General features: G+C 61.4%; 103 protein-coding genes, 1 tRNA gene and 1 other annotated feature (1 of these 105 only partly in view). Of the genes, 45 read left to right on the top strand and 59 right to left on the bottom strand.

The annotated features are described in order from the left end of the window. Positions 1–27: 27 nt before the first annotated feature. The 9 genes from C1725_RS01635 to C1725_RS01595 form a co-directional block, all read right to left on the bottom strand. Positions 28–273 carry an NAD(P)H-dependent oxidoreductase subunit E gene (locus C1725_RS01635; RefSeq protein WP_102409951.1) on the bottom strand — a complete coding sequence of 82 codons (246 nt, stop codon included), beginning with the start codon at positions 271–273 and terminating at the stop codon, positions 28–30. 13 nt (positions 274–286) lie between these two features. Beyond that, complete coding sequence (locus C1725_RS01630; RefSeq protein ID WP_102409950.1) at positions 287–1,039, bottom strand: phosphotransferase; 753 nt, start codon at positions 1,037–1,039, stop codon at positions 287–289. A gap of 15 nt (positions 1,040–1,054) precedes the next feature. After that, a complete protein-coding gene (gene adhE / locus C1725_RS01625) occupies positions 1,055–3,655 on the bottom strand; it encodes a bifunctional acetaldehyde-CoA/alcohol dehydrogenase (protein WP_102409949.1) in 2,601 nt (866 codons plus the stop codon). 313 nt (positions 3,656–3,968) lie between these two features. Beyond that, entirely contained in the window at positions 3,969–4,952 is a 984-nt protein-coding gene (locus tag C1725_RS01620; RefSeq protein WP_102409948.1) for an NYN domain-containing protein, read from the bottom strand. A 1-nt stretch (position 4,953) separates the two neighbouring features. Then, positions 4,954–6,057, bottom strand: a complete 1,104-nt coding sequence (locus C1725_RS01615) for a CapA family protein (protein ID WP_146009099.1) — start codon at positions 6,055–6,057, stop codon at positions 4,954–4,956. 197 nt (positions 6,058–6,254) lie between these two features. Further along, on the bottom strand, positions 6,255–7,433 hold the full coding sequence (locus tag C1725_RS01610) for an aminotransferase class I/II-fold pyridoxal phosphate-dependent enzyme (protein ID WP_102409946.1): 1,179 nt from the start codon (positions 7,431–7,433) through the stop codon (positions 6,255–6,257). After that, the gene (locus tag C1725_RS01605) at positions 7,433–7,927 is read right to left on the bottom strand and encodes an Lrp/AsnC family transcriptional regulator (RefSeq protein ID WP_428829568.1); all 495 of its coding nucleotides are present in this window, start codon (positions 7,925–7,927) and stop codon (positions 7,433–7,435) included. Before C1725_RS01605 ends, C1725_RS01610 begins: the two co-directional genes overlap by 1 nt. 37 nt (positions 7,928–7,964) lie before the next feature. Beyond that, positions 7,965–9,635: a formate--tetrahydrofolate ligase gene (locus C1725_RS01600; protein ID WP_102409945.1), complete on the bottom strand. Its 1,671-nt coding sequence runs from the start codon at positions 9,633–9,635 to the stop codon at positions 7,965–7,967. A gap of 92 nt (positions 9,636–9,727) precedes the next feature. Then, positions 9,728–10,642 carry an isoaspartyl peptidase/L-asparaginase gene (locus C1725_RS01595; RefSeq protein ID WP_102409944.1) on the bottom strand — a complete coding sequence of 305 codons (915 nt, stop codon included), beginning with the start codon at positions 10,640–10,642 and terminating at the stop codon, positions 9,728–9,730. A gap of 207 nt (positions 10,643–10,849) precedes the next feature. Here C1725_RS01595 and C1725_RS01590 point away from each other — a divergent pair, with 207 nt between their 5' ends. The 3 genes from C1725_RS01590 to C1725_RS01580 all read left to right on the top strand — a co-directional run bounded on the left by C1725_RS01590 (position 10,850) and on the right by C1725_RS01580 (position 14,035). Then, positions 10,850–11,371, top strand: coding sequence for a 3H domain-containing protein (locus C1725_RS01590; protein WP_102409943.1), 522 nt, complete (start codon positions 10,850–10,852; stop codon positions 11,369–11,371). A 155-nt stretch (positions 11,372–11,526) separates the two neighbouring features. Next, complete coding sequence (locus tag C1725_RS01585; protein ID WP_102409942.1) at positions 11,527–12,918, top strand: glutamate synthase-related protein; 1,392 nt, start codon at positions 11,527–11,529, stop codon at positions 12,916–12,918. A gap of 142 nt (positions 12,919–13,060) precedes the next feature. Beyond that, positions 13,061–14,035, top strand: a complete 975-nt coding sequence (locus C1725_RS01580; RefSeq protein WP_346026233.1) for a YARHG domain-containing protein — start codon at positions 13,061–13,063, stop codon at positions 14,033–14,035. Positions 14,036–14,112: 77 nt separating this feature from the next. Here C1725_RS01580 and C1725_RS01575 read toward each other — a convergent pair whose 3' ends face one another. Both C1725_RS01575 and C1725_RS01570 read right to left on the bottom strand, forming a co-directional pair. Beyond that, a complete protein-coding gene (locus C1725_RS01575) occupies positions 14,113–15,387 on the bottom strand; it encodes an L-serine ammonia-lyase, iron-sulfur-dependent, subunit alpha (protein WP_102409940.1) in 1,275 nt (424 codons plus the stop codon). An 80-nt stretch (positions 15,388–15,467) separates the two neighbouring features. Beyond that, positions 15,468–15,692: a sporulation initiation factor Spo0A C-terminal domain-containing protein gene (locus C1725_RS01570; RefSeq protein ID WP_487042801.1), complete on the bottom strand. Its 225-nt coding sequence runs from the start codon at positions 15,690–15,692 to the stop codon at positions 15,468–15,470. A gap of 130 nt (positions 15,693–15,822) precedes the next feature. On the opposite strand from C1725_RS01570, the gene C1725_RS01565 reads away from it, so the two are divergent. Continuing rightward, the gene (locus C1725_RS01565) at positions 15,823–16,131 is read left to right on the top strand and encodes a helix-turn-helix domain-containing protein (protein WP_346026232.1); all 309 of its coding nucleotides are present in this window, start codon (positions 15,823–15,825) and stop codon (positions 16,129–16,131) included. Positions 16,132–16,212: 81 nt separating this feature from the next. Here C1725_RS01565 and C1725_RS01560 read toward each other — a convergent pair whose 3' ends face one another. The 4 genes from C1725_RS01560 to C1725_RS01545 all read right to left on the bottom strand — a co-directional run bounded on the left by C1725_RS01560 (position 16,213) and on the right by C1725_RS01545 (position 21,026). After that, positions 16,213–17,325, bottom strand: coding sequence for a hypothetical protein (locus C1725_RS01560; protein WP_102409938.1), 1,113 nt, complete (start codon positions 17,323–17,325; stop codon positions 16,213–16,215). Next, entirely contained in the window at positions 17,322–18,425 is a 1,104-nt protein-coding gene (locus C1725_RS01555) for a hypothetical protein (protein WP_102409937.1), read from the bottom strand. Before C1725_RS01555 ends, C1725_RS01560 begins: the two co-directional genes overlap by 4 nt. Further along, positions 18,422–18,913 carry an RNA polymerase sigma factor gene (locus tag C1725_RS01550; RefSeq protein WP_346026231.1) on the bottom strand — a complete coding sequence of 164 codons (492 nt, stop codon included), beginning with the start codon at positions 18,911–18,913 and terminating at the stop codon, positions 18,422–18,424. The genes C1725_RS01555 and C1725_RS01550 overlap by 4 nt, the downstream gene beginning before the upstream one ends. Positions 18,914–19,112: 199 nt before the next feature. After that, positions 19,113–21,026, bottom strand: a complete 1,914-nt coding sequence (locus C1725_RS01545; RefSeq protein ID WP_102409935.1) for an FAD-dependent oxidoreductase — start codon at positions 21,024–21,026, stop codon at positions 19,113–19,115. Between the two features lie 239 nt (positions 21,027–21,265). On the opposite strand from C1725_RS01545, the gene C1725_RS01540 reads away from it, so the two are divergent. Continuing rightward, positions 21,266–22,075 carry a MerR family transcriptional regulator gene (locus C1725_RS01540; protein WP_102409934.1) on the top strand — a complete coding sequence of 270 codons (810 nt, stop codon included), beginning with the start codon at positions 21,266–21,268 and terminating at the stop codon, positions 22,073–22,075. 39 nt (positions 22,076–22,114) lie between these two features. On the opposite strand, the gene C1725_RS01535 is transcribed toward C1725_RS01540, so the two are convergent. The 5 genes from C1725_RS01535 to C1725_RS01515 all read right to left on the bottom strand — a co-directional run bounded on the left by C1725_RS01535 (position 22,115) and on the right by C1725_RS01515 (position 27,957). Then, positions 22,115–23,878, bottom strand: a complete 1,764-nt coding sequence (locus tag C1725_RS01535) for a peptide ABC transporter substrate-binding protein (protein WP_346026230.1) — start codon at positions 23,876–23,878, stop codon at positions 22,115–22,117. A 65-nt stretch (positions 23,879–23,943) separates the two neighbouring features. Beyond that, entirely contained in the window at positions 23,944–24,912 is a 969-nt protein-coding gene (locus C1725_RS01530; RefSeq protein WP_102409932.1) for an oligopeptide/dipeptide ABC transporter ATP-binding protein, read from the bottom strand. Then, on the bottom strand, positions 24,909–25,955 hold the full coding sequence (locus C1725_RS01525; protein ID WP_102409931.1) for an oligopeptide/dipeptide ABC transporter ATP-binding protein: 1,047 nt from the start codon (positions 25,953–25,955) through the stop codon (positions 24,909–24,911). Before C1725_RS01525 ends, C1725_RS01530 begins: the two co-directional genes overlap by 4 nt. Positions 25,956–25,970: 15 nt before the next feature. Continuing rightward, entirely contained in the window at positions 25,971–27,017 is a 1,047-nt protein-coding gene (locus C1725_RS01520) for an ABC transporter permease subunit (protein ID WP_102409930.1), read from the bottom strand. A 13-nt stretch (positions 27,018–27,030) separates the two neighbouring features. Then, entirely contained in the window at positions 27,031–27,957 is a 927-nt protein-coding gene (locus C1725_RS01515) for an ABC transporter permease subunit (RefSeq protein WP_102409929.1), read from the bottom strand. A 628-nt stretch (positions 27,958–28,585) separates the two neighbouring features. Between C1725_RS01515 and C1725_RS01510 the strand changes: the two genes are divergently transcribed. The 5 genes from C1725_RS01510 to C1725_RS01490 all read left to right on the top strand — a co-directional run bounded on the left by C1725_RS01510 (position 28,586) and on the right by C1725_RS01490 (position 34,306). Then, the gene (locus tag C1725_RS01510; protein ID WP_102409928.1) at positions 28,586–29,497 is read left to right on the top strand and encodes an ABC transporter permease subunit; all 912 of its coding nucleotides are present in this window, start codon (positions 28,586–28,588) and stop codon (positions 29,495–29,497) included. Between the two features lie 14 nt (positions 29,498–29,511). Further along, entirely contained in the window at positions 29,512–30,591 is a 1,080-nt protein-coding gene (locus C1725_RS01505) for an ABC transporter permease subunit (protein ID WP_102409927.1), read from the top strand. A gap of 6 nt (positions 30,592–30,597) precedes the next feature. After that, entirely contained in the window at positions 30,598–31,599 is a 1,002-nt protein-coding gene (locus C1725_RS01500; protein WP_102409926.1) for an oligopeptide/dipeptide ABC transporter ATP-binding protein, read from the top strand. Continuing rightward, complete coding sequence (locus C1725_RS01495; RefSeq protein ID WP_102409925.1) at positions 31,596–32,561, top strand: oligopeptide/dipeptide ABC transporter ATP-binding protein; 966 nt, start codon at positions 31,596–31,598, stop codon at positions 32,559–32,561. Before C1725_RS01500 ends, C1725_RS01495 begins: the two co-directional genes overlap by 4 nt. Positions 32,562–32,626: 65 nt before the next feature. Continuing rightward, positions 32,627–34,306, top strand: a complete 1,680-nt coding sequence (locus C1725_RS01490; protein WP_102409924.1) for an ABC transporter substrate-binding protein — start codon at positions 32,627–32,629, stop codon at positions 34,304–34,306. A gap of 142 nt (positions 34,307–34,448) precedes the next feature. Here C1725_RS01490 and C1725_RS01485 read toward each other — a convergent pair whose 3' ends face one another. Further along, positions 34,449–35,147, bottom strand: a complete 699-nt coding sequence (locus tag C1725_RS01485; RefSeq protein WP_102409923.1) for a DUF2461 family protein — start codon at positions 35,145–35,147, stop codon at positions 34,449–34,451. Positions 35,148–35,258: 111 nt separating this feature from the next. On the opposite strand from C1725_RS01485, the gene C1725_RS19110 reads away from it, so the two are divergent. Continuing rightward, positions 35,259–35,420, top strand: a complete 162-nt coding sequence (locus C1725_RS19110) for a hypothetical protein (protein WP_346026229.1) — start codon at positions 35,259–35,261, stop codon at positions 35,418–35,420. Positions 35,421–35,488: 68 nt separating this feature from the next. Here the strand turns inward: C1725_RS19110 and C1725_RS01480 are convergent, their stop codons facing one another. Next, positions 35,489–36,118 carry an HAD family hydrolase gene (locus tag C1725_RS01480; RefSeq protein WP_346026228.1) on the bottom strand — a complete coding sequence of 210 codons (630 nt, stop codon included), beginning with the start codon at positions 36,116–36,118 and terminating at the stop codon, positions 35,489–35,491. A 94-nt stretch (positions 36,119–36,212) separates the two neighbouring features. Between C1725_RS01480 and C1725_RS01475 the strand changes: the two genes are divergently transcribed. Next, on the top strand, positions 36,213–36,701 hold the full coding sequence (locus C1725_RS01475; RefSeq protein WP_102409921.1) for a phosphatase PAP2 family protein: 489 nt from the start codon (positions 36,213–36,215) through the stop codon (positions 36,699–36,701). A gap of 92 nt (positions 36,702–36,793) precedes the next feature. On the opposite strand, the gene C1725_RS01470 is transcribed toward C1725_RS01475, so the two are convergent. The 8 genes from C1725_RS01470 to C1725_RS01435 form a co-directional block, all read right to left on the bottom strand. Next, the gene (locus C1725_RS01470; protein ID WP_102409920.1) at positions 36,794–37,954 is read right to left on the bottom strand and encodes an extracellular solute-binding protein; all 1,161 of its coding nucleotides are present in this window, start codon (positions 37,952–37,954) and stop codon (positions 36,794–36,796) included. A 48-nt stretch (positions 37,955–38,002) separates the two neighbouring features. Continuing rightward, the gene (locus C1725_RS01465; RefSeq protein WP_102409919.1) at positions 38,003–39,412 is read right to left on the bottom strand and encodes a penicillin-binding transpeptidase domain-containing protein; all 1,410 of its coding nucleotides are present in this window, start codon (positions 39,410–39,412) and stop codon (positions 38,003–38,005) included. After that, positions 39,409–40,686: an FtsW/RodA/SpoVE family cell cycle protein gene (locus tag C1725_RS01460; protein ID WP_346026227.1), complete on the bottom strand. Its 1,278-nt coding sequence runs from the start codon at positions 40,684–40,686 to the stop codon at positions 39,409–39,411. Before C1725_RS01460 ends, C1725_RS01465 begins: the two co-directional genes overlap by 4 nt. Before the next feature lie 18 nt (positions 40,687–40,704). Continuing rightward, positions 40,705–41,436, bottom strand: coding sequence for a hypothetical protein (locus tag C1725_RS01455; protein WP_346026226.1), 732 nt, complete (start codon positions 41,434–41,436; stop codon positions 40,705–40,707). A 320-nt stretch (positions 41,437–41,756) separates the two neighbouring features. Continuing rightward, positions 41,757–43,049 carry an MATE family efflux transporter gene (locus tag C1725_RS01450; RefSeq protein ID WP_102409916.1) on the bottom strand — a complete coding sequence of 431 codons (1,293 nt, stop codon included), beginning with the start codon at positions 43,047–43,049 and terminating at the stop codon, positions 41,757–41,759. Between the two features lie 176 nt (positions 43,050–43,225). Further along, a complete protein-coding gene (locus C1725_RS01445; protein ID WP_346026225.1) occupies positions 43,226–43,783 on the bottom strand; it encodes a manganese efflux pump MntP in 558 nt (185 codons plus the stop codon). A gap of 112 nt (positions 43,784–43,895) precedes the next feature. Beyond that, the gene (rbr, locus tag C1725_RS01440) at positions 43,896–44,432 is read right to left on the bottom strand and encodes a rubrerythrin (RefSeq protein ID WP_102409914.1); all 537 of its coding nucleotides are present in this window, start codon (positions 44,430–44,432) and stop codon (positions 43,896–43,898) included. Between the two features lie 296 nt (positions 44,433–44,728). Beyond that, the gene (locus tag C1725_RS01435) at positions 44,729–44,920 is read right to left on the bottom strand and encodes a TraY domain-containing protein (RefSeq protein WP_102409913.1); all 192 of its coding nucleotides are present in this window, start codon (positions 44,918–44,920) and stop codon (positions 44,729–44,731) included. A 116-nt stretch (positions 44,921–45,036) separates the two neighbouring features. Between C1725_RS01435 and C1725_RS01430 the strand changes: the two genes are divergently transcribed. Continuing rightward, positions 45,037–45,324 carry a hypothetical protein gene (locus C1725_RS01430; protein WP_102409912.1) on the top strand — a complete coding sequence of 96 codons (288 nt, stop codon included), beginning with the start codon at positions 45,037–45,039 and terminating at the stop codon, positions 45,322–45,324. A 41-nt stretch (positions 45,325–45,365) separates the two neighbouring features. On the opposite strand, the gene C1725_RS01425 is transcribed toward C1725_RS01430, so the two are convergent. From C1725_RS01425 to C1725_RS01385, 9 genes are all read right to left on the bottom strand, one after another. After that, on the bottom strand, positions 45,366–47,042 hold the full coding sequence (locus tag C1725_RS01425; protein ID WP_102409911.1) for an ATP-binding protein: 1,677 nt from the start codon (positions 47,040–47,042) through the stop codon (positions 45,366–45,368). Continuing rightward, positions 47,039–47,719: a winged helix-turn-helix domain-containing protein gene (locus C1725_RS01420; protein WP_102409910.1), complete on the bottom strand. Its 681-nt coding sequence runs from the start codon at positions 47,717–47,719 to the stop codon at positions 47,039–47,041. Before C1725_RS01420 ends, C1725_RS01425 begins: the two co-directional genes overlap by 4 nt. Before the next feature lie 198 nt (positions 47,720–47,917). After that, entirely contained in the window at positions 47,918–48,568 is a 651-nt protein-coding gene (gene phoU / locus C1725_RS01415) for a phosphate signaling complex protein PhoU (RefSeq protein WP_102409909.1), read from the bottom strand. 1 nt (position 48,569) lies between these two features. Continuing rightward, positions 48,570–49,319: a phosphate ABC transporter ATP-binding protein PstB gene (gene pstB, locus C1725_RS01410; RefSeq protein WP_102409908.1), complete on the bottom strand. Its 750-nt coding sequence runs from the start codon at positions 49,317–49,319 to the stop codon at positions 48,570–48,572. Positions 49,320–49,323: 4 nt separating this feature from the next. Next, positions 49,324–50,199 carry a phosphate ABC transporter permease PstA gene (gene pstA, locus C1725_RS01405; RefSeq protein WP_102409907.1) on the bottom strand — a complete coding sequence of 292 codons (876 nt, stop codon included), beginning with the start codon at positions 50,197–50,199 and terminating at the stop codon, positions 49,324–49,326. Further along, positions 50,196–51,053 carry a phosphate ABC transporter permease subunit PstC gene (pstC, locus tag C1725_RS01400; RefSeq protein WP_102409906.1) on the bottom strand — a complete coding sequence of 286 codons (858 nt, stop codon included), beginning with the start codon at positions 51,051–51,053 and terminating at the stop codon, positions 50,196–50,198. Before pstC ends, pstA begins: the two co-directional genes overlap by 4 nt. A gap of 68 nt (positions 51,054–51,121) precedes the next feature. Next, the gene (locus C1725_RS01395) at positions 51,122–51,964 is read right to left on the bottom strand and encodes a substrate-binding domain-containing protein (RefSeq protein ID WP_102409905.1); all 843 of its coding nucleotides are present in this window, start codon (positions 51,962–51,964) and stop codon (positions 51,122–51,124) included. A 513-nt stretch (positions 51,965–52,477) separates the two neighbouring features. Beyond that, complete coding sequence (locus C1725_RS01390; RefSeq protein WP_102409904.1) at positions 52,478–53,104, bottom strand: glycerol-3-phosphate acyltransferase; 627 nt, start codon at positions 53,102–53,104, stop codon at positions 52,478–52,480. 15 nt (positions 53,105–53,119) lie between these two features. Next, positions 53,120–54,232, bottom strand: a complete 1,113-nt coding sequence (locus C1725_RS01385) for an MGDG synthase family glycosyltransferase (RefSeq protein WP_102409903.1) — start codon at positions 54,230–54,232, stop codon at positions 53,120–53,122. A 168-nt stretch (positions 54,233–54,400) separates the two neighbouring features. Here C1725_RS01385 and C1725_RS01380 point away from each other — a divergent pair, with 168 nt between their 5' ends. The 8 genes from C1725_RS01380 to C1725_RS01345 all read left to right on the top strand — a co-directional run bounded on the left by C1725_RS01380 (position 54,401) and on the right by C1725_RS01345 (position 62,902). Then, the gene (locus tag C1725_RS01380; protein ID WP_102409902.1) at positions 54,401–56,167 is read left to right on the top strand and encodes a DUF255 domain-containing protein; all 1,767 of its coding nucleotides are present in this window, start codon (positions 54,401–54,403) and stop codon (positions 56,165–56,167) included. Positions 56,168–56,382: 215 nt separating this feature from the next. After that, positions 56,383–57,270 (top strand): LCP family glycopolymer transferase, encoded by an 888-nt coding sequence (locus tag C1725_RS01375; RefSeq protein ID WP_102409901.1) that lies wholly within the window; start codon positions 56,383–56,385, stop codon positions 57,268–57,270. A 3-nt stretch (positions 57,271–57,273) separates the two neighbouring features. Further along, positions 57,274–58,236: a CPBP family glutamic-type intramembrane protease gene (locus C1725_RS01370; protein ID WP_102409900.1), complete on the top strand. Its 963-nt coding sequence runs from the start codon at positions 57,274–57,276 to the stop codon at positions 58,234–58,236. Continuing rightward, positions 58,233–58,712, top strand: coding sequence for a 23S rRNA (pseudouridine(1915)-N(3))-methyltransferase RlmH (rlmH, locus tag C1725_RS01365; protein WP_102409899.1), 480 nt, complete (start codon positions 58,233–58,235; stop codon positions 58,710–58,712). The genes C1725_RS01370 and rlmH overlap by 4 nt, the downstream gene beginning before the upstream one ends. A 32-nt stretch (positions 58,713–58,744) precedes the next feature. Then, complete coding sequence (gene pepT / locus C1725_RS01360; RefSeq protein WP_102409898.1) at positions 58,745–59,965, top strand: peptidase T; 1,221 nt, start codon at positions 58,745–58,747, stop codon at positions 59,963–59,965. 182 nt (positions 59,966–60,147) lie between these two features. Next, the gene (locus C1725_RS01355) at positions 60,148–60,651 is read left to right on the top strand and encodes a hypothetical protein (RefSeq protein ID WP_102409897.1); all 504 of its coding nucleotides are present in this window, start codon (positions 60,148–60,150) and stop codon (positions 60,649–60,651) included. Between the two features lie 7 nt (positions 60,652–60,658). Then, positions 60,659–61,198 (top strand): hypothetical protein, encoded by a 540-nt coding sequence (locus C1725_RS01350; protein ID WP_146009096.1) that lies wholly within the window; start codon positions 60,659–60,661, stop codon positions 61,196–61,198. Positions 61,199–61,219: 21 nt separating this feature from the next. Further along, positions 61,220–62,902, top strand: coding sequence for a M3 family metallopeptidase (locus C1725_RS01345; RefSeq protein ID WP_102409895.1), 1,683 nt, complete (start codon positions 61,220–61,222; stop codon positions 62,900–62,902). 44 nt (positions 62,903–62,946) lie between these two features. Here C1725_RS01345 and C1725_RS01340 read toward each other — a convergent pair whose 3' ends face one another. The 7 genes from C1725_RS01340 to C1725_RS01310 form a co-directional block, all read right to left on the bottom strand. Then, positions 62,947–64,023 (bottom strand): DUF2961 domain-containing protein, encoded by a 1,077-nt coding sequence (locus C1725_RS01340; RefSeq protein WP_102409894.1) that lies wholly within the window; start codon positions 64,021–64,023, stop codon positions 62,947–62,949. Between the two features lie 20 nt (positions 64,024–64,043). Then, entirely contained in the window at positions 64,044–65,117 is a 1,074-nt protein-coding gene (locus C1725_RS01335; RefSeq protein ID WP_346026224.1) for a glycoside hydrolase family 183 protein, read from the bottom strand. 5 nt (positions 65,118–65,122) lie between these two features. Further along, positions 65,123–65,956 carry an ABC transporter permease subunit gene (locus C1725_RS01330; RefSeq protein WP_102409892.1) on the bottom strand — a complete coding sequence of 278 codons (834 nt, stop codon included), beginning with the start codon at positions 65,954–65,956 and terminating at the stop codon, positions 65,123–65,125. Between the two features lie 28 nt (positions 65,957–65,984). Next, entirely contained in the window at positions 65,985–66,896 is a 912-nt protein-coding gene (locus C1725_RS01325) for an ABC transporter permease subunit (protein ID WP_102409891.1), read from the bottom strand. A 78-nt stretch (positions 66,897–66,974) separates the two neighbouring features. Then, positions 66,975–68,267 carry an extracellular solute-binding protein gene (locus tag C1725_RS01320; RefSeq protein WP_346026223.1) on the bottom strand — a complete coding sequence of 431 codons (1,293 nt, stop codon included), beginning with the start codon at positions 68,265–68,267 and terminating at the stop codon, positions 66,975–66,977. Between the two features lie 162 nt (positions 68,268–68,429). Beyond that, a complete protein-coding gene (locus C1725_RS01315) occupies positions 68,430–69,998 on the bottom strand; it encodes a hypothetical protein (RefSeq protein ID WP_102409889.1) in 1,569 nt (522 codons plus the stop codon). Continuing rightward, a complete protein-coding gene (locus tag C1725_RS01310) occupies positions 69,988–70,947 on the bottom strand; it encodes a helix-turn-helix domain-containing protein (protein ID WP_102409888.1) in 960 nt (319 codons plus the stop codon). Before C1725_RS01310 ends, C1725_RS01315 begins: the two co-directional genes overlap by 11 nt. Positions 70,948–71,216: 269 nt before the next feature. On the opposite strand from C1725_RS01310, the gene C1725_RS01305 reads away from it, so the two are divergent. The 5 genes from C1725_RS01305 to C1725_RS01285 all read left to right on the top strand — a co-directional run bounded on the left by C1725_RS01305 (position 71,217) and on the right by C1725_RS01285 (position 77,730). After that, positions 71,217–72,755, top strand: a complete 1,539-nt coding sequence (locus C1725_RS01305; RefSeq protein WP_102409887.1) for a hypothetical protein — start codon at positions 71,217–71,219, stop codon at positions 72,753–72,755. Between the two features lie 30 nt (positions 72,756–72,785). Continuing rightward, entirely contained in the window at positions 72,786–74,306 is a 1,521-nt protein-coding gene (locus tag C1725_RS01300) for a collagen binding domain-containing protein (RefSeq protein ID WP_102409886.1), read from the top strand. Between the two features lie 104 nt (positions 74,307–74,410). Continuing rightward, a complete protein-coding gene (locus C1725_RS01295) occupies positions 74,411–75,496 on the top strand; it encodes a glycosyltransferase (protein WP_102409885.1) in 1,086 nt (361 codons plus the stop codon). Positions 75,497–75,556: 60 nt separating this feature from the next. Next, positions 75,557–76,681, top strand: coding sequence for a CapA family protein (locus tag C1725_RS01290; RefSeq protein ID WP_102409884.1), 1,125 nt, complete (start codon positions 75,557–75,559; stop codon positions 76,679–76,681). Positions 76,682–76,899: 218 nt separating this feature from the next. Then, a complete protein-coding gene (locus C1725_RS01285) occupies positions 76,900–77,730 on the top strand; it encodes a helix-turn-helix domain-containing protein (RefSeq protein WP_346026222.1) in 831 nt (276 codons plus the stop codon). Between the two features lie 336 nt (positions 77,731–78,066). Here the strand turns inward: C1725_RS01285 and C1725_RS01280 are convergent, their stop codons facing one another. The 5 genes from C1725_RS01280 to C1725_RS01260 all read right to left on the bottom strand — a co-directional run bounded on the left by C1725_RS01280 (position 78,067) and on the right by C1725_RS01260 (position 85,338). Beyond that, positions 78,067–79,461: a family 4 glycosyl hydrolase gene (locus C1725_RS01280; RefSeq protein WP_102409882.1), complete on the bottom strand. Its 1,395-nt coding sequence runs from the start codon at positions 79,459–79,461 to the stop codon at positions 78,067–78,069. Between the two features lie 128 nt (positions 79,462–79,589). Beyond that, complete coding sequence (locus tag C1725_RS01275) at positions 79,590–80,363, bottom strand: ATP-binding cassette domain-containing protein (RefSeq protein WP_102409881.1); 774 nt, start codon at positions 80,361–80,363, stop codon at positions 79,590–79,592. Beyond that, positions 80,356–81,240 carry an ABC transporter permease subunit gene (locus tag C1725_RS01270; RefSeq protein ID WP_102409880.1) on the bottom strand — a complete coding sequence of 295 codons (885 nt, stop codon included), beginning with the start codon at positions 81,238–81,240 and terminating at the stop codon, positions 80,356–80,358. The genes C1725_RS01275 and C1725_RS01270 overlap by 8 nt, the downstream gene beginning before the upstream one ends. Positions 81,241–81,417: 177 nt before the next feature. Beyond that, positions 81,418–82,392 (bottom strand): ABC transporter substrate binding protein, encoded by a 975-nt coding sequence (locus C1725_RS01265; RefSeq protein WP_102409879.1) that lies wholly within the window; start codon positions 82,390–82,392, stop codon positions 81,418–81,420. An 80-nt stretch (positions 82,393–82,472) separates the two neighbouring features. Next, positions 82,473–82,710: a binding site (T-box leader), on the bottom strand. Positions 82,711–82,878: 168 nt separating this feature from the next. Further along, positions 82,879–85,338, bottom strand: a complete 2,460-nt coding sequence (locus C1725_RS01260; RefSeq protein WP_346026221.1) for a glycogen/starch/alpha-glucan phosphorylase — start codon at positions 85,336–85,338, stop codon at positions 82,879–82,881. A gap of 459 nt (positions 85,339–85,797) precedes the next feature. On the opposite strand from C1725_RS01260, the gene addA reads away from it, so the two are divergent. The 8 genes from addA to C1725_RS01220 all read left to right on the top strand — a co-directional run bounded on the left by addA (position 85,798) and on the right by C1725_RS01220 (position 97,358). Further along, on the top strand, positions 85,798–89,274 hold the full coding sequence (gene addA, locus C1725_RS01255; protein WP_102409878.1) for a helicase-exonuclease AddAB subunit AddA: 3,477 nt from the start codon (positions 85,798–85,800) through the stop codon (positions 89,272–89,274). A gap of 89 nt (positions 89,275–89,363) precedes the next feature. Beyond that, a complete protein-coding gene (locus C1725_RS01250) occupies positions 89,364–90,167 on the top strand; it encodes a histidinol-phosphatase HisJ family protein (protein WP_102409877.1) in 804 nt (267 codons plus the stop codon). Positions 90,168–90,170: 3 nt separating this feature from the next. Further along, positions 90,171–90,470: a hypothetical protein gene (locus tag C1725_RS01245; RefSeq protein WP_102409876.1), complete on the top strand. Its 300-nt coding sequence runs from the start codon at positions 90,171–90,173 to the stop codon at positions 90,468–90,470. Positions 90,471–90,690: 220 nt separating this feature from the next. Then, the gene (locus C1725_RS01240; protein ID WP_346026220.1) at positions 90,691–92,874 is read left to right on the top strand and encodes a helix-turn-helix domain-containing protein; all 2,184 of its coding nucleotides are present in this window, start codon (positions 90,691–90,693) and stop codon (positions 92,872–92,874) included. Between the two features lie 190 nt (positions 92,875–93,064). Beyond that, positions 93,065–94,645 (top strand): extracellular solute-binding protein, encoded by a 1,581-nt coding sequence (locus C1725_RS01235; protein WP_346026219.1) that lies wholly within the window; start codon positions 93,065–93,067, stop codon positions 94,643–94,645. A gap of 63 nt (positions 94,646–94,708) precedes the next feature. Continuing rightward, entirely contained in the window at positions 94,709–95,638 is a 930-nt protein-coding gene (locus tag C1725_RS01230; RefSeq protein ID WP_102409873.1) for an ABC transporter permease subunit, read from the top strand. Between the two features lie 13 nt (positions 95,639–95,651). Beyond that, positions 95,652–96,539 carry a carbohydrate ABC transporter permease gene (locus C1725_RS01225; RefSeq protein ID WP_346026218.1) on the top strand — a complete coding sequence of 296 codons (888 nt, stop codon included), beginning with the start codon at positions 95,652–95,654 and terminating at the stop codon, positions 96,537–96,539. Between the two features lie 30 nt (positions 96,540–96,569). Beyond that, positions 96,570–97,358 carry an MBL fold metallo-hydrolase gene (locus tag C1725_RS01220; protein WP_346026217.1) on the top strand — a complete coding sequence of 263 codons (789 nt, stop codon included), beginning with the start codon at positions 96,570–96,572 and terminating at the stop codon, positions 97,356–97,358. Between the two features lie 253 nt (positions 97,359–97,611). On the opposite strand, the gene C1725_RS01215 is transcribed toward C1725_RS01220, so the two are convergent. From C1725_RS01215 to C1725_RS01195, 5 genes are all read right to left on the bottom strand, one after another. Beyond that, positions 97,612–98,757 (bottom strand): alpha/beta fold hydrolase, encoded by a 1,146-nt coding sequence (locus tag C1725_RS01215; RefSeq protein ID WP_102409870.1) that lies wholly within the window; start codon positions 98,755–98,757, stop codon positions 97,612–97,614. 12 nt (positions 98,758–98,769) lie between these two features. Next, on the bottom strand, positions 98,770–99,186 hold the full coding sequence (locus C1725_RS01210; RefSeq protein ID WP_102409869.1) for a hypothetical protein: 417 nt from the start codon (positions 99,184–99,186) through the stop codon (positions 98,770–98,772). Next, entirely contained in the window at positions 99,180–99,386 is a 207-nt protein-coding gene (locus tag C1725_RS01205) for a helix-turn-helix domain-containing protein (RefSeq protein WP_102409868.1), read from the bottom strand. Before C1725_RS01205 ends, C1725_RS01210 begins: the two co-directional genes overlap by 7 nt. A 141-nt stretch (positions 99,387–99,527) precedes the next feature. Further along, complete coding sequence (gdhA, locus tag C1725_RS01200) at positions 99,528–100,865, bottom strand: NADP-specific glutamate dehydrogenase (protein WP_102409867.1); 1,338 nt, start codon at positions 100,863–100,865, stop codon at positions 99,528–99,530. Between the two features lie 237 nt (positions 100,866–101,102). Beyond that, the gene (locus C1725_RS01195) at positions 101,103–102,074 is read right to left on the bottom strand and encodes a type I phosphomannose isomerase catalytic subunit (protein ID WP_346026216.1); all 972 of its coding nucleotides are present in this window, start codon (positions 102,072–102,074) and stop codon (positions 101,103–101,105) included. 237 nt (positions 102,075–102,311) lie between these two features. Between C1725_RS01195 and mtrB the strand changes: the two genes are divergently transcribed. The 5 genes from mtrB (at position 102,312) to rlmD (ending at position 105,811) form a co-directional block, all read left to right on the top strand. After that, a complete protein-coding gene (gene mtrB, locus C1725_RS01190) occupies positions 102,312–102,554 on the top strand; it encodes a trp RNA-binding attenuation protein MtrB (protein WP_102409865.1) in 243 nt (80 codons plus the stop codon). Between the two features lie 14 nt (positions 102,555–102,568). After that, a complete protein-coding gene (locus C1725_RS01185; protein WP_102409864.1) occupies positions 102,569–102,766 on the top strand; it encodes a hypothetical protein in 198 nt (65 codons plus the stop codon). 36 nt (positions 102,767–102,802) lie between these two features. After that, positions 102,803–103,852: an ATP-dependent 6-phosphofructokinase gene (locus tag C1725_RS01180; RefSeq protein WP_102409863.1), complete on the top strand. Its 1,050-nt coding sequence runs from the start codon at positions 102,803–102,805 to the stop codon at positions 103,850–103,852. A 114-nt stretch (positions 103,853–103,966) separates the two neighbouring features. Then, positions 103,967–104,431 carry an NUDIX domain-containing protein gene (locus C1725_RS01175; RefSeq protein ID WP_102409862.1) on the top strand — a complete coding sequence of 155 codons (465 nt, stop codon included), beginning with the start codon at positions 103,967–103,969 and terminating at the stop codon, positions 104,429–104,431. 12 nt (positions 104,432–104,443) lie between these two features. Next, positions 104,444–105,811, top strand: coding sequence for a 23S rRNA (uracil(1939)-C(5))-methyltransferase RlmD (gene rlmD / locus C1725_RS01170; protein ID WP_102409861.1), 1,368 nt, complete (start codon positions 104,444–104,446; stop codon positions 105,809–105,811). Between the two features lie 417 nt (positions 105,812–106,228). Here rlmD and C1725_RS01165 read toward each other — a convergent pair whose 3' ends face one another. Further along, positions 106,229–107,695, bottom strand: coding sequence for a purple acid phosphatase family protein (locus C1725_RS01165; RefSeq protein ID WP_346026215.1), 1,467 nt, complete (start codon positions 107,693–107,695; stop codon positions 106,229–106,231). 190 nt (positions 107,696–107,885) lie between these two features. Continuing rightward, positions 107,886–107,974 (bottom strand) — tRNA-Ser (locus C1725_RS01160). A gap of 352 nt (positions 107,975–108,326) precedes the next feature. On the opposite strand from C1725_RS01160, the gene dnaN reads away from it, so the two are divergent. Further along, positions 108,327–109,436 (top strand): DNA polymerase III subunit beta, encoded by a 1,110-nt coding sequence (gene dnaN, locus C1725_RS01155; protein ID WP_102409859.1) that lies wholly within the window; start codon positions 108,327–108,329, stop codon positions 109,434–109,436. Positions 109,437–109,440: 4 nt separating this feature from the next. Next, on the top strand, positions 109,441–110,541 hold the full coding sequence (gene recF, locus C1725_RS01150; protein ID WP_102409858.1) for a DNA replication/repair protein RecF: 1,101 nt from the start codon (positions 109,441–109,443) through the stop codon (positions 110,539–110,541). Between the two features lie 28 nt (positions 110,542–110,569). Here recF and C1725_RS01145 read toward each other — a convergent pair whose 3' ends face one another. Next, positions 110,570–111,907 (bottom strand): CCA tRNA nucleotidyltransferase, encoded by a 1,338-nt coding sequence (locus C1725_RS01145; RefSeq protein ID WP_346026214.1) that lies wholly within the window; start codon positions 111,905–111,907, stop codon positions 110,570–110,572. Between the two features lie 181 nt (positions 111,908–112,088). On the opposite strand from C1725_RS01145, the gene C1725_RS01140 reads away from it, so the two are divergent. The 4 genes from C1725_RS01140 to C1725_RS01125 all read left to right on the top strand — a co-directional run. Then, entirely contained in the window at positions 112,089–112,328 is a 240-nt protein-coding gene (locus C1725_RS01140) for a YkuS family protein (protein ID WP_102409856.1), read from the top strand. 113 nt (positions 112,329–112,441) lie between these two features. After that, entirely contained in the window at positions 112,442–113,542 is a 1,101-nt protein-coding gene (locus tag C1725_RS01135) for a DUF5711 family protein (RefSeq protein WP_102409855.1), read from the top strand. A gap of 51 nt (positions 113,543–113,593) precedes the next feature. Further along, positions 113,594–114,301, top strand: a complete 708-nt coding sequence (locus tag C1725_RS01130; protein ID WP_102409854.1) for a CvpA family protein — start codon at positions 113,594–113,596, stop codon at positions 114,299–114,301. 132 nt (positions 114,302–114,433) lie between these two features. Next, on the top strand, positions 114,434–115,343 hold the 5' portion of the coding sequence (locus tag C1725_RS01125) for a hypothetical protein (RefSeq protein WP_102409853.1). It continues 128 nt past the right edge of the window; 910 of the gene's 1,038 nt are visible here — the first part of the coding sequence; its start codon is at positions 114,434–114,436; the stop codon falls past the right edge of the window.

Genomic DNA, 115,343 nt, shown 5'->3' with positions numbered 1-115,343 from the left:
GCTTCCCGTTGCTTTTATCCGCTTTCTCTACGCCGCCTTGGGCCTGACTTCCCGCTCGAAGAAATCGCGCACCGTCTCCGGCGTCACGGAGAATGCCTCCCCGTCCACCGTGACGCATACGCCCTTTTCGCAGGTGCCCATGCAGAACTTGCCCGCGAGGTCCACCTTCTCCTTGAGGTTCGCCTCCGCGATCAGGTGCTGCAGCCGCTCCACCACGCGCCCAGCGCCCTTCGTGTGGCAGCAGCTGCCGATGCAGACCGTCACCTTTACCATGGACCCGTCCTCCTTACTCGTAATCGACCACGTTTACCCAGTGCGCGAGGAACTCCCGCTCCTCCGGCTTGCCCTTGACCGTCTGCGAGGCCGCGACGATCGGAATCCACTTCTGCACGTACTGCTTGGCCGTGTCGCTCTTCCTGCAAAAGAGGTTCAGGTACTTTTCCGCGCCCTGAATGTCCCCGGCAAGCCAGAACAGCAGGTAGGTGCGCGCCGCGTCCGCGCTGGCGTTTCCCTGGGTCGCGTGCGACCAGTCGATGATGCAGGGCGTGCCGTCGGGCTGAAGGATGACGTTGCTGGGGTCGAAGTCGCCGTGGCAGAGCTTGTTGTGATCCGGCATGCCCGCCAGGCGCGTGTGCAGCTCATAGCGCGTCGTCGCGTCGAACGTCGTCGCGGAGATTTTGCGGTGCATCTTCTCCTTCAGCTTGTTGAGCAGCGCCGGGGCCTTCTGCGCGTGCATGGAAAGCTGAATGTCCACCAACTGCTCCAGGTATTCGTCCTTCTTCTCCGGGTTCTCTTCCATCAACTGCGAGAGCGTCTTGCCCTCGATGTATTCGGACACGATGGCCCACTTGCCGTCCACCTTCGTGACCTCCAGCACCCTGGGGATGCGAAGGCCCGTCTCCTCCACGCGCGCCTGATTGAGCGCCTCATTCAGCACGTCGGTCTTCCTGTAGTCCTCGTCGAACACCTTGACGACGGTGTCCCCGTCGCGATAGACGGTCTTGGAGGTGCGCACCGCGATGATCTTGTCCAGATTCATATTCCTGCCCCCTTCTCAGCGGCCATAATAGGCGTTCAGATACATCTGCCTGATCTCGCTCATCAGCGGATAGCGCGGGTTCGCGCCCGTGCACTGGTCGTCGAACGCCTGCTCGACCATCTCGTCCAGACGGCTCAGGAAGTCCTGTTCGTCCACGCCGTAATCGCGGATCGTCTTCCTGATGCCGATGCGCTCCTTGAGGCCTTCGATCATGGCGATCAGGTTTTCCAGCTTTTCCTCGTCGGTGCCGCCGCCGGCCTTGAGCGCGTCCGCCACCTCGGCGTAGCGGGCCAGCGTGTGCGGATGGTCGTACTGCGGGAAGGTGCCCATCTTCGCGGGAACCTCCGCAGCGTTGAAGCGCATCACCTCGCAGATCAGCAGCGCGTTGGCGATGCCGTGCGGCAGGTGGTGGAACGCGCCCAGCTTGTGCGCCATGGAGTGGCAGAGCCCCAGGAAGGCGTTGGCGAAGGCCATGCCCGCCATGGTGGCGGCGTTGGCCATCTTTTCGCGCGCCACGGGGTCGTTCGGGCCGTCGTCGTAGGCGCGGGGCAGGTAGTCGAAGACCATCTGCATGGAGCGCAGGGCCAAACCGTCGGTGTAGTCCGTCGCAAGCATGGCCGCGTACGCCTCCAGCGAATGCACCAGCGCGTCGATGCCGCTGGCGCTGGTGAGCCCCTTGGGCGCGTTCATCATCATGTCCGCGTCCACGATCGCCATGTTCGGCATGAGCTCGTAATCGGCCAGCGGGTACTTGACGCCCGTGTTCTCGTCGGTGATGACCGCGAACGGCGTCACCTCGCTGCCCGTGCCCGCGGAGGTCGGCACGGCGATAAAGTACGCCTTTTCGCCCATCTTGGGGAAGGTATACACGCGCTTGCGGATGTCCACAAAGCGCATCGCCATGTCCATGAAGTCCGCCTCGGGGTGTTCGTAGAGCACCCACATGATCTTGGCCGCGTCCATCGCGCTGCCGCCACCGACGGCGATGATGACGTCCGGCTTGAAGGCGGCCATCTGCCTTGCGCCCTCCATCGCACAGCCCAGCGAAGGGTCGGGCGCGACGTCGTAGAACGTGGTGTGCACGACGCCCATCTCGTCCAGCTTATCGGTGACCGGCTTGGTATAGCCGTTGTTGAAGAGGAAGGAGTCGGTGACCACGAAGGCGCGGCGCTTGCCCAGGACGTCCCGAAGCTCCGAAAGCGCCACCGGCAGGCAGCCCTTCTTGATGTACACCTTCTGCGGCGCGCGGAACCAAAGCATGTTCTCTCTCCTCTCCGCGACGGTCTTGATGTTGAGCAGGTGCTTCACCCCGACGTTTTCCGACACGGAGTTGCCGCCCCAGGAGCCGCAGCCCAGCGTCAGCGAGGGCGCGAGCTTGAAGTTGTACAGGTCGCCGATGCCGCCCTGCGAGGCGGGGGTGTTGATGAGGATGCGGCAGGTCTTCATGCGCGCGGCGTGCCGGTCGATCTTTTCCCGCTCGGTGACGGCGTTCACGTACAGCGAGGAGGTATGGCCGTAGCCGCCATCCGCGATGAGGTGCTCCGCCTTTTCCAGCGCGTCCTCGAAGTCCTCCGCACGGTACATCGCCAGCACGGGCGACAGCTTCTCGTGCGCGAACTCCTCGGAAAGGTCTACGCTCTGCACCTCGCCGATGAGGATCTTGGTGTTTTCCGGCACGGCGACGCCCGCGAGCTCCGCGATCCTGCGCGCGCCCTGGCCGACGATGCGCGCGTTGAGCGAACCGTTGATGAGGAGGGTGCGGCGCACGCAGTCCGTCTCGTCCGCATTCAGGAAATAGCAGCCGCGGCGGCTGAATTCGGCCTTCACCGCGTCGTACACGGGGCTTAGCACGATGACGCTCTGCTCGCTGGCGCAGATCATGCCGTTGTCGAACGTCTTGGAATGGATGATGGAGTTCACCGCGAGCAGGATGTCCGCGCTCTCGTCGATGATGGCGGGGGTGTTGCCCGCGCCGACGCCCAGCGCCGGCTTGCCGGAGGAATAGGCCGCGCGCACCATGCCCGGGCCGCCGGTGGCGAGGATGATGTCCGCTTCCTTCATCGCCATATTCGTCAGCTCCAGCGAGGGCACGTCGATCCAGCTGATGATGTCCTCGGGCGCGCCCGCCGCCACCGCGGCCTCCAGCACGGTCTTCGCCGCCGCGATGGTGCAGCCCTTGGCGCGGGGGTGCGGGCTGATGACGATGCCGTTGCGCGTCTTGAGCGCGAGCAGCGTCTTGAAGATCGCGGTCGAGGTCGGGTTCGTCGTGGGGATGACCGCCGCGATGACGCCGATGGGCTCCGCGATCTTCTTCACGCCGTAGGCCGCATCCTCCTCGACGACGCCGCAGGTTCTGGTGTCCTTATATGCGTTGTAAATGTATTCGGCGGCGAAGTGGTTCTTGATGACCTTGTCCTCCACCACGCCCATGCCGGTCTCCGCAACCGCCATCTTGGCCAGGGGGATGCGCGCCTTGTTCGCGGCTACGGCCGCCGCCTTGAAGATGCGGTCCACCTGCTCCTGCGTGTAGGCCGCGTAGCGCCGCTGCGCCTCGCGCACGCGGGCAAGCGCCGCCTCAAACGTCTCTACGCTGTCGACGATCTGCGTTTCGTTCATACCGTACGCTCCTTTTCTCCCCCGGCATGCGCCGGGGCGGTTCGGTGTGCGTCCCGGGTTTCTTTCCGGGATTGATAATATTTTAACATTATCGTTTGCCTCCGTCAATGAATGAAGTGTACAGAGTTCCTTCTGCTGTTTTCGGGCAGTATTGTCAAAGTTTTAACGATCTTCGGCATAAACGATAGCTTTTCCGGCATTTGATTAACATTATGGCGCCCTGCGGGCCCGCCCATTCCCCGGCGGCCGCCGCGGCGCGCGGGGCGCCCAAAGAAAAAAAGCGGGGCGGCGCTCTGCGCGCCTCCCCAATGCTTCATAAAATTTTCACAAGCATGGTCTTCTGCTCGTCCAGCTCCACCTTGAGCACGCCGCTCTTATCCAGCGCGCGCAGCAGGTCGGAAAAGCGCTTGAACCCGACGGAGCGCTCGGTGAAGTCGGGGTAGTCGTTTTGCACCGCCGCCTTGAGGATCGAGGGGTTGATGCGCTCGAACCCGTTGTCCTTGAACGTCTTCAGGTGCCTCCTGAAAATCTCGGCGTAGTTGTCCCGCGTGAGCTGCGGCGGGGTCTGCTTTGCGGGTTCCTCCTCGTGGCCGAGCTGGATGATGAGGTTGAAGTGATCGGCCACCACCGTGAAGGCGTCGAAGCGCTGGGCGAGGCCGGTGAGCAGCTTGCCGAACGTGGAAAAGCCGAAGGACTTTTCGTTGAAGTCCGGGCGCAGGCGCAGCAGGATGTTCTTGAGTTCGGAGGCGAGAATCTCGTTTTCGTCCGCCTGCTCTTCCAGTATGGTGCAGATCAGCTCGTTGAGCTGCTCGAGCGTCAGCGGCTCGTCCTTCTGGCTGCGGCCGGAGGACTTGCCCTGGCTCACGGATTCCAGAAACTGAAACTCGTTGCAGGCGTTGATAAAGACGCTCGACGCGGCCTCCGAACGCGAGATGCCCAGCACGAACTTGCCCATGGACTTGAGCTTGCCCACCAGCGGCACGTAGTCGCTGTCGCCCGAGACGATGCAGAAGGAATCGATCAGGCTGTTGGTGAAGGCCACGTCCAGCGCGTCCAGCACGAGCTGGATGTCCAGGTTGTTTTTCTGGTTGCGCCCATAGCGGATGGAGGGCACGACGTTGAACGTGTTGGAGAGCAGCACCTCTTTGAGGTCGGAGTACTTGTCCGTATACCCGTAGACCTTGCCGATCAGGATATCCCCGCGAATCTTGACCTTTTCGATGACGTCGTTGAGCGTGCCGATCTTCGCGCCGCAGTTTTCCAGATCGACGAAGAGTGCGTAATGCGCCGTTGCCATCTTACTCTTCCTCCATTTTATACGAGCGCTTCAGGATCTTCTTCTCGATGCGCCCGGCTTCTTCGCCCTCCGCGAGGACGGGCCTGTAATCCGTACCTTTTTCCTTCTCGGTCAGGCGGATGGGGATGATCTCCAGCTCCGGGGGTTCGCTGCCGTCCTCGGTGACGGTGAAGTGCAGGCGGGCGACGTAGGCGTCGCGGTCGTCCGGATCGACGTTGCCGCCGAAGACCAGATTGCCCAGCGAGTAGAGGATGTAGCGGCCCTTGTACTTTTCGATGCCCTGCACCACGTGCGGGTGGTGGCCGACGACCACGTCCGCCCCGGCGTTGATGGCCGCCCGCCCGATGGAGCGCTGCTCCGCGGTGAAGTCGTAGGAATACTCGCTGCCCCAGTGGAACGAGGCGATGACGATCTGGCAGCCCATCTCGCGCAGCGTCTTCACGTCCTTGGAGATGTCCTTCTTGCCGTTGCTGTAGGGAAAGCAGTAGCCGGTCATGCCGACCTTGACGCCGTCCTTCTCAAATATGCCCAGCACGCCCCCGCCGGATACGACCAGCCCCGCGTCCTGCAGGTTTTGCAGCGTATCTGCCTTGCCGTCGTCGCCGTAATCGACGATGTGGTTGTTGGCGACGTTCACGGCCTCTACGCTGCCGGAGGTGAGGATTTCCGTGTACGCCGCCGGGGCCTTGAAGTTGAACTTCTTTTCCTTCTTGCTCTCACTCTGGGTGAGCGTGCCCTCGAAGTTGACGAGCGTCATGTCGTCCTGGCTGAACAGGTCCGCCAGACCGGAGAAGGGCCATGCGTACCCCTCGGATTCCACGACCTTTTCAAAGCAGTCGTCGCGCTTGCGCAGGGCGTCGGTGGAGCCCAAGGTCGTATCGCCGCCGACGGTCACGGTGAACGCGCGCGGGAAGAACGCCTCGTCCCCGGCGTCCGCCTCCGCGCCGGGCCCGGCGTCGTCCGGCGAATCCTCCTCGCCCAGCGGCGCCGCGTCCTCCTCGACCGATTCGTATTGCAGGCCGAAGAAGGAGGAATCCCCCTCGCCCAGCGCGAGGGAGGGCAGCAGCAAAAGGCAAACGAGCAGCAATGAGAATATTTGTTTCACGGCATTGGCTCCTTATCCTGCGTGGAAAATTTGTCATACACCTTCCGGAATACCCTTCCACGATAACACAAAGACGGAAAAATTACAATACTTTAACGGAATCGCCAGCGGCGGAAAGAATTGGTCCGGGCGGCGCGCGAAGCCTAAAAAAAGCGGGCCGGAAAAGCCTTGCGGAGGCTTTGCCGGCCCGCCGGGTTTTACAGGGAACCCACGTAGCGTTCGATTCTTCGGAGCGCCTCGGATAGCTTGTCCAGCCCCGTGGCGTAGGAGCAGCGGATGTGCCCCTCGCCGCTCTGGCCGAACGCCGTGCCCGGCACGCAGGCGACCTTTTCCGCCTTGAGCAGCCCCTGGCAGAACGCCTCGCTGCCAAGGCCCGTGCGCTCGATAGAGGGGAACACGTAAAACGCGCCCAGCGGCTCAAAGCAGGGAAGCCCCATCTTTCTGAACGCGTCCACCATCAGCCGGCGGCGGCGGTCGTAGCTGCGCACCATGTTCCTGACGTCCTCGAAGTCGTTTTGAAGGCCCCGCGAGAGCGCTTCCTCCGCCGCGATCTGCCCCTGGGTGGAGGCGCACATGATCGTGTACTGATGAATCTTGCACATGATCGACAGCAGCTCCTTCGGCCCGCAGGCGTAGCCCACGCGCCAGCCGGTCATGGCGAAGGCCTTTGAAAAGCCGTTGAGCAGCACCGTGCGCTCCCACATGCCCGGGATGGAGGGAAAGCTCACGTGCTCGAGGCCGCCGTAGGTGAGCTCGGAGTAGATCTCGTCCGCGATGACGACGATGTCCGTATCCCGCAGCACGTCCGCGATCGCTTCCAAGTCCTCCCGGCGCATGATGGAGCCGGTCGGGTTGTTGGGGTAGGGCAGTATGAGCGCCTTGGTGCGCGGGGTGATGGCCGCGCGCAGGGCCTGCGCAGAGAGGCGGAATTCCTCTTCAAAGCGGGTCACGATGGGCCGCGGCTCCGCGCCCGCAAAGGTGACGCCCGGCGCGTAGGAGACGTAGGAGGGCTCAGGGATGAGCACCTCGTCCCCGGGGGAGCACAGCGCGCGCAGGCACAGGTCGATTCCCTCGCTCGCGCCGATGGTGACGAGGATTTCCTCCGCCGGATCGTATTCCACGTGGCAGCGGCGCCGGATGTACTCCGCGATCAGGCTGCGGAGCTGGATGCGCCCCCAGTTGGAGGTGTACTGCGTGAGGCCGTCCTCGATCGACGTAATCGCCGCGTCCCGGATGTGCCAGGGCGTGATGAAGTCCGGCTCGCCCACGCCCAGGGAGATGGCCTCCGGCATCTCCGCGACGATGTCGAAGAACCTGCGGATGCCGCTGGGCGGCACGGCCCGCACGCGCTGGTTGACGATGCGCTCAAGATCCATCACGGGCTCACCGCCAGACGCCGGTCGGCGTTATCCCCTTCAAAGATGACGCCGCCGTATTTGTAGGTCTTGAGCATGAAGTGGGTCGCCGTGCCGGTGACGGTCTCCAGCGTGGAGAGCTTGCTGGAGACGAAAGACGCGAGCTGCTTGAGCGTCGGCGCCTCCACCATCACCATCAGGTCGTAGGCGCCGCTCATGAGGTAGAGGCTGGTGACCTCCTCGAACTGGTAGATGCGCGCGGCGATGGCGTCGAAGCCCCGGTCGCGCTGGGGCTGCACGCGCACCTCGATCACCGCCTGCACCATTTCCTTGTCGGTGCGCTCCCAGTTGATCATGGCCGGATATTTGACGAGCACGCGGTCGTCCTCCAGGCGCTTTACGGCGCTACGAACCTCCTGCGCGTCGTAGCCGGTCATCACGGCGATCTGCTCCGTGCTGACGCGCGCGTCGTCAGAGAGGATTTCGAGGATGTGCATTTCAAGCGTATTGTACAATGGGTTTCACCCTTTCCGTGCTAATCGTAAGAGGCTATCAGAACAGCCCCGTGATGTTCCCCTCTGCGTCCACGTCGATGTTCTCCGCCGCGGGCACGCGCGGCAAGCCCGGCATGGTCATGATGTCGCCCGCGAGCGCCACCACGAAGCCCGCGCCCGCGCTCAGCTTCACCTGCCTGATGGTCAGCGTGAAGCCCTCCGGCGCGCCCAGCTTCTTGGGGTCGTCCGAGAAGGAGTACTGCGTCTTGGCGATGCAGACCGGCAGCTTTCCGTAGCCGCCGTCCTCAAAGGATTTCAGCTGCTTCATTGCCGCGGGCGCGATCGACACGTCCTTCGCGCCGTAAATCTTCGTCGCGACCGCCTCGATCTTCCCGGCGAGCGGCAGGTCGTCCGGGTACGTCAGGCTGAACCTGGACGGATCGGCCTTCTCGCAGCTCGCGATCACCTGCTCGGCCAGCGCGAGGCCGCCTTCGCCGCCCCTGCCCCAGACCTCGCACAGCGCCACATTGGCGCCGAGGCTTCCCGCCGCCTCGCGCACGAGGGCGATTTCCGCGTCCGTATCGCTCGTGAAGCGGTTGAGCGCCACCACGGGCTCCACGCCCCAGACGTGGCGGATGTTCTGCAAATGCCGCGTGAGGTTGGAGAGGCCCTTCTTCAGCGCGGGCAGGTTTTCCTGCGAGAGCTCGGCCTTCGCCACGCCGCCGTGGCTCTTGAGCGCGCGGATCGTCGCGACCAGGACGATGCAGGCGGGCGCGAGCCCTGCCTTGCGGCACTTGATGTCGATGAACTTTTCCGCGCCCAGGTCCGCGCCGAAGCCCGCCTCCGTGACGACGTAATCCGCGAGGCGCAGCGCCGTCTGCGTCGCCACGATGCTGTTGCAGCCGTGGGCGATGTTCGCGAAGGGGCCGCCGTGCACCAGCGCGGGCGTGCCCTCCAGCGTCTGCACCAGGTTCGGGCGCATCGCGTCGCGCAGCAGCGCGGCCATCGCGCCCTGCGCCCTCAGCTGGCCCGCGGTCACCGGCTCGTCCGCGAACGTGCGGCCCACGACGATGCGCGAAAGCCTGTCCTTCAGATCCGAAATGTCCGCGGAAAGGCAGAGCACCGCCATGATCTCCGAAGCGGTGGTGATGTCAAAGCCGTCTTCGCGCGGCATGCCGTTCATCCTGCCGCCCAGTCCGTCCACGATCTGGCGGAGCTGGCGGTCGTTCATGTCCATGCAGCGCTTCCAGGTGATGCGGCGCGGGTCGATGCCCAGCGCGTTGCCCTGCGAGATGTGGTTGTCCACCATCGCCGCCAGCAGGTTGTTCGCCGCCGTGATCGCGTGCAGGTCGCCCGTGAAGTGCAGGTTGATGTCCTCCATCGGCACCACCTGCGCGTAGCCGCCGCCCGCGGCGCCGCCCTTGATGCCGAAGACCGGCCCCAGCGACGGCTCGCGCAGCGCCAGCATCGTGTGCTTCCCGGCCTTGCGCAGCGCGTCCGCCAGGCCGATGGAAACCGTGGTCTTGCCCTCGCCCGCGGGCGTGGGGTTGATCGCTGTCACCAGGACCAGCTTCCCGTCCATAGGCCTGTCCTTCAGCGCCTTGTAGTCCACCTTCGCCTTGTAGCGCCCGTAGAGCTCGAGCAGCTCCCCGTCGATCCCCGCCGCGTCCGCGATGGACGTGATGGGCTGCATCCTGCATGCGCGCGCAATCTCAATATCGCTCAGCATCGTATCCCTCCTACAGTTCTCGTCCCTTGGGAAGGAGCGGAAAACCCGCTCCGGTCTATCCGATATCCGCGCGCAGGCGCGGTAACCGTTCGTCAAGGCTCGCCGTCCACCTCTTCCTCCGTCACAGCCCGAATGCCCGGCGAATCCGCGCCCGCCGCGTACAGCGCGGCGCCTTCCGCGTCCCCGGCGGCAAAGGGGAAGACCGGCAGCGTGGTGGCCGCGCCGAACGCGCCCCCGGGCGAAAGGGCGATCAGGCTGATGCTGCCCGCGTCCTCGCCCAGCTCCTGCTTTCGGCGCGACAGCGCGTGCAGCGCCTCCCGGCACGCCTCCATCGGGTCCGCGCCGCGGCGCATGAGCGAAACCACCTCGTAAGAAAGGCAGCCGCGCATGATGTCCTCGCCCAGCCCCGTCGCCGCCGCCGCGCCGAAGCGCGCGTCGCAGTAAAAGCCGGAGCCGACGATGGGCGAATCCCCCACCCGGCCGGGCGCCTTCATGAAGAGCCCGGAGGTGGAGGTGCCCGCCGCCATGTGTCCGCGCCCGTCGAGCGCGAGCACGCATACGGTGTCGTGTCCGCGGTAAGCGTCGAGCTTTGCGTTCTCCTGCTGCACGGCCTCCCGCCAACGGGAAAGGGCCGATTGCGTGCGCATGTCGCGCATCTCCAGCCCATTCTCCAGGGCGAACTGCTCCGCGCCGCGCCCGCAAAGCAGGCAGTTCGTCTCGCGCCCGCAGAGCAGGCGCGCCGCGCGGATGGGATTTTTGACGCCCTCCACGCTCATCACGCCGCCGAAGCGCAGCGCGCCGCCGTCCATGTAGGCCGCGTCCAGAAACACGTGGCCGTCGCAGGCGGGAAGCCCGCCATAGCCTACGGAGGTGTAGGCCGGGTCGTCCTCCACGCGCCGGATCGCGCGCTCCACCGCGTCTCCGGCCGCGCCGCCGCCCGCAAGCTCCGCGTGCGCCTCCCGCAGGCCCGCAAAACACATCTTCCACGTCCCGATGATCGCATGCATAGGCCATCCCTCCGCTCGTCCTGACCGCCCGCGCCCGGCGGCCGCCTGTCTGTTTCTTCATTATAGTCGATTCGTCCCACCCCGGCAAGGCTTGCCCGACAATTCGTGCCGGAATCGCCCGGCGGCCGCGTCCGTCCAGCGGAATGCGTGGCATTTGACCGGCAAACATGCTATAATGAAGACAACATCGCCTCGGAGGTGACCGCAATGGACGCTACCCAGCGCCGGGCCGAAATCCTTTCCCGCTTTGAACACGCGCGCCAGCCCGTGAAGGGGGGCGTGCTCGCCAAGGAGCTGTCGGTCAGCCGCCAGGTGATCGTGCAGGACGTTGCGCTGCTGCGCGCCAAGGGGCACCCCATCCTCGCCACGCCGGATGGCTACGTCCTCCCCGCCGCCGCGCCCTCCCCCTGCGCGCGCGTCGCCGCCTGCATCCACACCGGGTTTGAGCGCATGCGCGAGGAGCTTTACGCCGTCGTGGACGCGGGCGCTGTGGTGGAGGATATCGTCGTCTCCCACCCGGTCTACGGAGAGTTTCGCGCCATGCTGATGCTGGCGAGCCGCCGTCAGGTGGACGACTTCGTGGAAAACCCCGGCTGGCAGGAGGCCTCCCCCCTCTCCGTGCTGACCGACGGGCTGCACCTGCACACCCTCACCGCGCCGGACGAGCGCACGCTCGACGTGGCCTTTTCAGAGCTCGAGCGCCGGGGTTTCCTCGCGCCCGACGAATAGCCCCCTCTCGCCCCGGCGTGCTGCTGCGCCGGGGCGCTTTCATTTTGGCCGCCCGGAAATAATTCCGTTCTGCCGCATTGACTTTCCCCGGCAACCGGTCTATAATGGAAACAAAATGAGAATAATTCTCACTTTACCACAAAGGGGGAACGGCCATGGCTCGCTACAAGTGTCCGGTCTGCGGCTACATCCACGACGAAGAAAAGGAAGGGAAGCCCTTTTCCTCGCTCACCGTCTGCCCGATCTGCGGCGAACGGGCGGAGCGCTTCGCGTCCCTGCATGAGGACAACGCCCCGACGAGCGCCCCGGCGAGCGGCAATCGGGCGCTCGACTACCCGAAGGAGACGGCGCGCGCAGACGCCGCCTGCCGCTACATGTCGGAAATCCACCAGATGGCGGTGACGGGCAAGCCCATCATCGAGGCCATGGGTACGCGCATGCCGATGCCCGGATGGGACGACATCCTGCTCCTCGGCGCGCAGCTCAACCCGCAGCCGCTGGACGAGCACGCGCACGTCACCACCACCACGGTCATCGGCAAGCACGCCAAGCGCCCGATGGTGCTTGAGAACCCGGTGTACATCTCGCACATGTCCTTCGGCGCGCTCTCCAGGGAGACGAAGATCGCGCTGGCGAGAGGCAGCGCGATGGCGGGCAGCGCGACATGCTCCGGCGAGGGCGGCATACTGCCCGAGGAAATGGCCGCGGCGGACAAGTACATCTTTGAATACGTGCCCAACCGCTACAGCGCCACCCCGGAAAACCTGCGAAACGCCGACGCCATTGAAATCAAGATCGGCCAAGGCACAAAGCCGGGCATGGGCGGCCACCTGCCCGGCGGCAAGGTGACGGAGGAGATCGCCCGCATCCGCCAAAAACCGCTGGGCCAGGACGTCATCAGCCCCTCAAAATTCCCGGAGGTGAATACGCGCGAAGACCTGCGGGCGCTGGTGGACTTCCTGCGCGCGGCGTCGGACGGCCGCCCCATCGGCATCAAGATTGCCGCCGGACGCATCGAGCGTGACCTGGAGTTCTGCGTCTTCGCCCGGCCGGACTTCATCACCCTCGACGGGCGCGGCGGGGCGACGGGCGCGAGCCCCAAGCTCGTGCGTGACGCGACCAGCGTGCCGTCTGTCTACGCCCTTTCCCGCGCGCGCAGGTATCTCGACCGCGTAGGCTGCGACGCGCAGCTCATCATCACCGGGGGACTACGCGTCTCCCCGGACTTCGCCAAGGCGATCGCCATGGGCGCGGACGCCGTCGCCATCGCCTCCGCCGCGCTGATGGCCGCCGCCTGCCAACAATACCGCATCTGCGGCACGGGCATGTGCCCCGTCGGCGTCGCCACGCAGGACCCGGCACTGCGCGCCCGGCTTCAGGGCGACGCGGCGGCGCAGCGCGTCGCGAACTTCCTGAACTGTTCGCTGCAGGAGCTGCGCACCTTCGCGCGCATTACGGGCCACGACGACCTGCATGACCTGTCCGTGGACGACCTGTGCACCACGAGCCGGGAAATTTCCGAATTCACCGACATTCCACATGCCTGACAGGTGCGGCGGCTTGACTTCGGCGTGTATCTTATTAAGCTTTGTTCTTATAGTCAACGTTTCCTCTTGCAATCTGCACAAATCATGGTACAGTATACTAAAGGCTAAGGATGCAGATGCACAAAAGAGGAGGAAGTCAAAAATGCGCAAAAAAATGTTTCGCCCGTTTCTCTGTGCGGTCTTATCGGCTCTCACCTGCGCGGCGCCCGTACTTGCCGACGATGCGCTCAACAATTTTTACATTGTCGACGACAGCGACAGCCGCTACCTGACAAGGGATGAACTTTGGGAATGGCAATACGATGCCCTGGGTTACATCTACAACGAAATATTTGCCCGTCACGGCCGGCCTTTCCGTCCGGGCGAACGCTACGACCTCTATTTCCGCGCGCAAGCGTGGTACGAGCCTGACCCCAACTATCATTTCGGATTGCTGAACGCCGTCGAGCAGGCCAATGAAGCGCTCGTCCATCAGGTTTTGCAGGAGATGCGCGACCAGAAAACCGCCAACCCCAACGGCAAGCCCCTGCCCCGCAGCGGAGCAGACGTGCCGGAGAATGACCAGCTCGACTTCCGCTCTTACGAGCTGACGCCCGGCCAAAGGCTGGACGTTTACACCGGCCCCGGCAGCAATTTCTTTCGCGCTGCCAACGGCAAAGCGTCTGCGAGCACAAACGAAAGCATTAAATTTGCGGGCGAAGAAAACGGATGGGCAGCAATCGAATACGAGGTAGGCGCCAACAACCGGCGAATCGGTTATGTAAACCTGAATCAAGTGAAGGACAAAATGCATCTGAGAGAATTGGAATTGCTGTATGACAGCGGCCTTATCATCACAGAGTGCATCCTGACAGACGAGCCGGACGGAAGCCATACGGCCATAGCCACCCTGAAACCGCTGACCGAGATCGTCCTGTTGGGACGCTACCTCGACAGGCGGAATGGGGATTGGGCGTACATCGACGTACAGACGGAGGCAGGGCTGGTGCGCGGCTTTGTGGACAACAGCTGTGTGACGGGCTCACCGGGAGAGTACCTGAAAGATCTGGACGACGGCGGAAATGATTCCGCTTACGATTGGGTATCCGAAGACGCTTACATGGAAACGCGGAAATAACGTCCCCGGCAAGGGACAAGGGATACGGGGCAGGCCCATCGAGCCTGCCCCGTATCCCTTGTCCTTTGCCGGGCGTTTTACAGCTCCCGGCACGTCGCCGTTCCCTGCATGATGTCCACGATGACGCGGTTCGTCTCGCACATGCCCTCCTGCACGAGCTGCCCCAGGTGCTCAAAGAGCGTACGCAGGTCGCTGGCGAGGATGCCGTCGCTCTTGCCGATGCTCATGCCCTGCATCGCGAGGAAGGCCGCCTGCACCGCGAGGCCGGAGGAAAGCTCCACCTTGTTCGCGCAGCCCTCCTTTGCGCCGTCGCAGATCATGCCCGAGATGGAGCCAAGGATGTTCTGCATGGCCCCCAGCATCTGCTGCTCGCCGCCGCCCAGCATGTAGACGACGCCGACCGACGCGCCCAGCCCGGAGGCCACGCCGCAGGCGCAAACCGCCGACAGCGTGCCGGTGAAGGACTTGACGTAGATGTTGACGAGGTTGGCGAGCGCGGCCGCACGCAGCTTCTTCTCCGGATCGACGCCGCGCTCGCGCGCCACCGCCTCCAGCGTCAGCAGCAGCGTAATGCCCTGATTGCCGCTGCCGGTAGCCGTCATCACGGGCATGGACACGCCCGACATGCGCGCGTAGGAGGCCGAGGCGCACAGAAGCTGCGCGGCGGATACCGGCGAGCGCCCGATGACCCCCTGGTCGATCAGCGTGCCGAGCGCGAGGCCAAGGCCGAATTTCCTGCCCTCCTGCGCCACCGCGAGGTTCATGTCGATGCCGTCCTGCAGGAAGGCGAGCCGTTCCGCGGGCACAGCGTCCGCGAAGGCGATCATCTCCCCCAGCGTGCAATCGCGGATGGGATGCTCCGCGCTCGCCCCACAGGGCGGCACGTAAGGCTCAAACGGCGCATGATCCACGCGCACGATGTTCGTGTGTGCCGAGAGCGTGAGCACGCGCACGCATTCCTCCTCCGTCTCCAGCACCGATTCGACGAACAGGTCGGGCACGTCGCCGCGCGTCTTGACGGTCACCCGCCCGTCGAACACCATCTGCTTGGCGTCCTTCAGCGCCTGCGGCGTCACGCGGTCGAGCACGCGAAGCTGCGCGTCCGCGTCGCCCGCGGTCACGCCCATCGCCGCGCAGAGGGCCACGCCCCGCTCGTCGGAGCCCGGAATGCCCACGCCCATGGCGTTCTTGTACAGATACGCGTCCAGCGTCAGCGTCAAATGCTTTAACGCGCCCCGCGCATGCTTTCTGGCCGTCGCTGTATTCAGGGCGATGGCCACGGGCTCCGTGCAGCCGGTCGAGGGCATGAGCGCCTTGTGAATCTCGCCAAGGAAAAATGCTTCGTCCCGCATGGCAGTCATCCTCCGTGTTTCAGATACCGTATTATACCATGCAGGGCACGGAATGTAAAAGCGTTCCCGGCCGCGCCGCGTCACTCGTCTTTCCGTATTTCCGCGGCGATAAAGGAAATCATCTCTTCGTTCGTGGGGATGACGCCGCGTCTGGGGATGCGCGCCTGAACCGCCCGTGTCTCCGGCGCCTGCGGGGAGGCGTACATCTCCTCGATGCAGGCCCGAATTTCCCGTTCGACCTCCTCCGGCGCGACGCCGTATTTTTTTGCCACCTCTTCATAGACCTTGCGCATGTAAATGTTCATATTATCATTCCCTTGTATAAGTATATTTCGCATTATAAGTGATTTGTTCCCTTATTTCAACACTTTTATGGTGATTCATTCTTATTTATTTTCTCCTTGCATCGGTTAAGATACGAGCGAGGGATAAAGAATGATTGACAGCAAGTTTATTCAAGAGAGAATCATGCGTTTGGTCGCGCAAAAAAACGTATCAGATAGTAAGGCGAGTAAAGCCCTTGGACACAATCCCGGCTATATCAAAGACATTACATCCGGCCGCGCTTTGCCGTCCATGGGAGAGTTTCTCTATCTATGCGAATACCTCGGCGTCACCCCGCAGGAGTTCTTTAACGAGGAGCGCCAGACCACCGCGCTTCAGCAGGAAGCGATCGATTCCATCTACGCGCTGTCCGAAGAAGACCTGGCGCTTTTCCTCCAGCTTCTTCGCCGCCTCCACTGACGTGAAAGACCGGCTTACCCGAAAAACAAATTGGGGCCTGTGCGCTTCTGCGGCGCACAGGCCCCTTCCTCTTGCCTCCGTTCAGTTGTCCGTAATGCATTCACCGCTCCGCGCGTCCACGGCGACGGCGTAGCTGAGCGTAAAGGTCGGGCCCGTCCAATCCTCCGGCCACATCTGCGGATTGTCGTAAAGGACGGGGAAGGCCCAGGCGGGCGTCATCGTGTACTGCGTCGTGCTCCCCTTGTCCGCCACAGGCACGTAGCACAGCCAGGCCTCGCACACGCGCACGTTTTCCATTTCTTTCGCCGCGACGCTTTCGCTCAAAGCGCGCAGTCCCGTCTCCAGCGCCTGCTCCACGGGGATCGGCGCAAAGGGAGCGCCCTGTGCCTTTTCCGCTCCGGGCACAAAATTCGCCTGCAGGTATTCCAACCCCTCGCGCCCGACGATGACGCCCACACAGCTCTGCGGCGTATTCTCCCGTCCCGGGATAAAGCCCTGCGTCGGGAAGATGCGCAGGCCGTGATAGTATTGAGGCAGGAGCAACTTGTAGTGCTCGTCCTTCGCCGTCCAGTCCAGGATGATCGTCTGCTCCGGCGGCAGCCCCAGCGCCTGACGCTCCCGCGTCGCCCGCTCTATGTCCGCGAGCGTCACCGCCAGGCCTTCCATGGGCGCGGCGCCCAGCGTGATGCCGAGCGCTTGCGCGGCGGGCTCCACCTTCAAAAGCGCATCTTCAAGCGGCAGACCGTCCAGCTCGCCGACGCACAGCTCCTCCTGGAAGACGGTGGAGTTGAAGTTCACGTCCCAGAGCGTCCCCTCCCGCAGGCGTACGCCGTTCTCCCCTACAAACGTATTATCCCAGGGCGACAGGCTCAGCCGTGCGCCCGTCGGGCTCGTCAACGTCACGTCCTCCGCCGTCCAGCCGGTGCTCTTCGCGCACGCGGCGACGTCCGGCAGCAGCGCCGTCAGCTCCGGCATGCGCTCCGGGTTCTTGCCCCAGTTGCGCTTTTGCGTGCGGTAGACCTGCGCGGACGTAACCTGCGTCCCGTATACGCGCGCATCCACCCGCGCCGTCCAGCAGGACGTCTCCACGTCCAGCCGCACGCGCTGCGGCGTCTCTTCTTCCCACAGCATCTGCGCCGAGGCCGCGCCCACCGTCAGCAGCGCCGCCAGCAGCAGGCAAATCAGCTTTTTCACCGCGCATCCTCCCCTTCCCTCCAAAGCGTATTGTTCCCAAGGTCGAAAACCGCCGTGCCCTCAATCCCCTGCACGCCGAGCCGCAGCGCTTCCGGCAGCGTATCCGGGCAGGCAAACCGCAGCGTCAGGTCAAAGGCTTCCCTTCCGTCCTCCAGCGTGCGCTGTACACGATTTTGCAGCACAGGCTCTATCTGCCCGCCGTCCGTCGTGATAAGATACGGGCTGATACCCGCCTGCCCCAGCCGCGCCCCGGGCACGTAGGTAAGCGTCAAATCGACCCCGAACGGCGTATAGGCGACATCCGCGCTCACGATCTCAAACGCGCCCATGTCCATCGCCTGCACGATCTTGCAGGTCTTTGCCTGCACGCGCTGCACCTCGAAGGCGATCGTCGTGCTTTCCATCGCCCCGATATCCGTCTCGGGATAGACAAAGCACTCCATTTCCACCGGCACGGCCTGGGCGTCCGTCTCCTGCGAAAGCAGCTCATAGTTATAGTAGACCAGCGCGCCGTCCTCGTGCAGGGACTCGATCGCCCCCGTGGGCGCGGTCTGCGCGCCGACACGGGAAAATCCGCAGAGCGCGATCAGGGCCTCTCCCTCCTCGCCGGGGCCGTATTCGTTCCACTCGGAGACGTCGTAGTCCTCGGTGAGCACGCTGGTCCCCGCCCGCTTCGGGCGAACCTCCACGACGGTTTGCAGCGCGCGCCCGTCGAACACCGCCTCGCACACCGTGAATTCCGCGAGCGACAGCGCGTCGCCGGTTCCGGCGAGCGGGCGCTCCACGTATTCCGCGCCCTCCGTTCCCGCCCCGCGCCGTTCCCAGAAGGCGACGAGCCCCGACCGCTCCGCCGCGATCGCCGCGCCGCCGAGCAGCAGCGCCGCCGCCAGAATCGCCAGCGCGGTCCTGCGGGACAGCCGGCCGGGCGCGCGGGCTGTGACCGGCTGCGCGGGCGCGCGGGCTGTGACCGGCTGCGCGGGCGCCCCCTCGTGCCGGGGCAGCGATTGCAGCGTCGCCCGCAGCTTTTCCTCGTAAGCGCCCGTCGTATCGATCCGCTCCGCCTGCGCCAACGCGCGCAGGCGCTTATCCGTTTGCCTCATTCGATCCATTCCCCCTTTTCCGCCAGAGCAGCCCGCAGCCGTGTCCGCGCTCTATGCATGCGCGCGGCGACCGTGCCCCGGGGCACCCCAAGGATCTGCGCAATTTCGTCCACGTGAAACCCCTCGTAATAGTACAGGACGATCGGTTCACGCAGCCCGTCCGGCAGCTCCCGCACGCACGCCCAGAGGGCAAAGCGGTCGTCACCGGCGGGCTGTGACCGTTCCGTGACTTCTTCTTGAAGGACGACGCGCTTTGCGCCCCGCAAATGCTGATAGCAGCAGTTCGCCACGATGGTCATCATCCACCTTCGGAACAGCGACGCGTCGCGCAGGGTGGACAGCCGTTCCCAGGCGCGCAGCGTGGCCTCGCTCACGGCGTCCTCCGCGTCCGCGCGGCTGTGCAGGATGCTCATCGCGAAGCGCAGCAGGCTTTCGCGCATCCCCCACACGGCCTCCGCGAACGAAGCCTCTTCCATTCTCGTCCCCATCGTCGTCTCCTCCATCTTTTGTCCGGCGGTCAGGATCGTACGCTCGCCGCCCGCTCACCTATTGGATGCACAAGAGGGGGATTTGTTTGCATCCCTTCACAAAATGCGGGCGGTGCCCGGCCGAAAAGGCGGCCCTTTTTTCATATCGTCGCACACAAAAGCGCCCCGTTCAAGCGAACGGGGCGCGGAAAGAAAAATTTTACTTCGCGAACGCCTGGGCGATGGCGGTGCCGATCGCCTGGCAGTCGATGGTCGCGCCGGACACGATGTCCACATCCGCGCTCTGGGACGCGAGGATGGCGCCGACGTACTGCTCGAGCTGCTCGTCGGTGATGAACATCTCGTCGCGGCCCTCGCCGATGGCGATCGCGGTCAGCTTGCCGTCCTGCACGGTCATCTTGACCTCGATCTTGTCATGCAGGCCGTCCACGACCTGCACGTATTCGCCGTCGGCAGCCTCGGCCCAGGCCGGGCCTGCGGCCGTCTCCTTGACGACCGCCTTCACCTCGGAGGCGCCGCCGAACGCGGTCTGTGCGGCCGCGCGGCCGGACAGCATCGCCTCAGAGAGGAACACGCCGTTCTGGTACAGGTTGGACACGTAGCTGCCCAGCTCGCCCGCCTCGTAAAGGCCGGGGATGGGGTTCTCGTTCCAGTCGAGAACGCGGCCCGCGGTGTCGCGCTTCGCGCCGCCCGTGGTGGCAACCAGCGTCGGGGTGATGGCAACCGCGTAGAAGGGGCCCTTCTCGATCTTCGCCATCTTCTCCGGGTCGCGGCCAAAGTCCTCGTCCACGCCCTTTTCACACAGTTCGTTGTAGCGGTCGATGGTCGCCTGAAGCGCCTCGGGGTCGCGGCCGATCTTCTCGGCCAGCTCGGCCACGGTGTCCGCCTTGACGATCCAGCCCTTTTCGATCTCGGCCAGGTTGTCGCTGGACCACATGTAGCCCTCGGTGGTGGTCGGCCAGCTCAGCCACTGGCTCGCGATGGAGCCCGCCTCTCGGGTCGCCTCGTCGAAGATCAGGTGCACCGGCAGCGCGCGCTCGTGGGGCAGGTCGACGTAGCGGCCGTACTCCATGTACTTCATGTGCTGGCGGTGGTAGCCATATGCCTCGTCGTAGAAGCGGCTGTTGTCCGAATCGATCTCGATCCAGGAGTTGCCCGCCATGGAGAAGTTGCGCATGAAGGTCGCCTCGTGCTCCGGCACCTTGATGCCCAGCCAGAAGCCGCCGGACTGCGTCTGGTTCTTCATGTGCCAGATCTTCGCGCCGGCCTCCATCAGCATCTTGATGCCGTCGCCCGTGTTGCCCGGCGTGCCCGCGGTATACACCTCGTCCATGCCGTGGAAGTCGCGCTGCATCTCCAGGTTGTTCTCATAGCCGCCGCAGGCGAGCAGAACGCCCTTCGCGCTCTTGATGGTGTATTCCTTGCCCTCGGCATCCGTCGCCACGACGCCGCTGACCTCGCGGGTCACCGGGTCCTGCACGAGCGCGATGGCCGGGTTCTCGTAGCGCACCTCGATGTTGCGGGCCTTCGCGGCCTCGGCAAAGCAGCGCCACACGCCGCCGTTTTCAAACGCGCCGGAGTTCTTCTTGCGCAGGTGCGCGCTGGCGCCGTCGAAGTTCGAGCCCGGGAAGGAGTCGAACTCCAGCACCATGCTGCCCCACTTGAGCTCGCCGCCGCCGACATAGCCCGCCTCGTAGCCCGCGCTCTCCGCGACGCCCTCAATCCAGGGGAGCTGCGTGGCGAACCCATTCACCAGCCAGTTCAGGTATTCGTCGGGAATCGCGTTGGGTTCGTTGCAGGCCTGCAAATACAGCTTGAAGTCCGCGACCGCCGCTTCGGACGGCACGATGAACGTCTGGCCGGATGCGATGGAGTTGCCGCCGGCAAGCGACTCCGGCATCTTCTCCAGCACCACGACCTTGGCGTTCGGGTCGATGTCGTGTGCTTCCACGGCCGCCGCAGCGCCCGCAAGGCCGAAGCCCACGATGACGAAGTCGGCTTCCTCGTCCCAGGTCTCAACCGTCACGGCCGGGCGTACCCAGTCCGCACCGGCGGGCATTGCCATCGCCAGCGCGAGCGCCAGCACGAGCATCAGGGTGAACAGTTTCTTCATGATGTTCTCTCCTCCTCAAGCAATGGGGTCTATATGCCATGCGCAAGCGCGCACAGTTACGCATCCGCGCGGGCTCGTCACCCGCTTCACAAAGCGTCCGCAGCCTCTTCATTTTTTTGCACACAAAAAGCTTGATTTCCAGGCGGTTTTCCTGTACATTGACAGTATAAGCTGTCAAGTCGCTTGACAGTCAAGCCGCGTTCCCCATTCCTTGCGAAAAATATATCAGGAGGGTGTGTATGAAAATCTCCATCGGCACGCTTTCCAAGGCCTTCGCGTTGAGCGACGAGGCGCTTCGCTTTTACGAGAAGAAGGGGCTCCTCCACCCGCAGCGGGAAGGGGAGCGGGGCTACCGGGTGTTTGAGCGAACGGACATCCAGCGAATCGCCAACATCAAGCGCCTGAAGAACCAGGGCTTTTCCCTCGACGAAATCCACAGCGTCTATTCCTGCATCGACGAGACGTCGCTGCAGGAGCTCTTCGCGGGGAAAGTCGAAGAAGCGCGGCGCGAAATCGCCTATCGCGAGCACGTCCTTTCGCACATGCAATATACGCTGCGGACGCTGCGGGACGCGCCGGAGCTTTTGAGCGAGCCGCGCCTTGAAAGCATAGGCTCGGTATTCGTCCTGGAGTACCCGTCGATCGAGGCGATGTGGGCCCGGCTGCCGAAGGAGCCGCTGCTCAAGGAGCTCATCCGGCAGCTGCCGCTCACGTCGTTTACCACCCTGGTAAAAAAAGAAGCGCTCGCAGGCGGCCCCTGCGAGATCAAAAAGGGCATTCTTCTCTTCGAGCAGGATGCAAAGGTGCTGGGAATCGACCGCCGCCGCTTCCGCTGCATCGACGCGGGCCGGGCGGTGAGCTGCCTGTTTCGCCTGGAAAACGGCGCTTTCGACGTGCAGGCGCTGCTCGCCCTGATTCAGGGCTACCTTGACGCAAACGGTCTTCACGCGGGCGACGACCTGTTCACCGCACAGCTTCTGAGCTACGTGGACGGGGAAGAACGGGCGATCCATTACGCGCGCATGATCGTGCCCCTCACGCAAGCTTAAAGCCGCCGCGCAGATGCGCGGCGGCCCTTTTGATGTAGCTTATTCGATGGTCACGTAGTTCCAGATGACGTCGCCCGTGGGCAGAACCGCGAGGTTCTTGATGTTGGGCTTGGCCATGTAGGGGTTCTTGTAGAAGTGCATCGGCGCGACCGCGCCGGTGGACATCAGGATCTTCTCCGCCTCAGCGCACTTGGCGGCGCGGGCGGCCGGGTCGGTCTCCGCCTTGATCTCGTTGACCAGCGCGTCGTAGCACTCCGCCCAGGTCTGGTTGCCGTCCGGGCCCCAGTAGGCGCCCAGGCCCGCGTCCTTCGTGTTCTCCGTATAGCGGGTATAGTCGCCCACGTCCTGGCCCAGGCGCGGGTAGTTGTTGCCGGAGTTGCTGATGAAGATCTCGAGGAAGTTCACGCAGTCGTTGAAGTCCGCCACCCAGCCCATACGGGAGGCTTCCGCGTCGCCGTCGCCCAGCTTGATCTGCAGGGTCGCCCAGGCTTCGGTGTTGATCGTCGCGGTGATGCCGACGCTGTTCCAGGTCTCCTGGATGTACTGCACGATCGCGGAGTTGGTAGCGTTCTGGTTGAAGGAGAATTCAAAGCCGGGCACGTCGGTGAACTTCACGTCGCCGCCCTCGATGGTGCCGGTATAGGAGTAACCCAGATCCATCAGAATCTTGATGGCTTCCACCATGTCGGCGGTGTAGGCGGGGTTCTCGGCGGAGGGCGTCGCGGTGCCGGTATACCAGGCGCCGTAGCCCTCGGCCTCGCGGACGTTTTCATTGAGGCCGTCCATCAGGCTGCTGGGGAAGAAGCCGGTCGCAGCCTCCTCGCCGCCCATGGTCACGTAGTCGACCTCGTCCTGCCGGTTGACCATCAGGCCCAGCGCGTAGCGCGCGCGGGACTGCTCCTGCACGGTCAGCGTCTTGCCTTCCGGGGAGAGGTCCTTGTGGACGTTGAACAGCACATAGTAGGTGCCCAGCTGATCGGCCTTTACCAGTTCGCCGGGATACGTGGCCTCCAGGCGGTCGAATTCGGCCGGGTCCATGCTCTCGATGAAGGAAACGGCGTCCGATTCGTAGGCCGCCAGGATGGCGACGCTGTCCTCCGCCAGGTAGGCGTTCACGCCGCCCAGCTTGACGTTTTCAGCGTTCCAGTAATACTCGTTCTTCTCAAACTTCGCAACGTCGTCCACCGCGAAGCTGGTCATGCGGAAAGGACCGGTGCCGATGTACTTGGCGGGATCGGTCGCCCAGGCGCCCTCGTTGTCCGCCAGCTCCACTTTGACCGGGTAATAGGTGGTGAAGCCGCACAGCTCGAGGAAGTAGGCGCAGGGATTGACCAGCGTGACGACCAGCGTGCGCGCCTCGTCGTCCGCAACCGCGTTCAGCGTGCCGTCCTCGTTCCTGGCGATGTAGTCAAACAGGAAGCCGTAGTCGGCGCCCAGCGCCGGATCGGCGGCGCGGTTCCAGCTCTTCACGAAATCGCTGGCAAAGAAGTCGGAGCCGTCCGACCACTTCAGGCCTTCGCGCAGCTTAAAGGTGTACACCAGACCGTCGTCGGAGATCTCGTAGCTTTCCGCCATCTCCGGCGCTTTGCTCGCGACGCCGTCGACGACCTGCGTGCCCATCAGGCCGCAAAAGGCGAGGCGGATCGTGTTGGAACCGGTCGAAGCGGAGTTCAGCGCGGGATCCAGTGTCTCGGGCGTGCCGCCGCCGTACATGACGTTGACGACTTCCCCGTCGGCGGACGCGATCGCGCCGCAGGCGAGAACCATCACCAGCGACAGGACCAGAGCGAGTAGCTTCTTCATAGACTGTTCCTCCTTCAGAATTGTGGTTTTATTGCAACGCCGGCGAATCACAGGCGAAACAACCGTTAGACGTTGTGGCAGGCGACGCGGTGCCCCGGCGCGACCTCTCGCAGGGCCGGGCATTCCTCGCTGCAGCGCTCGGTGGCAAAGCGGCAGCGCGTGCGGAACGCGCAGCCGGACGGCAGCTTCATGGGGCTGGGCACGTCGCCCTCCAGGACGATGCGCTGGGACGCGCGCGCCTTTTCGGGGTCGGGCACCGGCACAGCCGAGAGCAGCGAGACGGTATAGGGATGGGCCGCGTGGTGGTACAGCTCCGCGGAGTCGGCCATTTCCACGATCTTGCCCAGGTACATCACGGCGATGCGGTTGGATATGTGCTTGACGACGGACAGGTCGTGCGCGATGAACAGGTAGCTGAGGCCCATCTGCGATTGCAAATCCTCCAGCATGTTGATGACCTGCGCCTGAATCGACACGTCCAGGGCGCTGACCGGCTCGTCGCAGACGATGAACTCCGGGTTGGAGGCCAGCGCGCGGGCGATGCCGATGCGCTGGCGCTGACCGCCGGAAAACTCGTGCGCGTAGCGCGAGGCCTGCTCCCCGGAGATGCCGACCGTATTGAGCAGTTCGAAAACGCGCTCCGCGCGATCCTTCCGCGTCTTGCACAGCTTGTGCACGTCGATGGGCTCGGCCACGATGTCGCCCACCGTCATGCGCGGGTTCAGGGAAGAATACGGGTCCTGAAAGACCATCTGCGCCCGGCGGTGAAACTCCGCCACGGTGGTCCTGTCCACCTTCTTTCCGTCGAACCAGACCTCGCCGCCCGTGGGCTTGTACAGCTGCAGCAGCGTTCGGCCGACGGTGGTCTTTCCACAGCCGGATTCTCCCACCAGCCCCAGCGTCTCGCCCCGGGCGATGGAAAAGCTGACGTCGTCCACGGCCTTCAGCATCGTGGTCTTCATAAAGCCCGTGGTGATCGGAAAATGCTGCTTCAGATGCCGCACGTCCACGAGCGTCCTGTTTTCTTCGCTCATTTTCCGTCCCCTCCGTCCAAATTGATGCGCAGGATGTCGCCCGCGCCGTCGTACTCGATAGCGTTTCTCGCCATGCCCTCGCGGACGTTCATCCAGCAGGCGGACAGGTGATCGCGCCCCACGAAGACCTCCCTGGCGCGCCCCTCCAGGCAGACCTTCATCGCGCGCTCGCAGCGCGGCGCAAACGGACAGCCGCTCGGCAGCCGCAGAAGGTCGATCGGCGTGCCGGAGATCGGCACCAGGCGTTCCTTGCCGTCGCTGTCGATGTTGGGGATGGAGCGGAGCAGGCCCTTCGTGTATTCGTGCCGGGGGCGGTAAAAGATGTTGTCCGAGGTGCCCCGCTCGCAGACGCTGCCCGCGTACATGATGATGACCTCGTCGCACATGCCCGCGATGACGCCCAAGTCGTGGGTAATCATGATGATCGCCATGCCCAGCTTCTTTTGGAGGCTCTGCATCAGCTCCAGAATCTGCGCCTGAATGGTCACGTCCAGCGCGGTCGTCGGCTCATCGGCGATCAGGATGTCGGGCTCGCAGCAGAGCGCCATGGCGATCATCACGCGCTGGCGCATGCCGCCCGACAGCTCGTAGGGATACTGCTTCAGGCGCTTTTCCGGCTCGTTGATGCCCACCAGCGCCAGCATCTCCCCGGCGCGCTCGCGCGCCTGGGCGGCGTTTCTGCCGGTATGCAGGCGGATCGTCTCTTCTAATTGATTGCCGATGGTGTACACGGGGTTGAGCGAAGTCATCGGATCCTGAAAGATGATGGAAATCTTATTGCCGCGGATCTTGCGCAGGGTGTTTTCGTCCGCGCCGACCAGCTCCTGCCCCTTGAAGCGGATGCTGCCGCTCACGATGCGGCCCGGATGCGTAAGAATTTGCAAAATGGAGTAGGCGGTCACGCTCTTTCCGGAGCCGGACTCGCCCACGATGCCCAGCACCTTGCCGGCGTCCAGGTTAAAGGACACGCCGTTGACGGCCTTCACCTCGCCGGCGGGCGTAAAGAACGAGGTATGCAGGTCGCGCACTTCTAGCATTGCCATGGATTGCGCCCTCCTTTACGAACGAAGCTTGGGGTCGAAGGCGTCGCGCAGGCCGTTTCCCAGCAGGTTAAACGAAAGCACGATCAGGAAGATGGACATCGCCGGGAACAGCAGCAGGTACGGGTAGGAAACCAGTCCGCTGCGCGCGTCCGAGGCCAGGGAGCCCAGCGAGGGCATCGGCATGGAGACGCCCATGCCCACGAAGGAGAGGAACGATTCCGTAAAGATAGCGGAGGGGATCTGCATGGCCGCCGTAATGATGATGACCGACACGCAGTTGGGCAGCATGTGCTTGCGGATGATGTGCGCGGCGCCCGCGCCGGTGGCCTTGGCGGCGAGCACGTATTCCTGCTCCTTGATGGAGAGCACCTGGCCGCGCACCTGGCGCGCCATGCCCACCCAATAGAGCAGGCCGAAGACGATGAAGATCGAGATCATCCCGGGGCCCAGCCGGATGATGAGGCTGTTTTTCGAGGTGCTGATTACGTCCTTAATGGCGACCGACAGCAGGATGACGATCAGAACGTCCGGCAGGGAGTAGATGATATCCACGATGCGCATCATGATCATGTCTACCCGCCCGCCGAAGTAGCCCGAAATGGACCCATAGACGATGCCGATCAGGATGACGATCAACGCGGAAATGAAGCCGACCATCAGGGAGATACGCGTGCCGTAGATGACGCGGATGCAGTAGTCGCGCCCCAGATTATCCGTTCCCATGACGTGCGGGAAGACCTTTTCTCCCTGGTCGATGCGCGCCTGCTCCTTCTTGGAGTATTCAAAGGGGCCCAGGTGCTTGGCGGTAACGTCCTGCTGCGTATAGGTATAAGGATAGAAGTAGGGCACGATGACCGCTATCAGCGTGATGGCGACGAGCAGCCACAGGCAGACCATCGCCATCTTGTTTCGCCTGAGCCTGCGCATGGCGTCCCGCAGGAACGAGACGGACTCCCGCTGCGTGACCTGCTGCGCCTTTTCCGCGTCCGTCGCCGCCTCGAACTTCTTGGGATCGACCTGAAAAGATAGGAAGTTCTTCTTGATTTCGTGTTTATTTTCCATCGTCGTCACCTCGTCAGGATAGATTGATTCGGGGATCCATCACCTTATAGAGCACGTCGGCGATGAAATTCATCAGGATGATCATGACGGCCAGGAAGATGGTCACGCCCATGATCATCATGTAGTCCGTGCGCAGCATGCTGTTGACGAACAGGCGCCCCAGGCCCGGCACGGAGAAGATGTTCTCCACGACCATGGAGCCCGTCAGGATATACGCCATCATCGGGCCCGCATAAGTAATGACCGGCCCCAGCGCGTTTTTGAGCGCATGCTTGAAGATGACCTTTTTGTTCTTCAGCCCCTTCGCGCGCGCGGTGCGGATGTAGTCCTGCCCCAGCACGTCCAGCATGGCGGAGCGTTCGAGGCGCGTGATATAGGCCATCGGGTACAGCGCGAGCGAAATCGCCGGCAGCACCATGCCGCCCGGCTGCGTCGCCATGGTCGGCGCCCACTTGAGGTTCAGCGCGAAGATGATGAGCAGCAGCGTCGCGATGACGAAGGACGGCATGCTCACCAGCGCTGTCGTGACGACCTGTATGACCTTGTCCGGCCATCGCCCTCGTTTGAGCGCGGCGATCGCGCCCAGTATGACGCCCATCACGATGGCCATGGCCGCGGCGCCCAGCCCGAGCAGCGCGGAATAACGCACTCCGCCCATGATGAGATCGCTGACCGTGCTGCCGATCCACTTGGTGGAAAGGCCGAAGTCGCCGTGCAGGACGTTTTTCAGATAATTGACAAACTGCACGGGAACTGGCTTGTCAAAGCCGTACTTGGCCTCCAGCGCCGCAATCGTCTCGTCGGATTTCGCCTTTTCAGAGCTGAACGGGCTGGCCGGAATGGCATGCATGACGAAAAAGGTGATTGCGATCACGAGAAAGACCGTGAAGACCGCCATGCAGAAGCGTTTTACGATGTACAGCAAAAATTTTGAATTCATGAATTCCCTTCCTCCCGCCCAGCTTTCGCCGCGCCGCCGCCAACGCTCAAATGGTAAGCTTTTATTGCCGACATTGACGATCAAAAGATGCCGCTAGGCAAAAATGCAGCAATCGAATAATGTTTATTTATTTTACCACGAGTATATGCAAAAATCAATGCATCGAAAGCTAAACTTTGCACGGATTCATGGAGAAACTGCAATTTTTGCGATAAACAATAAACATGTTGGGCTACATATCAAAAAGACGCATTGCTGTCGCAAAGCAATGCTTTTTTGTGCTAAAAATTTCTATATTCTTGAATTTTTGCCTGTGTGGGAGCGCAATGGCCGATAGCTTCCTCCTTATAGGTCATCTGGCGCGCACGTCATGCGCCCATGAAGCCAGATAAGAAAATTCCGCGCTAAAAGCTGCGAAGCGCCCAAGGCGCACGCTCCAAACGCATTTCATCGAAAACAAAATTGCCAATAAAAGCTTACCTTTTGTGACTACGACCAAAAGGCATAAAAAAAGAAGAGATACCTCTTGGGGTATTTCTTCTCCGTGCTTTTTACTCCGCCATAAAAAGCAAGCCATCGAGGACTGCCTACGGCCTCGCAGCAAAGGAAACAGGAGGGAAGCGGCGTCATGTTCAGATACACGGTCAAACGCGTACTGCTCGCCCTGGTCACCATCTTCATCATTGCCGCCATCACGTTCTTCGCGATGAACGCGATCCCCGGCGGCCCCTTCTCTTCGGAGAAGGCCCCGGATCCAGCCGTACAGGCGGTGCTGGAAAAGCGATTTAACCTCGACAAACCCGTCTGGCAGCAGTTTTTTCTCTATCTGGAGGGGCTCGTGCACGGCGATTTCGGCGTCTCGCTCAAGACCGGACGCGAAATCTCGCAGACGATCACCGAGTCGTTTGCGATTTCGGCCAAGCTCGGCGGCATGGCGATGCTGCTCGCGGTCGTCGGCGGCCTGGTACTGGGCTCCATCGCCGCGCTGATGCGAAACCGCTGGCCGGATCGGCTCATCATCTTCACGACTACGCTTTGCGTCGCGGTTCCCTCCTTCGTGTTGGCGACGCTGCTCCTGCTCGTCTTCTGCCTACAGCTCGGCTGGGTGCAGGTATGGTCCACGACCTCGCAAAACTACCTGCTGCCCGTGATCTCGCTGGCGCTGTACCCGATGTCCTACATCACGCGCCTCACGAAGTCCAGCATGCTGGACGTGCTGGGGCAGGATTACATCCGCACCGCGCGGGCCAAGGGCGTGCGCGAATGGGCGGTCATCTTCAAGCACGCGCTGCGCAACGCGCTGATCCCCGTCATCACCTATGTCGGGCCCATGACGGCCTACATTCTCACGGGCAGCCTGGTCGTGGAGACGGTCTTCACCATCGGCGGCCTGGGCACCAAGTTTGTGACGGGCATCACCAACCGCGATTATCCCATGATCATGGGGACGACCATCTTCCTGGCGACCCTGATGGTCATCATGACGCTGATCAGCGACCTGGTGTATAAGCTCGTTGATCCCAAGATCACGTTCGATTAATGGGGGGAGACGAAATGAAAGCACTCGGAAACGACAAGCTGCCCAAGAAGCGCCTTTTGAGCATGCAGGTAGACCTGAGCCTGTTCGAGCCCGCCGGCGACGAGGAAAAGCGCCAGCACGACGTGATGCGCGAATCCACGACCTTTTTTAAGGACGGCATGCGCAAGCTGTTTAAAAACCCGCTGGCCGTGCTGAGCCTCGTCATCCTGGGCATCATCATCCTCACGATCCTCTTCGCGCCCCTGATCTGTCCCTACGGCTATTCGGACATGGTCACCGTAAACGGCAAGCGCGACAAGTCCGCCAAGAACCTTGCGCCCTTCCAATACTCCAAGATGGAACAGCAGGCCATCGAAGAGGGACAGGATATCTTCCCGCACATCTTCGGCACCGACGAGCTGTGCCGCGATTACTTCATCCGCGTGGTCTACGGCGCGCGCGTGTCTCTGGCCGTCGGATTGTTCGCGAGCATCATCGTGCTCATCATCGGCTTGCTGTACGGCTCGATATCGGGTTACATAGGCGGCAGGGTCGACATGATCATGATGCGCGTGGTGGACATCATCTCCTCGCTGCCCGACACCCTGATGGTCATCCTGCTCTCCGTCGTGCTCGACCAGGTGCTGGGCACAAAGCTGCAGGGCACGGTGTTCGCCAAGATCGGCAACAACATGATCAGCCTGTTCATCGTCTTCGGCGCGCTCTATTGGGTCAGCATGGCCCGCCTGGTGCGCGGCCAGATTCTTTCTATTAAATACAACGAATACGTGCTCGCGGCGCGCGCGCTGGGCGCAAAGCCCGGCCGCATCATCAAAAAGCACATCCTGCCCAACTGCATCAGCGTCATCTTCATCTCCACGGCGCTGCAGATTCCCTCCGCCATCTTCACGGAGAGCTTCCTCTCCTTTATCGGCCTGGGCGTTCAGGCGCCCATGCCCAGTCTCGGCTCTCTGGCCAACAACGCGCGCGGCAGCCTGCAGAGCTATCCCTGGAAGCTGGTCTTCCCCGCCGTCGGCATCTGCCTGATCGTGCTGTCCTTCAACCTGCTGGGCGACGGCCTGCGCGACGCCTTCGACCCGAAGCTGAGGAGGTAATGCACCATGAGCCTGCTTGAAGTCAAAAACCTGCACACCTCGTTCTTCACGGATTCCGGCGAAGTGCACGCGGTAAACGGCATCTCCTTCAGCCTGGAAAAGGGAAAGGTGCTGGGCATCGTGGGCGAATCCGGCTCCGGCAAGAGCGTGACCGCCTATTCCATTCTGCAAATCCTGACCGAGCCGGGCCGTATCACGGACGGCGAGGTGCTCTTCGGCGGCGAGGACATCCGCAAGTACTCGAAAGCGCAGATGCGCGCCTTTCGAGGCGCGAAAATCTCCATCATCTTTCAGGACCCGATGACGAGCCTGAACCCCGTGTACACCATCGGCAACCAGCTGTGCGAAGCCATCCGTCTGCACAGCGACCGCAGCCGTCAGGAGGTGCGCGACCGCGCCGTCGAAATGCTGCGCCTCGTGGGCGTCAACGAGCCCGAAAAGCGCGTGAAGCAATATCCGCACGAGCTGTCGGGCGGCATGCGCCAGCGCGTAATGATCGCCATGGCCCTCGCCTGTGAGCCGGACGTCCTCATCGCGGACGAGCCGACCACCGCGCTGGACGTGACCATTCAGGCGCAGATTCTCGAGCTCATGCAGGAGCTGCAGGAGAAGCTCGGCATGGCGATCATCATGATCACGCACGACCTGGGCGTCATCGCTGAGATGTGCGACGAGATCATCGTCATGTACGCCGGACGCGTATGCGAACGCGGAACGTCGGACGCGATCTTCTACCACCCCTGCCATGAGTACACGAAGGGCCTGCTGCGCTCGATTCCCAAGATCACGAAGGATCACGCAAAGCTGGTGCCCATCGCGGGCTCCCCGGTCGACCTGCTCAACATGCCCACGGGCTGCGCGTTTGCCTCCCGCTGCCAGAAGGCCATGAAGGTCTGCCTCACCCAGCAGCCGGAGGAGCTCCGGATCAACGACGAACAGATCGCCGCCTGCTGGATGAACGTCAAGTCCGTCTACGACGAAGCCGGAAAGGGGGATGAGCGTCCATGAGCGAGCACCTGATCGAGGTCAAGGATCTGAAACAGCACTTCCCCGTACGCACCGGCTTTTTCAAGACCACCATGCTCAAAGCGGTGGACGGCGTCTCCTTCGCCATCGACGAAGGCGAAACGCTCGGCCTCGTGGGCGAATCCGGCTGCGGTAAGACGACGGTGGGCCGCTCCATCCTGCACTTGTACGAGCCGACGGGCGGCGAGGTGCTTTACAAGGGCAACCGCGTCACAAAGCACAACATCGAAAGCTACCGCAAGGACATGCAGGTCGTCTTTCAGGACCCCTATTCTTCCCTCAACCCGCGCATGACGGTCGCGGACATCGTCGGCGAGCCGCTGGACATCCATCATTTGTACAAGACAAAGGCCGAGCGCAAGGAGAAGATCGACGAGCTGCTGAACCTCGTCGGCCTCAACAGCGACCATGCCCGCCGCTACGCGCACGAATTCTCGGGCGGCCAGCGCCAGCGTATCGGCATCGCCCGCGCGCTGGCGGTGAACCCCAAGTTCATCGTCTGCGACGAGCCCGTCTCCGCGCTGGACGTGTCCATTCAAGCGCAGATCATCAATACCTTTGAAGAACTGCAGCAAAAGCTGGGCATCGCCTATCTCTTCATCGCGCACGACCTGCTGGTCGTGCAGCACATGAGCCGGCGCATCGCGGTCATGTACCTGGGCCGCATCGTGGAAAGCGCCTCGGCGGACGAAATCATCGACCGCCCGATTCATCCCTACACGCAGTCGCTCATCTCCGCCATCCCGATTCCGGATCCGGAGACCGCGCGTTCCCGTCACCGTATCCCGCTCGAAGGCGACGTGCCCAGCCCGCTCCACATGCCGGAGGGTTGCTCGTTCCGCACCCGCTGCCGCTATGCGACCGAACGGTGCACGAAGGAATGCCCCGCGCTCAAGGACGTGGGCGGCGGCCACTTCGTCTCGTGCTGGAACCCACAGGGCTAAAGCGCTATCTGCCGGCGGGGGCGTACCCCGCCGGTCAAGATAAAAAAAACTAGGAGGTAGAATACATGAAGAAACTGCTTTCCATGCTCATGGCCGTGCTGATGATGACCACGTGCTTCAGCGCTGCGCTCGCCGACGCGGGCTCGGAGCCCGACTGGACGGAGTATAACGCGCTCATCGCCCAGATCAAGGCTGAGACCGACTACGCTGCCCGCGAAGCCCTGATGCACAAGGCCGAGGACATCGTGATGACCACCGGCTGCCTGCTGCCCATTTACTACTACAACGACCTGTTCATGATGAAGCCGGACGTCAAGGGCTTCTACGCCAACGTATACGGCACCAAGTTCTTCACCTACGCCACCAATGGCGACAACACCACCCTCAAGCTCCAGCTCGCCAGCGAGCCGGACAAGCTTGACCCGGCGCTCAACACCACAGTGGACGGCGCGAGCCTCGCGGCCAACAGCTTCGCGGGCCTGTACTCCTACGACGAGACCGGCCATCAGGTACCGAACCTCGCGGAGAGCTACATGGTCTCTGAGGACGGCCTGACCTACACCTTCACCATGAAGGACGGCCTCAAGTGGTCCAACGGCGACCCGCTGACCGCCAAGGACATGGAATACTCCTGGAAGCGCGCCGCCGCGCCGGATACCGCCGCGGATTACTCCTACATGTTCAACGGGATCGAGGGCTATCCTGAAAACCTGAACGTCGCGGCGTCCGAGGACGGCAAGACCTTCACCGTGAAGCTCTCCGCTCCCTGCGCGTACTTCCTCGATCTGGCCGCGTTCCCGACCTTCTTCGCGGTGCATCAGGCGACCGTGGAAGGCGCCGCGGGCTATAAGAACGAGGACGGCAGCATCGCCAACCCCGGCGCATGGGCGCTTGAGGCGGGCTTCGTCTCCTGCGGACCGTACATGCTCGAGAGCTGGACGCACAACGAGTCCATGGTCTACGTGAAGAACCCGAACTACTGGGATGCCGAGAACGTGAAGCTCGAGCGCCTTGAGTTCATGCTCTCCGCGGACGACACGGCTGTCTATTCCGCCTATCAGTCCGGCGACCTGGACTTCATCGACACCGTTCCCAACGACGAAATTCAGAACCTGCTGGACAACCCCGAATTCTACGTCGTGGATCAGCTGGGCACCTACTACGTCTGCTTTAACGTGAAGTCCCACCTGTTTGACGGCAAGACCGTGGAGCAGGCCAACGCGATGCGCCAGGCGTTCAGCGCGCTGGTGGATCGTCAGTACATCATCGACACCGTCGCGCAGACCGGCCAGAAGATCGCCACGAGCTTCGTGCCCGCGGGCATGGCGGACGGCAACGGCGGCGTGTTCAAGACGAACGATGCCGACTACACCTTCCCGGTCAACGACGGCTACTACGCCGAGGAGCCGGACGTGGATGCGGCGATCGAGCTGCTCAAGAGCGCGGGCTATGAGTTCGACGCGAACAACATGCTCTCTTCCTCCACCCCGATCACCTTCGAGTACCTGACCAACACCGCCACCAGCCACCAGGCGATCGCGGAGTGCATCCAGCAGGATCTGGCCGTCATCGGCATCAACATGACGATCAAATCCGTCGACTGGAACGTGTTCCTCAACGAGCGCAAGGCGGGCAATTACGACATCGCCCGCAACGGCTGGCTTGCGGACTTCAACGACCCGATCAACTTCCTGGAGATGTGGGAGACCGACTCCGGCAACAACGACGTGCAGTTCGGCCGCTGATTTCAGGATCACAAAGCGGAGCATGGCTTAGCCATGCTCCGCTGTTTTTTTGCATTTTTCAATACGACACCACAAACACTGATGAGCAGGCGATATTTCACACGCAGGACAGCGGCCGTTCAAAGCAGGCGCCCGACGTCCGTCAATAGGGCCTTGCGATCGCCCGCTTCTTTTCCTCCAACGCCGCGTCCATCAAAAAGCGATAGACGGGCGCGATGCGCGCAAAGTCGTCCGAGAGCCTGTCCGCCAGCCCGTCCGAAAAGAGCAGATCGAAGTCCGCGCTCTCCGCGTAAAATCCGATGCTCCGCCGCTCCAGCCACGCGCGCAGCGCCTCGGGCTGGTCGGGATAGCGTGCGCGCTTGAAGCATTCGCCTTCCATGCGGAAGACGTCCTGCGCAGCGTAGGCCCGCTGCGCCGCCTGAAACGACGGCGTGCCCGCCAGCACCATGGCGCGCAGCGTTTGCATGTAGCTGGACGAGGGCGCGTAAAACCCAGTGCCGTAGTTGAAGCCGTCCGGCCCGATTTCAAAGTAGAGGCCCGGCGCCTCGGTGCTGTGCATGCGCCCGCGCTTAAAGATGATCCACAGGGTGTCCCTGTAGAGCAGCTTGTCGTGCGAATAGCGCGTGTCCCGCCAGATGCGGCAGATCGTCTTGTCCACCCTCGGCTCCGTGACGACCTCCGCGTCGATTGTCCGCATGCAGGGGGTCAGCCGCACGACCAGCTCGCGCAGCGGTTCGATGACGAAACGTTGATACCGCTCGTGGTTCTCCGCGAACCAGGCGCGGCTGTCGCGAAGTCTGTTTTCGATCAGGAAATCGATCGTCTGCTGTGAAAAAGGCATAATGAACCTCCGTTTTGGGAAAGGCCGGCATATTCCTTCCGTCCGCGCACATACTATGCGTGTACAGGCCCTATGGGGCTTATGCAGATTGAAAAGGGGAGGCCTTGATCTATGAGCAAAGTCCTTTGCGCCGACTGCGGCGCACCGTATGACGCGCGCGAGATGCGCACCTGCCCGCACTGCGGCGCTTACGTGTGCAATGCCTGTGCGTCGCGGCAGGGCTGTCTTTGCGCCGAATGCGCGAGCGAAGACGACAGCTTCGTCCCGGATTAATCCATCGGTCCCGGAAAGCGGTTCCGGGGCCGGCCTATTTCCGGGATGACGCTGCGCCAAACGCCCGCTTACAGCTCGTCGTAATGCGCGATCACCCGGTCGCAGAGCTTTGTCATCGCCTCGCGGTCTGCCAGGTTGGTGCCGTCCTCGACGCCGATCACCCGGCAGCCCGCTTTTTTCGCGCCCTGCATGGCGTACAGCGCGTCCTCAAAGACCGTGCACTCCGCCGCCGTCACCCCGAGGCGCGAGGCCGTCAGCTCGAAGAATACCGGATCGTCCTTGCCGCGCCGCTCTTCCTTGGTGCCCACCACGAACCGGAAATAGGGCGTAAGGCCGTGGCGTTCGAGCGCGCGGACGGCCAGCGCCTGCGGGGTCGCCGTCGCAATGCAGCAGGGAACGTCCTGCGCCTTTAACCGCTCCAGATAGTCCCGAATGCCGGGCTTCAACCCGATTTCGTGCAGGTAGCAATACTCCATGTGCGAGAGGTACTCATCCATGATCGCCTGCGTGTTCACCTTCAGGCCAAAGCGCTTGGCGTACAGCTTGGCGGCCATCACGCCGCTCATCTGCCGAAGCGCCTCGCGCAGCTCGTCCGGCACCTCGATGCCCCGCTTCTGTAAGAAAAGGACGCTGAGCGATCGCCACTGCTCCATCGAGTCAAGCACCGTTCCGTCCATGTCAAAAATTGCCGCCTTCATTTCTTCCATCCATTCCGCGTGCGTTTTTCATTATTATAGCATAATGCGCCGTTTTGTGCTATGATGAGGGCATTCCATTCGGGGAGGCTCCGGGATGACCAAACAACGCTATGAAGCGATGATCGCCTGCTTTAAGGGCCCGCACAAGGACGCTTGGGTCTTCTGCTTCCGCTATGCGCCCTATCTGCTGGCCTTTCTGTACGCGGGGCTCTGCCTTTTCGTGATGTTCGCGCGGCCCGCGATCGCGGTGCGCGTCATCGGCGTTCCCGCGGTCGTCTTCGCCCTGTCAAGCGCGCTGCGCGCCGCCATCAACCGCCCGCGGCCTTACGACGCGCTGGGCTTTCGGCCGCTGCTGCCCCACAAGCCCGGCAAGGGCAAGAGCCTGCCCAGCCGCCACGCGGCCTGCGCAGTCGTCATCGCGTGCGCGTTGACCTACGCCTGCGCGCCGCTGGGCATCGTCGCCATTCCCCTGGCCGCCTTCGTCTGCGCTTCGCGCGTGCTGACCGGCATGCACTATCCCTCCGACGTGCTGTGCGCGGCCGCTCTTTCGCTTCTGTGCGCGTGGGTGGGGTTCGGGGCGTAACGCGCTGTATTACGCTTCCACGACCGATCGTTAAAAATCCGCAGGGCTGCGTCCATTAAGCCAGCCCTGCGGATTTTTCTTCTATACTTTGCTTAGAACGCGCTGCCGAGCACGCTGTTCGCGTCCGCGCTGCCGTTGAGAATGTCCGGCAGCTCCGCCATCCAGGTGTAGAAGCCCTCGCCGCCCACGTCCATCAGCGAACGCACGAACGCCGGCGCGCCCTGGGTCATGGTCTTGGCGCTGTCCAGCAGCCTGCCGGAGAAAGAGTAGGCCAGCTTTTCGCTGTTCTCACCGGTCAGCAAAGCCTTCACCAGAGAGACCGCCGCCTCGCGGCGCGCATCGTCGTTCCACGCGGCGCGCGTGATGTAGCAGCCGATGGTAGCGCCGCCGACCAGCGCGCCCTCGACCGCGCCCTCGCCATATGCGGGCAGCGCGATCACGATGGTCCGTTCCATCTGCTCGGCCGGAAGCGATGCGCCCAGCCATTCGCCGTCCACGCGCATCGCGGCCTCATGCTCGACGAAGCGGCGCGAGGCCTCGTCGTCCGCAATCGTCAGGGCGTCCGTGCCGAACGCGCCCGCGTTGTACAGCTCCTTCAGCATATCCATGCCGCGCGCGTAGGAGGCGGGCACTCCCTGCTTCGGGTCCGCGTTATGGTCCTGCGGCGCACCGGCAGAAAGCACCACGCTGTCCACCAGGTCGTGCGGCCAGTCGCTCAGCGCGTTGGAAATCGGGGTGAGGCCCAGCGCCTTGAACTTCGCCACTGCGTCCATCAGTTGCTGCCAGGTCGTGGGCAGCGCCACGCCGTTGATCTCGAACAGGTCCGCGTTGACGTACAGCGCGACCCAGGTGTAGCGCAGCGGCAGGGCGTATACGTTGCCGTCCGATTGCCGCAGGTTGTCCGGAGCGGGCAGCGTGAGCTCGGGATACTTCGCGGCGATCTCGACGGCGGGCACGAACTGCGCGGCCATCTCATCCGTGAAGCTGCTGGTGGGGTAGAAGAGCACGTCCAGCGTGCCGCCGGTCAGCCCCTCCTTCACCGTGGACATCCAGTTTTCGTCGGGCAGCGCGGAGGAATCCTCCACCATGTTCCCCGACTCCTGCTCCCAGGCGGCCAGCGCGTCCACGTAAATCTGCGCGGCAAAATCGTAATCGGAGAACGGCGACGTCGTGGACACCGTCAACCCGTCCGCCATCGCGCCCGCCGGAATCAGCAGGCACAGCGCCATGAGCATAGCCAGAAACTTCTTCATAAGATAAACCTCCTTTTGGTCTCGTATGATGCAAAGCCCTTACGGGGCTCAGAATCCGAGCTCGAGCGCCTTTTGCAGCGCCTTCTTGGCAAGCGGCGCGGCCACCTGGCCGCCGGAACCGCCGAACTCCACCACCACCGCGATAGCCAGCGGATGCTCGTCATCCTGGATGAAGCCGACGTACCACGCGTGCGTGTCGATCGTCTTGTCGTCCGACGCCTCCGCGCTGCCGGTCTTGCCGCCCACGCGATAGCCGTCGATGGCCGCGCGCCGCGCGGTGCCGCCGCGCACGGTGGACACCATGTAATCCGCGATCGTACCGGCGACTTCCTCGCTCATCGCCTTGGAATACACCCGGCTGCCCGCGAGCTTGCGGGTCTGCCCCTGCGGGGTGACGATCGCCTTGAGCAGCCGGGGCTCCATCATGGAGCCGCCGTTGGCCACCGCGCCCGCGATCATCGCCATATGCAGCGGCGTCACCAGCACGCGGCCCTGGCCGACGCCCGACCACGCGAGGTCGTCCAGGCTCTTGTCGTCGATGGGGTAGCTGGAATTGTACACCACCAGATCGCGGAAGAGGAAGTTGTCGTTAAAGCCCATGTCCTGCGCCGTGAGGCCCAGCGTCTGGTAGCCCAGGTCCAGCGTCAGCGAGGCGAAGATGTTGTTGCAGCTGTTGGAGAAGGCCTGCACGAGCGTCTGTTCTCCGTGCACCGCCATGCCCGCGTCGGTGACGACCGACTTGTCCACCTGAAGCTGGCCCGTGCAGTCGAACGTGCGGCCCGCCACGTCCGGCATCGCCGTGAGGGCTGAGGCCAGCGTCACGATCTTGAAGACCGATCCCGGCGGATAGAGCCCCTGCGTCGCGCGGTTGACCAGCGCGCCCGCCGCCTCGTCGGACAGCGCCTCGCTCATGTTCTCCGGGTCGAAGTCACCCTTGGAGACCATCGCGAGGATGTCGCCCGTCTTGTAGTTGAGCACCACCGCCGCCCCCAGCCGCCCCTTGGGGAACGCCTTGGAGATGGACTCGGAAAGCTCCGCGCTGATGGTAAGCTGCACGTCGTCGCCGTGCTGCTGCTGGCCCTTGATGACGTCCAGCAGCCGTTCCAGCACGTTGGAGTTAAAGCCCAGCAGGTACTGCGCGTGAAACGTCTCCACGCCGTTGGCGACCTTCGCGCTGTCGTCGCCCACCACGTGCGACACCGCGCGGCGCGTGGACTCCCCGTCCGCATAGCGCCGGTTCCCGGTCGTATCCGTGTAGGCCAGCACCGTGCCGGCCGTATCGGTCACGGTGCCCGCGATGACCGTCTGTTTTTTAGAGCTGATGCGCGTGTTGTAGGGATTGGCGAACCAGCGCCCGCCGTAAAAGTAGGTCGAATAGCAGAAGTAGAGCATCCAAACCGCGAAGAGGCTGAGCAGTGCCAGCGCGACGAGACGGATATGACGCCGAAGTTCCTTCATGCAACCCCCGCCCCCTCCCGCGCGCCGGCCATCTCGATGTCCTGCTCCAGGTCTTCGCGCACGCGCGATGAGATGCCCTGCAGGAAGCCCATCAGGCCCATGCAGGAGAGCATCGAGGTGCCGCCGTAGCTGATAAAGGGCATTGTGATGCCGGTAAGGGGAATCAGCTTGATGACGCCGCCGATGATGACGAACGTCTGCACGCCCAAAAGCGACGTGCAGCCCAGCGCCAGCAGCGCCAGGAACGACCGGCGCGAACGCAGCGCCAGAGAAATACCGCGCACGATGATGACCACGTACACCGCCACGACGCAGATGCCAAACAGGATGCCGAACTGCTCGCAGATGACCGCGAACACGAAGTCCGTATAATAGGCGGGAATCACGCGCGGCTGGCCGAGGCCGAGGCCCACGCCCACCAGCCCGCCGGAGCCGATCGCCAGCAGCGCCTGAATGATCTGATATCCCTTGCCCAGCGCGTCCGACCAGGGGTTCCGCCACATGGCCACGCGTACCTTGACGTGGGCGAACATGTTGTAGCCCACCACGGCCGCGCCCGCGCCGCCGCCGAGGCCCGCCACGGTGAGCGGCACGTTGCCGGAGGCCGCGTAGAACAGGATGATGGCGGTAAAGTAGTACATCAGCGCCGTGCCCAGGTCGCGCTGGAGCATCAGCAGCCCGAGACAGCCGCCGGTGAAGATGATGGCGGGCGTCATCTGAAGCAGCGTGCGGTGCGCGCTGAAGAAGTAGGCCAGCACGACGAGCAGCATGAGCTTGACGACTTCGGAGGGCTGAAAGGAGCCCAGAAACGGCACCGAAACCCAGTTCTTCGCGCCGTCCTGCCAGGAGCCGAAGAGCAACGGCAGCAGCAGCAGCCCCAGCCCTGCGGGAATGATGAGCCAGCAGAGCATCCGCCACGAGCGGATGATGCGCACGACCAGGATGCACACGACCATGACCATCAAGCCCAGTCCGTAAAACATCGCCTGCTTCGTGCCCTTTTCCGGCAGCATGCTGTACAGGATCACGACGCCGACGCCGCAAAGGAAGTTCATCAGCGCCATCAGCAATCGGTCGGCGGGCAGAAATTTCGGCAGAATCATCGTGGAAAACCAGCAGAGCGCGGGCATGTACAGCGCGAGCGAGATCGCCTGGAGCATTTCCGTCTCCTGCCTGTCCGGGTGCATGGCGATGAGCAGGAAGGCGAGGATTTCAAAGAGCATGATCGCCGCAACCAGCGAACGAATCGGCGTCTTGACCGGCCGCTTCTTCACGGGCATCCCCTCCCTCTCTTAATCGTCATCGTCGTTTCCCCCGTAAATGGGGTTGTCATCCGGCACGCCGTCTCTGCGCTTGCGCCGGATGGCCTTCGCCACCGCAGGCGAAACGGCCTTTGCCTCTGCGGGCGCGCCCTTTGCCTTCCCGCGCGCCGTGGGCCTGCGCGCCGCGCCTTTGCCGCCCGCCGCTTTTTCCTGCGGCTTTTGAGATACGGTTTGGCGCGCGCGCTTCGGCTTCTCCTGCGTCCGGTCGGACTCGAAGTCGCTCAGCGCCGTCTCCTCCGGTTCGTCCGCCCGGCGGCGGCGGCGCGCGGCGGATTTCACGGGCGGCTTCTTTCCCCGGCTCGCGCGCCTGCGCGCCTCCGGCGTCACGTAGGGCTCGCCGTCCGCGTCCAAAGCGCCCAGCAGCTCCACGCCCGAGAACAGCCGAAGCTGCAAAAGCACCTCACCCACGCAGACCGAGGCGCCGTGCAGCAGCACCGCCTCATCGCCGGATCCCACGTGCGCGCCGTCCGCGAGGAACCCCTCCGGATCGGCGGGCACCATGTGCAGCCCATCTTTTTCCAGCCAGAAAATCGCTGCTTTTGCGGGCACGCTGCTGTGGTGCACGCACACGTCGCACGCGCGCGCGCTGCCGAGCGTCCCCTCGCAGGGCAGGTTGATCTCGTCGCCCGCCTCCATCCTCCGGCTCTCGCCGCTCATCACGTAAAAGGCGCCGATGAAGCCTGCGTCCGGCAGTTTCTGCATCACCTGCCGCCGAAGATGGTAATCGCGGAGAATCCAGTTGAGCGCCCTATATACAACCATAAAGGCGAGAAAGATAAACACATATCGCATGCTTAACGATGCGATTTCATACCATGCTTCCGACAGAGCGTATCGCTCCCTTCCAGGAGTACTTTAGGGGCGCAATCGCGCGTCCTATTCGCTCATTATACCATGTTTATCCGTGAAATGCGAAGCATTCCGCCGGTTCGGGATTCGTCATTACATCTTATTAGACGAACGAACACCCCGCAAGCATGCCGTCCGAACGTAAAAATGTCGAAAAGAGCGCTTATGCCGCTTCACCCTGCGCGGCGCGCCATGCGCAGCGCCAGAAAAAGCGCCGCCAGCTCCGCGCAGGGAAAGGCAAGCCACACGCCGGTCATGCCCAGCCACGCCCCCAGCGCCGCCACCGCAGGCAGGGGCGCGGCGCAGCCGCGCAGCAGGGAAAGGGCGAAGCCCGCTCGCTCGCGTCCCCCGGCGCTGAAAAAGGCGGCCAGCACGATGTTCACGCCCGCGAAGAGAAAGCCCGAAAAGTAAATGCGCAAACCCGGGACGGCGAGTGCGCGCAGCGCCTCGTTCCCTTCCCCGTTGAACGCGGCGGTTACCGGCTCCGCCAGCAGGAAAACCATCGCATACAGCCCCGCCGCCAGCAGCAGGGCGACGCGCAGCGCCCGGCGCAGGACGCCCCGCATGCCCGCCCGGTCGCCGAGGCCGCAGCGCTCGCTCACCAGCGGCTGAATGCCCTGCGCCAGCCCGGAGAAGAGCGCCGTCGCCACCAGCGCGAGGTTCGCCACCACGCCGTAAGCCGCAACCCCGACCGTGCCTGAAAGCGCCAGGATGACGCGGTTGGAGACCATCAGCAAAAGGCCCGTGGAGACTTCCATGACCAGCGCGGCCAGCCCCGGGACGGCGACGCCCGCCATGCGCCGGGCGCTCAGGCCGCAGGCGACAGGGCGGAAGCCGCAGCCGCCCCGCGCAAAATGCGGGCTCAGCACCGCCATGCTGACGATGGGCGCAAGACCCGTCGCAAAGGCCGCGCCGAACATGCCCAGACGCAGCGGAAAGAGGAACAGGTAGTCGAGCAGGATGTTGGAGAAGCTGCCCGCGAGCATGGCCGCCATCGCCAGACGAGGCGCGCCGTCGTTTCGGACAAAGGCGAGCAGCAGGTTATTGAGGATGAAGCAGGGTGCAAAGAGCAGGATCGTCCGCAGGTAGACGCGGGTCATCGCATGCGTCTGCGCGTCGGTTCCAAGCGCGCGGCAAAGCGGCTCCGTTCCGAAAAGTCCCAGCGCCGCAAACAGCGCCGCCGCCAGCATCCCCAAGCGCAGTGCGTCCGTAAAGGCGCGGTTCGCCCGCCGCGCGTCGCCCTGCGCCCGGAAGACGGCGTAGCGCGTCGCCCCGCCGATGCCGGCCATCAGGCCGGCGCCGTTTATGACGCTGTACACCGAGATCGCCAGGTTCAGGGATGCGAGCCCCCCAGCGCCCATGCCCGCGGAGATAAAGAAGGTATCGGCCAGGATGTAACAGGAAAGGCCCAGCATGCCGAAGATCTGCTGGGATACGTAGCGCGCGAATTGCCGGCGGTCGTTCATGGCTCGTCCTCCTAAAGCCCAAAAAAGCATCCGGTGTTTCACGCCTACGAGGCCTAAAGGCGTGAACCCGAATGCTTCCGGCGCGCTACCCGGCGGCAGCGCAGCCGCATGTGCTCATGAAATTTGAGGTCATTATACCATAGCGCCCGAGCCGTGGCAAGGGCGCGCCTGACATCTTACACCCCAATTTCCCAGACGCCGATGAGGATGAGCAGCACAGCCGCCGTCCGCTCCAGCCAGGGGCCGGAGACAAGCCGGCTCCCCCTGCGCCCGAGCAGGTTCCCCACCCCGACGCAAAGCAGGCTGAAGCCGCCCGTCACCAGGGCGATGGGCACGGGCCCCAGGCCCGTCATGCCCGCTGCAAACGCCGTCGCCAGGCAGTTGGCCGCGAGGGCGAGGCCGAGTACCAGCGTCTCCCGCCAGGAAAGCGCTCCCGGCCCACCGGGCTTCGCCGGACACCCTTCTTCCTGCGCGTGCGGCTTTCTGTGAATCATCAGCGGTCCGGCGCCCAGCAGGATGAGCAGCACGCCGCCCAATATGTTCGGAATGCGGCCGACCGCGGCGCACAGGGAGGATACGTAGCAGCAGACGAACGCGGCCGCAGCCGAAAGCGCGGCGATGACGCCGTTTTGCGCGGGGCTGATGCGCTTGCCCTGAAAGCCCATGCTCATGCCGATGATGAGATTATCCAGATTGGTGGCTACGCCCAGCAGCAACACCGATAAAATATGCAATGAAAACACCCCCTCCGTTCACCGTATGCGGCGACCGGCAGGGGGTGCAAGGGTTTGCGTCAAAGGCGGACGGATAAAGACGCCCGGCGGCCAAGCCGCCGGGCGATCCAAATCAGTAGTTCTTCGCGAGAATCTGGAAGTAGGACTGCGGGTGCGAGCAGACCGGGCAAACCTCCGGCGCCTTCTTGCCCACCACAATGTGGCCGCAGTTGGCGCACTGCCAGATCTGATCTCCCTCGCGGGAGAAGACGACGCCTTCCTTCACGTTGGAAAGCAGCTTGCGGTAGCGCTCCTCGTGCTCCTTCTCGATCTTGCCGACCTGCTCGAACAGGAAGGCGATGTGCTCAAAGCCCTCTTCCTTTGCGGTCTTGGCGAAGCCGTCGTACATATCGGTCCACTCGTAGTTCTCGCCCTGCGCCGCATCCAGCAGGTTTTCGGGCGTGGAGGGCACGCCGTCGTGCAGCAGCTTGAACCAGATCTTCGCGTGCTCCTTCTCGTTGTGCGAGGTCTCCATGAACAGATCGGCGATCTGCTCGTAGCCGTCCTTGCGCGCCTTGGAAGCGTAGTACTGATATTTGGTATGCGCCTGGCTTTCGCCGGCGAACGCGGCCTGCAGGTTCTCATACGTCTTGCTGCTCTTCAGTTCCATAATCAAATCCCTCTTTCTTTCCGCGCTCGTTACGGGCGCTTGTTTTTTCATTTGTGAGAATCATTCTCACTTTTGAGTTCAGTATAATCCGAAAACTCGTCTTTGTCAAGGGAAAAGATGAGAAAACTTTGTAAATTTTCCGTTCAGGCGTCGGTTTCCGCATGGCCGGCGGGTCGCCGGGAGCCCTTGAGCCTCTCCCCCGTCCGGCACACTGGGCGAACAAAAAGGCCGTCCGATTCCTCGGGCAGCCAACGTGGTTTATACGGTTTTATGGAATCGGGCTAATTCCGGGTCGCTCACTTTTGTTCGGCGTCGTCAAAGGGCGTCTCGATGACGCCGTGCTCCGCCTCGAACTCCGCAATTCTCTTGCGGACGAGACGAGTGAGTTCGCGGCTGATAGGACGGTCCTCGCTCTGCGCAATATAGTGGAGCTTAAACATCGTCTTTTTATCCAGCCTCAGCGGATAGTCCTTCGTCTCTTTCTTCATAAACAAATCACCTACATTGAGAATAGAATGTAGGTCTATTATGATCTCACTTACCGTGATATAATGTCATAAGATATCTATTGATATCTCAAAATTTTCATGAGAGGAGCGAACTTATGCCAACCGTCTGTCACTGCGGCTGTTATTGCTGCATGCACAACAGCCACGGCAAATGCAACCGCGTAGTCATCGAACTCGGGCTGATCGGAAACTGCTGCCACTCCTTCGCCACCGAGGACGAGCTCTGGAACGAGCGCCCGCGTGAAGGCCGCGACATCCCCCTGAGCGCTGTATCCAACCCGGACTTTCCGCGCCGTTACCGCGCCGCCAGCCGAATGGAGGCGCAGCAGCTGCGCACGCCCGGCGTGCATACGGGCAAAGAAATCAGGCTGTACGGCAGCTGACCGCCGCACAGCCTGATTTCACAAATGGATACGCCGCGCCCTCACGCCTGCCGCAGGAGCGGCAGCCTCACCTCAAACGTCGTGCCCTCGCCCTCCGCGCTGGTCATGCGCACGCTGCCGCCGTGCGCCTCGGCCACGTGACGCACGATGGACAGGCCCAGTCCGGTGCCGCCCGTCTTCTTGGAGCGGCTCTTGTCCACGCGGTAAAAGCGTTCAAATACGCGCGCCTGGTGCTCGCGCGGGATGCCGATGCCCGTATCGCGCACGCAAAGCACCGCCTGCGCGCCCTCAGCATGCAGCGTCATTTCCACCAGGCCGCCGTCGTGATTGTACTTGACCGCGTTGTCGCACAGGTTCTGTGCCAGCTCCTCGAGCATCACCTTGTCCCCGCGCACGCAGCACGCCTCGCCGCTTACGGTGAGGGCGATGCCGCGCGCGTCGGCCTGCGGCTGAAGCCGCGCCGCCACGTCGCGCAGGACGCCCAACAGCGCCACGGGTTCGGTGAAGGAATCTGGCCGGAGCTCGTCGAGCTGCGACAGGCGCAGGATGTCTCCGATCAGCGTCACCATGCGGTCCGCCTCCTGCTTGATGCGCGCGGCGCATCCCTTCATGTCGCCGTCGCGCACCATGCCGCAGGCCATCATCTCCGCAAAGCCGGAAATGCTGGTGAGCGGCGAGCGCAGTTCGTGAGACACGTTGGCTGTGAATTCTCGGCGCATGCGCTCCGCCCTCCGCCGCTCGGTTACGTCGCTGAGCAGCAGGATCGCCCCGCCGGCCGCGCTCCCTTCGTAGACGGGGCTCGCGACGAAGCGATAGGTGCGGCCGGTGAGATCCACGTCCCCTTCCACGCTTTCGCCGTGCAGCGCCGCCTCCAGCGCCTCGCGCAGGGCGATAGAGCGCGAGATGCGCACGAAGTGCGCGCCCTGCCAGGCGGTGCCGCGCGCGCCGAGCAGGTCGAGCGCGCTCTCATTGACCATGACCGCCGCGCCCGAGGCATCGACGAAGACGAGCCCCTCGCGCATGTGGCTGGTAATGGAGGCGATGCGGTCGCGCTGGGCGGCCAGATCGGTCAGCTTCTCGGCGAGCTGCTCCTGCTGGTGCGCGATGCGGCGCACGAACGGCTGGAGCTCCTCGAAGCAGACGCTGTCCTCCGGGTGATCCATGTCGATCTTATCCAGCGGGGCGAGCACGCTGCGGGTGAAGCGGCCGGAGAGCAGCAGGCTCGCGGCCACGCACAGCAGCAGCACCAGCAGGATGACGGGAAGCCCCTGCACGAGCGTCGCGGCGGCGCTCGCCGCCGGACGCGCCAGACGCAGCACGCGGCCATCTGAAAGGCGCAGCGCACTGTAATACATGTTTTCCAGCAGCGTCCGCGAGCGGCGCGTATCCTCGCCGCCGCCCTTTGTCAGCGCCTGCGCAACCTCCGGCCTGTCCTGATGGTTCTCCATCAGGGCGGCGTCCGCGTCCGTGTCGAAGAGCACCTCGCCTTCCGGGGAGAGCAGCGTCACGCGCGCGTCGCTCGTTCGCAGGGCCGCGAGATAGCCGTCTTCGCTTGCCGCCTGTAGGAGGCCGACGGCGAGCGTTTGCGTCTCCGCGCGCATTTCCGCGTGCACGCGGTCCTGAAAAAAAGGATAGACGGTGCTAAGCAGCAGCACCGCCGTCAGGAGCGTCATCGCCAAAGAGAGCGCGCACATGCGCGCATACAGCCTTCTCTTCATCCCCGCTCCTCCAGCTTATACCCCGCGCCGCGCACTGTCTTGATCTGCGCGCCGCCCGCGCCCAGCTTCTGGCGCAGCGTCTTCACATGCACGTCCACCGTGCGGCTCTCGCCCTCAAAGTCGTAGCCCCAGACCTTCTGCATGAGCTGCTCGCGCGAGAGCACATGGCCCGCGTTTTGCATCAGGGCGAACAGCAGCTCGTATTCCTTATGGGTCAAGGTGATCTCCGCGCCGTCCGAGGCGACGGTATGCGCTGCCGTGTCCATCTCGATGCTCCCGAGCCGCAGGCGCTCCGGCCTCTCCTCCACGCCCGCGCGGCGAAGCACCGCGCGCACGCGCGAAAGCAGCTCCATCACGCCAAAGGGCTTGGTCACGTAGTCGTCCGCCCCCGCGTCCAATCCCTTGACCTTGTCGTACTCCGAGCCCTTGGCTGTCAGCATGATGACTGGAAGCTTCTGCGTCCTGGACGCCGCGCGCAGGCGCGAAAGGATGGAAAGCCCGTCCTCGTCCGGCAGCATGATGTCCAGCAGCAGCAGGTCGGGCGTCTCCTTTTCCAGCGCCGCCCGCATGGAGGCGCCGTCCTCAAAGCCGCGCGCCTCAAAACCGCCCGCGGAAAGCGCGTAAAGCACCAGCTCGCGAATGCTCGCGTCGTCCTCGACGCAGTAAACCGTAGGCATGCCTTTCCCTCCTTATTTGAGAGGCTTTGTCCCCCCCAACACCCCGTCTTTCGCCTCACGGCGGAGCGGGGGAATTCCTTCATCAGACGCATCCTTTTCCGCGGGCAGGCAGGCGGTTCAAGACGGACGCATTGCCGTAAAGCCGGCGCGCCGGGGGAAAAACGCCTTGAAACGCGGCGCGCCCGCTTTGGGCGCCGCCTATTGCAGGCTGCTGTGCACGCCCGTAATGGAGTAGACCACCCACTCCGCGATGTTCGTCGCGTGGTCGCCGATGCGCTCCAGATACTTGGCGATCATCATCAGGTCGATCGCCTCCTCAGCGCTCTCGCGCTGCTCGCGAATGCGCTCGATCAAGTCGGCCCGCGCCGCGCTGAAGAGCTTATCCACCTCGTCGTCCTCGCTGACGACCGACCGCGCCAGCTCCTCGTCCCGGCGCACGAAGGCGTCCAGGCTGTCCGTCACCATCTGGATGGTCGCGCGCGCCATCTGCGTGATGTGCACGGGCGTCGCCTGCGCGCCGTCCTTCGCCAGCAGCACCACGATCTCGCAGATGTCCGCCGCCTGATCCCCGATGCGCTCCATGTCCGTGATCATCTTGAGCGCCGCAGAGATGAAGCGCAGATCCCGTGCCACAGGCTGCTGCTGCAACAAAAGTTTCAAGCACAGGCTCTCGATTTCCTGCTCCATGCGGTTGATTTCCTCGTCATTTCTTGTGACGGCGCGCGCCTTTTCCACGTCGCGCTTTTCCAGAGCCGTCACCGCGCCGTCGATTGCGCGCTCGATCAGCCCGCCCATTTCCATCAAAAGATCGCTGAGCCGCTCCAGCTGCCCGTCAAAGCGAATGCGCATCTTATCCGAACCTCCCCGTGATGTAATCCTCCGTGCGTTTGTCGCGCGGCATGGAAAAGACCTGTTCGGTCGCGCCGAACTCCACGACCTCGCCCAACAGGAAGAACGCCGTTTTGTCTGAGATGCGCGTGGCCTGCTGCATGTTGTGCGTGACGATGACGATCGTGTACCGCTCCTTCAGCGTCTGCGCCAGCTCCTCGATCTTGGTCGTGGAGATCGGGTCCAGCGCGCTGGTGGGCTCGTCCATCAGCAGCACCTCCGGCTCCACCGCCAGCGCGCGGGCGATGCAAAGGCGCTGCTGCTGCCCGCCGGAGAGGCCCAGCGCGCTCTTCTTCAGGCGATCCTTGAGCTCGTCCCAGATCGCCGCGCTGCGCAGGCTCCTTTCCACGATTTCGTCCAGCCGCGCGCGCTGCGTAACCCCGTGCGTGCGCGGGCCATAGGCGATGTTGTCGTACACGCTCATGGGGAAGGGGTTCGGCTTTTGGAATACCATGCCCACGCGCCGCCTGAGCAGGTTCACGTCCATGTCGCCGTAGATGTCCTCGCCGCAAAGCCGCACGCTTCCCTCGATGCGGCAGCCCTCTACCAGGTCGTTCATGCGGTTGAGCGACTTGAGCAGCGTGGACTTTCCACAGCCCGAGGGGCCGATGAAGGCCGTGATTTCGTTCTTTTCGACGTGCATCGACACGTCCTTCAGCGCGTGAAAGTCGCCGTAATAGAGGTTCAGCTTTTCAATCGTGAATGTATCCATCTTATCAGTTCCCCCTCGTCCATCTGCGGGCGATCAGCTCCGACAGGCCGTTGATCAAAAGCACCACCACCAGCAGCACCACGGCCGTGGCGTAGGCCTCCCCGGTGTGCAGTCCCTCGCGCGAGAGCGAGTACATGTGCACCGCCAGCGTGCGGCCCGAGGCAAACAGATTTTCAGGCACCTTGGCGACCGTGCCCGAGGTGTAGATCAGCGCCGCCGTCTCGCCCACGATGCGCCCCACCGCCAGGATCACGCCCGCGGCGATGCCCGGCATGGCGCTGGGCAGCACGATGCGAAACACCGTGCGAAGCCTGCCCGCGCCCAGGCCGAAGCTGGCCTCGCGGTACATGTCCGGCACGGCGAGCATCGCTTCCTCCGTGGTGCGCATGATCGCGGGCAGCACCATGATCGCAAGCGTCATCGCGCCCGCGAGCAGCGAGTAATTCCACCTGAGAAACGTCACGAAGAACAGCATGCCGAACAGGCCGAACACGATCGAGGGGATGCCCGAAAGCGTCTCCGCCGTCATGCGCACGGCCTTGACCAGCTTGCTGCCGCGCCTGGCGTACTCCACCAGATACACCGCCGAGAACACGCCCAGCGGCACGGCGATCAGCAGCGAAAGCCCCGTCATCATGAGGGTGGTGATGATCGCCGGCAGCATGGAGACGTTCTCGCTGTTGTACTCCAGGGCAAAGAGCGAGGGCGTCAGGTTCGGAATACCCTTTGCCAGAATGTAGCCGATCAAAAACAGCAGCGCAGAAAACGTCGCCGCCGCTGAAATCACCACCAGCAGCATCAGCGCAAGGGAGAGGGGGTTGCGCGCATAAGCCCGCGCCTTCTTGGCAAATGTCAGGCGGTTGATTCCCTGTTTTGTCATGCGTCCTTCCCCTTTCTGAGCGCGCTGCACGAGAGGTTGATGAGCAGGATGAACACGAAGAGCACCACGCCGGTCGCGATCAGCGCTTCCCGGTGCAGCTCCGCCGCGTAGCCCATCTCCATGACGATGTTCGCGGTCAGCGTACGCACGCCCTTGAGAATGCCCTTGGGCATGCGCGCTTGATTGCCAGCGACCATGATGACGGCCATCGTCTCACCGATGGCGCGGCCGATGCCCAGCACGACGGCCGCCAGGATGCCGGACCGCGCGGCGCCCAGCTCCACGAAGAAAACCGCGCGTTCGTGCGTCGCGCCCAGCGCCAGAGCGCCCTCGTAATAGGGAGCGGGCACCGCGCGGATGGCGCTCTCGCTGATGCCCGTGACGGTCGGCAGAATCATGAGTCCAAGCAATAGGGATGCGGAAAGGATGCTGTTGCCGTTGCCGCCGAAGAGGGAACGCACCATGGGCACGATGAACACCATGCCGAAAAAGCCGTATACGATCGAGGGGATGCCCGCCATCAGCGAGAGCGCGGGCTTGAGCAGCCGGTACAGGCCCGCCGGGCAGTAGCGCGCCATGAAGACCGCCGTGAGCAGGCCAATCGGCACGCCGATCAGAATCGCTCCCGCCGTTACGTACACGCTGCCCAGAATCATCGGCAGAATGCCGAAGGAAGGGGGCACGTCCGTCGGCGCCCACTCCCTGCCCAGCAGGAACGACAGCGGACCGATCTTGCCGATGGCGGGGATGCCGTTTGCGAATAAGAAGAGGCAGATCAGGGCCACGGCCAGGATGGACGTGATCGCGCAAAGGGCGAACACGCCGCGCATCAGGCCTTCTCTATAATGTTTCATCGCAGTCCTCCAACGCGCCCAAAGGATGCCGGGGGAAGATCCCCGGCATCCTTCAGCTTTTCTGGGGCTTACTTCACGCCCGCCCAGCTCGTGATCTCGCCGGTGTAGATGCCATTCACCTGCTCGACGGTGAGGCCGTCCACCGCGTTCTCGTTGTTGACGATGATCGCAATGCCGTCCATCGCGATGACCGTGCCGGTGAGCGCTTCCGCCTCAGAATCCTTCAGCTCGCGGCTGGCCATGCCGATGTCGCAGGTGCCGTCCACCGCGCCCGTCATGCCGGCGGTGGAGTCGCTCATCTGGATTTCGATGGTCGCCTTGTCGTTGACCGCCTTGTACGCCTCGGCCAGCTTCTCCATCACCGGGGTGACGGAGGAGGAACCGGCGACGACGATTTTGCCTTCCGGCTTCGTGCCCGCGTAGGCCGGGGCCGCGTCGTCCACCTTGATGTAGCTGGAGCCCACGACTTCCTGACCCTCAGCGCTCAGGATGAAGGAGATGAAGTCCTGCGTGATCTCGCTGACCTCGCCCTTGGTGGCGATGTAGAAGGGGCGGGAAACCTTATAGCTGCCGTCCTTGATGGTCTCGACGCTCGGGGCCGCGCCGTCGATCGTGACCGCCTTGACCGTGTCGTTCAGGCTGCCCAGGGAGATGTAGCCGATCGCGTTCTTGTCGGAGGCCACGTTCTGCATCACCACGTCGGTGCTGTTCGCGATGACCGCCTCTTCGGTGGTCATGTCCTTCTTGCTTCCGTCCTCGCCCTTGACCTCGACGCCCATCAGCTCGACGAACGCGCCGCGCGTGCCGGAGCCGTCCTCGCGGGAAACCACCGTGATGTCGTCGGCCGCCATGGCCAGCGCGCTCGTCGCGCACAGGGCAACCGCCAGTACCGTCGAAACAAACTTCTTCATATTCAGAGTCATCCTTTCTTTTTCCGCTTCACATCGTTCGGTTCTTTGTACGCGATCAGTATACATTTCCCGTGTAAAATCAGCATGCGCGCAAATGTAAAATGCGCGTTACATGTAAAGCGTCCATGTAAAATGCGATTTTACACAACGGTCCGAAGCCAACACGTCAAAATCGCCCGAAATATTACAATTCTTCCTTTTTCCTGCAACCTTCCCGCCATATTCCGCGTCTAATATATAGACAAGACACAGACGATCAGATCATCATTCCAAAATAGGAGGGGTTGCCATGCGCCGGTTTGCCGCTGTTTTGCTTCTCGTGTTCCTGACGCTCTTTTCTCCCGCGCGTGCGGACGGCCCGTCCGTTCCGGAACATTCCCCGCAGGTATGGGTTCCATAATCGAGAGCCCGCGCGTCTGCCTTGCACCCGCATGCGCCGGCGAAAGCCGTTTGATTCAACAAAAATACCGTTCCGGGACTTTCCCGAAACGGTATTTTCATTTTGCCTGTAATTCAGACCGCCTTGCGCCCCTCGCGCCAGGCCGCGAGCTGCGCCTTTGCCGCCTCCAGCGCGGCATTCGCCTCGCGGACGTGGCGGCTGCCGACGATGACGAGCACGCCGCCGGCGACAAAACGCACGAAGCGCAGCGGCTCCACCAGCAGCGTCAGCGCTGCGAAGACGCAGACGCTGGTGAACATCAGCATCGCATGGTTGCGCAGCACCGGCAGGAGCAGCAGCACGACCCCCGCCAGCAGCAGTACGACGTGCGACACCGGCCACAGGCCCAGCAGCGCGCCGAACATCGAGGCGATTGCCTTGCCGCCCCGAAAACCCAACGTCACAGGGTACGCGTGACCCAGCACCGGCGAAAGCGCGACCGGCGCCAGATACCAGCCGCTAAGGCCGCCCCAGACGATCGCGGCGTAGACGGGCGCCGCCGCCTTGAGCACGTCCAGCATCGCGCACAGGACGCCCACCGCCGGCCCGCAAAGCCGAAAGGCATTTGCTGCGCCGGGGTTCTGGTCGTCGTTCTGCGTGCGCACGTCGCCCCCCGTCATCAGCCGGGGAATGTAATAAGAGTACATGACGCCGCCCGACAGGTATCCCGCCAGGGTAAACAGGATCATTCTCCATGCCATAGCCTTCCCCTCCTTTTATAATCTGTGCGCGCGGGCGATCAGGTCGCGCGCGATGTCCATCGCCGCCGTGCCCGAAACCAGCCGTTCCTGCGCGTCCCGCTGCGCGGCTCGTGCGGCGTCTTCTTCCAGCAGATGCCGCGCGAACGCCGCCGTTTCCCCCGCCTGCTTCGCCCAACAGGCCGCACCCTCGCGCTCGAAGAAAGCCGCGTTTTGCGTCTCCACGCCCTCGATGGGGTGGATGAGCACGAGCGGCAATCGCTTTTGCATGACCTCCGTGCTCGTGAGGCCGCCCGGCTTGGTGACGACCACGTCCGCGCTGTCGAGCAGGTCAAAGAGCGGCTGCACCCGCCCCAGCACCCGCAGGCGGGAACCCACGTCGAACGACCGCTCGATCTGCGCCTTCACCCGCTCGTTGCTGCCGCACACCACCGTGACGCGCACGCGCTCCGGCAGGGTCAAAATCTCCGCCAGCACCTCGGGCAGGTTGCCCGCGCCCATCGAGCCGCCGATGAGCAGCACGTGCGCCTCCGTCGGGCCGATGCCCTGAAGAGACTTTGCCGCGGCCCTGTCCGCGCAGGGCACGCACGCCGGGCTGGCCGGAATGCCCAGCGGCACGAGACGCGCGGCATCCATTCCGTGTGCGGTATATTCCTCTGTAAGACGCGCGCTTGGGGTATAAAAAACGTCCAGATCGACCTCTTCCCAAAAGGGCGCGCAGGTGTAGTCCGTCATCACGCCCGCCGTCAAGGGGAGCGTACGTACGGCGCGCAGGCTGCTGATCGTCTGCGCGGCGAAGATGTGCGGGCACACGACGATGTCCGGCTTCTCCGCGTCCAGATAAGCGGCCATTCGATCCCTGTACAGCGCGTTCGCGTAGTAGACCGGGCTCTTGCGTCGGGGCGAGGAGACGAACGCGCCCGCCCGGTAGATCTTTCCGAACAGGGACGGATAATTGCGCACCACGCCGACGTAGGCGCCTTCCACAGCGCGCGCCATGCGCTCGCCCGCGAACCGCAGGCAGTCCAGACAATCCGCCTTAACGCCCAGGGACGTCAGCGCCTGCGCGACCCCCTGGGCCGCCGCGTTGTGCCCGCCGCCGGTCGCCGCGGAAAAACAGACTGCCTTCATTTGCACACATCCCTCATTCTTGATAAGTTCAGTATATCACCAAGCGGCTCAAAGCGCGATCAAAATTTTTCACAGCGTCGTTTCACGCGACTCAAAACATCCGCATCCGCGCACATAAATGCAGGCGCGCGAGCGCATACTAGGGCCATCATCGCAGGAGGTGACCGCATGCAGCTTGCATCTTCACGCCTTTCAGGCGAAACTTCCCCCTATCTTCTCGCACACGCCGCCCAGCCGATCGCGTGGTTCCCCTGGGGCGACGAGGCGTTTGAGGAGGCCGCGCGCAGGGACGTGCCCGTCTTCCTCTCCAGCGGCTACGCGAGCTGCCACTGGTGCCACCGCATGGCGCAGGACGCCTTTCAAGATCCCATCGTCGCGGAGCTGCTGAACGCGCACTTTGTCTCCGTCAAGGTGGACCGAGAGCAGCGTCCGGACGTAGACGCCTATTACATGGAATCGTGCGTCGCGCTCAACGGCGAGGGGGGCTGGCCGCTCTCCGTCTTTTTGCTGCCCGACCGGCGCCCCTTCTTCGCGGGCACCTACTTTCCCGCGCAGACGCGCGGCGGCCAGACCGGCATGCGCGCGCTGCTCAGCCGCCTGAGCAGCCTATGGGCGAGCGACCGCTCGCGCATCTACAGCTGGGCCGACCAGCTTTCGGGCGCGGTGTTTCAAGCGCACGCCAGCGCGCACGCGGACATGGGCGCGCTTTGCACCCAGCTCGAGCGCGATCTGCTCGCCGCCGAGGACCGCCATGCCGGTGGCATCGGCAAGGCGCCCAAATTCCCCAACGTGCCCGCGCTGCGCTTCCTGATGGAACGCGCGCGCGCCGCCTCGCAGCCGGGCGCGGAGGACGAGACGCCCGCAGGGCAGATGCTGCACCGGGCGGCGGATGCGATGGCGCGCGGCGGCATCCACGACCTGGTGGGCGGGGGCTTCTTCCGCTACGCGGTGGACGCGATGTGGCGGACGCCGCACTACGAAAAGATGCTGGTGGACAACGCGCAGCTCGCGCTGCTGTTCCTGCGCTGCGGCATGCCGGATCCGGCCATCGACGCGGCGGACTACATGCTCTCCACCCTGCGCTTCAAGGAGGGCGGCTTCTATTCCTCTCAAGACGCGGACGATCCGCGCGGCGAGGGCGCCTATTACCTGCTGACGCCCGAAGAGGTGGAGGCGGCGCTCGGGCCGGAGGACGGCGCGCGGTGTTGCGCGCTGCTGCATATCCTGCACGCGCCGGGCGACCGCAAGCATCAGGGCGTTCTGCCCTATCTGGACGCGGGCCTGCGCGAGGCGGACGAAGCGTTTCTGCGGGCAATGCGGCCGAAGCTGATGGAAATCAGGAAAGAACGCCCCGCCCCCCGCGTCATCGAGCAGGCGACGCTGACGGGCAACGCGCTCAGCATTCTGGCGCTGTCCGTGCTCGGCCGCCAGCTCGGCTTGTCGCATTACGTGCAGGCGGCTTCTCAGGCCGCGCGCTTCGTGGGCGAATACATGGTGGAGCGCGGGCGGCTCTTCGGCGCCTGGTCCGCCGGAACGCCCTCCAGCCCCGCGACGCTCGACGGGTACGCCGCCTACGCGCTTTCGCTCTTCGCGCTCTCAGAGGCCGACAAGCAGACGCCCTGGCGCAAGAGCGCGCTGCATTTCCTCGACGAGACGATGCGCCTGTTCGTTCCGCCGGACGGCAGGCCCGCGCTCACGGGCAGCGACGTGCGCGACCTGCCGGTGCGCATCAGCGCAGTCACGGACGAGAGCGTCCCCTCTGGCGCTTCGCTGCTGCTGGAATGTCTGCTCGCCGCGCACCGGTTTACGGGAAATCCCGACAGGCTGTCCGACGCGCAGCGCATCCTGGGCGCCAGCCTGCCCTCGGCCGGAAGCAGCCTGCTGTCGCACGCGGGCGTGCTCACCGCGGGCATGGAAATCGCGTCGCATCATTAAAATATCCGCTTGAAGGAGAGGGGGCCATGCGCCCCCTTTTTTTGTGTTTCACGCCTTGTGCACCGTGCAATTTTCCGGAATGCGATTGTGGGGCTTGTCCGGCGAGCGCTCGCGGCGTATAATAATAGGGATTATTCCCTTGCAGTCTTTTGCGCGTCCGGCGCGTTAAATGACAAACCGCCTTTCCGATTAAAATTCTGGAGGAGGAACGCACCTTGCGCTCAAAGCTTCTTATATGTCTGACGATTCTTCTCAGCGTCCTGTCCCTGCCCGCGCTGTGCGAGGACGCAGCCGCGGCGGAAGAAAACACCCAGGTTCGCCATTATCTGCTGCTCGGCCTGGATACCTACTCGGACGAAATCGCGAGCGACGCCCGCACCGACACGATGATGCTCGTGACCTTCGACACGAAGTACGACCGCCTCATCCTCACCTCCATCCTTCGCGACACCAAGGTTCCCAATCCCAAGGGAAACGACACGAAGATCAACCTGCTTTACAAGCATTACGGCATCGACGGGGTCACGCAGGTGCTCGAAAAACAGCTTTCCATCGACATCTCCGGCACGGTGCTCATCAATTACGAGAACGTCAAGCTCCTCATCGACGCGTTGGGCGGTGTGGACATTGAAATTACCAAAAACGAAGCCAACACCATTTCCAGCATCCTGCGCCACGACGACCCGAACCTACCCAAAGGCGCGGGGATGACGCACATGACGGGACGCATCGCCCTGGCCTACATGCGCAACCGCTGGGACACGCTGGATGGCAGCACGGGCGGCGACTTCAGCCGCACGCAGCGCCAGCGCAAGGTGCTGACCGAGCTGCTGCGCAAGTGCCGGAACCTCAGCCTGTCGGACCTTTCAGGGGTATACAACGCCATCAGCGACGGCGTGGAGACGGACATGAACCCGCTGGAAATCCTTTCGGCCATCCAGCTCGGTTACAAAATGCTCGGCGCGGACCTCGCCGAATACCACATTCCCGCCGACGGCACCTTCAAGTACGGCCAGCTGGACAGCTCCTCTGTGCTGAGCACCAACTGGGTGCGCAATAAGAGCCTCTTTCACGACTTCCTGAATACGCCGCCGGAGGAATGATCTATGGACGATAAGCGCCGCGAGTACCCCTTCCCGCCGGTATCCGCGGCGCTTTTATCCCTGCTCGCCGTCGTGCTCGCGAGGCCCGCGCTCGCGTTGCTTTACGGCGCGGTCTTACCGGGCGGCATCGGCGAGGGTGCGTACTACCTGCTCTCCGCGCTGCAGGAAATCGTGTTGTTTTCGCTGCCCGCCTACCTGATGCTGGACGTACGCTACCCTGCGTCCCGCGCCTCGGTGCGGCGCGGCCCGCTTCGCGTGAGCGAGGCAGTTTCCTTCTCGCTCGCGGCTGTGCTGGGCGTCTTCCTCTTTTCCTACCTCTCAAACCTGTGGATTCTCGCGCTGGACGGGCTGGGCGTTCCGCTGAACCTCGATACGGCCGTTCCCGCGCCCTCCGGCCCTGCGGAACTGGCGGCCTCGCTGCTCGCCATCGCCGTGCTGCCCGCGCTGTGCGAGGAATCGTTCTTCCGCGGCCTGCTCTTTTCTTCCTTTGAGCCCCAGGGAACCGGACGCGCGGTGGCCGTAAGCGCTCTGCTCTTCGCGCTCATGCACGGGCAGCTCACCGCTTTGCCGCTGCACCTGCTTTTGGGCTTCCTCTTCGGATACCTCATGGTGAAGACCCGCTCGATCTTCGCGCCCATGCTCTACCACGCCTTTCACAACGGAGCGTCTCTCGTCGCCACGTACCTGCTCGCCCGTTCCGGTGAAGCGGCGCAGGAGGCGGAGGCCGCGCTCTCCCTTTCGGATACGCTCTCGCTCCTGCCCTCCATGCTGTTTTTCTTGATTCTATGGGCGCTGCTGATTGCGCTTCCCCTTCGCGCCCGCGAAAGCGACGGGCCCGGCGCCGCCTATGCGCTGCCCGCAGGGAGCGCCAGGCTGACGATTTTGGAAAAAGCATTGCTCGCGGTCGTCTGCGCGCTGCTCGTATTTACCTATCTTTATAACACGTGGGGAGGAGTGCTGCTGTGACGCTCGTCATTCTCGGCGTCGGCAGGCTGCGCGAGCGGTTTTACCGCGACGCCGCCGACGAGTACGTCAAGCGCCTGCGGCGCTTTGGCGCGGTGGAGGAGATCGAGCTGCCGGACCTGCCGGAGCCCGCGAACACCTCGCCCGCCATCGAACAGAAGATTCGCGAAAAGGAGGGCGAGGCGATTCTTTCGCGCATCCGCCCTACGGATCACGTCGTGGCGCTGTGCATCGAAGGGAAACAGCTCTCCTCGGAGCAGCTCGCGGAGCGCGTCTCGGAGCTCGAAGGGCGAGGCGTAGGCCGTGCGGTATTCGTGATCGGCGGTTCGCTGGGTCTCTCGGAGGCGGTCATGCGCCGCGCAAACGAACGCCTCTCCTTTTCCAGGATGACGTTCCCCCATCAGCTCGCCCGCGTGATGCTGCTCGAGCAGCTCTATCGCGCCCGCAAGATCGGCGCGAACGAGCGCTACCATAAATGAATCCAATTTACGACGAAAGAAGGAATTTTTCCATGCGCGCATTCGAACGCCTGCTCCGCTATGCCCGTGTCGACACCACCTCCGACGAGACGACCGGCGTCACCCCCTCTACCCCCGGCCAGCTTGACTTGGCCGCGCAGCTCGCGGACGAACTGCGCTCCCTCTCCTTTGAGGGCGTGAGGGTATCGGACGACGGCTTCGTTTACGGCGTCCTCCCCGCGACGCCGGGGCTGGAGGCCCTGCCCTGTCTGGGCCTCATCGCCCACATGGACACCGCGCCCGACATTTCCGGCAAGGACGTGCGTCCGCAGATCGTCGAAAATTACGACGGCGGCGAGGTCGTGCTCGCGGGCTCCGGAGACGTGCTCTCGCCCGCGCAGTTCCCTACGCTCGCCTCGCTCAAGGGCAAGACGCTCATCACCACCGACGGGACGACCCTGCTGGGCGCGGACGACAAGGCGGGTGTCGCGGAGATTCTCACCGCCTGCGAAGAAATCGTGCGCTCCGGCATGCCGCATTGCCGTCTGGCCGTCTCCTTCACACCGGACGAGGAAATCGGCGAGGGCATCGAACACTTCGACGTGGAGGGGTTCGGCGCGGCCTTCGCTTACACCGTGGACGGCGGCGACCTGGGCGAGCTGGGCTACGAAAACTTCAACGCCTGCGGCGCGTGCTTTGACGTGCAGGGCATGAGCGTGCACCCCGGCAGCTCCAAGGATACGATGATCAACGCCTCGCTGGTGGCCATGGAAATAAACGCGATGCTGCCCGCGGGCGAAACACCCCGCGACACCGAGGACCGCGAGGGATTCTTCCACCTGACCGACATGCAGGGCGACGTAGAAAAGGCGCGCCTGCGCTACATCGTGCGTGAGCACGACGCCGCGCATTTCGAGGTGCGCAAGCAACAGCTTCGCCATATTGAAAAGATTCTGAACCACCGTTATGGTGTTGGCACGGTGAAGCTTACGATCAAGGAGCAGTATCGCAACATGGCGGAAATGATACGCCCGCACTTTCATCTGGTCGAAAACGCGCGCTCAGCGATGCGCGCCGCGGGCATGGAGCCGCGCGACGTACCGGTACGTGGCGGTACGGACGGCGCGCGCCTGTGCTACATGGGGCTGCCCTGCCCGAACCTCTGCACGGGGGGCTACGCGTTCCACGGACGCTTTGAACACATCGCCGTGGAGGACATGGACGCCTGCACGCGCATGCTCGTAGCGCTCGTAGGGCTCTACTCCAAGGACTGATATTTTGGCAGGGGCCCATGCGGCCCCTGCCTTCTGTAAAATGAACCTTCATTTTGCACGGGGCCATCGGCTTTGCCGATGGCCCGGAGCGGGCATTGCCCGCTTTTTGTTTGCCGCGTTCAGCAGGTAATCGGACGGCGCGCGTCGAAAGGGTGCCATACCAATTTAAAGGAGGCATTCACATGACAAAGATGAGACGCGCCGAACCCAAGGGATTTATCATGCTCCTGTCCGTCTCCCTGCTGCTCCTCGTTCTCCTCATCATCGCCGTCCTGCGGATGCTGTCCGCGTCGTACACGTTCAATCGCTTTAAGACGGAGCTCGCCTCGCTCACCGGCGATCCCGCGCTCACCGTCTGTGCGCAGAATGGAGACGTAGAGACGCGGCTCGCCTATGAAAACCTGAGTCCGCTTTACAACCTGCTCACGACCAACAACACCCGCGTCAGCGTGACGAAGAACGCCGTCAAGGACGGCCGCATCGTGTTCACATTTACCGAGGAGGGGACCTCCGCCCCCAAGGCGACGCTCACGATCTTGGAGACGAGCGGCCCCGTGGGCGTAGAGCTTCAGGCGACCGACAGTTTCTCCTACTTTCTCAAAGGGCCCGGCGGCTCTTTCGATACCTACCGCCGCATCGCTTCGCCCGAAGGCTGGGCGGTACCCAATACGCTGATCGAGGAATGAATCGCTCATGAGTAAGAAGACGCGTCAAATGGCACTGTGCGGCATGCTCTGCGCGCTCAGCGTCGTCGTGATGATGATGGGCGGGCTGATCCCGCTGGCTACCTATTGCTGCCCGGTGCTCGTGGGCATCCTGTTCATTCCCATCGTGATGGAGTGCGGAACGAAGCTGGGGCTTGCGGCGTATATCGCGGTCGCCCTGCTTTCCGTGCTGATGGGCCCGGACAAGGAGGCGGCGTTTCTGGTCGTCTTCTTCGGCTATTACCCGCTGCTTAAGCCCCGGCTGCAGAAAATTCCAGCGCGGCCCCTGCGCCTTGCCCTCAAGCTGGTGCTCTTCAACGCGGCGATCGGCGCGATGTACGCCTTTCTCCTTTTCGTCCTGCACATGGAGGACATCGCGGCCGACTATCAGAGCGCAACGCGGATCATGACCGCCGCGATGGTGCTACTCGCGAACTTCACGATGCTCGTCTACGACCGCGCGCTGGACGTCTTCGCACTCTATTACGTCAAAAAAGTGCGTCCCCGTCTGATGCGCGGCGCGCGATAACACGATTACCGGGAGGTACGCATGAACTTTCACCAGATTTCCTACGCGCGCTTCGACATGGACGCCGCCTGCAGGACACTTGAATCGCTGAGCGAGCAGATCGCTGCCGCAAAGAGCCCCGAAGCGCAGCTCGCCCTGCTTTCGGAAGGCGAAGAGCTGATACAGCATGCGAGCACGTTCTCAACCCTTGCGCAGCTTCGCTATTTTCTGAATACCGCCGATGCATTTTACGCCGGGGAGATGGCCTATGTCGGGCAAAACAGCCCCCGGCTCGACCTCTTTGTCCAGAAACTCTACCGCTCGATCGCCGCCTCTCCCTTCCGCCGCGAGCTCACCGCTTCCCTCGGCTCCTTTTTCTTTGAAAAGGTCGAGGCAGAAGCGCGCCTATCGGACGACTCGGTTCTCGACCTCTGCGCAGACGAGCAGGCGCTGTGTCAGCGCTATACGGACCTCACGGGCCAGGCGACCGTCTCCTACTGCGGAGAGGAACTGCCCCTCTCCTCCATGTCCGTCCATTATGCCGATACCGACCGCGCGCGCAGGCGGGAAGCCGTGCGCGCGACAAACGCCTGGTACGAGGCGCACGCCGCGGAGCTGGACGAGATCTTTGACGCGCTGGTGAAGAACCGCACGGAGCAGGCGCGCCGCCTGGGCTTTTGCAGCTATACGGACATGAAGTACGCGAGCCGCTTTGGCTTCGGACGCGAACAGATCGAGGCATTCCGCGCGCAGGTGCTCGAAAAATGGGTGCCCTTCGTGTGCGAAATCAAGGAGAATCAGCGCAAGCGCCTCGGCGTACCCTCCTTTAGGTTGTACGACTCTCCGCTGCGCTTCGCAGACGGCAATCCGCGCCTTCAGCTCACGGGCGACGCTTTCGTCCGCGCGGTCGGAGACGTCTTCCACCAGATGAACCGCGAGGCGGGCGCTTACTTTGACGAGCTGCGCCAAAACGGCATGTTCGATCTCTTTGACCGAAAGGGAAAGGTCGCCTACGACGGCTTCTGCGTCGAACTGACCGATTATAACACCGACTTCATCTTCGGCCACTTCGCGGGCGACCAAACAGACCTGGAGGTGCTGGTGCACGAGTTCGGCCACGCGCTCGCGGCCTGCCGCGCGCGCCGGAATCCACGCGTGCCGTATCTCCTGCGAAGCGGCACGCAGGAGATCGCGGAGACGCATTCCACGTCGATGGAGCTGCTCACGCTCCCCTATCTGGAGCCGTTCTTCACTCGGGAGGACCTGCGCAAGTACCGGATCAAGCAGATCGAATACGCCGCCTACTTCATTTGCTCCATCTGCGTGGGCGACGAATTTCAGCACGAAATATACGATCATCCGGAGATGACTCCCTCCGAGCGAAACGCCGCCTATGCGCGCATCTACCTGCGATACAACCCCTACCTCGACACGAGCGACCTGCCCTTTGCCTCCTGGGGGTCGCAGTGGCAGGACATGTCCGTCATCTACGCGATGCCCTTCTACTTCATCGACTACGCGCTCGCGCAGACGCAGGCGCTGCTCTTCTACGCGGAGTCGCAAAAGGACCCGGAGGGAGCCTTTCAGCGATACCTGCGTTTCGTAGACTTCGCGGGCACGCAGCCCTTTCCGCAGATCGTCCGCGCGTGCGGCCTGCTCTCCCCGTTCGATGAGAAGTGCTTTGACGCGCTGCTTCCCTTTTGCAGGGAGCTCATAAAAGGCTGACTCATATAAAACGGGCCCGCGCGAAGGCGCGGGCCCGTTTATTCTTAAATGACCTCCAGTTCGTCACGCTCCGGGAGCCTGGGTACCGACCTTGCGGGCTGCGCCTGATACCAGAAGGCGACAGAAGCGATGTCGTCCTTCAGCGGCAGATAGCGACAGTCCGGCTTGCCCATATTGAACCATCCAAGCGCCTGAATCGTCACACGCAGCTCCCGTTCAAAGCAGATGGGGTCGGTGATATGCCACCTGTACATGCCGAAGCGGAACTGGCTGGCGTAGAGGCGATCGGGCTCGATCACCTGCGGAAGCCCTGCAAAGGGCGTGGTGAAGGGCAGGTAGCGGTCGTGCGTACGGGGATCCTCAAAATCGTAGGAACCACAGAAGTAGTCCTCCGTACCCGTTCCGCAGATGGTGGGATATTCCTTGTCTCCGTCCAGATAGAACTTGATTTCACCTTCTCCCCACCATCCGTTGTTGTTGACACCCCAGGCCATATAGGTGCCCACGTAATGCCCCTTTCCCTGGACGCCGTCCAGAATGGTGTAGACCTCTTTATAGGGCAGCGGATTCACGCGGCGAAACTGCGCATGGAAATAGACAATTTCCTCCGGCTGGTCGTACAGCGCGTAGTCGATCTGATAATAGATGCGCATTGGCACGTCGTCCAGGTTTTCCAGCGTAATGCGCACCTGTGCGCGAAAAGGCATATCCCAGTAGCAGTTGAACGCGCTGCCGGGGTTTACGCACACGGCCGCCGAGGTCACCTGCGCGTATTCCTGCCAGCCCATGCAGAAAAAGTCCCCGACCGGGCATTCGACGCTGGGTATTTCCTGCCCGTCCCAGTACATGCGCAGGATGGACAGGCGCCACTTACCCGTCGGCGTCATCCAGATATGTTTGATCGCGCCGCTTCCCGCGATGTTCGCCAGCTCGAACGTCTGCCCTGCGGGAATGTCGAAATAGGGGTTGACCTTCCATCCGGTGCCCAGCGCTCGTGCTGCGCTGCGCGCGCTGCCCATCTCCAGCGGCGTCATACCGCCCTTTCCCGGCTCTCCGGAAAGATGTTCCGGTGAAATCGAGCGCGATTTCCAGTTCAGCACCTTCGAAATTTGATCCATCATCTCTATATACCGCCCTTTCGTTATCTCGCTTCGCCGGTTTCCACCGTGAGCTTTCGCAGATTGAACGCATATTTGTGCGTGCCGCCCACAAAGGTATTTGACTGCACGTACATCGTCTTTCCGTCCTCACTGATGAACTTCGAGGGAATCACCGTAGCGTAGCCTCCATAACGTTCCTCGGTCCAAGGATAGAAGCCGAAGTCATACGAGAGAAAAAGCCGGAACGGGCCCCAAGGGGCCGGGGCTTCGTAAAACTCAAACGTGTTTTCCGTCCAGGAGGTGTACAGGTAGCGCCCCAGCGGCTTGTTGTATACGACGCTTCCCTGCGAGATAACCGACATGCTCTGCTTCGGGCTGCCTTTGCCTTCCGGCGGCGTGACGAGCACCCGCCGGGTATCGGTCAGCACGGGCTTTCTAAGGCCTATGTCCTTTGAAAACAGCGGTGAGTCGCCCTCCATACCACAAAAAAATGTCCAAGCCTCGCGATTCATGATCTGATCTCTTCGCACTCGCGCCAGGTACAGCTCCTGTGGATCCCGCACCTTGCCGCTGATGGAAGCCCGCCAGTTGTCATCCATGCCATACGTGAGCACGTAGTCGTCGGGGCAGTTTTCGTAGTTTTTGCCGTAGTCGAGAAACATGAGCGTCGTGAAGCGGTAGCCGTCGAACATTGGCTTTTCCCGGTCCCAAGTCCAGGTCTTCCCCTTGTCGTCCGAGCGGCAGATCGTCGCGCAGGGCACGTCGTCGAACCCAAACTGTCCGGGGTCCTTGTTGAGGTTCTGCACCGCGAGGTACAGCACGCCGTCCACGCAGGCCATCCCCGTGGGTTTCCTGTTGTAGTGCGCGGGGTCGGCGAACACGCTGCCCACGCCCTCCTGCCCGGTAAGCCGCACGCCCTTCAGCGCGCCGATGCCGCCGTCGATGCGGTTCACTACGATGTCGCACCACTCCGCAGACAGGTCAAAGCCCTTGCCGTCCCCGTTGGCTGCGTACAGCGCGCCGTCGTCGGCCCAGGCACAGGGAAAGAGGTCTCCGTCGCTTTGCGTAATCACGCTGCAGCGGGGTTCTACGGAGGCGGAAACGATCGGAAGCATGTGCATCATCCTTTCAGGCCGGTAACGGCGATTCCTTCGATAAACTGCTTCTGCGCGAAGAGGAAGGCGACGAGAACCGGCAGCATTGCCAGCACCGCGCCCGCCATCAGCAGGCTGTACTTGATGCCGTACAGGCTTTGAAACGACGCGAGGCCGATGGGCAGCGTCTTGAGCCCGTTGGACTGGATCGTAATCAGCGGCCAAAGGAAGTCGTTCCAAGAGCCCATAAAGCTGAAAACGGCCAGCGTCGACAAAATGGGACGCGTCAGCGGCGTATAGATTCTAGCGAAGATATAGGGATAGCTCGCCCCGTCGATGCGCGCAGCCTCCATCAGCTCGTCGGGAAGCCCTATGTAAAACTGGCGCATGAGGAAGACGCCGAAGGGACCTCCAAACAGCGCCGGAAGGATCAGCGACATGTGCGTATCCACCATGCCGATGTTCTTCATGATGACATAACGCGGGATCAGTGTCAGCATCGCCGGCACCATCATCGTCGCAAGGTACGCCTTAAACAGCCCGTCCTTAAATCGGAAGCGGAGCTTTGCGAACGAAAAGCCCGCCAGAGAGCAAAACACGAGCTGCCCCACCGTCGTGAGCACGGCGATGTAGAGCGAATTGACGAACATCGTCCCGATCTTGATCTTTTCGATGACGTATTGATAATTCCCCAAGTACAGCTTGGACGGAAGGAACTGGGGCGGCCACGTCAAAATCTCCGTCTGCTGCTTGAACGAAGTGACGACCGTCCAGAAAAAGGGCAGGATCATGACGAAGGAAAGGATGATCAAAAACAGATAGCTCAGCGCCTTCGCAGACCTGCTCATGTCTTTACCCATATCCGCGTTCTCCTTTCTGCTTGTCGCCTCAGATGCTCTGCTCTTTATTCATCCGCATCTGGAGCATCGTAAAGAGGAATATGATCGCGAACACGATCCACGAAAGCGCGGAGGCATATCCCATATCAAAGAACCTGAACGCATTTTGATAGACGAGGTAATAGAGCACCGTCGTGGCGCCGTTGGGCCCGCCCAGCGTAAGGTTATAAATGAGGTCGAAGACTTGAAAGGAATTGATGACCGACATGATCGTGACGAAGAAGACCGAGGGCGCGATCAGCGGCAGCGATATGCGGGTCAGCTTTTGCCATTCATTCGCACCGTCAAGCGCCGCTGACTCGAAGTAGCTGGATGGCACGTCCTTGAACGCCGCGATCAGGATGACGACGTTGAACCCGAGGTTTTTCCAGATCGAAATGGCGATGATCGTCCCCATGGCGTACTTGGCATCGCCAAGCCAGTGTACGCCCTGTAGGCCTACGAGGGACAAGAGATAGTTCACCACGCCGTAATCGCCGTTGAGCAACCACTTCCAGATCATCGATACCGCCACGGTAGAGATGATAACCGGCATGAAGACGACGCTGCGGAACACCGAGTTACCCTTCAGGTTTCCGGACAGCAGGTAGGCAACAAAGATCGCCAGCGCAATGCCGAGCGGAATGCTGACGACTGAATAGACGACCGTATTCTTGAGCGCGAGGAAGAACTGCGTGTCCTGCGCGAGCTTTACGGTGTAATTGGCGAGCCCGATAAACTCCGGCTGCTTAATCATATCCCAGTCCATAAAGGAGATGTACAGCGAATAGATCAGGGGAATGAAAAGAAAAACGGCTGTCGCCAGGAAGTTGGGGAGGATAAAGGTATAGCCCCAGAATTGCTCGTCCTTTCTGGCGGAAAGCATCCCCGTCCCGGGGCCGTTCGTGCGCGCGGGCCGCATAAGCTCACCCTTTCTACGATGAAACTGGTTCGTGAAACCGGCGCGGGGAGGGGCGATTCCCCTCCCCGCGGCCGGTACCTATTTCCCGTTGTTCTCCAGATAAGCGTTTCCTTCAGCGACTGCCAGGTCGAGCGCCTCCGCCGCACTCTTCAGGCCTCCGGCCGCTTCCATCAGGTTGCGGTAGAACACGTCGTCGATCAGCTTCGCCCAGTCGGGGTGGAAGGGGAGGTCCTTGGTGTTGTTGAACTGCGCCGTCAGCATTTCACGATTGTTCTCCGTCTCCCACTCCTGGAGCCATACGCCGGATTCGTGTACGCTCTTCATGACCGGCAGGCCCATGCCGCTGGCGGAGTTGATCTCCTGGCCTGTCTTGCCGCAGTAAAACTTGATGAATTCCCAGGCGGCGTCTTTGTTCTTGCTTGCCTCCGGGATGCCCAGCGCGACGAACTGCAGAGGCTGATACACGCCCTCCCCAAAGGGGAACAGGGTGTAATCATAATTGCCGTCCCAATCCTTGAGCCAGTAGGTCGCGAAGCGGCCGCCGATCATCATAGAGGTCAGGCCGGACATGAAAGCATCGGTCGCGCTGCCGCCCATCGAGGTCTGCGCCTCCGGTGCCGGCGAAACGTTATGCACGTTCGCCAGGTCGAAGTACCACTGCAGCGCTTCCGCGGTCTTCGGGTCCGCGACCAGACGCGTGCAGTCCTCGTTCATGATCGCTCCGCCGTTCTTGTACGCTGCGGCGAACCAGGCGCACCAGCCATGTTCTGCCCAGTAGCCATAGCGCGTGGTCTTGCCGTTGTCTGCGGTCACCGTCAGCTTCTTCGCGGTTTCGGTAAAATCCTCGAACGTCCAGTCCGCACTGGGGTATTCGAGGCCGAGTTCGTCAAAGTGATCTTTGTTGTAGTAGATCATGTAGGGCGTGCAGTCCTTAGGGAACGCCCACATATGCCCTTCATTGTAGCCGGCCGGCGACAGCACGCCGTCCCAGTAATCGCCAAGGTCCAGGTTGTCGCGCTGAGCGAAGGGCAGCATATCGCATAGCAGTCCCTTGTCTCGGAAGATCTCCACGGAGATCTCGCCCAGGTAGAAGACGTCGGGTGCGTTTCCGCCGCTCATACGGGTCAGAATCGCCGTGTTGAAGTCCCCAGCGCCAGAGACGTGATCCAGGTTTACCTTGATGTTCGGATAGTACTTGTTAAACTCCGCCGTGATTTTTTCCTGAATCTCGACCTCTTCCGGCGTCCCCCAGAAGGAAAACGTCACCTCGCCTTTCATGTCGTTCACGGGCAGGGCGTCCTCCGCCGCGAAGACCGGCATCGCCGACAGGCAAAGCAGCAAGCTCAATACGAAAGCGACTGTCTTTTTCATCTTCCCCATCCTTTCTGTTCTTGCGCCCCATCGTTCCGGGCGCTGTTTCTGCCTATACTTTATCGCACAGGAAGCGCGGTGTATGTAGCAAAAAAAACGTTGTTTTTATCAAATGTCTCTCAATTTACGCGGCCTTTCATGGCGTCCCATGCCATAAAAGCGTCATTTTTCCCGGTCCCTTCGGTCATACGCATTGCATCCAATCCGATAAATGGGGACGCTCTCCCGGGGCAGGAAGCCGGTTTGCAGCATCCGATGGGCCATTTCCATCAGCATGACGACGTTCTCCGAGGCCGCCGTGCTTCGGTTGCTGTTTTCAGCAGAAACAATGCTATAGGCAATCAGATAGAGTAACTCCTCGTGTGAAGGCTCTGCATGCGCCGTTCCCCTACAGCTCAGCAGGTTTTCTGCGATTGCAGGTACCATCCCGGCCTTTAAATAATAGGGATAGGAGCGCACGATCTTCCGGCCCTCGCCGTCCTCCTCGATCGTGAATCCTAATGCCCGGCATCGTTCTTTAAAGGCCGCATCCACCCCGCGCTCCCCCGGCTTTTCCGCAATTTCCAGGTAACACGCCGTCGTCAGAATCTTTCCGCCTTGATACTCCTGCTGAATTTCCGTCATCCGAAACCGTGTGAGCACTTCCATATAGTCAAAAAGATAGAGCCACTGCTCCTGCCGAATCAGAAAGAAGCGCCCGAATACCTTTTCCACTTCGAGCTTTCCCCGTACGTCCGGAAGCACCGCTTGCTCCATGTGTCCTGGAGAAAGGAATGCCGGCAGGTTCACGTACGGTTCTCTCTCCTCGTGCTCTTCCTTCTCTCGTCGCTGCACGGGAATTTCCTGAATGGGCAGCGTCCCAACAAATGCAAGAAATAAATCGTAGGGAAGCTCGCGGAGGCTTGGACTTTCCACGTCGAGCACGAATACGAAGTGGCACGCGGAAAAATCGTTTTGATAACGCTTTTGCAGCTCACACAGCACCCATTCTTCACGGACAGCCCTACCGTTTAAACGGACGACCGCCAGGTCGCGTTCTACGCTCGAGGCCGCCGCCGTCATAAAATACGCGTGCGCGACACCGCCCGCAAACGCCTCTTCAAGCCTTTGCAGTTGCGCCGTGATCATCCTTGAAAACAAATGGGTAAGACACCCATCCATCGAGCCGTCACCAGGCGTACGGAAAAACGGTCTCCCGTTGTTTTCCAGCCGTAAGGCGATCTGCGGGTTTTCCAGGCAAAAGCGGCGCGCTTCGTGTACGATGTTCATCGTCTGGATGTAATCGCGCTCCAGATTCCGGTAGATTTCCGGTACGCTTGAAAACGCGTTGATAACCGTAAGCTCATACCCAGGTTCCCCCGCATAGCAGGCCTCCTCCCGCTGTCCTTGAATGTTGGATGCCTCATGCCACAGGCCATCCCGCTCGTCGTAACAGCTAAACCGCCATTCCGAACAACCACAAAGGTAGATCAACGCTTCCTCCCATGATCGCGCGCCTCCATAATCAGCCTGTTTCTCGCCGTCCAAAAGTCTGCTCATGACATCACGCAGGGCAGGGCCATATTCGCCTTTTCCCATCGCAGAAATGCGGATGAGTGACAGCCCCCCGTTGCGCACGCTCAGGGAAAGGCTCTTTATTGAAAAGGCCTGCGCGATGGCGAAGAAGAGCTCCACGATGCACCGCGGCGTATTCATTCGCTTCGGAATATTGACGATTCGTTCATTCGTCATTGCGTGTTTCCTCCCCTACGGACGTTTCATCCGTCGCTACGGCATGTTTTTGCCGATACGCCTTGGGTGAAAGCTGATACATCTCTTTAAACGACCGGGAAAATGCGTGGATGTTGTCAAAGCCCAGTTCCTGCGCCACAGCCGTCACGGACATGGACGAGTAGATCAGCATTTGTTTGGCCCGTTCCATCCGCAGCCGCGCGTGCATCGTTATCGGCGACTGATTATAGCGTTCCTTGAATACCTTGGCAAAATAACCTTTGCTGAACCCTGCTTCACGGGCCACCTCCTCCGTAGTGATGCTACGGTTGACGTGATCGAGGATGTACTGCCTAGCCCGTTCCAAATTCTGTTCGATCTCCGCCAGGTCATCCGCGTCCAGCGCTTCCCGGTCTCGCTTTTTCACGATGCCGCCGAACAAATAGGCCAGCAGCTCCAGCAAGTACGCTTTGTTGAGAAGCGCATCCACCGGGTCAGGGCTTTCTGCGCGGTCGATGATCTTCATCATCAGCCCTTCGACGCAGGCGGGGTCTTCGACCACGATCTTGTCCGGAATCTCGAGCGCGGAAAGCCAGTACCCGTCGTCGCGCGCCAGGCGGATGTCGCTCCCCAACTCGTCCCGGTTCCAGAACGACACGTAGACCTCCTCGCTGTTGTCCTGATAAAACATGTCAAAGTGAATATGGGGCTGCCGAAAAGGTGTTCCGGGACGAGGGGTAATGGAATGCGGAATGAGTGGCTTCAAAAAGAACAAGTCTCCCTGCTGCGCTTCATAGGCCTCGCTGCCTACCGTGACGGTCGCGCTTCCAGACATGATGTAGATAATTTCATAATCGAATATGACCCGTTCGTTGAGATGCCAGCCCTCATAAACGGTTCCGTCCCAGGCGCGCCGGATATAGGGGCAAAGATGATTAAAAAATAAAGAAAGCGCTTCTCTATCGCTCATTTACATTCCTTCCGTCCTGTTTTACTTGTTATACGGGTTCATCATATCACAGGCTCATAGCGCGTGCAATAAAAGGGAAAATGTTCTGCCTTGCGTTTGCAATCCCGCCCCCATCCGCCGGCGCATTTCCCAGGCCTATATTTCACAATTCTGCCATCATTTGCACGCACTGGAAGAGATGACAGCCTTGCCCGGCTTGTGATATAATAGAAAGTAGGAAATTGTACACATCCGAAGCGGAATCTGGATATAGAAAGGAAACTTCGCCCATGAAACGACTGCTCACGCTTTGCCTGCTTCTGCTGCTCTTAGCGCCCCTGGCGCGCGCAGAGGACGTGCCCACCTACGTGTTCCCCTACGAGGGCTTCCGCTTCACGGCGGAGGCCGGCGAGCGCGTGCTTACGCAGCAAAACCTGGGCGAGCACGCGGATCTGCTCTCTCAGCTCGGCACCACACCGGAGATCATGCTTTCCAGCTTCGCGGCAAGCCAGACGGTCATGGAGGTGCTGCCGGAGACCGGCGGGCAATTCACGCTCTCCGTGGCCTCCGCGGGTGCGTTTGCTGACTTTCAGAGCGCCGCGCGCATGGACGAAGAGGCGCGCGCTGCGTTTCTTGCCTCCTTCGCGGACACGGGCATGTACCGGGACGTCGCGTGGTCGCAAAACCTGCCCGAATACCTCACCATGGTCTCTTCCACCCTGCAAGGGGACGTCGCGCTCTACCGCCTCACGTACGTGACGCTGCGCCACAGCAACCTCTACCTGATGAGCGCCACCGTCATCGGCAGGGAGCCGAACGCGCAGGACGCCGACGTCCTGGAATCGCTGCTCTCCCGCGTAGAATATCTGGGCCGCCTGGCGACGCCTGAGCCCACCGCTACCGCGACCCCCGTGCCCACGCCCAGCCCTACGCCCCGCCCCACGCCCGGCAGCGCCCAAATGACGCAGTCGCAGGAGGGCCTTACCCTGATCGTTTCGGGCCTGCCCGCCTGGACGGACGAGGAGGAGATCACCGTCTCCGGTACGACGATGTCCGGCGCATCGGTCAGACTGCTCTGCGGGGAAGCGCAGATCGCGCGCGCGACCGCGGACCGCGGCGGCGCCTTCAAGCTGCGCGCTACGCTGCCGGAGGAAGGAGAGCTCTCCCTCACCGTCACGGCGGAGCTCTCCGGTCAGGCCTCCGCCTATCAGACCTACAGCCTCCGCTTCGAGCGCCGCACCGCCCAGATCACGGTCAACGAGCCCGAATCCATCGTCGAGCAGAGCAAGTTTTACCTGCGTGGCGTCACCGAGCCGAACGCGACCGTCTACGCCAAGGGGCCGAACCTCTCCACGAACGTGAAGTCGAACGGGAACGGCGTGTTCTCCGTGCCGGTAACGCAGGAAAAGGAAGGCGACGCGACCTACGAGCTGACCGTCAAGGCCAAGGGACTGCACGACGGGACCACGTCGGTCACGATCACCCGCCGCTTCAGCGAGCGCGAGCGCCTCGCGGCCTTCCGCAGCAGCCTGTCGCCCACAACCTACGCCCAGCTCGCCGCCGATCCCGAGGGCTGCAAGGGGCAGAACCTTTCCTTCCGCGGGCGCATCGGGGCGTTCGGGGACATGGACGGCATGCCCTGCATGCTGCTGTACACTCGAAATCCGAGCCGCGGCGAGTGGGTCGATCCGCTGTGGATCGTCTGTGACGAAATCCTCTCCTTCAGCGAGGGCGACATCCTCACGGTGTACGTCACCCCGGAAGGAACGACCGCCGGGCACGAGGGGCAGGTTCTGCCCGTGGTGCGGCTCATGTTCTACAACAACTGACGCAAAAGGACAAGACGGGAGGGTCCCGCGATGAAACGCGCACTGTTCATTTTCTTGACGCTCATGCTCCTCATGGCCTGCCCCTGTGCGCTGGCGCAGCAGGTCGTCATGGAGGACTCCGGCGCGGCGATGGAGTTCCCCGATCCCTGGCTCGTCCTCTCCCCCGCCACGGTACGCGTCTATGCGAGCGTGCTTTCCGACGCCGGAATGGACGCCGATGCGATGGCCGCGCGCTACGCGCAGGACGGCGTCGTCTGCGAAGCCTGGTCGGAGGACTTTACGCAGTGCCTTCGCCTCACCCTCACCACCGATGAGCGCAGCCAGCGCATCCACGACATCGAGCGCGCGACGGACGGCGAACGCAGCACGATCAAAAATCTCTTTGAAAACAACCGCTACGAAGGACAGAAGAGCAACGTCCGCTACCAATCCGCCTCCTGGGTGACGCATTCCACGATGGGCCGTTTTCTGCTCACGCGCTACAACGTAAAGGAAAACGACGAGATTACAGCGCGCGGACTGCAATACTTCACCATCCGCAACGGCGTAAATTACGTCATCGACTGGTCGGTCACAGGCCGCAGGCTGACCAACGCGGACCTCACGTGGTTTCGCCAGGGCATATTGGAAAACTTCATCTTTACCGTGCAGATCGACCCGCCGCCCCTCCCCGTGACGCTCGAGGCGTCGCTTCCCTCGGAGACGGGCAACGCGGCCCTGCGCCTGGAGGGCCGGACGAGCGCGAACGCCGGGCTTTCCTTGACTTACATGGACGGTGAATCCGCAGAGGAGGTGCTCTCCGTAGGCTCGGCCAATTCCGACGGCACCTTTACCCTGAACTTCGAGCTGCCGCAGGCAGGCGTCTATACGATTACCCTCACGGCCGAAAAGGAGGGGTATACCCCGGCCTCCATCTCCGGCCAGCTCACCTATGAGCCCAAGCTCCTGCCCGTAAACTTTACGGAGCTGCCGGAAGGCGAGGTGACCGGCGACACGACGCCGCTTTCCGGCGTGACGGTCGCAGGCGCGACGCTGCAGCTGCTCACGGACAAGGGCGTCACCACCAAGCGCGCGGGTTCCACCGGCACGTTCTCCTTTGAGCTCACCACCAGGGAGGCGGGCGAGTACAGCTATACCCTGGCGGTGGACAAGACCGGCTACGATCAGCGGCGCATTCCCGTTCACTTCACCCGCGTCATCACCGACCAGCAGCAGATGCAGAAGATCAAGGATTCCGCGCAGCGCATCTCCTACGCCAACCTGCAAAAGAAGAGCGGGCAGTATCTGGGCACGGTCATGCGCCTGTCGGGCCAAGTCGCCGAGGTGACCGAGGGCCAGGGCTCCTGGTTCATCCGCCTGAACATCGTCAAAAGCGCTAAGGGAACCTGGGGAAGCCCGGTGCTCATCTCGTGCGGAGAGAATCCAGGCATCGAGACGGGCTCCAATATCGTCATCTACGCCAGCGTCGCGGAGCCCTTTATCGAGCAGGATGCCGAGGGCGCCGATGTCACGGTGCCCGGCTTCACGTTCATCCTTTGGGAGCAGAATTGATTTCCCGCCCAACTCTGCATTTGACAAAAACTGCGCGAACCCTTATACTAAAACCCGGTTTAAAAAACCTTCATTATTGATCAGAAAATTGGAGGCACTCCCTGATGCCAACGGCAACAAAGAGCCGCTATCTGGTGCTCATCCCCGCGTACAAGCCGGATGAGCGCCTCGTCACCCTGGTAGAAACGCTGATCGTCCGTGGGCTGCACGTGCTGGTCGTGGACGACGGCGGCCAGGAAAAATTCCTGCACATTTTCACGCGCTGCGAGCAGGCGGGCGCGGCCGTCACGCGCCACGCAGTCAACATGGGCAAGGGACGCGCGCTCAAGACAGGTCTCAACGAAATCTTGCTACGCTACCCGGACGTCCTGGGCGTGGTCACCGCCGACGCGGACGGTCAGCACACGCCGGACGACATCGAAAGGGTCATCGCCGCGATGGCGGAGCATCCGCGCGCGCTCGTGCTCGGCTCCCGCGCCTTTACGGGCAATGTGCCCTTCAAGAGCCGCGCGGGCAATGCGATTACCCGCGTCGTGTATCACCTGGCGAGCGGCATCCGCGTACACGACACGCAGACGGGCCTTCGCGGCCTTCCCGCCGATTCCCTGTGCGCGATGGCGCGCATCGACGGCGAACGCTATGAGTACGAGATGAACGTGCTGCTCAAGCTGCGCGAGATGAACATGCCCGTCGTCGAGATTCCGATCGAGACGATCTACATCGACGACAACAAGGGCTCGCACTTCAACCCCGTGCGGGACGCCTGGCGCATCTATCGGGTCATCTTCCGCTTTATCTTTTCCTCCGCCGCGTCGTTCCTGATCGACTACGGCCTCTACCTGCTGCTCTATCCGATCTTCTTGCGCATGCTGCCGCCGGGCTGGGCGGTGGGGTGCAGCTACGGCGGGGCGCGCGTCGTCTCTTCGCTTTTCAACTACCACCTCAACAAGCACACGGTCTTCGGCGGGCTCGGCGGGCGCAGCGCGATCCTGCGCTATTACCTGCTCGCGGTCGTTCAGCTCGGCGTCGGCGCGGGCCTGACGGCGCTGCTCTCGAACGTCATATCCGCACGGTTCGCCAAGCTGCCCATCGACATCTGCCTGTTCTTCATCAGCTTTATCATTCAGCGGGATTTTGTTTTCAAAAATAAAGAAAAAAATGAATCCGCGAAGTCTTCTGCGAAGTCTTAAAGGGAGCAATGCGCTCCCTTTTTGCGTCTATTTAACAGAATCCGCCAGGAGGTTGTCTTTATGAAACGTGTCTTCGCCATCCTTTTCGCCTGCCTCTTCGCCTTCGCCCTTCCATCCTTCTGTTACGCCTCCGGCTTCGGCCTGCAATACATCGCCGGGGACGAGCTGCCGGAGGAGCCGGCGGACGGCGGCTTTTCGCCCTATGAGGAAGACGGCAGCATCCTCGTCACCATCAGCGCGACGGGCGACGTCACCATCGGCGGCGACGTGCGCAAGAGCGGAAAGAGCATCTTCGACAAGCAGCTCGCCAAGCAGGATGAGGACATCACCTTCCCCTTTCGGAACGTAAAAGACATTTTCAACGCCGACGACCTCACGATCGTCAACTTTGAGGGCACCCTGACCACCGCGCCTGTGGGCAAGGACAAGAAGAACAATTCCTTCGTCTTCTCCGCCCCGCCGGAATACGCGGCGATGTTCGAGGGCAGCGGCATCGAAGCCGTATCGCTGGAAAACAACCACGTGATGGACCACGGCGAGCAGGGCTATTCGGACACCTGCGAGGCGCTTCAGGGCGCGGGCGTGCTTTACAGCGGGCATCTGGGCTCCAGCGTCTTTACGACGGAAACGGGCATCAAGATCGGCATGCTCAGCTATCAGACGTTCAACGGCAAGTACCCGGAGATCTACGAAAACATGCCGAAGGACATTCAGACGCTTCGCGACGACGGCTGCCAAATCGTCATCGTGAGCTATCATTGGGGCGAGGAGAAGGACTACGCGCCCAACGAGCGCCAGGTCCCCCTTGGACGCGCGACCATCGACGCGGGCGCGGACCTCGTGCTGGGGCACCACAGCCACCGGATCAATCCCATCGAATACTACAAGGGCAAGTACATCTGCTATTCGCTGGGCAACTTTTCGTTCGCGGGCAACGAAAAGCCCTCCGATATGGACACCTACATCTTTCAGCAGCGCATCCGGGTGAGGCCCGACGGTACGGTAGAGGACGCGGGCATGCGCATCATTCCCTGCCGCATCAGCTCGATCCAGAAGTCCAACGACTTCATGCCGACCCCCTTCGAGGAGGGCGGCGAGGACGCCCTGCGCATCGCGAAAAAGCTGGTCGATCTGGGCAAGAAGCTGGACTACGCGCTGGACGAATACCCGCTCGCCTGGGAATGATCGTCCGGGTTGATTTTGCACAGGGTCGTCGAAAAAAATTCATGTCCAGAGGCCGCGCGGCTGCGCGGCCTTTTTGCCCGGTACGCTGCGAATATCGTCGCGCACGGCGGGCGGTCACCCATGTTCTGTCAGGTGCAACCGCTGGTTGACAATGTGCAAACGCCGCTTGGTAGCGCTTTTTCGCGCGATGTGCTATGCTTCTTTTCGAGGTGATTGTATTGTCTTTAGGCCAGAACCTTTACACGCTGCGCAAACAGCGCGGCTACTCGCAGGAATACATCGCGTCCGTCCTGGGCGTCTCGCGTCAGGCCGTCTCCAAGTGGGAGTCGGACGCCGCCTGCCCGGAGATGGAGAAGCTGCTGAGCCTGTGCGAGCTGCTCGGCGTCTCGCTGGACGAGCTGGTGCGCGGGCGCGCTCCTGACGCCGGAGAGGGGGCGCCCGAGGAAGCCCCCGACGCGGAGGGGGAAGCGGAGAAAATTGTCATCACGCTCCCCGCCGGGCGACGGGTCGTGCATTACGAAAGCAAGGCCCGCATCGGCAGCCTGCCCCTCGTGTGCGTGCACGCGGGGTTTGGCAAGAACCACCGCATCGCGCGGGGCGTGATCGCGGTCGGCCTCGTCTCGCAGGGCGTCGTTTCCATCGGCCTCGTTTCGATGGGGCTGCTTTCCATCGGTTTCGTCTCTCTGGGCCTGCTCGCCTTCGGCTTGCTCGCGCTGGGACTGGCCGTCGCCTGCGGCACCATTGCCCTGGGCACATTCGCGATGGGCGCCATCGCCCTGGGGTACGTGTCCTGGGGGGCGCTGAGCGCGGGCGTCTACTCTCTGGGCGCTGTCGCGGGCGGATCGCGCGTCGCCGTCGGTTACTACGCGGACGCGCCCGTAGCCATTGGGCGCATCGTAAACGGCCTGCACACGCTGGTGGACGAAGGCCCGGACCCGCGCAGCTTCCCATCCTCTACGTTTGACGGGGAGGCGGCGCGCGCGCTCATTCGAAGCGTGTACCCGGGCATTCCGGGTTGGGTCATGGCGCTGATCGCGGGGCTGTTATGATGGAAATGGGGGCGCGGCAAAAGCCGCGCCCCCATTTCAAACTGTTGACAAAGTATCGTCTTGTAAAAGGGGATGCATGAAGGGGAAGTTTCCCCTTCATGGGGAATCGTATCGACCGGCTTTGCCTGCTGCGCCCTGCCCCCTTCGGGCGCAGGGTACGGCGCTGCGGAGCGCTATGCGCTGCCGACGCGCCTAGACGCTTCGCGTCCTTGTCGGGCGGGGCGTTTTCCGTAGTCAAATGCGCAGCATTTGCGGAGGAAAACATCTCCCGTGACATTCGTGCAAAATGTTTATTCATCTTGCACGAGGCCATCGGCTTTGTCGATGGCCAGCATTTTACGCCCTCCAGGCCTCCGGCAGGTAGGTCAGGGTATTATGAATCATGTCGTCAAACAGCGCCCTGCCGTCCGCCAAGCCCACGCCGCCCATCTGCGGGTCGTTCATAAATACGTTAAACGCCAGCTCCCGGTCGCAGGAAAGCGCCGCCTTCACCGTCGCTTCCTGCCCCAGCACGTGGCGCATCACCAGCGCGTCGATGCCCGCCGGGATCGCGCCCGCGAGCGCGGGACTGATTTCGTCCCGCCTGAACAGCGCGTTCGTCTCCACCATCGCGCCCAGCGGCAGGTTTTCCACCTGCCCCCGGTTGGGGATGTTGACGTTTGAGACCAGGTCTCCAAGGCCGAGCAGCGCCTTGATGAGCATATGCCCTTCCTCGCCGGAGCCCTTCAGCTCCAGCGCCTCCTCGCCGCTGAGCAGCCGCGCCTGCCGGGCCAGCCGCCTTTTGAGATCTTCCTTTCGCCAGGCGACGTGGGTCAGCGAAAAGCCCCATGCACGCGCTGTCTCCGGGTTTTTCAGGTACCAAGGCGGCAAGAATTCGGCCAGGTGCCGGTCTCCCGCCGCGGCGATCAGCCCGTAGCGCAGGAACAGGTCGAACTTGACCTTGTGGCTGCAATCAAACGAGTTGTTCATCCAGTTGTCGTCCTTGCCCTTGACGAACCCGCTCTCGCGGTATTTCTGCGCAAACGTTCGATAGAGCGGGAACAGGTCGGTTCCCCGATAGGATGCGCTGGTGAGCCAGGTGAAGTGATTGATGCCGGTGACGCTGGTCTTGATTTCCTCGCGCCCGACGCCCGCGATGCCGCAGAGATCCTCGAGCATGGCGCACAAAAGCTTTTGCGTGCCGAACACCTCATGACAGCAGCCGAAGGCCTTGATTTCAGGGTACACGGCGTACAGCGTTCGGATACACGTGGTCATAGGATTGGTGTAATTGATGACCCAGGCATTCGGCGCGTAATCCCTGACCGCTCTTGCGATTTCCGCCATCATGGGCAGCGTGCGCAGGGCGCGCACGAGACCGCCTGGCCCTACCGTGTCCCCAACGGACTGGTACACGCCGACGCGCTCAGGCAGGTGAACGTCCGATTCCATTTCGTCGAACGTGCCCGGCAGGATAGAGATGACGACGAAGTCCGCGCCCGCCAGTGCCTCCTCCAGGGAACCGCTGACCTCATAGCTCCACCGGGACTTCGCCTCCGGATGCTCCGACAGCCTGCGCCCGATCCGCGCGTTTTTTTCGGCCGCCTCCCGGTCGATGTCGTAGAGCCGGACGGTGCCGCAAAGCTGTCCGTCGTTCGTGAGGTCTGTCATGAATCCCCACGCCCAACCCCTCGACCCGCCGCCCACATAGGCGATCTTCAAATCCTTCACACGGTTTTTTTCGTAAATCATATGCTTCCTCCCGAATTTTCAAGGGATAACCCAGATGCATTCATTATACAACTTTTAACATACAAAATCTCCGCACAAAAGCGGAGATTTTGTATAGAATTCCTATTAAAATGAAGCAGAGGCCCGCGTCAGTTGCCGCACTCAATGCTGATCTCGTTGAAAAGACCCAGCAGTGTGTCGGTAGTAACCTCCTGCTTTTCGGCGCCTGCCTTGTCGTAGACGACCTTGCCCTGGTGCATCATGAGCACCCGATCGCCGTACTCCACCGCGTAACGCAGGTTGTGCGTCACCATGATGGTGGTCAGCCGCTTTTCCGTCACGATCTTTCCGGTCAGCTGCATGATGGTCTCGGCGGTCTTGGGGTCGAGGGCCGCCGTATGCTCGTCGAGGATCAGGAAGTCGATCGGCGTCATCGTGCTCATCAAAAGCGCCATCGCCTGCCGCTGGCCGCCGGAGAGGCTGCCCACGCGTACGTTCAGCTTGTCCTCGAGCCCGAGGTTCAGGCGCGAAAGCTGATCCCGGTAAAACTCGACGCGTCGCTTGTCCGTCCCCCGGCGCAGGTTAAAGGGCTTGCCCTTGTTGTCCGCGAGCGCCATGTTTTCCAGAATGGTCATCGTCGGGCAGGTGCCCATGGCGGGGTTCTGATAGACGCGGCCCACGGTGCGGTGGCGGCGAAATTCGCTCATTCGCGCGATGTTTTTTCCGCCCACGAGCACCTGTCCCTCCTCGATGTCGATGGAGCCGCAGATGATGTTGAGCATGGAGGTCTTGCCGGAGCCGTTGGAGCCCACGACGGAGACGAACTGCCCGTCCGGCACGGCGAGGCTGAAGTCGTCGAACAGGCAGGTCTCGTTGACCGTGCCGGCCTGATAGATCTTCGTGATGTGTTTCAGCTCAAGCACGGGCCTTCACCTTCTTTCTCCTGATCTCGCCCAGCGCGAGGATGAGCAGGAAGAGCACGGCGGTGACGAGCTTCATGTCCTGCGGCGAAAGGCCGAGCGACAGGGCGAGCGCCACGCACGCCTTGTAGAGGATGGAGCCGACGATCACGGCCGTCGTCGCACGCATGAGGGTGAAGTTACGGAACACGTTGGTGCCGATGATGACGGAGGCAAGGCCGATGACGATCGCGCCCGTTCCCATCGAGATTTCAAAAAAGCGCTGGTACTGGCCCATGATGCAACCGGAGAGCGCGACAAAGGCGTTGGCGATGGCGAGTCCCTGAATTTTGACCATGCCCCCGTCCTTTGCAAGCGACGTCACGAGCGTCGGGTTGTCGCCGACCGCGCGCAGCAGGTAGCCCGCGCGCGTGCGCAGGAACCAGTCGAGGATCAGCTTGCACAGGATCACCAACGCGAGCAGGATCACAACGGGAGCATACGCGGCCAGCTCCTTGGGGAGCGCCGCGGTGAGATCGTTTTTGAAGAGCGTCGGCGAGCCGAAGATGGGCAGGTTGGCCTTTCCCTCCGCGATGCGCAGGTTGATCGAATAAAGGCCCGTCATCGTGATGATGCCCGAAAGCAGGTCGCGCACGTGGCACTTCACGTGGATGACGCCCGTGATCACGCCCGCCAGCGCCCCAGCCAGCGTCGCGACCGGCAGCGTCAGCAACGGATGCACGCCGTGCGAAATCAACACCGCCGTGACCGCCGCGCCGAGGGGAAAGCTGGAATCCACCGAAAGGTCGGGAAAGTCCAGAATTTTATAGGTGATGTACACGCCCAGCGCGAGGATCGCGTAAATCAGTCCCTGTTCAATCGTACCCAGCACAATACCCATCTTCGGGCCTCCTCGTCGGGCTTCCGCCCTTTCCCTGAAAATTCATCTGCCCGGCGCGCCGCTTTGAGGGGACGGCGCGATGACCTCGCCTCTGCGCGCGGGAACCCACCCCCGACGCGCAGGGATGGGATGCCCGGAAAATTTCCTCCCGCAGCGGTCTTTCGCCCGGAGATCGTCTTACAACTTGGAAACGTCGATAGCGCGCGCGGTCATATTCTCCGGAAGGGTGATGCCGACCGCAGCGAGTGCCTCGTAGTTTACGTAGAGGCTGCTGCCCGCGATGATTTCATACGGGATCTCTTCAGCCTTTGCCTCGCCCTTGAGCACCTTGGCGGCCATCGCGCCGGTCTGCTTGCCCAGTTCAAAGTACTCCAAGCCCTCGCTCGCCGCGCAGCCCAGTTTCACCTGCTCTACCTCGCTGCCGAAGACCGGCTTGCCCGCAGCGCCTGCCTTGTCCAGCAGCACGGCAAGAGATGAAACCACGGTGTTGTCCGTGAGGTTCGTGAGGCAGTCCACCTTCGGCAGCAGGGAGTCGAGCGCGAGCGGGATGTCCGCGGTGGCGCTGATGCCGGAAACGACGATTTCAAAGCCGTAGTTCGGGGCCAGCGCCTCGTATTCCTTGATCGCGCTCTCGCTGTTGACCTCGCTGGTGGAATAGAGGATGCCGATCTTTGCAGCGTCCGGCATGAGCGCGCGGATCATCTTGAGCTGCGCCTCGATCGGCAGCGTATCGCTGGTGCCCGTGGCGTTGCCGCTCGGCGTGCCGTCCGCAGCGGCCAGCATGGCCGCGACCGGATCGGTCACCGCAGTGTAAATCGTCGGAATCCCCGTGCCGTCCGCAGCGTTGAAGCAGGCTTGGGCGATCGGGGTGGCGATGGCGCAGATCAGATCGACCTTTTCGGACACGAACTGCTGGGCGATCTGGTTGGTGATGCCCATGTCCGCCTGTGCGTTCTGGTATTCGACCTTCAGGTTTTCACCTTCCACGATGCCGTTTTCCGCGAGCCCGGCCAGGAAGCCTTCGCGGCAGTTGTCCAAGGAGCCGTGTACGGCGAATTGAGCGATGCCGATGGTGTAGTTCTCCTCCGCGAGCGCAAGGCAGGCGGTCATCATCATCGCAAGGGCAGTCAGGACGCAAAGCAGCTTTTTCATGTGGGGGTTCCTCCATTCTCTTCTCGTCTTTCTCTTCTCGTCTGGGGTCCGATAAAAAAACGCCTCATGCTTTTATTAAAGCATGAGGCGGATTTTTCTATCCGTGGTACCACTCATATTGACCTTTCGGTCCACTCTGCGCGCACAAGCATGCGCTGCGACCTGATAACGGGTTCGCTCCCCCGTTCCTCCCTACTTCGTATTTCAGGAAGACCCTCGAAAAGCCCATTCCACGCTTCTATCATGCCGCGCTCTCACTCTCCGCGGCTCGCTTCGATGAATCGAGGGCGTGTACTCCTCTCTTCTTGGCGGTTTCATTTGAAGTTGTCTGTATTTTAGCGCAGGACGATCCGATTGTCAAGCAGAAAATATCGGGAAATATATTTTTTTGCCCGCACAAATCAGAATGTATGTTCGATTTCTTTGCACAGCTCCGGTTACTACAAAAAAAGCAAAGCGGAGTAACGCCGCTTTGCCGGAAAAGGTTTAATGCCTTTTGAGCGCCTTCAGATGCCAAATCTTGCTGTTGTACTCCTCAATCGTGCGGTCGGAGGAGAACACGCCGGAGCAGGCGGTGTTCGTAATCGCCATGCGCAGCCATTTCTCGCGGTTGAGGTAGTCGTCATTCAGGCGGCGCTGCGCCATCGAGTAGGAGCCGAAATCCTTGAGCACCAGATAGGGATCGGCCATGTTTCCGTACTCGCCGAACAGCAGCGCGTGATAGAGATCCTGAAAGACGATCGGGTTATCCGGGGTCAGGGAGCCGTCGATCATCATGGTGAGCGCCTTGCGGATCTCCTGGTTCGTCTCGAAAATCAGCGCGGAGTTATAGGTGCCCGCCGCGTACAGCGCCTCGACCTCGTGCGCGCGCATGCCGAAAATGTAGATGTTGTCGATGCCGACCTCGTCGTGAATCTCGACGTTGGCGCCGTCCATCGTGCCGATGGTCACCGCGCCGTTCATCATGAACTTCATGTTGCCCGTGCCCGAAGCCTCTTTGCTCGCGGTGGAAAGCTGCTCGGAGACCTCCGCCGCAGGCATCAGCATCTCGGCGGTGGAGACGTCGTAGTTTTCGAGGAAGACCACCTTGATCATCTTGCTCGCGCGCGGATGGCGTTCAATCAGCTGCGCCACGACGTTGATAAAGCGGATGATCTGTTTGGCGCGCGCGTAGCCGGGCGCCGCCTTGGCGCCGAAGATGAACGTGCGCGGGGCGATTTCGTAGCTCGGGTCCGCGTCGATGCGGTTGTAGAGCACCAGGATATGAATCGCGTTGAGCAGCTGGCGCTTGTACTCGTGCAGGCGCTTCACCTGTACGTCGAACATCGTCGCCGGATCGATCTTCACGCCTTGCTTGCGCTCCAGCCATTCGGAGAAGCGCACCTTATTCCCATACTTAACCTTTTCAAAGGCGTCGCGGAAAGCCGCGTCGTCCCGCAGAGGCAGCGCATTTCTGAGTTCAGCGATGTCGTGGCGCCATCCCGTCCCGATGCTTTCGTCCAACAGGCTCGACAGCCCGGGATTCGCCAGCATCAGCCAGCGGCGCGGAGTGATGCCGTTGGTGATGGCGGAGAATTTTTCAGGCATGACCGTATAGTAGTCATGGAACGTCTGCTCCTTGAGGATCTCGCCATGAAGCTGCGACACGCCGTTCACGCTGTGGCTGTACGCGATGCACAGGTTGGCCATATGCACCTGATCGTACGCCAGGATCGCCATACCGCCGATGCGGTCCCACTCGCCCGGGAAGCGCTCAAAAAGGCGGGCGCACAGGCGGCGGTTGAGCTCCTGCAGGATGGCGTAGATGCGCGGCAGCACGTCGCGCATCATGCTTTCGGGCCAGCGCTCCAGCGCTTCGGGCATGATGGTATGGTTCGTATAGGCGACGGAACGGATCGTCAAATCCTCCGCCTGCTCCCAGGAAAGGCCCTCCTCGTCCACGAGGATGCGCATGAGCTCCGGGATTACGAGGCCCGGATGCGTATCATTGATGTGGAAGGCGACCTTGTCCGGCAGGTGCGAAAGGTCCGGGCCGTAGGTGCGCTTATAATCCTTAATCGCGTATTGCAGCGTCGCGCTGGTGAAGAAGTAGTGCTGCTTGAGGCGCAGCATCTTGCCCTCGTAATGCTTGTCTTCCGGGTAGAGCACCTTGGAGATGACCTCCGCGAGCTCGCGTTCCTCCGCTGCGCGCGCAAAATCGCCGCGGCTGAAGGACGCCAGATCGATGCGCTGCGGCGAACGGGCGCTCCACATGCGCAGGCAGTCCACCACGTCGGAGTCATAACCGACGACCGGCATGTCGTAAGGCACGGCGATGACGGTCTTGTAATCCTTCAGCGTGGCGCGCAGCTGGCCGTTCACCCATTCTTCTTCGACCGTGCCGCCGAAGTGAATCTCCACCGCATCCTCAAGGGCGGGTATCTCCCAGGAGTTGCCGTATTCGAGCCAGCTGTCCGGCAGCTCGACCTGCTGCCCGTCGACGATGCGCTGGCGGAAGAGGCCGTATTCGTAGCGAATGGAACAACCCATCGCGGGCAGGTCCAACGTCGCCAGAGAGTCCATGAAGCAGGCGGCGAGGCGGCCCAGGCCGCCGTTGCCCAGCGCGGGCTCCGGCTCTTCCCGCAGCACATCCTCCATCTTGATGCCAAGATCCTTGAAGGCGGCCTTGTAATCCTCCGTTGCGCAGAGGTTGAGCATGTTGTTGTGCAGCCAGCGGCCTGTCAGGAACTCGATAGACAGGTAGTACAGGCGCTTCGCCTTTTCGTTCTTCCGGGCTTCCTTCTCAAAGCGCCACTTCTGCATGATCTGGTCGCGGACGGTCGAAGCGACCGCTTTGTAGACCTGCTTAGGCGTCGCCTCTTCCAGCGAGCAGCCGTCGTAGCGCTGCAGTTTGCCCAGGATGGAAGTCTTGATCGATTCCCTATTATATTCCGGCATGAGCGGCATGTAGGGTTCCTCCTCTTTTTGACCGGCGATGGACGCCGGAATGGATGGTCCGGCAGAATTCGCTTTCGCGCAAGTCCACCGGGCCTAATTTGTGCGTCGCGAATGTCCGCGACGCGCGGACGGGATCCGTCCGCCTGATTGCCCGGCACGTCATCGTCCGGGCGCTGAACGTTCCGCGGTCGGAACGCAATTTACGCACGTTCTATCATACCACAATCCACCAATTCAAGCAATAATATAACCAAATCTTTTCGCCCTATTCCAGCGCTTGTTTCACGTGAAACAATGCGGTCGTGGATGCCGAATTGCGATTTCCCCTTTTCAGCATACTATGCCTCTGCTCTGCAAACGGGAAACGCGGTCTCGATTCATTGTTTCACGTGAAACATCCGCATACCGTCTTGCAATGTTTCACGTGAAACAATACAATACGTACATCGGGTTTACGGAGGGATCGCCATGTGGACGAAGGAACAACAAAGCGCTATCGACGCGCGCGGCAGCAGCCTGCTGGTTGCCGCAGCCGCCGGTTCCGGCAAGACTGCCGTGCTGGTGGAGCGCATCCTCGCGCTCTGCCGCGAGGGCGGTTCCATCGACCGCATGCTGATCGTCACGTTTACCAACGCCGCGGCCGCGGAAATGCGCGCGCGCATCCTCGCCGCGTTCAGCAGCGCCGCAGACGCGGGCGACGAAGCGTTTGGCGCGCAGGCGGCGCTCGTGGAACGCGCAGACATCTGCACGCTTCACAAGTTCTGCATGACGGTCCTCCGGGCACACTTCCAGGCGGCTGGCGTCGATCCCTCCTTCCGTCTTGGAGACGAGAGCGCTGTGCAGCCGCTGCGCGAAGCCGCGCTTGCGGACGCCATCGACGCCTGCTACGAAAGCGGCGACGAGGACTTTCTCGCGCTCTCTGCCCGTATGACGGACGAGGAAATCGCCGCCGCTGCGGATACGCTGTACGACTTTTTGCTCTCACGCAGCGATCCCTGGCCCTGGCTCGACCAGGCAATCGCGGACAACCGCATGAGCGTTGAGGAGGTGGAGCGCTCGCCCGCCGCCGCCGCGCTGCTGGAAGAGGCGCGCGCCCAGCTCGCACAGTGCGAACGACTTTTGAATGCAGAACGCAAGGCAGCGATAGGTTCTCCCGCGCACGAGGCCGTCGCGGAACAGGACGCGCAAATCGTCGGGCAGCTTCAAGCGCACAGCGAAAAGGGCTACGGCCCCCTGCAACGGGCCTATCCCTCCCTCTCCTTCGCGCGTCTGCCCGTCGGCAAGGCCGCGAAGGCGCTGGATGACGACGCCCTCTGCGCCTTCCGCGAGGCGCGGGACGCGCTCAAGGAGATATTGCAAAAGAAGCTTTCCAAGCTGCTCGAATCCTCGCCAGAGGAGGCGGCGCAGGACATGGCCTGCATGGCGCCCGCGCTGTGCGGCCTGCGCACGCTGGTAAAGACCTATCATGCGCTCTTCACAGCGGCGAAGGCTGAACGAAATTTACTGGACTTTCACGATCTGGAGCATAAGGCGCTGCTCGCGCTCTCCGATGACGCGGTATCGCAGTCTCTGCGCGCGCATTACGACGCCATCTTCGTGGATGAATACCAGGATTCCAGTTCTATACAAGAGGCACTGCTCGCGCGCATCGCGCGCGCGGACAACCTTTTCTTTGTCGGCGACGTGAAGCAGAGCATCTATCGCTTCCGCCAGGCCGATCCGGGGCTGTTTCTGCAAAAGTACGCGCGTTTTTCGGACGAGGAAGGCGCGCCAGAGCGGCGAATTGACCTCAACCGCAACTTCCGCTCGCGCAAAAACATCCTCGAAGCGATCAACGCGGTCTTTTCCTATTGCATGCGCTCGAACGTCACCGAGATCGAGTACGACGAAAAAGCCCGCCTTTACCCCGGCCTGACCCACCCCGACAGCGACCCGCCGGTCGAGCTTCACCTCATCACGGAAGAGGACGCCGCGGAAACGGACGAGCCCGAAGACGAAGCGCCGGACGAGGACGCGCCGATCGAAGGCGTCGAGCAGGAGGCCTCGCTCGCCTGCGCGCGCATCAGGTCCCTGCTGGGTACGCCGCTGTGGGATGAAAAGCAGAGCGCCTTCCGACCTGTCACCTACCGCGACTTCGCCATCCTCCTGCGCTCCACCCGGCAGAGCGCCCCAAAGGTCGCGCGCCTGCTGCTTTCACAGGGTATCCCGGCGTTCTGCGATGCGGGCGAAGGCTATTTCGACATGCCGGAGGTGCGCATGATGCTCGACCTCCTGCGCGTCATCGACAACGCCGCGCAGGACGAACCGCTGCTGGCTGTCCTGCGCGGGCCTGCGGTGCGGCTGACGGACGAGGAGCTGGCCGAGGTTCGCATCGCGCAGCCGGAGGGAAGCTACTCCGACGCTGCCCGCGCCTATGCTAAGCAGGAAAACGCCCTCGGCAGGCGGCTTCTTGTGTTCTATGCGTCGCTTTCAAGGTGGCGTATGCTCGCGCGCTATCAGCCGCTTTCGCGCCTGATGCTGGGCCTCATGGACGAAACCGGCCTGTACGCGCGGGCCGGCGCGCTGCCCGGAGGGGCCGGACGGCGGGCCAACCTGCGTCTTCTCGTGCTGCGAGCGGAGGAATACGAATCCACTCAGGGCGGCGGGCTGTACGGCTTCCTGCGCCTTGCGGAGCACCTGCGGCGCAGCGAGGACAGCCGCACCGCCAAGACGCTCGGCGAAGGCGAAGACGTGGTGCGTATCCTGTCCATGCACAAGAGCAAGGGGCTGGAGTACCCCATCGTCATCGCGCTCGGCCTCGGCAAGCGCTTCAACGCCCGGAGCCTGAACGAGCGCATGCTGCTCCACCCGGAGCTGGGTATCGGCGTCAAGTGCATCGACCCGGAGCTTCGCGTCGTGCGCCCCACCCTCATGCAGGCGGCGATTCGCCTGCGGATGCAGCGGGAATCGTTGGCAGAAGAGACGCGCATCCTGTACGTCGCCATGACGCGCGCCCGCGACCGTCTGATCCTCGTGGGCCGGGCAAAGAACGCGCAAAAGCGCTTTGCAAAATGGGCTCAGCCGATGGATGCGCTCTCCGTGCGCGCCATCGCCACGCCGCTGGACATGCTGATGCCTCCCCTGGTTCATGCCGGAGCGGAGCTGCGGGCCTCGCAGACGCTTGAGACGAGCGACGCCGTCTGGCAGCTTTCCATCCACCGCGCGCCGCCTTCTTTGGAGAATGCGGGCGACAGCGCTATAAAGCTTCGCGAGTCCCTGTTTAAGCTGGAAGAGGCGGACGTCCCCCCCGGACCGGTCGCTCGGGCGCTTCGCTGGCGGCCGGATGTGGAGAATGCGGCGGCGCCGCCCGCAAAGACGAGCGTTTCCGCGCTCGTGCGTGCGCCGCACGTAAAAGAGGAGCTGCCTGAAATCGTCAGACGGCCGCTGTACATGGAGCAGCGCGCGTTCAGCGGCGCTCAGCGCGGAACGCTCTTCCATGCCGCCCTGCGCGCCATGGACCTTCCGCGCCTGCGCGCAGCGGGATCAAATGCCCTGACTGAGATCAGGCGCACGCTGGATGCGCTTTGCTCGGACGGCGTCTTCACGCCTGAAGAGCGCAAAGTTCTGCGCGAAAGCGATATTTTTACATTTTTTTCTAGTTCCATTGGGCAGCGGATGCTCCTGTCTCCCCGCGTGGAACGCGAATGGCCCTTCAACTGGCGCAGGGCGGACGACAAAGGGCGCGTCTCGCTCGTGCAGGGCGTCATCGACTGCTGCTTTATCGAAAAAGGAGAATGGGTTCTGCTGGATTATAAGACGGACAGCGCAGAGGACGCGGCACAGGTGCTATCGCGCTACCGCCCGCAGATCACGCTGTACGCGCAGGCGCTCGCGGAGATCACCGGCATCCCGGTGAAAGAGCGCGTGCTCTATCTGACGCAAAAAGGAAAGGCGTATGTCTGTTAAGCGCCCGCATGGCGGAGGATTTGCCCCTCGAACGTCGAATTGATGAAGGAGATCCCCATGAATGAACCACGACGGAGGAGGAACGCTCGATGTCTTGGGCAGACTACCATGTACACAGCGAGCACTCGCCGGACAGCACGGCGGAGCTCGAACTCATCTGCGACGCGGCACTCGCGAAGGATGTACGCGAGTTTTGCGTGACCGACCATATCGATCCCGGCCACCCCATCTGCGATCAGCCGCCCGTCTTCGACGCCTGGCTTGCGGACATTGCGCGCTGCCGGGAAGAATACCCCGGCCTCGTCATCCGCACGGGCCTGGAGATCGGCGACAACGCCGCCCTGCGCGAGGACATTCTTCGCATGATCGATCCCCTGCCGCTCGACTTCCGGCTCCTCTCCCTCCACCTCGTGGACGGGCTGGATCCCTACGACAGCGCCTTCTTCGAGGGACGCACGCAGGAGGAGGCCTATCGCCGCTATGTGGAGGTAAAGCTGGAGAGCGTGCTGCACTTTCGCGATTACGACGCGGTCGCGCACCTGGGCTACTGCGGCAAGTTCGCACCCTATCCGCCTGCCGTCCGCGCCCTGCGCTGGCGGCATGCGCCGGATCACATCGACATGCTGCTGCGCTTCCTGGCGCAAAACGGCAAGGCGCTGGAGATCAACACCTCCGGGCTCAAGCAGACCGACTCCCCCATCCCAGGCTGGGACATCCTGCGCCGCTTCGCAGAACTGGGCGGGGAGTTCGTGACGCTCGGTTCGGACGCGCACGCGCCGGAATATTTGGCCTATCGCTTCGACGACGCCCGCCGTATTGCCGTCTCCGCCGGGCTGAAGTGGGGCGTCACCTTCAAAAACCGCAAACCGACCCCCTATAAACTGGAGGAGTGATCGATGCGTAACAGCCGCAAGCGCCGTCTTCGCTATACAAACGAGGCCTCCATGCTGTGCCTCTCCCTGCTCAGCGCGGTGTCCGCCATCATCACCTGCGTCGCAGCCGTGCGCGGCTATCCGCGTCTCGGATGGCTCGTATGCATCACGCTGCTGCTGCTGTTCTTGAGCGCGGTCAACCGCCTGCGCATCCGTGCGGCGATCAAGACGCTAAAAAACGCGCACGCGGTGCGCAGGGTATCCCGGCGGGACAGGGGGAAGATCGTGGAATTTCCGGGCAAGGAAAGCGGCCGCGACAGGTGATCCCTACTTAGCTTTCTTCAAAGACCTTTCGCCACGCAGGTGTGCGAAGGGTCTTTTTTGTTTCGGGCCGTCCTTGCACATGATCTGATTCTCTCTATGTTGTCAATAGACAAGCTCTGTCTGCCTCAGGGGTCTTTTTCCCTATTTTTTGCTTGACTTGTGCAAAACAAGCCTCTATGATTTAGATGAAATGCGAAAAAAGTTTGGATGGAGGCAAGACATGAGGAAAAAGGTGACGGTACGATTCCAGATGTTCGCGACCTTGATGGCACTCTTTTTGATACCCACCTTTCTGTTTTGCCTGTTGGGCTATCACTGGGCGCGCATAAATATTGTCAAAAATGCGAAATCGACCTATCAGGCGGCCATGCAGAACACCGCTGAACGGCTGGAACGGGACATTGAGAACCGGAAGAACATCGTAACCCTCTTTAACAAGACGCTGCTGCTGCGAAAGCTGACGTACATGCAGGGTGAGACGGTGGACTACAGCCGGGTAAACGTGGATGACCTGCACGAATACAAGACCCAGCTCGTCTTTCACTGCGCGGGCAGTCCGATCTTTGATGAAATCGCCGTCTGCTTCCCGAAAAAGAACCTGGTCATCTCTTCCTTAGGACTCTGGAATCTCGATTGGTTCCTTCAGGACGAGTTTCACGTACAGGACGTCACCTCTGCGCAGTGGAAGGAGCTCTTTCGCGCGGGCGGCACGCTGTATGGAAAAAAGGTCCTTAACTTTGGCTACGCGAAGCAAGGCGTCGTCTGGGTGCAGCCGGGTGAAAACGGAACGCAGGGCGAACCGCTGATGACGGTGATCTTCTTTGCCGGTGCCGACACGCTGAAAGGGTATTTGGAGGATTTGGCGCTCTTTCCCGGCACTTCGGCGGCTCTCCTCGCGCCGGATGGGACACTTATTCAGGCACTCGAAGGCAACCTGCGGCGGGATGAGCTGCTCTCCGCCTGCCTGGAATGTTCTGAGGACGGCAAGGTCTTCCCGCTTGCGGGTGCGCCGTACGAACTGCTCCGGCTTCGCAGCGCTCCCTCCGGGTTCACGCTGTGCGCCCTGCTGCCGCGCGACGCGCTTTACGGCGAAGTACACGGCCTGATGTTTGCCATGGGTCTGATCCTGCTTGCGATGACCGCTATCGGACTGGCACTCTCCTGGGAACTCGCTGCGATCAACTACCGTCCCATGGAGCGTCTGCTCGCCACGCTTGGCGCGCGCTTTACCCGCGGCGCACCCACCCGCCAGGACATGGAAGGCGTGGAAAAGAAACTGCTGGACATCCTGCGCGAGCAGGAGAACCTGCAAAGCAGAATGGCGGAAAGCCGGGACATGCTGCAATACGCAGCGCTTTCGCACCTTCTGGAGGGGGACACGTCGTTTGGCTCTCTGTCTAAGGGGATGGCGCTGGAGCTGCTGGACCTGCCCATGCCTTACGACCGGTTTGCCGTCGCCGTATTGGTGAACGTCTCCGATCCCGCCAAGGTGCCCGACCGCCTTTCCGCGCTGCAGGAAGGGCGCGCGATCAAGTTTTACCCGCTCAGGCAGCGGGATCAATTCGTCGTGGTTCTGAATTGGCAGGGGGAATCGCTGGACGGGTTCGTCTACCATGCACTTGGATCCCTGTGCGCCTGCGCGTGCTTTTCCCGGGTTTGCGAGGGCGCGGACATGCTCGCGGAGGCGATGCGGGAAGCGCGGGAAGCTATGCTTCTGCGTCCGCTGGAGTCCTCTATCTGCTTCTATCAGGAAAACCGGCAGCCCGGGACGCTGTACTATCCGCCGGAGCTCGAAAAGGCGCTGCTCTCCGCGCTCCGTGAAGGAAATGCGGAAAAGACGCTCTCGCTGCTTGACGAGCTGCTCCAGATGAACCGTCGTGCCGACACGCGGGGCAAACTGCTCGTCGCCGTGGAATGGACAGCGATCAAGACGGACGACGGCAAGGGCTATCTTTCTCGCAGGCTCAAGGGACTTCCGCCTCAGGCTGCCATCGAGGCCCGCGTGGCCGGGACGCGCGAACTCCTAAAGCAGGCGGCCGCGTACCATCGGGAGCGCATCGAGCAGACGAAGAGCGCTTTCGCGGAGGAGATGCTTTCCCTGATCGACGAGCACATCACGGACGAACAGCTCAGCCTCAGCGTCCTCGCGGGCCGTCTTGGCGTCACGCCTACCTACCTGAGTCGTTACTTTAAGGAACAGTTCCACATGGGATATCTCGATTACGTCAACAAGAAGCGCATCCTGCTGGCTAAACGGATGTTAAACGAGACGCACCTGAGCATCAGGGAGGTCGCCGTCGCCTCCGGCTTCGGCAACGACGCGACGTTCCGCCGGGTATTTAAAAAGTACGAGGGCATGGCGCCGAGCCATGCGCAGCAGTCGGAAATCGGGGAAAAACCATAAGAAAACGACTTCGCGCAATTTTTGGACGCTCTGCCGTGCGTTTAAAAGGTCGATTTTTGTGCGCATTGCAATAACAAATACATTTACATGTGTGTTCTTCATCCTATAATAAGCGCAGAGCATGTGGAACGGCGCGCAGTTCCGCATGAAGTGGAAACCGGACCCCAACCACGAAAAAGGAGAGATCCACATGAAAAAGGAATTGTGTCTGTTCCTCGCGCTGCTGCTCTTCCTGCCTTCCTTATCGCTCGCGGCCAACGAACCCATCGAGCTGCCGATCGGCGACTACGATACGGATAAGCTGACGGTGGCGGTTTACGACAACTACTACGCGGCCGCCAGCTATGCGGATCCCCTGCCCGTGCTGGAGTGGGTGGAAAAACGTACGGGCATCCAGATCGACTGGGATGTGACGGTGCCCAGCCAATACGACGAGATCATGCGCGTGCGCCTGGCGGCCGGGCAGGACCTGCCGGACATCGTGCAGGTGCCGGGCGGGCTAAAGGAAGTGTACAAGTATGCCCAGCAGGGAATCCTCCTCCCGCTGGACGATCTCATCCGCGAATACGCGCCCAACCTCGCCAAGCTGATCTGGGAGGACATGCCGGAACTGGGGCGCATCTACACCGCCCCGGACGGCCACATCTACCATATCGCCCAGAACTACGACGGCGGCAACAAGGTAGAGGTCAAGGGGCTGCTCCTGCGCACCGACTGGCTGGACACCCTGGGGCTCGAACAGCCGGTGACGGCGGACGACTGGTATCATGTGCTCAAGGCCTTTAAAGAGGGCGATCCCAACGGCAACGGCCTGGCCGACGAGATCCCGATGACCGCGTTCAGCACCGGCAACGGCCTGGAGGAATACGGCTATCTCGCCACCGCATTCAACCTGGCGGCGCCCGTCACCAAGTACATCGACGTGGATGGGGTGGCCGTCAACCAATACGAGCAGCCCGGCTTCAAGGACTTCCTCTCCTTCCTCAACAAGCTCTACAGCGAAGGATTGCTCGACCCGCAGTACTCCACCGGAGACGAAGCGAAGCTGGACGCAATGTGCGCAAAGGACATCGTGGGGGCGAGCGCGCATTACGCCACGAAGACGGATCTCTGGGCGGGCACCGCGGCCAAGGCGGGCAATCCCAACAGCGCAAAGGCGGAGTACCATCTCATGCTCTCTCCGGCCAATCCGGACGGCAGCATCCGCATCATCAGCCGCGCGCTCACAGGCTTCTGCTACGGCATCACGCGTGATTGCAAGGACCCGATCAAGGCCATCAAGTGGCTCGACTACATCTACGGCTCCGACGAGGGACGCGATACGCTGCTGTACGGTCTGGAGGGGCTGACCTACACGCTGGACGCTGACGGAAACAAGGTCTGGATGGACAACATCGCAAACAATCCCGACGGCCTGAGCATCGCCACCGCGCTGCGCTCCGTCGGCGCGTTCCCGGCGCAGTTTACAAACCGCACGGTCGAATTTTATAAGATGATCGTCTCCAAGTCCGCCGCCGAAGAGGGGGAAATCTTGCAGAAATATATGATCCAGCCTTTCCCGCAGGTGATGGGCCTAGAGGACGAACTGGACCGTATCGCGTCTCTGAATGCGGACATCGAAACCTATGAAAACGAGATGATTCAAAAATTCGTCATGGGGCAGGTGCCGCTGACGGAATTCGATACCTTCATTCAAACGGTCAAGGCCATGGGCGGAGACGAGCTGACGCAGATCTATCAGGATCAGTTGGATCGTTATTATCAGAAGTAATCTCCAGCGCACGGCGGGGAGCGGAGCTTCCCGCCGCGCGCCGACAGAAACGAGGCGGCCCGCATGGTTACGACAAAACCGATTCGCAAAACGAGCCTACGGCACAAGTGCAGGCAGAGCAAATACCTGCTGCTACTCGCGCTTCCCGGCATCGTCTACTACTTCCTGTTTCATTACGCCCCCATGTACGGGGTCATCATCGCCTTTAAGAACTACAAGGGTGGCGCCAGCATGATGCAGGCGCCTTGGGTCGGCCTGAAGTGGTTCGAGGAATTTTTCGGTTCCATTTACTTTGGACGGCTGCTGCGCAATACGCTGCTCATCAGCCTGTATAACCTCGTCTTCGGCTTCCCGCTGCCCATTTTGTTTGCGCTCGTCCTCCACGAGACACAAAACCGGATGTTCAAACGCGTCGTGCAGACGGTTTCGTACCTGCCGCACTTCATCTCGGTCGTCGTGGTCGTGGGCATGCTGCAAACCATGCTCTCCACGACCGACGGCGTCGTCAACAACCTGATCCGTGCAAGCGGGGGCAACGTCATCAACTTCTTCGGATCCAATCAATGGTTCCGTCCGCTGTACGTCGGATCGGGCATCTGGCAAAGCTTTGGATGGAATTCCATCATCTACCTTGCCGCCCTCACGAACGCGGATCCGACGCTGTACGAGGCGGCGCGCATCGACGGCGCGAACCGCTGGCAGCAGACGCTTCACGTCTCCCTCCCCTGCATCCTGCCTACGATGGTCATCCTGCTCATCATGCAGCTCGGCCGTACGATGTCCGTCGGCTACGAGAAGATCATCCTGATGTACCAGCCCGCCACATACGAGGTAGCCGACGTCATCTCCACCTACGTCTACAGACGGGGCATTGTAAACGGCCAGTTCAGCTTCGCGACGGCGGTAGGCCTTTTCAATTCGCTCATCAATATGGTGCTGCTGGTGTCGGTCAATGCCGTCAGCCGCCGCTTGGGCGACGTCAGCTTATGGTAAGGAGGGCTGCGCATTGAAAACCGTAAAACTCAGGCGTGCGCCGGGCGCGGTGCTGGGCGACGTGCTGATCTATGGCGTCGGCATTCTGGCCGTCATCGTCACGCTCGTGCCGTTCCTTCACGTGATCGCCATGTCGATGAGCGATCCGCTGCTCGTGGCCAGGCAGGAAGTCTTCCTCCTGCCCAAGCAGATCCAGTGGGACGCCTATCGATTGGTGCTGGAAAACAAGGTGTTCTGGAGCAACTACGGCAACACGATCTGGATCGTCTTCTTCGGTACGGCGGTCAACATCGCACTGACCGTCGCGCTGGCCTACGCGCTGTCGCGAAGAGAGTTTTTTCTGCGCCGCACGCTCATGATCCTTGTGACGTTCACCATGTTCTTTTCCGGCGGGCTCATCCCCCTCTTCCTCATGGTGAGCAGGCTGGGCCTCTACAACTCCCGCTGGGCGGTCATCCTGCCCTACGCCATCTCCACCTACAACCTGATCGTCTGCCGCTCCTTTTTTGAAGGGATTCCGGAGAGCCTGATGGAATCGGCCAGGCTGGACGGCGCAAACGACCTGCGCATTCTTTTTTCCATCGTTCTGCCGCTGTCGGGAGCAATCGTCGCGGTGCTCGTCCTCTTCTACGCGGTAGGCCATTGGAACAGCTATTTTCCCGCGATGCTCTTCATCTCCAAACCCGCCCTGCAGCCGGTTCAGGTATACCTCATTCGTGTGCTCATTCAAAACTCCGAGGCGCTCGCTGAGGAAGGTTCGGCCGGTTACTCGCGCGCGCTGGTGGTGGAACAGCTCAAGTACGCGGTCATCATCGTGACCATCCTGCCCATCGTCGTGCTCTATCCGTTCCTGCAAAAGTATTTTGTACAGGGCGTCATGATCGGCGCCATCAAGGGATGACATGCTTGCCGCCCTGAAAGGATGATTCGTATGGAAGACAGACCTTTTCTCCGCGTTCTGGGCTCCGCCGACTGGCTACAGTCGCCCGGCAACGACGGTTCCTGCTACTCCCTCAGCGACCGTATCTTGATCGACACGGGCAGCGCCGCCGGCCTGACCCTGATCGACGAAGGAATCGATCCGGTGCAGCTCGACACCATCTGCTTTACCCACATGCACGCGGATCACTGCATCGGTCTGCTCCAGCTCCTGCTGTACTGGCGCATCAAGCGCTGTTCTTTGGAGGAGCTGACGATCGCCGGGCCCGCGCCCAGCGTGCGCATGCAATTCCAGCGGGCCTTTGAATACGTGTTCCACGACGCGCACGATGTGACGCAGGAGCTGCGGGGCATGCCGCGCATTTTAGAGCTCCACGACGGCGATTCGTTCAGCACGCCGCAGTACGACGTACAGGTCATCGATTCCGATCATGCCTGCCCCGGCCTGTGTTATCGTTTCACCCACAAAGGCACGGAACACTCGGCCTGCTTTTCCGGCGACACGCGCTATCGCGAGGCGTTCGGCTCTTTCTTCTCGGACGCCGAACTGCTCGTGTACGAAGCCTCCTTTGGCGCGGGACCCATTGCGCCGGAATCAAATGCGGTCTGTAAGCATTCCAGCGCACAGGAAGCGGCGCGCGTGGCGCGCGAAGCCGGTGCGAAACGCCTTTTATTGACGCATACGTATGAGCCCAAGCGCGAAGCGGCCCTGGCAGCCGCGCGCGCGCAGCTCTCCATCCCCGTAGACTGGGCGATGCCGCGGACGGTATTTCCGTTTTAGTTTTAAAAGAAGTACCCCTCTTTGCGGCAGAGCTTGTGAAGCAGCCAACGTTTTGTGTTCTGCCGGCTCGTTCACCTGCCTGTCAGGTCTGAAAACGGGGACAAGCCGCCCATGGGCTGCCATTCCTCCCCGATGAGAGGGTCGAAAAAAGCCCTCTCCATTTCCATGCAAAACGCCGTTCCAGGACGAAAAGTCCCGGAACGGCGTTCTTAATCTCAGGCTTCATCGTATGAAGTACCCGCGCGCTTTGTAATCACAGCGTTTCGCATACCGCGAAGATGTCCTGAAAGCCCTGCGGCAATTCGCCCGACACCACGTACTGCGCGTAGTTCAGGTCGTGATCCGCGCCCGGATAGATGTGAACCGTCAGGTTTTCCTTGCCAAGCGATTGGAACGTCTCCTGCACGTCCAGCACGCCCTGCACGTCCACGTTCGCGTCACAATCGCCGTGGAAGATGTGAATCGGAAGGTCGAGCGTCGGCAGCACCTCGCTGTTCGGCGAAAGCTTGCGATGGTCGGCGAACCACGCCCCGGTCAGGTGCACGGAATAATTCTGCGCCAGCCACTCGTCGTCCCCCCGCTCGATGGCGTCGAAGAGCGCCTCACGGCTGGGCTTCAGCAGGATCGAAAAATCCGCTGCAGTCAGCTTTCCGTCCTGATCTGCGTCCACGTCGCTGAAAGCGGCGCCGCCCAGGACTGCCGACACACCATATCGGTCTTCTTCAAACTCCTCCTTCGATACGGCCCCATCGCCGTCGTAATCAAAATACTGACGGTAAAAGACCATGCTGGAGCCGCCCGTCTGCTGCCAGTTCAGCACGTCCTCCATGCGCTCGTTCATGTAGCCCGCCAGCAGCAGCCCGTCTACGGGCACCTGTTCCCGCTGGGCGACCAGAGGCGCGATGGCTGTGCCCTCGCTCCAACCGAGCAAATAAACCCTGGCGTCCTTCAGGCGCGCGTCCGCCTTGAGCGCGGTGACCGCCGATTCGACATCCCGCACCGTATTGGAGGGGATGTACGTCTTATAGGCCTCCTCATCGATCTCCGCGTAAAGCGGAGGCGTCTCGCCCGGCGTCACGCCGCGCGTGCTCATCCGAAAAAAAGCGATGCCCCGCTGCGTCAGCTGCTCGGCAAACACGTCGTAGTAGTTAAACTCGATCTCGCCCATCAGACGATGGTTGTCGTAGGTGTTCGGGCCGGAGCCGTTTACGAACAAAACGAGCTTGTCTGCCGAACCCGATGCGGGAAGGTCGAGCTTTCCCTGCAGCGCATAGCCGTCGTAGGCCTCAATCTCCATCAGCTCGGTCACGCGCGCCTCCTGCGCCATCTCCGCCTGCGCCGACGCGAGCGATATTCCCAGCAGCATCGACAGCAGAAGCACGGATAACATTCTTTTCATTGAATTTCCCCCTCATAATGTCTTATCAAGGCGCCTGCAAAGCAGCACCGTCATCAGGTGGTACACGCAGAAGACGCCCACGCAAAGGCCTGTCAGCCACAGGGGTGCGTCCTGCCAGATCAGCACATAGGCGATTCCCATCACGAGCCAGCAGACGATGTCCCCCGCCTTTGCCTTGGCGCGCTCGCGGATCATGACGCTGCGCTCGTCCGCGTATTCGATGTGTTCCCGACGCGTCTGCTCCGGATGCCGCCTTTCCTCCCGCTTGAAAAAAAGGCTTACGCCGCTGCCTGCGGAGAGACTGACGCCCGCTGCCAGCAGCACGGCCTCCACACCCTTCGCGACCGCGCCGCGCAGGAAGAAAAACGCGCACATCAGCGCGAGCCCCGCGGTGAGTCCCGCCACGTAATAAGACGTTTTCTTCAACATGTTCCTTCCTCCTCATACAGAAATATTTCCTCGATCGGCTTGTCGAAGTAGCGCGCGATGCGGAATGCCAGCAGAATCGACGGGTTGTATCGGCCGTTCTCCAGCGAACTGATCGTCTGGCGCGACACCTCCAGCGCAGCCGCCAGCTCCTCCTGACGGACCCCCTTTTCTTTCCTGATTTGCTCTACGCAGTTCTTCATCTGCTCCCTCCTTTTATGTAAAGTTTGCTTTACATTACTTGCATCATAGCAGCATCGCGACGAAATGTCAAGCGTACTTTACGTCAAATACAAAAAACCGGTCCTTCCGAAGAAGGACCGGCTGAACTGCGCGCCCTGTGCTCAGACGACGCCCTGTGCCATCATCGCTTCGGCCACCTTCATGAAGCCCGCGATGTTTGCGCCCATGACGTAATTGCCGGGCATGCCGTACTCCTTGGCGGCGTTGTCCGCCATGTGAAAGATACGGACCATGATGCCCTTCAGCTTTGCGTCTACCTCATCAAACGTCCAGGAGAGACGCTGGCTGTTCTGGCTCATTTCAAGTGCGCTCGTCGCGACGCCGCCCGCGTTTGCCGCCTTGCCCGGCGCGAACAGAACGCCCGCCTGCCGCAGGGCATCCGTCGCTTCGATGGTGGTGGGCATGTTTGCGCCCTCTCCCACGGCGACAACGCCGTTCGCGATCAGCGCCTTCGCGCCCTCCAGATCCAGCTCGTTCTGCGTCGCGCAGGGCAGCGCAATCTGGCAGGGAACCGTCCAGATGCCGCGGCAGCCCTCGACATAGCGCGCATCCTTCTTTTCCTGAACGTATTCGCGGATACGGCCGCGCCGCACCTCCTTGATTTCCTTTATGAGCGCGAGATCCACACCCTTGTCGTCGTAGATGTAGCCGTTGGAATCGCTCATCGCGACGACCTTGCCGCCCATCGCGGAAATCTTCTCCGCCGCGTAGATCGCTACGTTGCCGGAGCCGGAGACGACGACCGTCTTGCCCGCCACCTCGTGACCGTTTTCGCGCAGCATCTCCTCCACCAGGTAACACAGGCCGAAGCCCGTCGCCTCCTTGCGCGCGAGCGATCCGCCGTAGGTGAGCCCCTTGCCCGTGAGCACGCCCTCGTATCTGCCGGTAATGCGCTTGTACTGGCCGTACAGGTAGCCGATCTCCCGCGCGCCCGTACCGATGTCGCCCGCGGGCACATCCACGTCCGCGCCGATATGACGGTACAGCTCCGTCATAAAGCTCTGGCAGAAAGCCATGACCTCGCGGTCGCTCTTGCCCTTGGGATCGAAGTCGCTGCCGCCCTTGCCGCCGCCAATAGGCAGGCCGGTCAGGGAATTTTTGAGTACCTGCTCAAAGCCGAGGAACTTGATGACGCCCAGGTTGACCGAGGGATGCAGGCGGAGGCCGCCCTTGTAGGGGCCGATCGCGCTGTTGAACTGCACGCGGTAGCCGCGGTTGACCTGCACCCTGCCCGCGTCGTCCACCCACGGCACGCGGAACATCACCACGCGCTCCGGCTCGACAAAGCGCTCGAGCAGCCCCGCCGCCTCGAACTCAGGATGGCGTTCAAAAACGGGCGCGAGGGATTCAAGGATTTCCGTAGCAGCCTGGTGAAATTCCGGCTCGCCGGGGTTGCGGCGCTTCAGCGTTTCCAGGACGCCCTGTACATAGGTGGACATGATGAATCGCTCCCTTCATGATGCAGGTCCAATGAAAAGGCGCGGCCGCAAGGCCGCGCCCAGACAGGCATTATCCTTTGCCATTGCTCTTTCCGCTTCAGTATACAACAGCAAAGGCAAAAATGCAAACAGAAAATCCTAATTGTGCAATTTTTTCTCATATCCTGCATTTTGTAACCCGAATCTGCATATGATTCTGCGTTTTTTCTCGTTTTCCGTCTTTTTCAGAAAATAGGCTTATGCATTTTCCATCCTGCCCGGATAGGAAAGCATAAGATCGCCCTCGCATTCCAGCTTGATGCGCCCTGCGCTGGCCGGGATAAAGACGCTGTCGCCCGCCTTGAATTTGATCGTGCAGCCTTCCTCCGTGAGGTACCCGTCGCAAAGCGCCGTCAGCAGGCGGAATCGCTTTGGCATGACCTCAAGGGGCATGCTTCCCTTGACGCTCAGGCGCTCGAGCACGAAGTTTTTGTCCTCGATATAACGAACGCGCGTGCCGCCCATGGCGCGCAGGCGTTCGCCCTTGCAGGGCTCCAGGTGCAGGAAAACGTCCGTCACGTCCAACCCTTTTTTGACGTGCAGCTCCCGCGGGTTGCCGTCCTTGTCGAGCCTTCCCCAGTCCCAGAAGCGATAGGTCACGTCGCTGGATTGCTGAATTTCCAGGAGGAGAATGTCCTCGCCGATAGCGTGCACCATGCCGGCGGGGATGTACACCACGTCGCCCGGGCGCACGTTCAGATAGCGCAGGCAGTCCTCCACCGCCTTGCCGCCCTCCTCGCACGCTGCGGCGAGGTCCTCCTTCGTGACGCCCTCGCGGATGCCGTAGACGATCTGCGCATCCTCCTTGCAGCTTAAAATCACCCACGCCTCCGTCTTTCCGAGCTTTCCTCCCTCGTTTGTGCGCGCGTAGTCGTCGCCCGGGTGTACCTGTACGGAAAGGCGCTCCCGCGCGCTGATGAGCTTGAGCAGCAGCGGAAACTCCTCTCCCACCTCCGTCCCGCGCGCGTCCTCGCCTCCCTGTGCGAGTACCTGCGAAAGCGTTCTGCCGTCCGGGGTGCGGCTCTCCAGGCCGGGAAGCACGGATACCTCCAGGCTCTCGCCCGTGCGCTCGTTTGGAATGTCCTTGCCAAATACGTCCCTGAGAGCGCTGCCGCCCCAGGGCGTCATCGCGCCGAAGCGATAGGCCGGCGTCATCTTAATCGGATGCATGAAAAGACCCCCTTCTGCTTTTGTCTTTTTTCTTATGATACCTTCTTTAAGGCCGCATTGCAAGATTGGTCTTTCGCGCATTCATCTATTGGCGCCGGAATTTGTTTAAAAGGATGAAAAAACGGCGAAGCATGCGGGGCACAATCACGAATCGAAAGAAAAACTGTGGCACCATAAACAAACACATGCTATAATAAAAATGGTGGACTTGGCTTTTCATGACGGGGGGTGTTTCATTTGCAAGGCGATTTAAACGAAAGTGCCGTCTGCGGGGACTTCATCGTCGTCAAAGCGCTTGAAAACGGCGTCACCATCATCGGTATGACGCGCGGACGCGACACGCGTCTGCATCACACCGAACGGCTCGACGCGGGCGAAGTCATGGTCGCGCAGTTTACCGACAATACATCGGCCGTCAAGGTTCGCGGCAAGGCGGAGATTCTCACCCGCCACGGCTGTATCCGCTCCGGCCTGGATTGACGGGAGGCGTTCATATGTGGGTCGTCATTCACATGATTAAGGGCAAGGAAGCAGCCGACCGAATCAGCGACAGACTCAAGGACGAAAATATTTTCGTGCGCATGCGCCCCGTTTACAAAGCCATGCCGCCAGAGGAAAACTATTTTGAGCTTCAGGTTCTCAAGTCCGAGCTGCAAGAAGCCCGGGAGATTCTCATGGAGCTTGGGTTGTAATGAAAAAATGACTAAATTGAGAAAGAGGCATCGTCTATGCGTCGAATTGGCGTCCTGACCTCCGGCGGCGACTCGCCGGGAATGAACGCTGCGGTCATGTCCATCGCCCGCAGCGCGTCTTACTACGGCATCACCCTGATTGGTGTCAAGCGGGGCTATAACGGCCTGCTGTGCAAGAGCCAGCGTATTGAAGACGACATGGTCGAACTCGACCTGGATACGGTGCTGGACATCGCGGATCAGCCCGGCACCTACCTGCGCACGGCGCGATGCGTCGAGTTCAAGCAGCCAGAGGTACGCGCGCACGCGGTGGCAAACCTACACGAGATGGGCGTCGAAGGACTCGTGGTCATCGGCGGCGACGGCAGCTATCAGGGCGCGATGCGTCTGAGCGAGCTAGGCATTCCCACCATCGGCATTCCCGGCACGATCGACAACGACCTCGCGTACACCGAAATGACGCTCGGCTACGACACCGCCGTCAACTCCTGCGTGTCCGACATCCGCGCGATCCGCGCGACCAGCCGCTCGCACGACCGTCCTGCGGTCATCGAGGTCATGGGCCGCCACTGCGGAGACATCGCGCTCAAATCCGCGGCCTCCACCGGTGCGGAAATCGTCGTGGTGCCGGAGGTGCCGTGGTCGATCGATCAGGTGGCGGACCGTCTCAACGCGCTCATCGCACGCGGCAACAACCGCGTCTCCGTCGTGGTGGCGGAGGGCGCCTGGGATTCCATGGAGCCCTTCGACGTCTACGGCTTCCTGACCAGCCACGGCAAGCAGTGCTACCCGGGCGAAGGTATCTCGTCCCTGCGGCTGGCCTCCATCCTCAAGCGCAAGTGCGGCATGGTCGAGGCGCGCGCTACGGTGCTGGGCTACACCCAGCGCGGCCAGCAGCCCTCCGCCTACGACTCGTCCTTCGCGTTCGAGGCGGGCAACCTGGCCGTCAAGCTGCTGAACAACGGCATCAGCAATCAGGTGCTCGGCATCAAGGACGGGCGCATCTTCCATATGCCCATCGCGGAAGCGCTTCGCTGCAAGCGTCCGTTCAATATGGAGCTGTACAATCTCGTCAACAGCCTGTAAGAAAGGCCTATCAAGCCCTCCGCGCGAGCGGACGGGCCTTTTTTTGATCGCTTGACAAAAGAATGAAAGTATACTACCGTAGGATAAAAAGAAACCTGAAACGGAGAGGATTCCATGTCCATACGCTGCGCTGCCAAGGCGCTCGTCATCAGCGAAGGCAGGGTTCTGTTGAATCGCTGTCAGGATCCGGAGGGCCATGTTTATTATGACCTGCCCGGCGGCGGCCAGCAGCCCTACGAAACCATGGAGGACGCCGTCAAACGCGAAGTGCTCGAAGAGACGGGCTATCCCATTGCAATCGATCGTTTCGCGGCGCTTGCAGAAGAAATCTACGAAGACGACGCACTTCGCAAGCAATTCCCCGATTATACGCACAGAATTTATCACGTTTTTCTTGCGCATCTGCTCGATTCTCCCAGACGTGACCCGACAGAAACAGACCGGAACCAGAAAGCGAGCGAGTGGCACACGCTGGAGGAAGCCTCTTCCCTGCCCGTCCTCTATCCCCGCGGCATCGGAACCCTGCTGTCCGGCGTGCCAGAAGTCCCCGTGTATCTCGGTACCTGCTTTATCGAATAAAGGAGTGTTTCAATGCCGACGCCGCTTCATAAAAATCAGCTGCTCGACCTGACCGTGGAGGGCTATGGCATGGATGCCCAAGGCGTCTGCCGCGCCGACGGGTTTACGGTGTTTGTGCCCGGCGCGATAGACGGAGAACGGGTACGCGTGCGCATTGTCAAGGTCGAACGCCGCTATGCCTTTGGGCGCGTGGAAGAAGTCCTCTCGCCTTCTCCCGCGCGCGCAGAGCCTCCTTGCCCCATTTACCGCCGCTGCGGGGGCTGCGCCGCACAGCACATGCGCTATGAGGAAACCCTTCTTTACAAGCAGCGCCAGGTGCAGGATTGCCTTTCCCGCATCGGCGGACTTTCTATCGAAGTCCCCCCTGTTCTGGGCATGGAGGATCCCTGGCATTACCGCAACAAGGGCGCTTACCCTGTCGGGGGCACTTCCTCCGCTCCCCGGATCGGGTTCTTTGCGCCGCGCAGCCATGATCTCGTCGATTTACCGCAGATGGGCTGCGCCATTCAGCGCGGGGAGGCCAATGCCGCTGTCGGAGCTGTAAAGGAATGGATGAAAAAAAGCGGCGCGGAGCCCTACGATGAAACTTTGCATAAGGGACTCGTCCGCCACGTCATGGCACGCGTCGCCCGCACAGGGGAAACGATGGTGGTGCTCGCGGTAAACGGCGAAGGCGTGCCCCATCCCGATGCGCTCGTAAAGGCGCTTCAAGAGGCCGTTCCCACGCTCACGGGCGTAATGCTCAGCGTCAACACAGCGCGAACGAACGTCATCCTCGGAAAGCGCCTCGTCACGCTCTGGGGGGCAGATTCGATGATCGACACGCTCTGCGGCCTGCGCTTTCGCGTGTCTCCCCTCTCCTTCTTCCAGGTCAATCCCGATCAGACGGAAAAGCTTTACGGCCTCGCGCTCGAATTTGCGGAACTCACGGGCTCTCAGACCGTGGTGGACGCCTACTGCGGCGCGGGCACGATTTCGCTGCTGCTCGCCCGCGCAGCCAGGCGCGTCATCGGCATCGAGATCGTGCCGGAGGCCATCGCGGACGCGAAGGAAAACGCCGCGCGAAACGGCATTGAAAACGCGGATTTCCTCGTGGGCGCGTCGGAGGAGGTGCTTCCGCGCCTCGTAAGGGAGGGACTTACCCCGGACGTGGTCGTCGTCGATCCGCCGCGCAAGGGCTGCGAAGAGGCGGTTCTGCGCGCTATCGCCGAGTCCGCTCCCCGCCGCGTGGTCTACGTGTCCTGCAACCCCGCCACGCTCGCGCGCGACGCAGGCTTGCTGTCCTCCCTCGGTTACGACCCCACTCGCATCCAGTGCGTGGACATGTTCTGCTGGACGGGCGCGGTCGAAAGCGTGATGTGCTTTGAGCGCAGAATCTAAGCGCGTATACGCCGATGATACGCATATGCAGATAAAAAAGCCCGAAGGACGGCGCACCGGCGGAAAAGCTGCCTGTACGCGGTCCTTTTCATTTTCATCAGCCTTTTTGAAAACCTTTCTCTTCACCGTGCGTGAGACGCTCTCCGATTTCTTCAAATTGGTTAGCTTGTATTTTTCCATATTCGCCTTATCCTCCCGAAGAGGCACGCCCCCCGCTGCGCCTTGCTGCAATTCTTCAGCCAATCGCACGTCAGCAAGCTCTGTGCAACATCCGCACTCAGTTTCACCTGCATCTTTCTCTTCATCCTTAAATCAACGCATTAAACCTCGCGCTTTCTGGTTCCTGCTATGCAAAATTACCGGCAGCCCCGTCAGGAGCCGCCGGCGATTGCGCTGCGCAGAAATTGGAATCTTTTTTTATTCAGCCTCCGCGATGGTGAAGTTGTCGATCACGCGGCCGATATAACCGATGCCGTTGTCTTCCACGCTGGCCTGGATGCCGCGTGCGGTGACGCCCTCATCGCCTACATGTACCAGCATGTAGGAGCGGAAATTATTTTCCTCCACCACCGGCAGGTTGCCGGAAAAATGGTAGGCATCTCCGGTTCCACGGTAATTGTTTCCGATTGAGGCCGCTTCGATGTAGTTGACGCCGTTAATCTGATACCGCTCGTATACGTGGCTATGGCCAAAGTTCACCGCGTCTACACCGTAGGTCTCGTAAATCGGGCGCAGCACATCCCAACAGTAGTCCCCATCGGGATAGATTGCCTTGGTGGAATCCTTAGGATCCGCAATCGCCTGAGAAACCGGGAAGTAACCGTCCTCGCCGCGATTGAGCATATGCCAATGCATGACGGTCCACTTGTACTTTGCATCAGTATTCTTCAAGTCGTCAACCAGCCACTGGACCTGTGCGCTGTCGGGAGAAATATCATCCTTCGTGATCCAGCCAGGGAACTCAAAGCCATCCCAGGACTGCCAACGACTCACAGAAATCGAGCTGATGTGCAGGTCGCCGTAGTCAGCGCTGTACCATCGGGTGCCGTTCACGGTATAATCCTGTTCCGGATAGAGTGGACGGAAGATCTGCATGTAGATGGCCCAGCTCCACATATCGTCATTCTGCGCCATCTCCTTGTCGGTGAACACGCGCTGGTCGTCCACCTCATGGTTGCCGGGGCAAGGGAAGATGGGCATATACTGTGCCAGATGGCAGTTGTCGCTGGTTTGCTGAAGGCATCCAAAGAAGGTACGGTCAGATTCACCCTCGGCCTGAAAGCATCCCTCGACGTTGAACCATTCGCCGGCCTTCCACGGGGTGTTGCACATATCGCCCGCGAAAATCAGGAAGTCCTTGTTTTCCTGTCCCAACAGCTTCAGGGTTTCCTTAGTCTTGACCTTGAGCTGCATGTCGCTGAGCAGCGCATAGTCGAAATCGCCGCCTTTTTCAGGCGCAGTTTTGAAATAGTAGCGCTCGCCTTGCTGCACAACGCCGTCGCAGGTAGTCGTGACGCGATAGTAGTAAATCGTCCCGGGCTTGAGGCCTTCAAGCTTGCCGATAAGTTGGTAGACGGGAAGCGCGGGGTTTTTCTTCGGGTCGTCGTCATAGCCTTCCGCCGTCGCAGAGGTGCGGAAACCTTTGATTTCAAAGGCCTCTGCGGTAACGCTGCTGCCCATCGCCGGAGTCGGTCCGTATTCTATGGTTCCTTCACAGGGCGACTTCGTCAACCAAAGAATGTTCATCTCATGAGACGGATTCAGGCTGACCATGTAGGGCTCGGTATAGGTGAGCGCTTCCACCGCAGAGCCGGCAGAAGCGCTCGCGCAGAGCAGACAAAGCATTGCCAGAAGCGCGAGAAGCATCAGGATCGTTTTTTTCATAGTACTACATTCCTCCCTTTCTTCATTCCGAAAGAAGCGTAGCACAGGGATGTTTAAGGCATTTGTCATTTTCCATAAATATACGTAAAATATCAAAAGGGCAGAATGATTCTTGTTCGCAGCCGGTCATTCCTATCCCTTGAACAAAAAAAATCATCACCCGGTTTTCAACAAAAACCAAGTGATGATCTGGCGGAGCGGGTGGGATTCGAACCCACGGAGAGTTGCCCCTCAACTGATTTCGAGTCAGTCCCGTTATGACCACTTCGATACCGCTCCATGCACAACGCCTATTATTATAGGCGGTTCGTTTCAACCTGTCAAGCGCCGGAAACATTTTTTCAACAATTGCGGCACTTCCGGCAGGTTTTCCCGGTCCTTTCCGCGAATAAATGAAAGTGGACTATTTTTGCACAAACGCAGGGCCTGCGTTCTAGAAAAATTGTGTCCGGCATAGACTGTAAAGCAGTTTTGGCTCCTCCTTGTGGAGAATCCATCCTGTTTTCCACAGGTTCGTCCGTCCCGATTTTTCGAGCATATCCGTCATATTCTCCTGTTTTCCACAGTTTCCAATCCCCTACGATTACTACGGATATATATACTGCTACTACACCCGGAAGGAGTTTTTACGATGCGTTTCAACTGCCAAGTTTCCGACCTTATGACCGCCCTTTCTACGGTGAGCCGCGCGCTGGCTGTCCGCTCCACTCTGCAGGTCCTGGAAGGTGTCCTCATCGAATCCTGCCCAGAGGGTCTCAAGCTCACCTGCACGGACCTCGCGTTGGGCATCGAAACGTCCATCGCCGCGGAAATCAGCGAGGATGGACGCGTGGTGCTGCCCGGCAGACTCTTCAGCGAAATCGTGCGCAAGCTGCCCGGCGGTTCGGTCGAAATCTCGGTAAACGACCGTTACGCGGCGACCATCCGCTGCCAGTCCTCCCGCACTACGCTGGCGGGACTCAATCCCGTCGAATATCCGGAGCTCCCGCAGGTAGAGGGTGGAAGCCGCGTCTCTATCGCGCAAAAGACGCTGAAGGACATGGTTCAGAAGACCTGCTTCGCCATCGCGACGGACGAGACGCGCCCGATCCTCACCGGCTGTCTGATGGAGATCAGCGAACAGGAGGTTCGCATGGTGGCGCTGGACGGCTTCCGCCTGGCAATGCGCCGTGCGGATCTCGCCCAGCCGGTGGAGCAGCCCGTGCAGGCGGTCGTCGGCGGCAAGATGCTCTCCGAGCTCGCCAAGGTGCTCGCGGACGAGGAGGAGCCGGTGGAACTCAACATCGGCCGCACGCATCTTTCGGCGGACATGGGCAGCACGCGCGTAGTCACCCGCCTGCTCGAGGGCGAATACATCCGCTATCGCCAGATTCTGCCGACGGAATGGCAGACGCGCATTCAGGTCAAATGCGAGGATCTGGGCAACTCTATCGACCGCGCGAGCCTGATTGCCCGCGAGGGAAAGAACAACCTCGTTCGCTTCCACATCGAGGGCGACACGCTGACGCTCACCTCCAACGCGGAGCTGGGCGACGTGCAGGAGCAGATGAACATCCTGACCGAAGGAAAGGACATGGACATCGCCTTTAACGTGCGTTACATCTCGGACGTGCTCAAGGTGCTCGGCGAAGAGAGCGTGTGTATGCGCTTCAACTCGAACGTCAGTCCCTGCGTCATCTGCCCGCCGGAGGGCGAGGATTACCTCTATCTGGTGCTCCCGGTGCGCGTCTTCGCGTCCTAAGACCATGAAAGCGACGAAGATCAGGCTTCAAAACTTTCGAAACTATGCGCGCGCCGAGCTCTTGCCCGACGCGCGCATGACCGTCTTGACGGGACAAAATGCCCAGGGAAAGACCAACGTGCTCGAAGCACTGCATCTTTGCTGCCTCGGGCGCTCACACCGCACGCCGCACGACCGCGATCTCATCCGATGGGGAGAAGGCACGGCTTTCGTCGGCGTGGAGGTTTCCCACCTCGACGGCACGCACGACGTTTCCGTCACCCTATCGCGCGAGGATCGCAGGCGAAAGATCGTACGCGTGGGCGGCACGCAGGTGGCACGTATCGGTGAACTGATGGGCCACGTGAACGGCGTGCTGTTCGCGCCGGAGGATTTGTCCATCGTCAAGGACGGCCCCTCCGAGCGCAGGCGGTTCATCGACATGGAGCTATCCCAGCTCCGTCCGGCCTATTTTTATGCCCTTCAGCGCTATGTACGCGCGCTCAATCAGCGCAATAACCTGCTGCGCGAAATCCAGCGGCGCCCTTCTGCGCAGGGAACGCTGGACGCGTGGGACGAACAGCTTTCTCTCGCGGGGGCGGAGGTCATCCGCCATCGCCGCGAATACGTTGAAAAGCTGAAGAAAGCCGCCGGCGAGTGCCATCGGGCGATCGCGGGCGGCGTGGAAGCGCTCGAAGTGACGTATATGACGCAGGTGAAGGAGGAATCGGACCTCGTCCAAGCGATGATGGCCCGTTTGAAAGCGGCGCGTCCGGAGGACGTACGCCGCGCAACCACCACCGTGGGACCACATCGGGACGACCTGAAGCTCTCCATCTCCGGCAAGGAGGTGCGCGTCTTCGGTTCGCAGGGGCAGCAGCGGACGGTCGTGCTTTCGCTCAAGCTCGCAGAACTCTCCGTTATCGAGCAGGAGCGCGGTGAAACGCCCATTTTGATGCTCGACGACGTGATGAGCGAGCTCGATCCGCGCCGCAGGCAGCAGCTCATCGAGCGTATCGACCGCGTGCAGACCATCGTGACGTGCACGGATCTGTCTGACCTCGCGGGCGCGCCGAAGGGGGCCGTCTACCGCGTGGAAGCGGGCAGCCTTTTCCGGGAATCATGAGGACTTTTTCCATATTGCGCGTACGGATTCAGTTATTCTGAGGAATTTGATTCCTCAGATATTTTTTTGCGAAAAGAAGCAGCTTTTCCCGCTCGTTTTCGCTGGGATCATCCACGCAATGTACGCGCAGCGCCTCCAGAAGAGGGGTCATGATCCGTCTGTCCTTTCCCTCTAGCAGCGGCAGCAGGTCGTTTCCATTCACGCGCAGCGCCCGCACGTCCATAGGCGCGTTTTCGCGCTCCAATGCGGCGAGCGTGGAGAAAACCGCGCGGGCTTCCTGTGGACGATTGCGCGCAAGAAGGATGCAGGCGAGCGCTGTTCCTTGTGTATAACCCATTTGGGCCAGCTTTTGTCGCAAAGAAGAGTTATCCACAGTATCCCAAAGGTTTTCCACAAAAATAGCCGTTTTTCGCACAATTTCTGTGGAGAACCTGAGGGAAACCAGGGCGTTTTTCAAAATTTCGGGATTCGTTCTGCCAAAAAACGCCGCGCAGCGGAGGGCCAAAACGTTGGTATTTTCCCCAAAAGCGCCCAAAAAGGAGTCGGCGCCGTCCTTGGCGGCGATTGTGAAAACTGCATTTGTGGAAAACAGATTTGCGAGTGCCAAAACTGTGTCGGCGTCGCGCACACAGTCGCTGAAAAAAGCGCGGAAAGCGCCGGTTTGCTCTAGCAGAGAAAGTCCTCTTCCCACGCTCGCCTCCACGCCTCCGGGCAGCGAAGGATAGCGCAGATCGGAAAGGAGGATCTTTTCCCATTCCTCCCGAATCCGTTCGGGGGCGATGTCCATCAGAAGGGGCGCATATTCCTTTGCACACTGAAGCAGACCTTCATCGACCGAAAAGCGGAGCTGCGCGGCAAAGCGCGCCATGCGCAGAATACGGAGGCCGTCGTCCCGAAGGACGAGCGCCGGGTCGTCCGTCACCGTGCGCAGACACCGCTTTTCAATATCCGTAAGTCCGCCCGTAGGGTCGAGAAGTTCTCCGCTGACGAGATTCCTGTATAGCGCGTTGACGCGGAAGTCGCGTCGCAGCGCGTCTATCTCGATACGGTCGGTGAACTGAACGCTGTCCGGCCGGTGACCGCAGCGGTAGGAATCGTGTCGGAACGTCGTGTACTCGGCCATATACCGTTTTCCATGACGCTCAAAATGAATTTCCACCGTTCCGAAGTGGACAGCGCGCGGCACGACGCGCATACCGCTTCCTTCAAAAAGCGAAATTACCTGTTCGGGCCTCGCGGGGCCGCAGATGTCCAGATCCGACGCGGGCAGGCCGAGCAGTTCGTTGCGCACGCTGCCTCCGACCAGGTAAACCGGAAAACCCGCCGCGAAAAACCTCGCCGCTATGGGCTGTAAGCGCTCTTGCATGGCCATCCTCCTGTCGTTTTTGATCATTATAGATGGGGCGTCCTGTAGATGCAAGTTTTTTCACCGGATTTTCGTTTGGTACACGAGAGCCCTACATAAGATGCTTCCGAATTGTGCACGATATAGGGGAATCTTCACGCTTAGGCGTGGAAAACAGGAAACGGTAAAGCGAGGAAAGCACATGAAGGTAGCGTATCAGCCGGGACTGGAAGCGATGGCGGGCAGTCTTTCAGGCATGGGCTTTGAAATGGCGCCTGCGGGAAGCGGACAGGAGATGGACGCGGTCATCTTTACCGGAGGCATGGAAGGGCTGCGATTTCGCCCCAGCGTGCGAGGGGCTTTTCTGCTCAATGTGCGCGGCATGTCGCCCGCGCAGGCAGCGCAGGCGCTCAGGCGCAGGAGCCAGACACAGCTGTTTTAAAAAGTTTCAGGGGTTGGAGGAAAAGGCAAAGAGCGCAAAGAATTACAATAACGGATGGTTATGCCCTATGCTGCATATCAGACCACTGAATCAATCGGAGGATGAGATCCGCCATGCAAAGGAAAAAGAATTCTATCCCGCCGGTCGTGGTGCTTGGCGCCGTGGTGGCGGTAATCGTGCTCATCGCGTTGCTCGTTTGGTCCGTCGGCAGCGGTTCCTCGACCGAGACGACGGGGCGCGCTGTGCGGTTGGGTGCGCTATCGACCCAGGAGGTTACGCCCTTCGGGGAAAACATCCTCTATTACGACGGAACGATGCTGCAATGCGTCAGCGATTCGGGCAGTACCCGCTGGAACTTCCAGGTGGGCGCTAACGCGGGCTTCAGCACGGGTTCCGGCCGCGTGGTCGCCTGGTCGGCTAACCAGATTTATGCGCTCAACGACAGAGGGCAGAACACGTATAACAACAAGATGGCCAGCGAGATTCAGTTCGCACGCATCGGCAAGGACTACATCGCGGCATTCGTCGGCATGAGCGACAACGGCACGGTCTACGTCATTGACAAGGACGGCGCAAGCGTCGACGCGATCTCCGTGGCGGATCAGACGCTTCTGGATATGGGCTTTTTCACGATGAGCGACGGCGAGTATCTCTGGATACTGGGCATCGATACGAGCGGAACGGTCATCTCGACCATTTTGCAGACGTATCAGCCCGGCAGGCTCGTGCTCGGCAACGCGACGCTCGGAGAACAGCTGGTGTACGACATCTACTATACCGACAAGCTGTACGTCGTGGATACGCGCAAGATCCGCGCATATGACTACCGCATTACGCGGGATCAGAACGTAAGCGATGTGCTGATCTACGGCTGGTATTTGCAGGACATGCGCAAGGTCGGAAAGAACACGTATCAGCTCTTCATTCCGGCCCCTTCGGGCGAAGGGTCGATGAATATCACGAGCCTGCGGCTCATGGCCGGCGCGACGGACAAGGTGCTGCATCTGCCGGCGGAATGTATCGGCGCCTATCTGGGCACGAAGGGCGTTTACGCGTTTTCCGGAACGCACGTGTACAGCTGCCGGTACGGGGAGCAGACGTTCACGGCTTACACGATGCCTGTGCAGGTTACCAAGGTCCTGGGCATGCTGCAAAGCGACAAGGTAATCGTCGCGTCGGGGTCGGATACATACGTCATATCGCTGCCCAAATGACGAATCACAGCGCACAAAACGAGAAGAGATCAAAGGAGACGGGGTGGAAAATTGAACATCGTCGATTACATCATCATCGCGATACTGGGGATCAGTATCATCATGGGCATGTACCGCGGATTTATCAGCGGGGTGTTGAGCCTCATATCGTTGCTGGGAGCGCTCTTTATCGCGTACCTGACCTATCCGCAGCTCGCGGAGGTGCTGCAAAACAACGAGGCGCTCATTCGGACGCTCGTGCACTACACGGACGCTGGATCGCGCATCAAGGACATCGACCTTGCGATGACGCCCATCACGGGCATTTCGCAGGATACGCTCGGCGAGATCCTGTCTCGTGCGAACCTTCCTGAAATTTTTCAGCAGTTTGTGCAGAGCAACATCAGCGGTCAGGTTTTTTCCGCCGCAGGCAGCGCGAATATCTCCGAGTACCTCAACCAGACGATCATCGCGGTGTCGCTCAACATCATCTGCTTTCTCATCTGCTTTTTGCTCGCTTACATCGTGCTGACGATGCTCTCCAACCTCATCGGTTACGTATTCCGCCTGCCGGTGCTGCGCCATCTGGACGCGCTGATGGGCGGCGTGTTCGGCGGCGTCCGCGGCATCTTCCTCGTCTTCGTGCTCTTCGCGCTGGTACCGATCATCCTGACGGTCTCCCCTATCGAACAGGTCGGGCAGATGATCGAACAGTCGAAACTTGCGGGGTACTTTTATAAGACCAATCTGATTGCGACGATCATGCGGGGGTACATTTAAGTAAGATATAACAAAGAAACGGTATAGTTTTAAAGGAAGCAGGTATGCTTCCTTTAAAACTATACGGGATCTGAAAAGCAAAGCTCTGAATGATATTTGTATGAAATATATCATAAAAAAGAGGGAAGTAAATTGAAAAAGAAGATCACGATGGGGATTGGCGCGATGCTGTTGATTCTGTTTATAGGACATACAACAGGATTTGCCATGTCATTTTCAGAGCTGTATCGGGATTCGGGAATAAAGGCTTTTTTAAAAACCGGCGAAATTTTGTTTGAGTGCCAGAACAAGACAGATCAAACTTCGGGATTGATTTGTACAGCGGCGGATGGTCAAATTTTTTGGAAAGTGGAAATTCCTCGAGCGTTATACGGTGACGCAAAGCTGGGACTATCTGGCGATGACATAGCCTATGTTTACAGAACGGAAGAAGGTTTATTTGTTAACCGATATTCCAGGGCAGGCTCCCTTCTTGCAGCATATGAGCTTCCGCAGGATGCGGGAATGTATATTCTGGTGAATGGAAATGTGTATTTTATCAGCGAAAGGAGAATCCAATACTATGATGCGAAAGGCCAAGTGATACAAATTCAGACGGAGAAGGATGGACGATATAAGTCGCTATACGAGGCAGAAGGAAATGGCTTGGACATCATCGTTCACGTATCGGTAGAAGGAGAAAAAACAGACGAACATGAGCTGATTGCTTTTGATTCAAACCATCAGAAACGGTGGACGTATTCCTTAACAGATTATGACGTCCTGACATCAGGCAGAATACGTCTTGCTGTTTCACCTGATGGCTGTACAAGCTTTGCGATATTTACCCAAGAAAACAATGCGCTTGATGTTACCGCATTAGATGACCATGGAACTGTGATGTGGACAAGAGAAATAACACTTTCTTTGGGGAAAGGTTGCTTTATTTCTCACATAAATAGAGACGCCGATGGTACGACTTGGATTTGGGGAGCGACTCGGACAAGCTTTTCTAATTTCAACAGCTGGAAAATAGTCATCGATTCAGAAGGCAATCTTGTTG

It is taken from the genome of Beduinella massiliensis (genome assembly GCF_900199405.1).
Taxonomy (GTDB): Bacteria; Bacillota; Clostridia; order Christensenellales; family Aristaeellaceae; genus Beduinella; species Beduinella massiliensis.
This window is presented reverse-complemented; position numbering and strand designations above follow the sequence as displayed.

Coding starts and splice junctions, on each gene's coding strand:
- C1725_RS01635 (WP_102409951.1), bottom strand. CDS start 273: ATGGTAAAGGTGACGGTCTGCATCGGCAGCTGCTGCCACACGAAGGGC.
- C1725_RS01630 (WP_102409950.1), bottom strand. CDS start 1,039: ATGAATCTGGACAAGATCATCGCGGTGCGCACCTCCAAGACCGTCTAT.
- adhE (WP_102409949.1), bottom strand. CDS start 3,655: ATGAACGAAACGCAGATCGTCGACAGCGTAGAGACGTTTGAGGCGGCG.
- C1725_RS01620 (WP_102409948.1), bottom strand. CDS start 4,952: ATGGCAACGGCGCATTACGCACTCTTCGTCGATCTGGAAAACTGCGGC.
- C1725_RS01610 (WP_102409946.1), bottom strand. CDS start 7,433: ATGGATCTTGAGCGCATCGTCAACCAGCGCGTGCGGGCCGTGCCGCCC.
- C1725_RS01600 (WP_102409945.1), bottom strand. CDS start 9,635: ATGCTGAGCGATATTGAGATTGCGCGCGCATGCAGGATGCAGCCCATC.
- C1725_RS01595 (WP_102409944.1), bottom strand. CDS start 10,642: ATGCATGCGATCATCGGGACGTGGAAGATGTGTTTTGCGGGCCTGCGG.
- C1725_RS01590 (WP_102409943.1), top strand. CDS start 10,850: ATGGACGCTACCCAGCGCCGGGCCGAAATCCTTTCCCGCTTTGAACAC.
- C1725_RS01585 (WP_102409942.1), top strand. CDS start 11,527: ATGGCTCGCTACAAGTGTCCGGTCTGCGGCTACATCCACGACGAAGAA.
- C1725_RS01580 (WP_346026233.1), top strand. CDS start 13,061: ATGCGCAAAAAAATGTTTCGCCCGTTTCTCTGTGCGGTCTTATCGGCT.
- C1725_RS01575 (WP_102409940.1), bottom strand. CDS start 15,387: ATGCGGGACGAAGCATTTTTCCTTGGCGAGATTCACAAGGCGCTCATG.
- C1725_RS01570 (WP_487042801.1), bottom strand. CDS start 15,692: ATGAACATTTACATGCGCAAGGTCTATGAAGAGGTGGCAAAAAAATAC.
- C1725_RS01565 (WP_346026232.1), top strand. CDS start 15,823: ATGATTGACAGCAAGTTTATTCAAGAGAGAATCATGCGTTTGGTCGCG.
- C1725_RS01555 (WP_102409937.1), bottom strand. CDS start 18,425: ATGAGGCAAACGGATAAGCGCCTGCGCGCGTTGGCGCAGGCGGAGCGG.
- C1725_RS01550 (WP_346026231.1), bottom strand. CDS start 18,913: ATGGGGACGAGAATGGAAGAGGCTTCGTTCGCGGAGGCCGTGTGGGGG.
- C1725_RS01545 (WP_102409935.1), bottom strand. CDS start 21,026: ATGAAGAAACTGTTCACCCTGATGCTCGTGCTGGCGCTCGCGCTGGCG.
- C1725_RS01540 (WP_102409934.1), top strand. CDS start 21,266: ATGAAAATCTCCATCGGCACGCTTTCCAAGGCCTTCGCGTTGAGCGAC.
- C1725_RS01535 (WP_346026230.1), bottom strand. CDS start 23,878: ATGAAGAAGCTACTCGCTCTGGTCCTGTCGCTGGTGATGGTTCTCGCC.
- C1725_RS01530 (WP_102409932.1), bottom strand. CDS start 24,912: ATGAGCGAAGAAAACAGGACGCTCGTGGACGTGCGGCATCTGAAGCAG.
- C1725_RS01525 (WP_102409931.1), bottom strand. CDS start 25,955: ATGGCAATGCTAGAAGTGCGCGACCTGCATACCTCGTTCTTTACGCCC.
- C1725_RS01520 (WP_102409930.1), bottom strand. CDS start 27,017: ATGGAAAATAAACACGAAATCAAGAAGAACTTCCTATCTTTTCAGGTC.
- C1725_RS01515 (WP_102409929.1), bottom strand. CDS start 27,957: ATGAATTCAAAATTTTTGCTGTACATCGTAAAACGCTTCTGCATGGCG.
- C1725_RS01510 (WP_102409928.1), top strand. CDS start 28,586: ATGTTCAGATACACGGTCAAACGCGTACTGCTCGCCCTGGTCACCATC.
- C1725_RS01505 (WP_102409927.1), top strand. CDS start 29,512: ATGAAAGCACTCGGAAACGACAAGCTGCCCAAGAAGCGCCTTTTGAGC.
- C1725_RS01500 (WP_102409926.1), top strand. CDS start 30,598: ATGAGCCTGCTTGAAGTCAAAAACCTGCACACCTCGTTCTTCACGGAT.
- C1725_RS01495 (WP_102409925.1), top strand. CDS start 31,596: ATGAGCGAGCACCTGATCGAGGTCAAGGATCTGAAACAGCACTTCCCC.
- C1725_RS01490 (WP_102409924.1), top strand. CDS start 32,627: ATGAAGAAACTGCTTTCCATGCTCATGGCCGTGCTGATGATGACCACG.
- C1725_RS01485 (WP_102409923.1), bottom strand. CDS start 35,147: ATGCCTTTTTCACAGCAGACGATCGATTTCCTGATCGAAAACAGACTT.
- C1725_RS19110 (WP_346026229.1), top strand. CDS start 35,259: ATGAGCAAAGTCCTTTGCGCCGACTGCGGCGCACCGTATGACGCGCGC.
- C1725_RS01480 (WP_346026228.1), bottom strand. CDS start 36,118: ATGAAGGCGGCAATTTTTGACATGGACGGAACGGTGCTTGACTCGATG.
- C1725_RS01475 (WP_102409921.1), top strand. CDS start 36,213: ATGACCAAACAACGCTATGAAGCGATGATCGCCTGCTTTAAGGGCCCG.
- C1725_RS01470 (WP_102409920.1), bottom strand. CDS start 37,954: ATGAAGAAGTTTCTGGCTATGCTCATGGCGCTGTGCCTGCTGATTCCG.
- C1725_RS01465 (WP_102409919.1), bottom strand. CDS start 39,412: ATGAAGGAACTTCGGCGTCATATCCGTCTCGTCGCGCTGGCACTGCTC.
- C1725_RS01455 (WP_346026226.1), bottom strand. CDS start 41,436: ATGCAGAAACTGCCGGACGCAGGCTTCATCGGCGCCTTTTACGTGATG.
- C1725_RS01450 (WP_102409916.1), bottom strand. CDS start 43,049: ATGAACGACCGCCGGCAATTCGCGCGCTACGTATCCCAGCAGATCTTC.
- rbr (WP_102409914.1), bottom strand. CDS start 44,432: ATGGAACTGAAGAGCAGCAAGACGTATGAGAACCTGCAGGCCGCGTTC.
- C1725_RS01435 (WP_102409913.1), bottom strand. CDS start 44,920: ATGAAGAAAGAGACGAAGGACTATCCGCTGAGGCTGGATAAAAAGACG.
- C1725_RS01430 (WP_102409912.1), top strand. CDS start 45,037: ATGCCAACCGTCTGTCACTGCGGCTGTTATTGCTGCATGCACAACAGC.
- C1725_RS01425 (WP_102409911.1), bottom strand. CDS start 47,042: ATGAAGAGAAGGCTGTATGCGCGCATGTGCGCGCTCTCTTTGGCGATG.
- C1725_RS01420 (WP_102409910.1), bottom strand. CDS start 47,719: ATGCCTACGGTTTACTGCGTCGAGGACGACGCGAGCATTCGCGAGCTG.
- phoU (WP_102409909.1), bottom strand. CDS start 48,568: ATGCGCATTCGCTTTGACGGGCAGCTGGAGCGGCTCAGCGATCTTTTG.
- pstB (WP_102409908.1), bottom strand. CDS start 49,319: ATGGATACATTCACGATTGAAAAGCTGAACCTCTATTACGGCGACTTT.
- pstA (WP_102409907.1), bottom strand. CDS start 50,199: ATGACAAAACAGGGAATCAACCGCCTGACATTTGCCAAGAAGGCGCGG.
- pstC (WP_102409906.1), bottom strand. CDS start 51,053: ATGAAACATTATAGAGAAGGCCTGATGCGCGGCGTGTTCGCCCTTTGC.
- C1725_RS01395 (WP_102409905.1), bottom strand. CDS start 51,964: ATGAAGAAGTTTGTTTCGACGGTACTGGCGGTTGCCCTGTGCGCGACG.
- C1725_RS01390 (WP_102409904.1), bottom strand. CDS start 53,104: ATGGCATGGAGAATGATCCTGTTTACCCTGGCGGGATACCTGTCGGGC.
- C1725_RS01385 (WP_102409903.1), bottom strand. CDS start 54,232: ATGAAGGCAGTCTGTTTTTCCGCGGCGACCGGCGGCGGGCACAACGCG.
- C1725_RS01380 (WP_102409902.1), top strand. CDS start 54,401: ATGCAGCTTGCATCTTCACGCCTTTCAGGCGAAACTTCCCCCTATCTT.
- C1725_RS01370 (WP_102409900.1), top strand. CDS start 57,274: ATGGACGATAAGCGCCGCGAGTACCCCTTCCCGCCGGTATCCGCGGCG.
- pepT (WP_102409898.1), top strand. CDS start 58,745: ATGCGCGCATTCGAACGCCTGCTCCGCTATGCCCGTGTCGACACCACC.
- C1725_RS01355 (WP_102409897.1), top strand. CDS start 60,148: ATGACAAAGATGAGACGCGCCGAACCCAAGGGATTTATCATGCTCCTG.
- C1725_RS01350 (WP_146009096.1), top strand. CDS start 60,659: ATGAGTAAGAAGACGCGTCAAATGGCACTGTGCGGCATGCTCTGCGCG.
- C1725_RS01345 (WP_102409895.1), top strand. CDS start 61,220: ATGAACTTTCACCAGATTTCCTACGCGCGCTTCGACATGGACGCCGCC.
- C1725_RS01340 (WP_102409894.1), bottom strand. CDS start 64,023: ATGATGGATCAAATTTCGAAGGTGCTGAACTGGAAATCGCGCTCGATT.
- C1725_RS01335 (WP_346026224.1), bottom strand. CDS start 65,117: ATGCTTCCGATCGTTTCCGCCTCCGTAGAACCCCGCTGCAGCGTGATT.
- C1725_RS01330 (WP_102409892.1), bottom strand. CDS start 65,956: ATGGGTAAAGACATGAGCAGGTCTGCGAAGGCGCTGAGCTATCTGTTT.
- C1725_RS01325 (WP_102409891.1), bottom strand. CDS start 66,896: ATGCGGCCCGCGCGCACGAACGGCCCCGGGACGGGGATGCTTTCCGCC.
- C1725_RS01320 (WP_346026223.1), bottom strand. CDS start 68,267: ATGAAAAAGACAGTCGCTTTCGTATTGAGCTTGCTGCTTTGCCTGTCG.
- C1725_RS01315 (WP_102409889.1), bottom strand. CDS start 69,998: ATGACGAATGAACGAATCGTCAATATTCCGAAGCGAATGAATACGCCG.
- C1725_RS01310 (WP_102409888.1), bottom strand. CDS start 70,947: ATGAGCGATAGAGAAGCGCTTTCTTTATTTTTTAATCATCTTTGCCCC.
- C1725_RS01305 (WP_102409887.1), top strand. CDS start 71,217: ATGAAACGACTGCTCACGCTTTGCCTGCTTCTGCTGCTCTTAGCGCCC.
- C1725_RS01300 (WP_102409886.1), top strand. CDS start 72,786: ATGAAACGCGCACTGTTCATTTTCTTGACGCTCATGCTCCTCATGGCC.
- C1725_RS01295 (WP_102409885.1), top strand. CDS start 74,411: ATGCCAACGGCAACAAAGAGCCGCTATCTGGTGCTCATCCCCGCGTAC.
- C1725_RS01290 (WP_102409884.1), top strand. CDS start 75,557: ATGAAACGTGTCTTCGCCATCCTTTTCGCCTGCCTCTTCGCCTTCGCC.
- C1725_RS01280 (WP_102409882.1), bottom strand. CDS start 79,461: ATGATTTACGAAAAAAACCGTGTGAAGGATTTGAAGATCGCCTATGTG.
- C1725_RS01270 (WP_102409880.1), bottom strand. CDS start 81,240: ATGGGTATTGTGCTGGGTACGATTGAACAGGGACTGATTTACGCGATC.
- C1725_RS01265 (WP_102409879.1), bottom strand. CDS start 82,392: ATGAAAAAGCTGCTTTGCGTCCTGACTGCCCTTGCGATGATGATGACC.
- C1725_RS01260 (WP_346026221.1), bottom strand. CDS start 85,338: ATGCCGCTCATGCCGGAATATAATAGGGAATCGATCAAGACTTCCATC.
- addA (WP_102409878.1), top strand. CDS start 85,798: ATGTGGACGAAGGAACAACAAAGCGCTATCGACGCGCGCGGCAGCAGC.
- C1725_RS01250 (WP_102409877.1), top strand. CDS start 89,364: ATGTCTTGGGCAGACTACCATGTACACAGCGAGCACTCGCCGGACAGC.
- C1725_RS01245 (WP_102409876.1), top strand. CDS start 90,171: ATGCGTAACAGCCGCAAGCGCCGTCTTCGCTATACAAACGAGGCCTCC.
- C1725_RS01240 (WP_346026220.1), top strand. CDS start 90,691: ATGAGGAAAAAGGTGACGGTACGATTCCAGATGTTCGCGACCTTGATG.
- C1725_RS01235 (WP_346026219.1), top strand. CDS start 93,065: ATGAAAAAGGAATTGTGTCTGTTCCTCGCGCTGCTGCTCTTCCTGCCT.
- C1725_RS01230 (WP_102409873.1), top strand. CDS start 94,709: ATGGTTACGACAAAACCGATTCGCAAAACGAGCCTACGGCACAAGTGC.
- C1725_RS01220 (WP_346026217.1), top strand. CDS start 96,570: ATGGAAGACAGACCTTTTCTCCGCGTTCTGGGCTCCGCCGACTGGCTA.
- C1725_RS01215 (WP_102409870.1), bottom strand. CDS start 98,757: ATGAAAAGAATGTTATCCGTGCTTCTGCTGTCGATGCTGCTGGGAATA.
- C1725_RS01210 (WP_102409869.1), bottom strand. CDS start 99,186: ATGTTGAAGAAAACGTCTTATTACGTGGCGGGACTCACCGCGGGGCTC.
- C1725_RS01205 (WP_102409868.1), bottom strand. CDS start 99,386: ATGAAGAACTGCGTAGAGCAAATCAGGAAAGAAAAGGGGGTCCGTCAG.
- gdhA (WP_102409867.1), bottom strand. CDS start 100,865: ATGTCCACCTATGTACAGGGCGTCCTGGAAACGCTGAAGCGCCGCAAC.
- C1725_RS01195 (WP_346026216.1), bottom strand. CDS start 102,074: ATGCATCCGATTAAGATGACGCCGGCCTATCGCTTCGGCGCGATGACG.
- C1725_RS01185 (WP_102409864.1), top strand. CDS start 102,569: ATGTGGGTCGTCATTCACATGATTAAGGGCAAGGAAGCAGCCGACCGA.
- C1725_RS01180 (WP_102409863.1), top strand. CDS start 102,803: ATGCGTCGAATTGGCGTCCTGACCTCCGGCGGCGACTCGCCGGGAATG.
- C1725_RS01175 (WP_102409862.1), top strand. CDS start 103,967: ATGTCCATACGCTGCGCTGCCAAGGCGCTCGTCATCAGCGAAGGCAGG.
- rlmD (WP_102409861.1), top strand. CDS start 104,444: ATGCCGACGCCGCTTCATAAAAATCAGCTGCTCGACCTGACCGTGGAG.
- C1725_RS01165 (WP_346026215.1), bottom strand. CDS start 107,695: ATGAAAAAAACGATCCTGATGCTTCTCGCGCTTCTGGCAATGCTTTGT.
- dnaN (WP_102409859.1), top strand. CDS start 108,327: ATGCGTTTCAACTGCCAAGTTTCCGACCTTATGACCGCCCTTTCTACG.
- recF (WP_102409858.1), top strand. CDS start 109,441: ATGAAAGCGACGAAGATCAGGCTTCAAAACTTTCGAAACTATGCGCGC.
- C1725_RS01145 (WP_346026214.1), bottom strand. CDS start 111,907: ATGCAAGAGCGCTTACAGCCCATAGCGGCGAGGTTTTTCGCGGCGGGT.
- C1725_RS01140 (WP_102409856.1), top strand. CDS start 112,089: ATGAAGGTAGCGTATCAGCCGGGACTGGAAGCGATGGCGGGCAGTCTT.
- C1725_RS01135 (WP_102409855.1), top strand. CDS start 112,442: ATGCAAAGGAAAAAGAATTCTATCCCGCCGGTCGTGGTGCTTGGCGCC.